Annotated in this window: 114 protein-coding genes, 2 tRNA genes and 5 pseudogenes (2 of these 121 only partly in view); 37 read left to right on the top strand and 84 right to left on the bottom strand. The window is 59.4% G+C overall.

Annotation, left to right across the window (positions count from 1 at the left end; translation table 11 throughout):
* Positions 1–1,125, bottom strand: the 5' portion of a protein-coding gene (locus tag RBH10_RS07090; RefSeq protein WP_281037661.1) for an acyl-CoA dehydrogenase family protein. It extends 3 nt beyond the left edge of the window; the window shows 1,125 of its 1,128 coding nt (coding positions 1–1,125); its start codon is at positions 1,123–1,125; its stop codon lies beyond the left edge, outside the window.
* A 12-nt stretch (positions 1,126–1,137) separates the two neighbouring features.
* Positions 1,138–2,252, bottom strand: a pseudogene (locus RBH10_RS07085) (acetyl-CoA C-acyltransferase).
* A 229-nt stretch (positions 2,253–2,481) separates the two neighbouring features.
* Here RBH10_RS07085 and RBH10_RS07080 point away from each other — a divergent pair.
* The 8 genes and pseudogenes from RBH10_RS07080 (at position 2,482) to panB (ending at position 11,351) form a co-directional block, all read left to right on the top strand.
* Entirely contained in the window at positions 2,482–2,955 is a 474-nt protein-coding gene (locus tag RBH10_RS07080) for an Lrp/AsnC family transcriptional regulator (protein ID WP_003500312.1), read from the top strand.
* Positions 2,956–3,036: 81 nt separating this feature from the next.
* On the top strand, positions 3,037–4,209 hold the full coding sequence (locus tag RBH10_RS07075) for an isovaleryl-CoA dehydrogenase (RefSeq protein WP_281037662.1): 1,173 nt from the start codon (positions 3,037–3,039) through the stop codon (positions 4,207–4,209).
* A gap of 7 nt (positions 4,210–4,216) precedes the next feature.
* Positions 4,217–5,819 (top strand): annotated as a pseudogene (locus RBH10_RS07070) (carboxyl transferase domain-containing protein).
* A gap of 7 nt (positions 5,820–5,826) precedes the next feature.
* Complete coding sequence (locus tag RBH10_RS07065; RefSeq protein ID WP_281037664.1) at positions 5,827–7,824, top strand: acetyl/propionyl/methylcrotonyl-CoA carboxylase subunit alpha; 1,998 nt, start codon at positions 5,827–5,829, stop codon at positions 7,822–7,824.
* Between the two features lies 1 nt (position 7,825).
* The gene (locus RBH10_RS07060; RefSeq protein WP_281037665.1) at positions 7,826–8,752 is read left to right on the top strand and encodes a hydroxymethylglutaryl-CoA lyase; all 927 of its coding nucleotides are present in this window, start codon (positions 7,826–7,828) and stop codon (positions 8,750–8,752) included.
* Positions 8,742–9,518 carry an enoyl-CoA hydratase-related protein gene (locus tag RBH10_RS07055; RefSeq protein WP_045018800.1) on the top strand — a complete coding sequence of 259 codons (777 nt, stop codon included), beginning with the start codon at positions 8,742–8,744 and terminating at the stop codon, positions 9,516–9,518. Before RBH10_RS07060 ends, RBH10_RS07055 begins: the two co-directional genes overlap by 11 nt.
* Before the next feature lie 118 nt (positions 9,519–9,636).
* Positions 9,637–10,515, top strand: coding sequence for a pantoate--beta-alanine ligase (gene panC / locus RBH10_RS07050; protein ID WP_281037666.1), 879 nt, complete (start codon positions 9,637–9,639; stop codon positions 10,513–10,515).
* Entirely contained in the window at positions 10,512–11,351 is an 840-nt protein-coding gene (gene panB, locus RBH10_RS07045) for a 3-methyl-2-oxobutanoate hydroxymethyltransferase (protein WP_281037667.1), read from the top strand. The genes panC and panB overlap by 4 nt, the downstream gene beginning before the upstream one ends.
* A gap of 158 nt (positions 11,352–11,509) precedes the next feature.
* Here panB and rhaI read toward each other — a convergent pair whose 3' ends face one another.
* Entirely contained in the window at positions 11,510–12,802 is a 1,293-nt protein-coding gene (gene rhaI / locus RBH10_RS07040; protein WP_281037668.1) for an L-rhamnose catabolism isomerase, read from the bottom strand.
* Between the two features lie 51 nt (positions 12,803–12,853).
* A complete protein-coding gene (locus RBH10_RS07035) occupies positions 12,854–14,950 on the bottom strand; it encodes a bifunctional rhamnulose-1-phosphate aldolase/short-chain dehydrogenase (RefSeq protein WP_281037669.1) in 2,097 nt (698 codons plus the stop codon).
* A 200-nt stretch (positions 14,951–15,150) separates the two neighbouring features.
* On the opposite strand from RBH10_RS07035, the gene RBH10_RS07030 reads away from it, so the two are divergent.
* The 7 genes from RBH10_RS07030 to RBH10_RS07000 all read left to right on the top strand — a co-directional run bounded on the left by RBH10_RS07030 (position 15,151) and on the right by RBH10_RS07000 (position 22,516).
* Entirely contained in the window at positions 15,151–15,981 is an 831-nt protein-coding gene (locus RBH10_RS07030) for a DeoR/GlpR family DNA-binding transcription regulator (protein ID WP_281037670.1), read from the top strand.
* Between the two features lie 49 nt (positions 15,982–16,030).
* Positions 16,031–17,041 carry a rhamnose ABC transporter substrate-binding protein gene (gene rhaS, locus RBH10_RS07025; protein ID WP_281037671.1) on the top strand — a complete coding sequence of 337 codons (1,011 nt, stop codon included), beginning with the start codon at positions 16,031–16,033 and terminating at the stop codon, positions 17,039–17,041.
* 211 nt (positions 17,042–17,252) lie between these two features.
* Entirely contained in the window at positions 17,253–18,788 is a 1,536-nt protein-coding gene (locus RBH10_RS07020) for a sugar ABC transporter ATP-binding protein (RefSeq protein WP_281037672.1), read from the top strand.
* Between the two features lie 13 nt (positions 18,789–18,801).
* Positions 18,802–19,803 carry an ABC transporter permease gene (locus RBH10_RS07015; RefSeq protein WP_281037673.1) on the top strand — a complete coding sequence of 334 codons (1,002 nt, stop codon included), beginning with the start codon at positions 18,802–18,804 and terminating at the stop codon, positions 19,801–19,803.
* On the top strand, positions 19,800–20,810 hold the full coding sequence (locus tag RBH10_RS07010) for an ABC transporter permease (RefSeq protein WP_281037674.1): 1,011 nt from the start codon (positions 19,800–19,802) through the stop codon (positions 20,808–20,810). Before RBH10_RS07015 ends, RBH10_RS07010 begins: the two co-directional genes overlap by 4 nt.
* A 3-nt stretch (positions 20,811–20,813) precedes the next feature.
* Entirely contained in the window at positions 20,814–21,137 is a 324-nt protein-coding gene (gene rhaM, locus RBH10_RS07005) for an L-rhamnose mutarotase (RefSeq protein ID WP_281037675.1), read from the top strand.
* Positions 21,134–22,516, top strand: a complete 1,383-nt coding sequence (locus RBH10_RS07000) for an FGGY-family carbohydrate kinase (protein WP_281037676.1) — start codon at positions 21,134–21,136, stop codon at positions 22,514–22,516. Before rhaM ends, RBH10_RS07000 begins: the two co-directional genes overlap by 4 nt.
* A gap of 192 nt (positions 22,517–22,708) precedes the next feature.
* Here RBH10_RS07000 and RBH10_RS06995 read toward each other — a convergent pair whose 3' ends face one another.
* From RBH10_RS06995 to RBH10_RS06980, 4 genes are all read right to left on the bottom strand, one after another.
* Positions 22,709–23,545: an alpha/beta fold hydrolase gene (locus tag RBH10_RS06995; protein WP_281037677.1), complete on the bottom strand. Its 837-nt coding sequence runs from the start codon at positions 23,543–23,545 to the stop codon at positions 22,709–22,711.
* Positions 23,546–23,864: 319 nt separating this feature from the next.
* Positions 23,865–24,560 (bottom strand): FkbM family methyltransferase, encoded by a 696-nt coding sequence (locus RBH10_RS06990; RefSeq protein WP_281037678.1) that lies wholly within the window; start codon positions 24,558–24,560, stop codon positions 23,865–23,867.
* Positions 24,561–24,724: 164 nt separating this feature from the next.
* Positions 24,725–26,659, bottom strand: a complete 1,935-nt coding sequence (locus tag RBH10_RS06985; protein WP_281037679.1) for a bifunctional diguanylate cyclase/phosphodiesterase — start codon at positions 26,657–26,659, stop codon at positions 24,725–24,727.
* Between the two features lie 9 nt (positions 26,660–26,668).
* Positions 26,669–27,175 carry an oxidoreductase gene (locus RBH10_RS06980; RefSeq protein ID WP_045018830.1) on the bottom strand — a complete coding sequence of 169 codons (507 nt, stop codon included), beginning with the start codon at positions 27,173–27,175 and terminating at the stop codon, positions 26,669–26,671.
* A 629-nt stretch (positions 27,176–27,804) separates the two neighbouring features.
* On the opposite strand from RBH10_RS06980, the gene RBH10_RS06975 reads away from it, so the two are divergent.
* A complete protein-coding gene (locus RBH10_RS06975) occupies positions 27,805–29,241 on the top strand; it encodes an NAD-dependent succinate-semialdehyde dehydrogenase (protein WP_281037680.1) in 1,437 nt (478 codons plus the stop codon).
* 721 nt (positions 29,242–29,962) lie between these two features.
* Here the strand turns inward: RBH10_RS06975 and RBH10_RS06970 are convergent.
* The 28 genes from RBH10_RS06970 to RBH10_RS06835 all read right to left on the bottom strand — a co-directional run bounded on the left by RBH10_RS06970 (position 29,963) and on the right by RBH10_RS06835 (position 51,010).
* Entirely contained in the window at positions 29,963–30,754 is a 792-nt protein-coding gene (locus RBH10_RS06970) for a DNA adenine methylase (RefSeq protein ID WP_281037681.1), read from the bottom strand.
* Positions 30,755–30,920: 166 nt separating this feature from the next.
* Positions 30,921–32,672, bottom strand: a complete 1,752-nt coding sequence (locus tag RBH10_RS06965; RefSeq protein WP_281037682.1) for an SGNH/GDSL hydrolase family protein — start codon at positions 32,670–32,672, stop codon at positions 30,921–30,923.
* Positions 32,627–32,815 carry a hypothetical protein gene (locus tag RBH10_RS06960; RefSeq protein WP_162731171.1) on the bottom strand — a complete coding sequence of 63 codons (189 nt, stop codon included), beginning with the start codon at positions 32,813–32,815 and terminating at the stop codon, positions 32,627–32,629. The genes RBH10_RS06965 and RBH10_RS06960 overlap by 46 nt, the downstream gene beginning before the upstream one ends.
* An 84-nt stretch (positions 32,816–32,899) precedes the next feature.
* Positions 32,900–33,910: a phage late control D family protein gene (locus RBH10_RS06955; RefSeq protein WP_281037683.1), complete on the bottom strand. Its 1,011-nt coding sequence runs from the start codon at positions 33,908–33,910 to the stop codon at positions 32,900–32,902.
* A 4-nt stretch (positions 33,911–33,914) separates the two neighbouring features.
* Positions 33,915–34,130, bottom strand: coding sequence for a tail protein X (locus RBH10_RS06950; RefSeq protein WP_281037684.1), 216 nt, complete (start codon positions 34,128–34,130; stop codon positions 33,915–33,917).
* On the bottom strand, positions 34,130–34,603 hold the full coding sequence (locus tag RBH10_RS06945; protein ID WP_080822892.1) for a phage tail protein: 474 nt from the start codon (positions 34,601–34,603) through the stop codon (positions 34,130–34,132). Before RBH10_RS06945 ends, RBH10_RS06950 begins: the two co-directional genes overlap by 1 nt.
* On the bottom strand, positions 34,600–36,657 hold the full coding sequence (locus RBH10_RS06940; RefSeq protein ID WP_281037685.1) for a phage tail tape measure protein: 2,058 nt from the start codon (positions 36,655–36,657) through the stop codon (positions 34,600–34,602). The genes RBH10_RS06945 and RBH10_RS06940 overlap by 4 nt, the downstream gene beginning before the upstream one ends.
* Positions 36,658–36,823: 166 nt before the next feature.
* Positions 36,824–37,315, bottom strand: coding sequence for a hypothetical protein (locus RBH10_RS06935; RefSeq protein WP_281037686.1), 492 nt, complete (start codon positions 37,313–37,315; stop codon positions 36,824–36,826).
* A 19-nt stretch (positions 37,316–37,334) separates the two neighbouring features.
* On the bottom strand, positions 37,335–37,880 hold the full coding sequence (locus RBH10_RS06930) for a phage major tail tube protein (protein ID WP_112361391.1): 546 nt from the start codon (positions 37,878–37,880) through the stop codon (positions 37,335–37,337).
* A 12-nt stretch (positions 37,881–37,892) separates the two neighbouring features.
* Complete coding sequence (locus RBH10_RS06925) at positions 37,893–39,149, bottom strand: phage tail sheath family protein (RefSeq protein ID WP_281037687.1); 1,257 nt, start codon at positions 39,147–39,149, stop codon at positions 37,893–37,895.
* Positions 39,150–39,311: 162 nt separating this feature from the next.
* A complete protein-coding gene (locus RBH10_RS06920; protein WP_281037688.1) occupies positions 39,312–39,881 on the bottom strand; it encodes a hypothetical protein in 570 nt (189 codons plus the stop codon).
* Positions 39,882–39,890: 9 nt separating this feature from the next.
* Positions 39,891–40,688: a hypothetical protein gene (locus tag RBH10_RS06915; RefSeq protein WP_306180491.1), complete on the bottom strand. Its 798-nt coding sequence runs from the start codon at positions 40,686–40,688 to the stop codon at positions 39,891–39,893.
* 321 nt (positions 40,689–41,009) lie between these two features.
* Entirely contained in the window at positions 41,010–41,177 is a 168-nt protein-coding gene (locus tag RBH10_RS06910) for a hypothetical protein (protein ID WP_281037690.1), read from the bottom strand.
* A 14-nt stretch (positions 41,178–41,191) separates the two neighbouring features.
* On the bottom strand, positions 41,192–42,145 hold the full coding sequence (locus tag RBH10_RS06905; protein WP_306180489.1) for a hypothetical protein: 954 nt from the start codon (positions 42,143–42,145) through the stop codon (positions 41,192–41,194).
* Entirely contained in the window at positions 42,105–43,457 is a 1,353-nt protein-coding gene (locus tag RBH10_RS06900; protein ID WP_306180488.1) for a hypothetical protein, read from the bottom strand. The genes RBH10_RS06905 and RBH10_RS06900 overlap by 41 nt, the downstream gene beginning before the upstream one ends.
* Positions 43,458–43,522: 65 nt before the next feature.
* On the bottom strand, positions 43,523–44,104 hold the full coding sequence (locus RBH10_RS06895; protein ID WP_306180487.1) for a phage tail protein I: 582 nt from the start codon (positions 44,102–44,104) through the stop codon (positions 43,523–43,525).
* Positions 44,101–45,039: a baseplate assembly protein gene (locus tag RBH10_RS06890; RefSeq protein ID WP_281037693.1), complete on the bottom strand. Its 939-nt coding sequence runs from the start codon at positions 45,037–45,039 to the stop codon at positions 44,101–44,103. Before RBH10_RS06890 ends, RBH10_RS06895 begins: the two co-directional genes overlap by 4 nt.
* Positions 45,036–45,434, bottom strand: coding sequence for a GPW/gp25 family protein (locus tag RBH10_RS06885; RefSeq protein WP_281037694.1), 399 nt, complete (start codon positions 45,432–45,434; stop codon positions 45,036–45,038). Before RBH10_RS06885 ends, RBH10_RS06890 begins: the two co-directional genes overlap by 4 nt.
* 14 nt (positions 45,435–45,448) lie before the next feature.
* Positions 45,449–45,715, bottom strand: coding sequence for a hypothetical protein (locus RBH10_RS06880; protein ID WP_281037695.1), 267 nt, complete (start codon positions 45,713–45,715; stop codon positions 45,449–45,451).
* A 12-nt stretch (positions 45,716–45,727) separates the two neighbouring features.
* Positions 45,728–46,255, bottom strand: coding sequence for a phage baseplate protein (locus RBH10_RS06875; RefSeq protein WP_281037696.1), 528 nt, complete (start codon positions 46,253–46,255; stop codon positions 45,728–45,730).
* The gene (locus RBH10_RS06870) at positions 46,248–46,877 is read right to left on the bottom strand and encodes a hypothetical protein (protein WP_281037697.1); all 630 of its coding nucleotides are present in this window, start codon (positions 46,875–46,877) and stop codon (positions 46,248–46,250) included. The genes RBH10_RS06875 and RBH10_RS06870 overlap by 8 nt, the downstream gene beginning before the upstream one ends.
* Positions 46,874–47,356: a phage virion morphogenesis protein gene (locus tag RBH10_RS06865; protein WP_281037698.1), complete on the bottom strand. Its 483-nt coding sequence runs from the start codon at positions 47,354–47,356 to the stop codon at positions 46,874–46,876. Before RBH10_RS06865 ends, RBH10_RS06870 begins: the two co-directional genes overlap by 4 nt.
* On the bottom strand, positions 47,353–47,814 hold the full coding sequence (locus RBH10_RS06860; protein ID WP_306180486.1) for a gp436 family protein: 462 nt from the start codon (positions 47,812–47,814) through the stop codon (positions 47,353–47,355). Before RBH10_RS06860 ends, RBH10_RS06865 begins: the two co-directional genes overlap by 4 nt.
* Before the next feature lie 96 nt (positions 47,815–47,910).
* Positions 47,911–47,985, bottom strand: a tRNA-Met gene (locus RBH10_RS06855).
* A gap of 6 nt (positions 47,986–47,991) precedes the next feature.
* Complete coding sequence (locus tag RBH10_RS06850; RefSeq protein WP_281037700.1) at positions 47,992–48,537, bottom strand: hypothetical protein; 546 nt, start codon at positions 48,535–48,537, stop codon at positions 47,992–47,994.
* A gap of 100 nt (positions 48,538–48,637) precedes the next feature.
* The gene (locus tag RBH10_RS06845) at positions 48,638–49,534 is read right to left on the bottom strand and encodes a Mu-like prophage major head subunit gpT family protein (protein WP_281037701.1); all 897 of its coding nucleotides are present in this window, start codon (positions 49,532–49,534) and stop codon (positions 48,638–48,640) included.
* 26 nt (positions 49,535–49,560) lie between these two features.
* Complete coding sequence (locus tag RBH10_RS06840) at positions 49,561–49,965, bottom strand: hypothetical protein (protein WP_281037702.1); 405 nt, start codon at positions 49,963–49,965, stop codon at positions 49,561–49,563.
* A 28-nt stretch (positions 49,966–49,993) separates the two neighbouring features.
* Positions 49,994–51,010 (bottom strand): phage protease, encoded by a 1,017-nt coding sequence (locus RBH10_RS06835; protein ID WP_281037703.1) that lies wholly within the window; start codon positions 51,008–51,010, stop codon positions 49,994–49,996.
* 254 nt (positions 51,011–51,264) lie between these two features.
* Between RBH10_RS06835 and RBH10_RS06830 the strand changes: the two genes are divergently transcribed.
* Positions 51,265–51,690, top strand: coding sequence for a hypothetical protein (locus RBH10_RS06830; RefSeq protein ID WP_281037704.1), 426 nt, complete (start codon positions 51,265–51,267; stop codon positions 51,688–51,690).
* A 119-nt stretch (positions 51,691–51,809) separates the two neighbouring features.
* Here the strand turns inward: RBH10_RS06830 and RBH10_RS06825 are convergent, their stop codons facing one another.
* The 15 genes from RBH10_RS06825 to RBH10_RS06755 form a co-directional block, all read right to left on the bottom strand.
* On the bottom strand, positions 51,810–53,054 hold the full coding sequence (locus tag RBH10_RS06825) for a phage minor head protein (RefSeq protein WP_281037705.1): 1,245 nt from the start codon (positions 53,052–53,054) through the stop codon (positions 51,810–51,812).
* Between the two features lie 5 nt (positions 53,055–53,059).
* Positions 53,060–54,730 (bottom strand): DUF935 domain-containing protein, encoded by a 1,671-nt coding sequence (locus tag RBH10_RS06820; protein WP_281037706.1) that lies wholly within the window; start codon positions 54,728–54,730, stop codon positions 53,060–53,062.
* Positions 54,727–56,349, bottom strand: a complete 1,623-nt coding sequence (locus RBH10_RS06815; protein WP_281037707.1) for a terminase large subunit domain-containing protein — start codon at positions 56,347–56,349, stop codon at positions 54,727–54,729. The genes RBH10_RS06820 and RBH10_RS06815 overlap by 4 nt, the downstream gene beginning before the upstream one ends.
* Complete coding sequence (locus tag RBH10_RS06810) at positions 56,346–56,927, bottom strand: DUF3486 family protein (RefSeq protein WP_035243576.1); 582 nt, start codon at positions 56,925–56,927, stop codon at positions 56,346–56,348. Before RBH10_RS06810 ends, RBH10_RS06815 begins: the two co-directional genes overlap by 4 nt.
* A gap of 2 nt (positions 56,928–56,929) precedes the next feature.
* Complete coding sequence (locus RBH10_RS06805; RefSeq protein WP_281037708.1) at positions 56,930–57,229, bottom strand: hypothetical protein; 300 nt, start codon at positions 57,227–57,229, stop codon at positions 56,930–56,932.
* On the bottom strand, positions 57,226–57,594 hold the full coding sequence (locus tag RBH10_RS06800; RefSeq protein WP_306180483.1) for a DUF2730 family protein: 369 nt from the start codon (positions 57,592–57,594) through the stop codon (positions 57,226–57,228). The genes RBH10_RS06805 and RBH10_RS06800 overlap by 4 nt, the downstream gene beginning before the upstream one ends.
* Positions 57,594–57,818 carry a TraR/DksA C4-type zinc finger protein gene (locus RBH10_RS06795; protein ID WP_003500859.1) on the bottom strand — a complete coding sequence of 75 codons (225 nt, stop codon included), beginning with the start codon at positions 57,816–57,818 and terminating at the stop codon, positions 57,594–57,596. The genes RBH10_RS06800 and RBH10_RS06795 overlap by 1 nt, the downstream gene beginning before the upstream one ends.
* Positions 57,815–58,348 carry a hypothetical protein gene (locus RBH10_RS06790; protein ID WP_281037710.1) on the bottom strand — a complete coding sequence of 178 codons (534 nt, stop codon included), beginning with the start codon at positions 58,346–58,348 and terminating at the stop codon, positions 57,815–57,817. The genes RBH10_RS06795 and RBH10_RS06790 overlap by 4 nt, the downstream gene beginning before the upstream one ends.
* Position 58,349: 1 nt before the next feature.
* Positions 58,350–59,321, bottom strand: coding sequence for a glycoside hydrolase family protein (locus RBH10_RS06785; RefSeq protein WP_281037711.1), 972 nt, complete (start codon positions 59,319–59,321; stop codon positions 58,350–58,352).
* Positions 59,322–59,407: 86 nt separating this feature from the next.
* Positions 59,408–59,803 carry a hypothetical protein gene (locus tag RBH10_RS06780; RefSeq protein WP_080822846.1) on the bottom strand — a complete coding sequence of 132 codons (396 nt, stop codon included), beginning with the start codon at positions 59,801–59,803 and terminating at the stop codon, positions 59,408–59,410.
* Positions 59,800–60,066 carry a hypothetical protein gene (locus RBH10_RS06775; protein ID WP_281037712.1) on the bottom strand — a complete coding sequence of 89 codons (267 nt, stop codon included), beginning with the start codon at positions 60,064–60,066 and terminating at the stop codon, positions 59,800–59,802. The genes RBH10_RS06780 and RBH10_RS06775 overlap by 4 nt, the downstream gene beginning before the upstream one ends.
* Positions 60,056–60,271, bottom strand: a complete 216-nt coding sequence (locus RBH10_RS06770; RefSeq protein ID WP_112361364.1) for a hypothetical protein — start codon at positions 60,269–60,271, stop codon at positions 60,056–60,058. The genes RBH10_RS06775 and RBH10_RS06770 overlap by 11 nt, the downstream gene beginning before the upstream one ends.
* Positions 60,268–60,717: an ASCH domain-containing protein gene (locus RBH10_RS06765; protein ID WP_281037713.1), complete on the bottom strand. Its 450-nt coding sequence runs from the start codon at positions 60,715–60,717 to the stop codon at positions 60,268–60,270. Before RBH10_RS06765 ends, RBH10_RS06770 begins: the two co-directional genes overlap by 4 nt.
* The gene (locus tag RBH10_RS06760; protein ID WP_281037714.1) at positions 60,717–61,367 is read right to left on the bottom strand and encodes a regulatory protein GemA; all 651 of its coding nucleotides are present in this window, start codon (positions 61,365–61,367) and stop codon (positions 60,717–60,719) included. Before RBH10_RS06760 ends, RBH10_RS06765 begins: the two co-directional genes overlap by 1 nt.
* The gene (locus RBH10_RS06755; RefSeq protein WP_281037715.1) at positions 61,364–61,942 is read right to left on the bottom strand and encodes an MT-A70 family methyltransferase; all 579 of its coding nucleotides are present in this window, start codon (positions 61,940–61,942) and stop codon (positions 61,364–61,366) included. The genes RBH10_RS06760 and RBH10_RS06755 overlap by 4 nt, the downstream gene beginning before the upstream one ends.
* A 128-nt stretch (positions 61,943–62,070) precedes the next feature.
* Here RBH10_RS06755 and RBH10_RS06750 point away from each other — a divergent pair, with 128 nt between their 5' ends.
* Positions 62,071–62,844, top strand: a complete 774-nt coding sequence (locus RBH10_RS06750; protein ID WP_281037716.1) for a hypothetical protein — start codon at positions 62,071–62,073, stop codon at positions 62,842–62,844.
* Positions 62,845–62,852: 8 nt separating this feature from the next.
* On the opposite strand, the gene RBH10_RS06745 is transcribed toward RBH10_RS06750, so the two are convergent.
* From RBH10_RS06745 to RBH10_RS06695, 11 genes are all read right to left on the bottom strand, one after another.
* Positions 62,853–63,302: a hypothetical protein gene (locus tag RBH10_RS06745; RefSeq protein WP_281037717.1), complete on the bottom strand. Its 450-nt coding sequence runs from the start codon at positions 63,300–63,302 to the stop codon at positions 62,853–62,855.
* Positions 63,303–63,310: 8 nt separating this feature from the next.
* On the bottom strand, positions 63,311–63,961 hold the full coding sequence (locus tag RBH10_RS06740; RefSeq protein ID WP_281037718.1) for a DUF3164 family protein: 651 nt from the start codon (positions 63,959–63,961) through the stop codon (positions 63,311–63,313).
* 62 nt (positions 63,962–64,023) lie between these two features.
* Positions 64,024–64,314, bottom strand: coding sequence for a hypothetical protein (locus tag RBH10_RS06735; RefSeq protein WP_281037719.1), 291 nt, complete (start codon positions 64,312–64,314; stop codon positions 64,024–64,026).
* Positions 64,301–64,699, bottom strand: a complete 399-nt coding sequence (locus RBH10_RS06730) for a transcriptional regulator (protein WP_281037720.1) — start codon at positions 64,697–64,699, stop codon at positions 64,301–64,303. Before RBH10_RS06730 ends, RBH10_RS06735 begins: the two co-directional genes overlap by 14 nt.
* The gene (locus RBH10_RS06725; protein ID WP_072493260.1) at positions 64,696–65,331 is read right to left on the bottom strand and encodes a hypothetical protein; all 636 of its coding nucleotides are present in this window, start codon (positions 65,329–65,331) and stop codon (positions 64,696–64,698) included. The genes RBH10_RS06730 and RBH10_RS06725 overlap by 4 nt, the downstream gene beginning before the upstream one ends.
* The gene (locus tag RBH10_RS06720; RefSeq protein ID WP_281037721.1) at positions 65,331–66,089 is read right to left on the bottom strand and encodes an AAA family ATPase; all 759 of its coding nucleotides are present in this window, start codon (positions 66,087–66,089) and stop codon (positions 65,331–65,333) included. Before RBH10_RS06720 ends, RBH10_RS06725 begins: the two co-directional genes overlap by 1 nt.
* Positions 66,090–66,151: 62 nt before the next feature.
* Positions 66,152–68,401 carry a DDE-type integrase/transposase/recombinase gene (locus RBH10_RS06715; protein ID WP_281037722.1) on the bottom strand — a complete coding sequence of 750 codons (2,250 nt, stop codon included), beginning with the start codon at positions 68,399–68,401 and terminating at the stop codon, positions 66,152–66,154.
* Positions 68,398–68,571 carry a hypothetical protein gene (locus tag RBH10_RS06710; RefSeq protein WP_174000474.1) on the bottom strand — a complete coding sequence of 58 codons (174 nt, stop codon included), beginning with the start codon at positions 68,569–68,571 and terminating at the stop codon, positions 68,398–68,400. Before RBH10_RS06710 ends, RBH10_RS06715 begins: the two co-directional genes overlap by 4 nt.
* Positions 68,568–69,032, bottom strand: coding sequence for a hypothetical protein (locus RBH10_RS06705; RefSeq protein WP_234882070.1), 465 nt, complete (start codon positions 69,030–69,032; stop codon positions 68,568–68,570). The genes RBH10_RS06710 and RBH10_RS06705 overlap by 4 nt, the downstream gene beginning before the upstream one ends.
* On the bottom strand, positions 69,029–69,880 hold the full coding sequence (locus RBH10_RS06700; protein WP_281037723.1) for a ParB N-terminal domain-containing protein: 852 nt from the start codon (positions 69,878–69,880) through the stop codon (positions 69,029–69,031). The genes RBH10_RS06705 and RBH10_RS06700 overlap by 4 nt, the downstream gene beginning before the upstream one ends.
* 47 nt (positions 69,881–69,927) lie before the next feature.
* Positions 69,928–70,233: a helix-turn-helix domain-containing protein gene (locus RBH10_RS06695; protein ID WP_080822817.1), complete on the bottom strand. Its 306-nt coding sequence runs from the start codon at positions 70,231–70,233 to the stop codon at positions 69,928–69,930.
* Positions 70,234–70,481: 248 nt separating this feature from the next.
* Between RBH10_RS06695 and RBH10_RS06690 the strand changes: the two genes are divergently transcribed.
* Complete coding sequence (locus tag RBH10_RS06690) at positions 70,482–71,201, top strand: helix-turn-helix transcriptional regulator (RefSeq protein ID WP_281037724.1); 720 nt, start codon at positions 70,482–70,484, stop codon at positions 71,199–71,201.
* A gap of 358 nt (positions 71,202–71,559) precedes the next feature.
* Positions 71,560–72,657, top strand: coding sequence for a DNA alkylation repair protein (locus RBH10_RS06685; protein ID WP_281037725.1), 1,098 nt, complete (start codon positions 71,560–71,562; stop codon positions 72,655–72,657).
* A 13-nt stretch (positions 72,658–72,670) separates the two neighbouring features.
* Here RBH10_RS06685 and RBH10_RS06680 read toward each other — a convergent pair whose 3' ends face one another.
* The 5 genes from RBH10_RS06680 to RBH10_RS06660 all read right to left on the bottom strand — a co-directional run bounded on the left by RBH10_RS06680 (position 72,671) and on the right by RBH10_RS06660 (position 77,719).
* Positions 72,671–73,696 (bottom strand): sulfate/molybdate ABC transporter ATP-binding protein, encoded by a 1,026-nt coding sequence (locus tag RBH10_RS06680; RefSeq protein ID WP_281037726.1) that lies wholly within the window; start codon positions 73,694–73,696, stop codon positions 72,671–72,673.
* A 4-nt stretch (positions 73,697–73,700) separates the two neighbouring features.
* Positions 73,701–74,588, bottom strand: a complete 888-nt coding sequence (gene cysW / locus RBH10_RS06675; protein ID WP_281037727.1) for a sulfate ABC transporter permease subunit CysW — start codon at positions 74,586–74,588, stop codon at positions 73,701–73,703.
* Positions 74,589–74,591: 3 nt separating this feature from the next.
* Complete coding sequence (gene cysT / locus RBH10_RS06670) at positions 74,592–75,434, bottom strand: sulfate ABC transporter permease subunit CysT (protein ID WP_281037728.1); 843 nt, start codon at positions 75,432–75,434, stop codon at positions 74,592–74,594.
* A 54-nt stretch (positions 75,435–75,488) separates the two neighbouring features.
* A complete protein-coding gene (cysP, locus tag RBH10_RS06665) occupies positions 75,489–76,475 on the bottom strand; it encodes a thiosulfate ABC transporter substrate-binding protein CysP (RefSeq protein ID WP_281037729.1) in 987 nt (328 codons plus the stop codon).
* Positions 76,476–76,648: 173 nt separating this feature from the next.
* Positions 76,649–77,719, bottom strand: coding sequence for an enoyl-CoA hydratase/isomerase family protein (locus RBH10_RS06660; protein WP_281037730.1), 1,071 nt, complete (start codon positions 77,717–77,719; stop codon positions 76,649–76,651).
* Between the two features lie 282 nt (positions 77,720–78,001).
* Here RBH10_RS06660 and RBH10_RS06655 point away from each other — a divergent pair, with 282 nt between their 5' ends.
* A complete protein-coding gene (locus RBH10_RS06655; protein WP_281037731.1) occupies positions 78,002–78,247 on the top strand; it encodes a DUF2934 domain-containing protein in 246 nt (81 codons plus the stop codon).
* A 68-nt stretch (positions 78,248–78,315) separates the two neighbouring features.
* Here the strand turns inward: RBH10_RS06655 and RBH10_RS06650 are convergent, their stop codons facing one another.
* A complete protein-coding gene (locus tag RBH10_RS06650; protein WP_281037732.1) occupies positions 78,316–79,131 on the bottom strand; it encodes an SH3 domain-containing protein in 816 nt (271 codons plus the stop codon).
* A 259-nt stretch (positions 79,132–79,390) separates the two neighbouring features.
* On the opposite strand from RBH10_RS06650, the gene ubiG reads away from it, so the two are divergent.
* Positions 79,391–80,143 carry a bifunctional 2-polyprenyl-6-hydroxyphenol methylase/3-demethylubiquinol 3-O-methyltransferase UbiG gene (gene ubiG / locus RBH10_RS06645; RefSeq protein WP_281037733.1) on the top strand — a complete coding sequence of 251 codons (753 nt, stop codon included), beginning with the start codon at positions 79,391–79,393 and terminating at the stop codon, positions 80,141–80,143.
* Positions 80,144–80,267: 124 nt separating this feature from the next.
* Here the strand turns inward: ubiG and RBH10_RS06640 are convergent, their stop codons facing one another.
* The 4 genes from RBH10_RS06640 to RBH10_RS06625 are packed head-to-tail and all read right to left on the bottom strand — an operon-like array spanning position 80,268 to position 82,620.
* Positions 80,268–80,696 carry a DUF1178 family protein gene (locus RBH10_RS06640; RefSeq protein ID WP_281037734.1) on the bottom strand — a complete coding sequence of 143 codons (429 nt, stop codon included), beginning with the start codon at positions 80,694–80,696 and terminating at the stop codon, positions 80,268–80,270.
* Positions 80,693–81,544, bottom strand: a complete 852-nt coding sequence (locus RBH10_RS06635) for a carbon-nitrogen hydrolase family protein (RefSeq protein ID WP_281037735.1) — start codon at positions 81,542–81,544, stop codon at positions 80,693–80,695. Before RBH10_RS06635 ends, RBH10_RS06640 begins: the two co-directional genes overlap by 4 nt.
* 30 nt (positions 81,545–81,574) lie before the next feature.
* Entirely contained in the window at positions 81,575–81,829 is a 255-nt protein-coding gene (gene grxC / locus RBH10_RS06630) for a glutaredoxin 3 (RefSeq protein WP_281037736.1), read from the bottom strand.
* A 59-nt stretch (positions 81,830–81,888) separates the two neighbouring features.
* Positions 81,889–82,620, bottom strand: a complete 732-nt coding sequence (locus RBH10_RS06625; RefSeq protein ID WP_372339783.1) for a ComF family protein — start codon at positions 82,618–82,620, stop codon at positions 81,889–81,891.
* 204 nt (positions 82,621–82,824) lie between these two features.
* Between RBH10_RS06625 and RBH10_RS06620 the strand changes: the two are divergent.
* Positions 82,825–83,706 (top strand): annotated as a pseudogene (locus tag RBH10_RS06620) (methyltransferase domain-containing protein).
* A gap of 15 nt (positions 83,707–83,721) precedes the next feature.
* On the opposite strand, the gene RBH10_RS06615 reads toward RBH10_RS06620, so the two are convergent.
* From RBH10_RS06615 to RBH10_RS06590, 6 genes are all read right to left on the bottom strand, one after another.
* Complete coding sequence (locus tag RBH10_RS06615) at positions 83,722–83,913, bottom strand: Flp family type IVb pilin (protein WP_281037738.1); 192 nt, start codon at positions 83,911–83,913, stop codon at positions 83,722–83,724.
* A gap of 94 nt (positions 83,914–84,007) precedes the next feature.
* Positions 84,008–84,322, bottom strand: coding sequence for a hypothetical protein (locus tag RBH10_RS06610; protein ID WP_045018846.1), 315 nt, complete (start codon positions 84,320–84,322; stop codon positions 84,008–84,010).
* A 160-nt stretch (positions 84,323–84,482) separates the two neighbouring features.
* Positions 84,483–84,896 carry an 8-oxo-dGTP diphosphatase MutT gene (gene mutT, locus RBH10_RS06605; protein WP_003522547.1) on the bottom strand — a complete coding sequence of 138 codons (414 nt, stop codon included), beginning with the start codon at positions 84,894–84,896 and terminating at the stop codon, positions 84,483–84,485.
* Positions 84,893–85,669 carry an N-acetyltransferase gene (locus tag RBH10_RS06600; protein ID WP_281037739.1) on the bottom strand — a complete coding sequence of 259 codons (777 nt, stop codon included), beginning with the start codon at positions 85,667–85,669 and terminating at the stop codon, positions 84,893–84,895. The genes mutT and RBH10_RS06600 overlap by 4 nt, the downstream gene beginning before the upstream one ends.
* An 18-nt stretch (positions 85,670–85,687) precedes the next feature.
* A complete protein-coding gene (argJ, locus tag RBH10_RS06595) occupies positions 85,688–86,929 on the bottom strand; it encodes a bifunctional glutamate N-acetyltransferase/amino-acid acetyltransferase ArgJ (RefSeq protein ID WP_281037740.1) in 1,242 nt (413 codons plus the stop codon).
* Positions 86,930–87,023: 94 nt separating this feature from the next.
* Positions 87,024–87,881, bottom strand: a complete 858-nt coding sequence (locus RBH10_RS06590; RefSeq protein ID WP_281037741.1) for a peptidylprolyl isomerase — start codon at positions 87,879–87,881, stop codon at positions 87,024–87,026.
* Between the two features lie 243 nt (positions 87,882–88,124).
* Between RBH10_RS06590 and secA the strand changes: the two genes are divergently transcribed.
* The 5 genes from secA to RBH10_RS06565 all read left to right on the top strand — a co-directional run bounded on the left by secA (position 88,125) and on the right by RBH10_RS06565 (position 95,913).
* Positions 88,125–90,833, top strand: coding sequence for a preprotein translocase subunit SecA (secA, locus tag RBH10_RS06585; RefSeq protein ID WP_281037742.1), 2,709 nt, complete (start codon positions 88,125–88,127; stop codon positions 90,831–90,833).
* Positions 90,834–90,982: 149 nt separating this feature from the next.
* On the top strand, positions 90,983–91,876 hold the full coding sequence (locus tag RBH10_RS06580) for a DMT family transporter (protein WP_281037743.1): 894 nt from the start codon (positions 90,983–90,985) through the stop codon (positions 91,874–91,876).
* A gap of 81 nt (positions 91,877–91,957) precedes the next feature.
* Complete coding sequence (locus RBH10_RS06575; protein ID WP_281037744.1) at positions 91,958–93,160, top strand: acyltransferase family protein; 1,203 nt, start codon at positions 91,958–91,960, stop codon at positions 93,158–93,160.
* A 57-nt stretch (positions 93,161–93,217) separates the two neighbouring features.
* Positions 93,218–94,633 (top strand): Wzx-type polysaccharide biosynthesis protein UppV, encoded by a 1,416-nt coding sequence (gene uppV, locus RBH10_RS06570; protein WP_281037745.1) that lies wholly within the window; start codon positions 93,218–93,220, stop codon positions 94,631–94,633.
* An 8-nt stretch (positions 94,634–94,641) separates the two neighbouring features.
* Positions 94,642–95,913, top strand: a complete 1,272-nt coding sequence (locus RBH10_RS06565; protein WP_281037746.1) for a GNAT family N-acetyltransferase — start codon at positions 94,642–94,644, stop codon at positions 95,911–95,913.
* A gap of 63 nt (positions 95,914–95,976) precedes the next feature.
* On the opposite strand, the gene uppQ is transcribed toward RBH10_RS06565, so the two are convergent.
* Entirely contained in the window at positions 95,977–96,609 is a 633-nt protein-coding gene (gene uppQ, locus RBH10_RS06560) for a polysaccharide biosynthesis GNAT family N-acetyltransferase UppQ (protein ID WP_281037747.1), read from the bottom strand.
* Positions 96,610–96,904: 295 nt separating this feature from the next.
* Here uppQ and RBH10_RS06555 point away from each other — a divergent pair.
* A tRNA-Leu gene (locus RBH10_RS06555) sits at positions 96,905–96,989 on the top strand.
* A gap of 265 nt (positions 96,990–97,254) precedes the next feature.
* A complete protein-coding gene (locus RBH10_RS06550; protein ID WP_281037748.1) occupies positions 97,255–97,770 on the top strand; it encodes a disulfide bond formation protein B in 516 nt (171 codons plus the stop codon).
* Positions 97,771–97,801: 31 nt separating this feature from the next.
* Here the strand turns inward: RBH10_RS06550 and RBH10_RS06545 are convergent, their stop codons facing one another.
* Positions 97,802–98,359 carry an HNH endonuclease gene (locus RBH10_RS06545; protein ID WP_045017452.1) on the bottom strand — a complete coding sequence of 186 codons (558 nt, stop codon included), beginning with the start codon at positions 98,357–98,359 and terminating at the stop codon, positions 97,802–97,804.
* Between the two features lie 302 nt (positions 98,360–98,661).
* Here RBH10_RS06545 and RBH10_RS06540 point away from each other — a divergent pair, with 302 nt between their 5' ends.
* From RBH10_RS06540 to RBH10_RS06530, 3 genes are all read left to right on the top strand, one after another.
* Positions 98,662–98,964, top strand: coding sequence for a hypothetical protein (locus RBH10_RS06540; RefSeq protein ID WP_281037749.1), 303 nt, complete (start codon positions 98,662–98,664; stop codon positions 98,962–98,964).
* 148 nt (positions 98,965–99,112) lie between these two features.
* Positions 99,113–99,718, top strand: a complete 606-nt coding sequence (locus RBH10_RS06535) for a transglutaminase-like cysteine peptidase (protein WP_045018859.1) — start codon at positions 99,113–99,115, stop codon at positions 99,716–99,718.
* Between the two features lie 242 nt (positions 99,719–99,960).
* Positions 99,961–100,752 (top strand): metallophosphoesterase family protein, encoded by a 792-nt coding sequence (locus RBH10_RS06530; RefSeq protein WP_281037750.1) that lies wholly within the window; start codon positions 99,961–99,963, stop codon positions 100,750–100,752.
* Positions 100,753–100,806: 54 nt separating this feature from the next.
* Here the strand turns inward: RBH10_RS06530 and RBH10_RS06525 are convergent, their stop codons facing one another.
* The 4 genes from RBH10_RS06525 to RBH10_RS06510 form a co-directional block, all read right to left on the bottom strand.
* Entirely contained in the window at positions 100,807–102,024 is a 1,218-nt protein-coding gene (locus tag RBH10_RS06525) for a glycosyltransferase (protein ID WP_281037751.1), read from the bottom strand.
* A gap of 9 nt (positions 102,025–102,033) precedes the next feature.
* Positions 102,034–103,359 (bottom strand): polysaccharide pyruvyl transferase family protein, encoded by a 1,326-nt coding sequence (locus RBH10_RS06520; RefSeq protein ID WP_281037752.1) that lies wholly within the window; start codon positions 103,357–103,359, stop codon positions 102,034–102,036.
* Entirely contained in the window at positions 103,344–104,831 is a 1,488-nt protein-coding gene (locus tag RBH10_RS06515) for a lipopolysaccharide biosynthesis protein (RefSeq protein WP_281037753.1), read from the bottom strand. The genes RBH10_RS06520 and RBH10_RS06515 overlap by 16 nt, the downstream gene beginning before the upstream one ends.
* 161 nt (positions 104,832–104,992) lie before the next feature.
* Entirely contained in the window at positions 104,993–106,228 is a 1,236-nt protein-coding gene (locus RBH10_RS06510) for a glycosyltransferase family 4 protein (protein ID WP_281037754.1), read from the bottom strand.
* 491 nt (positions 106,229–106,719) lie between these two features.
* On the opposite strand from RBH10_RS06510, the gene RBH10_RS06505 reads away from it, so the two are divergent.
* The 4 genes and pseudogenes from RBH10_RS06505 to RBH10_RS06490 form a co-directional block, all read left to right on the top strand.
* Entirely contained in the window at positions 106,720–108,048 is a 1,329-nt protein-coding gene (locus tag RBH10_RS06505) for a hypothetical protein (RefSeq protein WP_281037755.1), read from the top strand.
* A 140-nt stretch (positions 108,049–108,188) separates the two neighbouring features.
* A complete protein-coding gene (locus tag RBH10_RS06500) occupies positions 108,189–109,307 on the top strand; it encodes an acyltransferase (RefSeq protein ID WP_082065771.1) in 1,119 nt (372 codons plus the stop codon).
* A 188-nt stretch (positions 109,308–109,495) separates the two neighbouring features.
* A pseudogene (locus RBH10_RS06495) lies at positions 109,496–110,394 on the top strand (hypothetical protein).
* A gap of 130 nt (positions 110,395–110,524) precedes the next feature.
* Positions 110,525–112,091, top strand: a pseudogene (locus RBH10_RS06490) (polysaccharide biosynthesis tyrosine autokinase); it runs 690 nt beyond the window's last position.

The raw sequence follows: 112,091 nt of genomic DNA, 5'->3' as shown, positions 1-112,091 counted from the left end.
GAGGTTGCGCGCGATGACCATGCGCTGGACATCGCTGGTTCCCTCGTAAATCTGGCAGATGCGCACATCGCGATAGATCCGCTCCACCGGATAATCCGCCATGTAGCCGTAACCGCCGTGAATCTGGATGGCGTCCGAGCAGACACGCTCGGCCATTTCGGAAGCAAAGAGCTTGGCCATCGAGGCTTCCGAAAGGCAGGGTTCGCCCGCTTCCTTCAGCGCCGCCGCATGCAGCACCAGCTGCCGCGCTGCCGTAATCCGCGTCGCCATATCCGCAAGCCGAAACGCCACCGCCTGATGCTCGATGATTGCCTGCCCGAAGGCTTTGCGCTCGCGGGCATAATCCCGCGCCGCCTCGAAAGCCGCCTGCGCCATGCCGACCGCTTGTGCGGCAATCCCGATGCGGCCGCCTTCCAGATTGGCGAGCGCGATGCGATACCCCTGCCCCTCTTCGCCGAGCCGCAATTCGGCTGAGACCGCCATGTCGGTAAAGGCGATCTGGCAGGTATCGGACGAATGCAGGCCGAGCTTTTCCTCGACCCTGATCACCTCATAACCCGGCGTATCGGTCGGCACGATGAAGGCGCTGATGCCCTTCTTGCCCGCAGCCGCGTCGGTGACGGCAAAAACGATAACGACATCGCCATTCTTGCCTGACGTGATGAACTGTTTCGCGCCGTCGAGAATATATCGGTCGCCATCGCGCCGGGCGCGGGTCTTGAGATTGGAGGCATCGGAACCGGCCTGCGGCTCAGTCAACGCAAACCCGCCGATCCACTCGCCAGAGGCCAATTTTGGCAGGAAACGCTGCTTCTGGTCTTCCGTGCCGAATTTCAGGATCGGCACGCAGCCGACTGAATTGTGAACGCTCATGATGGTGGAACAGGCGCCGTCACCGGCGGCGATTTCCTCCAGCGCCAGGGCATAGGCGACGGCACCGGTCTCCGAGCCGCCATAATCCTCGGAGACCAGCATGCCGAGAAAACCGAGTTCGCCCATTTCTTTCAGCTCGTCTTTCGGGAACCGGCTTTCCCGGTCGCGCGCGCTAGCACCAGGGGCGAGCCGCTCGCGGGCGAAATCGCGGGCCATGTCCCTGATCTGCTGCTGGGATTCATTCAGGATCATCGCCGCCTCCCCTCAGTGCAGTTCAACCGCGAGCGCGGTCGCTTCACCGCCGCCGATACAGACGGCGGCAACGCCACGTTTCAGCCCGTGACGCTGCAAGGCCGCCAGCAAGGTGACGACGATACGTGCACCCGAAGCCCCGATGGGATGGCCGAGTGCGCAGGCACCGCCATGCATATTCACCTTCTCATGCGGCAAATCGAGATCGCGCATCGCCGCCATCGCCACCACGGCAAAGGCCTCGTTGATTTCGAACAGATCGATATCCTTCGCCGACCAGCCGGTTTTCTCGAACAGCTTTTTCATTGCTCCCACGGGAGCTGTCGGAAATTTCGCCGGCGCATCGGCATGGGCGGCCTGGCCGATAATGGTCGCCAGCGGTGAAAGGCCCCGCCTTTCCGCCTCGGACCGGCGCATGAGAACAAGAGCGGCCGCGCCATCGGAAATGGAGCTGGAATTGGCGGCCGTCACCGTTCCACCATCGCGAAAGGCGGGCTTCAGTTGCGGGATTTTTCCGGGCGGGCCTTACCCGGCTGCTCGTCTACGGCGACATCGCCGACGGGCGTGATTTCCCCTTCGAAAGCCCCTTCCGCGATAGCGCGTCGGGCGCGTTCCAGTGATGCCAACGCGTAATCATCCTGCATGGCGCGCGTGAACTGATAGTCTTGCGCGCAATCTTCCGCGAAGGTGCCCATCAGCCGGCCCTTGTCATAGGCGTCTTCAAGGCCGTCGAGAAACATGTGATCGGTGAGCTTGCCGTGGCCGAGACGATAACCGTTGCGGGCGCGATCCAGCAGATAGGGCGCGCTGCTCATGCTTTCCATGCCGCCCGCAAGCACGACGGAAGAGCCTCCCGCCGCAAGCTGGTCATGCGCCAGCATGATCGCCTTCATGCCTGAGCCGCACATCTTGTTGATTGTTGTCGCGCCAACCGAGTTGGGAATGCCGGCGGCAATGGCCGCCTGTCTGGCCGGAGCCTGCCCCTGCCCGGCCGAGAGCACGCAGCCCATCAGCACATCGTCGATATCAGCGGGTGAAATTGTGGTCCGTTCGACGGCCGCGCGGATCGCCGCCGCCCCGAGATCGGGCGCCGCTACCGATTTGAATTCGCCCTGGAACCCACCCATAGCAGTACGGGCGGCCCCGACGATAACGACAGGGTCATGCGCAGCCAAATTCACCTCCCTTGGCCATTTCCCCACTTAGGAAAACGACCCACCGCAATCTCCTCCAGACCGCGACTGATGTGAACGCTATCACTATCTCGAATTCATTTCAAAGCTATTTTGATTGACAGTTTTTTGATTGACGATATCTTTGATCCAACAATTAGTCATATCATAGAGCAAATGATCCATGATTGAGCTCGACAGTTTCGACCAGAAGATTCTCCATGTGCTCGGCGATGACGGGCGGGTGAGCTGGCGCGATCTGGCGGCCCGGATAGGTCTTTCCTTCACGCCGACGCTGCGCCGTGTCCGCAAGCTGGAAGAAGAAGGCATCATTCGCGGTTACACCGCCGTCTTCGATGAGAACCGCCTGCTCGGCAACATGGGCGTCTTCATTTCCGTCACGCTGGAACGGCAGATCAAGGAAGCGCTGACAACCTTCGAGCACCACGTCGCTTCCATTCCGGAAGTGGTGGGCGGCTACCAGACAAGCGGCAGTTCCGACTATCTCATCCACGCCATGGTGCGGGATTTACCGCATTATCAGCAGCTTCTGGATTTCCTGACCACGGTCCCCGGCGTGTCGCGCATCCAGTCCAATTTCGCCATCAAGACATTCGTGCGCCGTTCAGCCGCCTTCACCGGAGGTGACGCGCCATAAATAAGAGTTGCCAGCACGGAGGAGGTGCTGGCCGCTGACGAGAGGGACGGAGATAAACGGCCGTCCGGAGGAGGAGACGCGATGAGTTTGAACCTCGCCGCCATTTTCGACGCCGACCTCGGCCCGGAAATCGCAGCATTGCGCGACAGCGCAAGAGCATTCGCCGACGATAAAATTGCCCCTCTCGCCGCCGAAATCGATCGCGACGACCGGTTTCCGCGCAAGCTCTGGCCGCAGATGGGTGAACTTGGCCTGCACGGCATCACCGTTTCGGAGGAATTTGGCGGTGCTGACATGGGCTATCTCGCCCATTGCGTGGCGATGGAGGAGATTAGCCGGGCTTCCGCTTCCATCGGCCTTTCCTATGGCGCCCATTCCAACCTCTGCATCAACCAGATTCACCGCTGGGGAACGGAAGAGCAGAAACGGCGGTATCTGCCGAAGCTCGTTTCCGGCGAACATGTCGGTTCGCTCGCCATGAGCGAGACGGAAGCTGGATCGGATGTTGTCTCGATGAAGCTGAAGGCGGAACGCAAGGGTGACGTTTATGTGTTGAACGGCACAAAGATGTGGATCACCAACGGCCACGAGGCCGATACGCTGGTTGTCTACGCCAAGACGGATATGTCCGCCGGCGCGCGCGGCATCACGGCCTTTCTGATCGAAAAAGGCTTTAAGGGTTTCCGCCCCGCGCAGAAACTCGACAAGCTCGGCATGCGCGGCTCGCCCACCTCGGAACTGGTATTCGAGGATTGCGAGGTGCCGGAGGAAAATATCCTCGGGCGTTTGAACGACGGCGTAACGGTGCTGATGAGCGGGCTGGATTACGAGCGCGCCGTGTTGGCCGCAGGCCCTGTCGGCATCATGCAGGCGGCCATTGATCTGGTGTTGCCCTATGCCCGTGAGCGCAAGCAATTCGGCAAACCGATCGGTGAATTCCAGCTGGTGCAGGGCAAGCTTGCGGATATCTATTCGGCCATGAACGCCTCCCGTGCCTATGTCTATGCGGTTGCCCGTGCCTGCGACAATGGCCGCATCACACGGCAGGATGCGGCAGGCGCGATCCTGTTTGCTGCTGAGCGGGGAACACAGGTTGCTCTGGATGCGATCCAGCTTCTCGGCGGCTCCGGCTATGTCAATGAAAGCCCGGCCGGACGGCTACTGCGTGATGCTAAACTCTATGAGATCGGCGCAGGCACCAGCGAAATTCGCCGGATGCTGATCGGCCGCGAACTGGTCAAGGGCAACGGGTGAGAACGCGATGAAGCTTACATCCAGTCTGAACCGCGACCCCGCCTTCACCGACAACGCCACCTTCATGTCGGGGCTGGTGGATGACCTGCGGCAGCACGTCGAAAAAAATCTCGAAGGGCGGCGGCGACAAGGCGCGCGAACGGCATCTGTCACGCGGAAAATTGCTGGCGCGGGACCGGATCGAGGCGCTTCTCGATCCCGGCAGCCCGTTTCTCGAATTCTCGCAATTCGCCGCTTACGAGGTCTATGACGAACCCGTTCCCGCCGCCGGCATCGTCACCGGCATCGGCCGGGTGTCAGGCCGTGAATGCGTGATCGTTGCCAATGACGCGACGGTGAAAGGCGGCACCTATTATCCGCTGACCGTCAAGAAACATCTGCGCGCGCAGGAGATCGCCACTGAGAACCGACTGCCCTGTATCTACCTGGTGGATTCCGGCGGCGCGAACCTGCCCAATCAGGACGAGGTGTTTCCCGACCGCGATCATTTCGGCCGCATCTTCTACAATCAGGCCAATATGTCGGCGGAGGGCATCGCGCAGATCGCCGTGGTGATGGGCAGTTGCACGGCGGGCGGTGCCTATGTGCCTGCCATGAGCGACCAGTCCATTATCGTAAAAAATCAGGGCACGATCTTTCTCGGCGGCCCGCCGCTGGTGAAAGCCGCGACCGGGGAAGTGGTGAGCGCGGAAGAGCTGGGCGGCGCGGATGTGCATTCGCGACAATCCGGCGTCACCGATCATTACGCCCATGACGACCGCCACGCGCTGGCGCTGACCCGGCGGATTGTCTCCACCCTCAACCGCCGCAAACAGGTGGAGCTGGATATCCGCCCACCGGCGGAGCCGCTTTATCCAGTCGAAGAGCTTTACGGCATCGTGCCCGCCGATACGCGAAAACCCTTCGAGGTGCGTGAGATCATCGCGCGTCTGGTGGATGGTTCCGAATTCGATGAGTTCAAGGCGCTTTACGGCACGACGCTGGTCTGCGGTTTCGCCCATATCCACGGTTACCCCGTCGGCATCATCGCCAATAACGGCATATTGTTTTCGGAATCGGCGCTGAAGGGCGCACATTTCATCGAGCTCTGCTGCCAGCGCGGCATTCCCCTGGTTTTCCTGCAGAACATCACAGGCTTCATGGTCGGCAAGGTCTATGAGGCGGGCGGCATCGCCAAGGATGGCGCCAAACTCGTCACTGCCGTCGCATCGGCTAAAGTGCCGAAATTCACCGTCATCATCGGCGGCTCCTTCGGTGCCGGCAATTACGGCATGTGCGGCCGCGCCTATTCGCCGCGCTTTTTGTGGATGTGGCCGAATGCACGCATTTCCGTAATGGGAGGCGAGCAGGCGGCATCGGTTTTGGCACAAATCCGGCGCGATGGCATCGAGGCAGATGGCCGCCACTGGTCCACCGAGGGCGAGGAGGCTTTCAAGCAGCCGATCCGGGAGAAATACGAGCGGGAAGGCCATCCCTATTATGCCAGTGCAAGGCTCTGGGACGATGGCATCATCGATCCGAAGGACACCCGTCTCGTGCTTGGCCTTGGCCTGTCGGCCGCGCTGAACGCACCGATTGAACCCACCCGTTTCGGCATATTCAGGATGTGAGGCGACCATGTTCTCAAAAATACTGATCGCCAACAGGGGCGAAATCGCCTGCCGGATCATCCGCACCGCCCGCAAGATGGGCATCCGCACCGTCGCGGTCTATTCGGATGCCGACCGCGACGCCATGCATGTGGCGCTGGCCGACGAGGCCATCGCGATTGGCCCTGCACCCGCCCGTTCGTCCTATCTCGATGCCGAAAAAATCATTGCCGCGGCGCAGGCAAGCGGTGCGGAGGCCATTCATCCGGGCTACGGTTTCCTCTCTGAAAATGCCGGCTTCGCCGAAGCCTGTGCTTCTGCCGGTCTCATCTTCATCGGCCCACCGCCGCAAGCGATCCGCGCCATGGGCGGAAAAAGCGAGGCGAAGGCATTGATGGCGCAAGCGGGCGTTCCCGTCGTGCCGGGCTATCACGGCGAGGATCAGGCCGACAAAAAGCTTGCAGGCGAGGCAGACACCATCGGTTATCCGGTATTGCTCAAGGCTTCGGCGGGTGGCGGCGGCAAGGGGATGCGCGTCGTCCGTGAAAAACGCGAATTTGTGGCAGAGCTTGCTGGCGCAAAACGCGAAGCGCTTGCCGCCTTCGGCAATGACCGCATGTTGATCGAAAAATATCTGGAGCGGCCGCGCCATGTGGAGGTGCAGGTCTTTGCCGATGGTCAGGGCAATTGTGTTTCGCTGTTCGAGCGCGATTGCTCCATCCAGCGCCGGCACCAGAAGGTCATAGAGGAAGCCCCTGCCCCCGGCCTGCCCGATACGCTCAGGCAACGCATGTACGACGCGGCGGTCGCCGCCGCCCGCGCCATCGATTATCGCGGTGCGGGAACGGTGGAGTTCCTGCTCGACCCCTCCGGCGACTTCTATTTCATGGAAATGAATACCCGGCTTCAGGTCGAACATCCGGTTACGGAATATATTACCGGTCTCGATCTGGTCGAATGGCAGATCCGCGTCGCGAACGGAGAGTCGCTGCCGGAAGACTGGGCCGATTTGCGTATCAACGGCCACGCCATCGAGGCGCGGATTTACGCCGAAGACCCGGCGCATGATTTTCTGCCATCAATCGGCACGGTCAGCCATCTGGTCTTTCCAGATGAAGGACCGCACCTGAGGATAGACAGCGGCATTCGTGCGGGCGACGCCATCACCGTGCATTACGACCCGATGATCGCCAAGCTGATCGTCTGGGATCATGATCGCCCCTCGGCCGTGCGCCGACTACGCCTTGCGCTCGAAAAACTGGCGATTTGCAGTGTCACCAGCAATGCCGCCTTTCTGACGCGACTTGCGGGGCTGGACGCCCTCGCAAATGCCGATCTCGATACCGGCTTCATCGCCCGCAACGAGGCGGCACTTTTTGCCCCGGTCGCCACAGGTGAGAACGAGATCGCGATGGCTACGCTCGGCCTGCTTCTTTTGCGCCAGAAAAGCGGAAACGCTAATGCTCCGTCGCAGGCCGATCCCTACAGCCCGTGGAACGCCACAAACGCCTTCCGCCTGAACGCATCAGCGCGGGAGAACCTGCATTTCGTCCTCGATCAGCAGCCGCTAAGCGTAAGCGTCTTACATGAGGCGGACGGCTTTTCGCTGGAAATCGGCGGACGGACGATCAGCAGCCATGGCAGCCTCTCGGGCTACGGCAGATTACATGCGACCGTGGGCGACAGGAAAAGGCAGGGTTATTTCTTTGCCGAGGGTAGCGGCCACGCGCTTTTTCTGGATGGCGAGCACTATCGCATCAGCCAGCCCGACCCCGTGGATATTGCGGATTCCTCCACCCACACCGGCGGACTGGAAGCGCCCATGCCCGGCGTTATCCGCGCCATACTGAGAGAGAAGGGCGCGACCGTCGAAGCCGGCGAGGCGCTTGTGGTGATGGAGGCGATGAAAATGGAGCACACGATCCGAGCGCCGGCAAAAGGTATTGTCACTGCCATCAATTGCGCCGAAGGCGATATGGTCACGGCCGGTGCTGTGTTGGTGGATTTCGAGCCGGAGGGCGCGTGAAATGAGTTTGCCTCAAGCGGTAAAGATTGTCGAAGTCGGCCCGCGCGACGGCCTGCAAAATGAAAGTGCGGAGGTTTCCGCTGCCATCAAGATTGCTCTGGTCGAGCGGCTGGCTGCGGCCGGATTGGCCGCAGTGGAGGCAGGAGCCTTCGTCTCAGCCAACAAAGTTCCGCAAATGGCTGGCTCGAGGGAGGTGTTTCAGGGCCTCAAGCGGCGACCAGGCACCGCCTATCCGGCGCTCGTTCCCAATATGAAAGGTTTCGAAGCGGCCGTCGAAGCGGGTGTGACGGAAATCGCCGTTTTCGTGTCCGCCTCCGAAGGTTTCAGCCAGCACAATATCGCCTGCTCGCGCGCAGAAAGCCTTGAACGTCTGCAAGATGTTGCGGAAGCTGCGGCCAGCCGAAACATTCTGATGCGCGGTTACGTCTCCTGTATTGCCGGTTGTCCCTATGACGGCGCGGTTGCGCCCGATGATGTGGCAGCGATGGCCGAGGCGCTAGTCGCCATGGGTTGCTACGAAATCTCGCTCGGCGATACGATCGGCGTCGGCACGGCCGGCCAGATCCGCAAGCTTATCGAACATATATCCACCCGCATCCCGCGCGAAAAACTCGCCATGCATTTCCACGACACCTATGGTCAAGGCGTCGCCAATGTGCTGGCTTCGCTCGAGGAAGGCATTTCCGTATTCGACAGTTCCGTCGCCGGGCTGGGCGGCTGCCCTTTCGCACCGGGCGCCAGCGGCAATGTCGCAACCGAAGATATCGTTTATCTGCTGCAGGGGCTTGGCATCAAAACCGGCGTGGACCTGATGGCGGTGGCGAAAACCGGAGACTGGATCAGCGGATATCTAGGCAGGGCGAACGCGGCGCGCGCCGGAACAGCGTTGCTTGCCGCAAAAAAGAACGGTGGCACGCATGGCGGATGAGCTGTTGAGCGAAAAGCGCAAGGACGTTCTGTGGCTGACGCTCAACCGGCCGGAGGTTCACAATGCCATGAATGCGGCGATGACGGACACGCTCACGAATGCGATCCGCACGGCATGCGGCGATGGCGGCCTGCGCGCCGTGGTGATAACGGCGGCGGGAGACCGTAGCTTCTGCTCAGGGGCCGATCTCAAGGAAAGCGCTGGCGGCATGTTCCTGTCGCGAGACGGAACAAACCCCATCGCCGACGTGATGCGCACCATCGAGACCTGCGACAAGATCGTCATTGCCCGCATCAACGGGCGCGTGCTGGCGGGCGGACTCGGCCTTGTCGCCGCCTGTGATCTCGCTTATGCCGCCGATCATGCTGAATTCGGCCTGCCGGAAGTGCGGGTCGGGCTTTTCCCGGCCATGGTGGCGGCGAAACTTCTTGCCAAAATACCACTGAGCCGTCTGCACGACATGGCCTATCTCGGGCAATCGATCGGTGCGGAGGAAGCGGAGCGCATCGGCCTCATCAACCGCGCGGTGCCATCCGCCGAACTCGATGGCGTGGTCGAGGATGTTCTTTCCCGTTTGCGGCAGAATGCGCCGGGCGCAATCGCTGCTGGAAAGGCAGCGATGCTGGCGATGCGCGACATGCCGGCCAGTGAGCGGCTCACCTTTGCCGAAGGCGTCATCGCGAAGATCAGCAGCAGCGACGAGGCGCGCGAAGGACGGCAGGCATTCGCCGAAAAACGGCTGCCGATCTGGACTGGCGGGTCCTGAACCACCCCTCAACATCTTAATCGATATAATGCCCGCAGCTGCGTTGACCCCGTTCGGCAAATCGAGTTCTATCCACCACCTTTCGCCGGACGGCGATCGGGGAGCCGGAGGAAAGCCCATGCGCCTTGTAAAAACCGTCGCCGAATTGCGCGGCCTGACCGCCACGTTTCGCCGCGATGGCAAGACCGTCGGCTTCGTGCCGACCATGGGCTTTCTCCATATCGGTCATCTGACACTCGTTGCCAAAGCCAAGGCGGAGAACGATGTGACGGTGGTCTCGATCTTCGTCAATCCGCTACAATTCGGTGCGAATGAGGATCTTGCCCGTTACCCGCGCGATCTCGCCCGCGACAGCGCGCTGCTGGAAGAGGCAGGCGTCGACATTCTTTTCGCACCCGAGGTTACCGAGATGTATCCGCGCCCAATGCAGACCGTCGTGGATGTGCCGGAACTGGGGAGCCAGTTGGAAGGTGCCGTACGGCCAGGGCATTTCGCCGGTGTGACGACCGTCGTGACAAAGCTTTTTAATCTCGTGCAGCCGGACGCCGCCTATTTCGGCGAAAAGGACTACCAGCAGGTCACGCTGATCCGCCGCATGGTAGAAGATCTCGCCCAGCCGGTCCGCGTCGTCCCGGTCGCCACCGTGCGTGAGGCGGATGGGCTCGCCTGCTCCTCACGCAACGTCTATCTGAGCCCGGAGGAGCGCGCCGCCGCCGTGATCGTGCCGCGCGCACTCGATGAGGCGGAACGGCTCTATAATGACGGCTGCGACGACCCGGCCACTTTCGAAGCAGCAATAGAAAAATTCATCGCCGCCGAGACGCTGGCGTCGCCCGAAGTCGTGGCGGTGCGCGATCCGGATACGCTGGCTCCCGTCGCTTCGCTGCAGGCGGGGCCTGTGCTGGTGGCACTGTTCGTGCGGGTGGGCAACACCCGCCTTCTCGACAACCGCGTCATCGGACGTGATAAAACCGGCAAACAGGAGGCTGCATCATGAGCACGCACGGGAAACAGAAGCGGCTGACGACGGCCTCCATCCGGCAGATGAAAGGCGGTGCGCGCATCGTTTGCCTGACCGCTTATACAACGCCAATTGCCCGCCTGCTCGATCCACATTGCGATCTGCTGCTGGTCGGCGATTCCCTCGGCATGGTACTTTACGGCATGGACACCACGGTCGGCGTCACGCTGGATATGATGATCGCCCATGGCCGCGCCGTCATGCGCGGTGTGGACCATGCCTGCGTCATCGTCGATCTTCCCTTCGGCACCTATCAGGAATCGAAGGAACAGGCGTTCCGTAATGCGGTACGGCTGATGCAGGAAACCGGCTGCGACGGCGTGAAGCTGGAAGGCGGTGAGGAAATGGCCGAGACCATCGCCTTCCTGGTGGCGCGCGGCATTCCGGTGTTCGGCCATGTCGGGCTGATGCCGCAGTTGGTCCACACAGCCGGAGGCTTTCGCTCGCTTGGCCATTCGGATGCGGAAACGCAGAAAATCTGGCGTGATGCGATTGCGGTCGATCAGGCCGGCGCCTTCGCCATTGTCGTGGAAGGCACCGTCGAGCCGCTCGCCCGCGAACTGACCGAAAAACTCTCCGTCCCGACGGTCGGCATCGGCGCATCGCCAGCCTGCGACGGGCAGGTGCTCGTTTCCGACGACATGCTCGGCCTGTTCACCGACTTCAAACCGAAATTCGTCAAGCGTTTCGCCGATCTGGGGGCGACCGTTTCGGAGGCAGCGGCAAGTTACGCCGACGAGGTGCGCTCCGGTGCGTTTCCGGGGCCGGAGCATACGTTTCAGGTTCGCAGGCAAGCACCTTCGGGTGAGTGATAATGCCGGGCTGAGCGCTGCTCATATCCCAGCGCGACGTCATCCTCGGGCTTGACCCGAGGATGACAGAGGAGAGGTTGAGGCGACACTGTAAGCTCACTCAGCGGTCTACTCGGCCTGACCTCCGCGATTGTGTGCGCATCTAGCAGAACGAACGACTACACAATGCCTCCGCTGCCACCAACCGAAGCCGGGCGTTCCGCCGCGACCCGTTTGCGATAACCACTCGCCCGATAGGTCGCAATCGGATCAATCGCACCACCCGCCAATTGCCTTGCTTTAGCGAGAACCGGCTCGACATCCGTGCGATAGGCCCGTTTCAGCGTATCGGATGCCATCAGCGCATCATTGTCCTGCTGGTAGCCATCCAGAGCCGCACGATCCACCAGCAGGGCCTGCGCATAGGCGCGGCGGATTTCGTTGGCGCTGGAGATCAGGCTTTCGATCGGGTCCGTCACATTGTGCGATTGGTCGATCATATGGGCGGGATGGAAACCCTTCACGCCGCGATGCTCGGCATCCACCAGTTCGTTGAAGACGAGGAACAGGCGGTAGGGCTCGATTGAGCCGGCATCCAGATCGTCATCGCCATATTTGCTATCGTTGAAGTGGAAACCGCCGAGCTTGCCGAACTGGATGAGCCGGGCGACGATCATCTCGATATTGGTGTTCGGCGCATGGTGGCCGAGATCGACAAGGCAGAAGGCTTTTTCGCCGAGCGTATTGGCGATGAGGTAGTTGGTGCCCCAATCCTGCACGACAGTCGAATAGAAGGCCGGCTCGAACATCTTGTGTTCGGAAAAAATGCGCCAGTCATCCGGCAGCGCCTTGTAGATATCCGCCATGGCGGCGAGATAACGCTCGAAACTTCTGGTGAAGTTGCTCTGGCCGGGGAAGTTGGAGCCATCGCCCACCCACACCGTCAGCGCCTTGGAGCCGATGGCGTTGCCGATCTCGATACATTCGATGTTGTGTTCGACGGCCTGCCGGCGCGTTGCGGCATCCGTGTGGCTGAGCGAGCCGTATTTGTAGGAATGGCTCTGGTCCGGCGCATCCGAGAAGGTGTTGGAATTCATGGCGTCGAAGCCGAGACCCAGCGCATCGGCATGAGCCTTTAGCCGCTTAGGATCCTGCTTGTCCCACGGAATGTGCAGGGAAACATTCGGCGTAGCCCGCGTCAGCTGGTTGATGACGGCGCAATCGTCGAGCTTGTCGAAAATACCGCGCGGTTCGCCCGCACCCGGAAAACGGGCAAAACGGGTGCCGCCGGTGCCGACGCCCCACGACGGCACGGCGACGAAAAATTCAGCAACCTTGGCCGTGATGGCGTCAATATCGATATTGCGGCGCGCAAGCTGGTTGCCAAGCGCCTCGTAATCATCTTTCAGCGCAGCAGCGCGCTTGTCGTTTTCTGCCGCAATCACATCAGCAGTGATTTTCGTGTCGGTCATCTCTTCCTCCCCGGTAATGGCGGCGATGCCGCCGCCTGTTACCGTCCCATCCTATCGTGTGAAGCTCTGCGCGTTTCCGGCATCAACGTTGATGATGTTGCCGGTCGACTTGGCGGAAGCGTCGGACGCCAGGAAGTAGATCGCCTCGGCGATGTCTTCCGGGAACACGTTGAGCTTCAGCATCGAGCGCTTGCGATAATGTTCCTCCAGATCGGTCACTTCGATCTTGGAAGAGGCTGCGCGCTGCTCGCGCCACTCACCGTTCCAGATCTTCGAACCGCGCAACACGGCATCGGGATTGACGGTGTTGACACGAATGCCCGCCTCCGCGCCTTCAAGAGCAAGGCAACGGGCAAGATGAATTTCCGCCGCCTTCGCCGTGCAATAGGCAGAAGCATTGGGCGAAGAGGCAAGACCGTTTTTCGAGGCGACGAACACGACGTTACCGCCGAGATTCTGACGCCGCAGCAGGCGGAATGCTTCCCGCGACACGAGGAAATAGCCCGTTGCGAGAATATCGATATTCTTGTTCCACATGGCAAGTGTGGTCTCTTCCACCGGCGCTGAGGAAGCAATACCGGCATTGGAAACGAGGATATCCACGCCGCCGAATTCCACGCTCGCTTCCGCGAAGGCAGAAATGACCGCATCTTCCTTCGTCACATCCAGCTTCACGCTGCGCACCGCGTCAGTGCTGTAACGCTTGACGAAATCGCCCTTCGCGGCCTCAAGTGCTGCCTCGTCGATATCAGCCAGTACAACGCAGGCACCCTCGGCCACCAGCCTGTCCGCCGTCGCCCGGCCGATGCCACCGGCACCGCCGGTGACGAAGGCCACCCGGCCGGCAAGGCTTTTCGGCTTTGGCATACGCTGCAGCTTTGCCTCTTCCAGCAGCCAATATTCGATGTCGAAGGCTTCCTGTTCAGGAAGGCCCTGATATTCGGACACGGTGGAAGCGCCGCGCATGACGTTGATGGCGTTGACGTAAAATTCACCGGCGATCCGGGCTGTGGCCTTGTCCTTGGCGAAGGACAACATGCCAACGCCGGGGATCAGGAAAATCACCGGGTTAGGGTCGCGTATCTTCGGCGAATTGTCGTGGCGGCAGGCTTCGTAATAGCGGGTATAGTCCGCGCGGTATGCCTCAAGCGCCTTGTCGAGACCCGCTGTCAGCGCATCGACATCCGGATTTGCGGTATCGAGATCGAGGATCAGAGGACGGATTTTCGTGCGCAGGAAATGATCCGGGCAGGATGTGCCAAGGCTGCCGAGCGGCTTCAGCTGCTTCGAATTGACGAATTCCAGAACCGCATCCTGATCGTCGAAATGGCCAAGCTTGCGCTCCTCACGGCCGATGCGGCCGCGGATTTCCGGCATCAGCCGGGCGGCGATGGCGCGACGTTCGGCCACCGGCAGGCTCTTGGCCACAGCACCGCCGAAAATCGTCTTGCCTTCGGTCTTGGCGGCAAACCATTCGATCGCCCTGTTGATGATGGCGAGCGTCAGTTCGTAACACACCTTGGCGTCGTTATCCCAGGTGAACAGACCGTGGCTTTCCAGCACAACGCCCTTGGCCTTGGGATTGGCCTTGACGAAAGCCTCGAGATCAAGACCAAGCTGAAAACCCGGACGGCGCCAGGGCAGCCAGCCGATGTCATCACCGAAGATTTGCTGCGTCAGCTCTTTCGAGTTTTTGGAAGCGGCAATGGCGATGATAGCGTCCGGATGCATGTGATCGACATGATCGTAAGGCACGAAACCGTGCAGCGGCGTATCGATGGAGGCGGCGCGCGGGTTGAGGTTGAAGGTGCAATGCGGCAGGAAGCCGACCATGCGGTCCTCGTCCTCGACACCCTTATAGATGCCCTTCAACGCTTCCAGCTTGTCGAGATAAAGCGTCGAAAAACCATCAAGCTTGATGGTACCGACATCGCCGCCGGAACCCTTCACCCACATGACGCGGACCTTTTCGCCGGTCAGCGGATCGGTTTCGAGCACCTTGGCGGACGTGTTGCCACCGCCGTAATTGGTGATGCGCTTGTCCGCGCCGAGCAGATTGGAGCGATAAAGCAGCTTGCCCGGCTCATCGAGCGTTTTGGCATAGGCATCGTCCCAACGGCTTTCGAGAAGGCGGGATTTTCCCGTCATGTCTTCCTCCCAAGTCAAGTCTGCATTCGCGGAGCCGATATCGGCCCGCCTCCGTTGGTGGCAGATATCGCGCATCCAAAAGCATAATGTCAATCAAAAACGATCATAAATTTTCATGTTGCAGCGCGAAATTGATTAATTTGATCGTTCTTGATTGACAACGTAAAGAGGTTGCGAATAATCACGGTCAGGAGGACCCCATGCACGAACGCGAACGCCATCGCATCATCTTGAGCGCCACGCAGGAAAAAGCTGTCGTGACGGTGCAGGATATTGCCGAACTGACGGATGCGTCTGAAGCGACGATCCGCAGGGATATCGCGTCCTTACATGTTCAGGGCAAGTTGCGCCGTGTGCGTGGCGGGGCGGAGGCAGTACATCCGCCGCAGCTCGGCAATCTGGCCGCACGGCCCTTCCGCGTATCCGAATCGGTCAATATCGACAAGAAACGCGCAATTGCGCGCAAAGCGGTCGATCTCTGCCACGATGGCGATGCGATCATTCTGAATGGCGGCACGACCACATTCCAGATGGTGCATTACATGGCGGCGCGACGCCTGCAGGTGATGACCAATTCCTTCGCGATCGCGGAGCATCTGGTCAAACATTCCAAATGTAATGTCAACGTACCGGGCGGCGCGATCTATCGCGATCAGAGCCTCATCCTGTCGCCTTTCGAGAATGATGCGATCCGCAATTTTTATGCGCGGCGGATTTTTCTCGGTGCGCAGGGCGTGGGCGCGCTCGGCATCATGGAATCGGACGCGCTGGTCATCCAGAGCGAGCAGAAGCTGATGCGACAGGCGGAAGAGCTGATCGTCATGGTCGATTCCTCGAAATTCAAAAAACGGTCCAGCCTCATTCTTTGCCCGCTCGAAAACGTCACGACCATCATCACCGATGACGGGATTTCGGATGAGGCGGCACGGATGGTGGAGGATGCGGGCGTGGAATTGCTGATTGTCGGCGCCGTCACAGACAGGAAAACAGCCGGTCCGCCGGATGATGAAAGTTCCTCTTCGGTCGCCTGAGGAAGCGCCGATAGGGAGTAACAAGGTTCAAAACGGGAGGAAAAGGGACATGAAACTTACACGCAGAACATTGACGAGCGTCTTGGCGCTGAGCGCGGCGCTCTCCGTCGCAGGCCTTGGCGGCGTTGCCCAGGCCGCCGATGTGAAGATCGCTCTTGTGGTCAAATCGCTCGGCAACGGCTTTTTCGAAGCCGCCAACAAGGGCGCGCAGGAGGCTGCAAAGGACCTCGGCGGCGTCGAGATCATCTATACGGGTCCGACCAGCACCACGGCGGAAGGCCAGATCGAAGTCATCAATTCGCTGATCGCGCAGGGCGTGGATGCCATCGCCATTTCCGCCAACGACCCGGATGCCGTGGTTCCGGCGCTGAAAAAGGCGGCCCAGCGCGGCATCAAGGTCATTTCCTGGGATTCCGGCGTGGCGCCTGAAGGCCGCATTCTTCAGCTCAACCCCTCATCCAATGCGCTGATCGGCAAAATGTGCCTGCAGCTTGCCGCATCGCATCTGGACGGCGGCAAGGGCGATTTCGCCATCCTTTCGGCCACCACCACCTCCACGAACCAGAATATCTGGATCGACGAGATGAAAAAGCAGCTGAAGGATTTCCCCGGCCTCAACCTCGTCACGACAGTTTACGGTGACGACCTTGCCGACAAGAGCTATCGCGAAGCGCAGGGCCTGCTCTCCTCGCAGCCGAATGTGAAGGTCATCGTCGCACCGACGACGGTTGGCGTTCTCGCCGCCTCGCAGGCAGTGAAGGATGCGGGCAAGATCGGTCAGGTCTTTGTGACGGGCCTTGGCCTGCCGTCTGAAATGGCCGGCGCCATCAAATCAGGCGCGACCAAGGAATTCGCCATCTGGAACCCGATCGACCTCGGTTACTCCGCCACCCAGATCGCCTATCGCCTTGTGAAGGGCGAAGCCGACGGCAAGCCGGGCTCGGAAATCGAAGCCGGTCGCATGGGCAAGATCAAGGTTGGCGAAAACAGTGAAGCGGCCATGGCCGATCCCTTCGTTTATGACGCGAAGAATATCGATCAGTTTTCGAAGATTTTTTGATCTGAGGAAGTGACGGCAGTGCGTAGAGGGCACCCCCCCTCTGCCCTGCCGGGCATCTCCCCCTCAAGGGGGGAGATCGATATGCCGCACTCTCTCGTTCCATAGGCAGGGTGTTATCCGCTTGCCGATCTCCCCCCTTGAGGGGGAGATGCCCGGCAGGGCAGAGGGGGTGCCCCTCGCCGCTCCACTCAAAACTGACCGGTAAGACGGAATGATGCGTGCTGAAACCCAAACAATAAATCTGACAGAAGCTCCCAGCGCGACGCCCATTCTGGAAATGCGCGGCATCAGCCAGATATTTCCGGGCGTGAAGGCGCTGGATGGTGTCGATATCGCGCTTTATCCCGGCAAGGTCACCGCGTTGATCGGCGAGAACGGTGCGGGAAAATCCACGCTCGTCAAAATCCTCACCGGCATCTACCGCCCGAACGAAGGCGAAATCCTGCTGGATGGCCAGCCCGTCCATTTTCACGGCGCACAGGATGCCATCGATGCCGGTGTCACCGCCATTCACCAGGAAACCGTGCTGTTCGACGAGCTGTCCGTGGGCGAAAACATCTTCCTCGGCCATGCGCCAAAAGGTCGTTTCGGCCTGATTGACTGGAAAACCATCAATGCGCGCGCCAAGGTTCTGCTGGAACAGCTCGAAAGCACCATCGATCCGTCGATCCGGCTGAAAGACCTTTCCATCGCGCAGCGCCACCTCGTGGCAATAGCGAGAGCACTTTCCGTCGAGGCGCGGATCGTCATCATGGACGAACCGACCGCCGCCCTGTCACGCAAGGAAATCGACGATCTCTTCCGCATCGTTGAAAATCTGAAGCGGCAGGGCAAGGCGATCCTCTTCATCAGCCATAAGTTCGACGAGGTCTACGAGATCGCCGAAAACTACGCCGTGTTCCGGGATGGCAAGATGGTCGGCGCGGGCAACCTCGCCGCCACACCGCAGGACGAGATCGTGCGCCTGATGGTCGGCCGCGATGTGACGAACGCCTTCCCCAAGCAGGCAGTCACACTAGGCCCGACGGTTCTGTCGGTCTGCAATTATTCGCACCAGACCGAATTCCGCGATATTTCTCTCGATCTGCGCAAGGGCGAAATTCTCGGACTTTACGGGTTGATCGGTGCCGGGCGTTCGGAACTCTGCCAGTCGCTTTTCGGCATTACCCGCCCGGCCTCGGGACAGATTACACTCAATGGCGAACCGATCGTCATCCGTTCACCGGAAGATGCGATCCGCGCCGGCATCGTTTATGTGCCGGAAGAACGCGGACGCCATGGGCTGGCGCTGGAAATGCCGATCTACCAGAACATGTCGCTGCCTTCCCTCACGCGCACCTCGCGCAAGGGTTTTCTCGCCGCCGCCAATGAATTTGCGCTGGCGCGCAAATATGCCTCGCGTCTCGACCTGCGCGCCGCCGCCCTGTCCGTGCCCGTCGGCACACTTTCGGGCGGCAACCAGCAGAAGGTGGTGATCGGCAAATGGCTCGCCACTCAGCCCAAGGTCATCATTCTCGATGAGCCAACAAAGGGCATCGATATCGGCTCCAAGGCCGCCGTGCACGGCTTCATCAGCGAGCTTGCCGCCGAAGGTCTTTCCATCATCATGATTTCATCCGAACTTCCCGAAATCCTCGGCATGTCCGACCGCGCCATCGTCATGCGCGAAGGCCTGATGGCGGGCCTGTTCGAACGCGCCGATTTTTCTCCGGAAAAGCTGGTGCGCGCCGCCACCGGCAACGCCTGAGAGGGGCAAGAGCATGCAACGTTTTCTCAAAAATCGCGAATGGCTGCTGGCGGGCATCATCGTCATCATGATCGCAGGCTTTGCGCTGCGCGCACCCGGTTTCGGCAGGCCCACCAATCTGGTCAATATCTTCAACGATACCTCCATCCTCATCATCCTGGCGCTTGGCCAGATGGCGGTCATTCTGACCAAATCCATCGATCTTTCGGTTGCCGCTAACCTCGCCTTCACCGGCATGGCGGTGGCGATGACCAATGCCGCCTTTCCGGGCATTCCATTGCCGTTGCTCATCGCAATGGCGGTTGGCATCGGCGCATTTTTGGGTTCCCTCAACGGCATTCTTGTCTGGTGGCTCGGCATTCCGCCCATCGTCGTCACGCTCGGCACGCTCACCATCTATCGCGGCATGGCCTTCGTGCTCTCGGGCGGCGGTTGGGTGAATGCGCACCAGCTTTCGCCCACCTTCCTCAACGTGCCGCGCACCATGGTTCTCGGCATGCCGGTTCTTTCCTGGGTTGCCATTCTCATCATCGCCGGCGCCTGGCTGGTGCTAAGCCGCACATCCTTCGGCCGCTCGGCCTATGCTTCCGGCGGCAATCCGGGCGCTGCGGTCTATGCCGGCATTGATGTCGGCCGCACCCGGTTTCTGGCTTTCGTGCTGTCCGGCGCGCTTGCTGGCCTTGCGAGCTATCTCTGGGTGTCGCGTTATGCCGTCGCTTATGTGGATATCGCCGCCGGTTTCGAACTGGATAGCGTGGCGGCAAATGTCATCGGCGGCATTTCCATTGCTGGCGGCATCGGCTCGGTGGCAGGTGCCGTGCTCGGCGCGCTGTTTCTCGGTGTCATCAAGAATGCCCTGCCCGTCATCGGCATTTCTCCCTTCGCACAAATGGCGATTTCCGGCGTGGTGATCGTGCTCGCCGTGGTCTTCAACGCCCGCGCCGAAGCTCGAAAAGGCCGCATCATCCTGCGCGACCGGGCGGCAAGCGATCAGGCCAAGGAGGCCGCAGCATGAGCACGCCATCTCAACCGACGCAGAACGCGCGCATCATTCCAGACAAGCTCGGCACGCCGCTGCGCCGCATCATGGCCAGCTGGGAAGTACTGCTGCTTGGCGTTGCCATCCTCATCTTCATCGCCAATTCGCTGGCCTCGCCCTATTTCCTCAATGCCTGGAACCTGTCCGACGCGACCTTCAATTTCACGGAGAAGGCGATCATCGCCTTCGCCATGGCGCTTTTGATCATCGCCGGCGAAATCGACCTGTCCGTCGCCGCCATCATCGCGCTCGCCTCCACCGCCATGGGTGCGGCGGTGCAGATGGGTGTCGGCACACCCGGCCTCGTCGCCATCGGCATCGGCACCGGACTTTTATGCGGGGCTTTCAACGGCTTTCTCGTTGCGGGACTGAAACTGCCATCCATCGTCGTCACCATCGGCACCATGAGCCTGTTTCGCGGCATTTCCTACATGGTGCTGGGCGATCAGGCCTACGGCAAATATCCGGCGGATTTCGCCTATTTCGGTCAGGGCTACGTCTTCTCGGTCATCTCCTTCGAATTCGTGTTGTTCATCGTCATGGCCGTTCTCTTCGCCATTCTGCTGCACGCCACCAATTTCGGCCGGCAGGTCTATGTGATCGGCAACAACCCTTTTGCTGCCCGTTTTTCCGGTATTCCGGTCGAGCGGGTGAAGTTCATCCTTTTCCTTTTGACCGGCCTGATGAGCGGCATCGCCGCCGTCTGCCTCACCTCGCGGCTCGGCTCCACCCGCCCCTCGATTGCTCAAGGCTGGGAGCTTGAAGTGGTGACCATGGTGGTTCTCGGCGGCGTTTCCATTCTCGGCGGCTCCGGCACCATTGCAGGTGTTGTTATAGCCGCCTTCGTCATGGGCCTCGTCACCTTCGGGTTGGGGCTTCTGAACGTGCCTGGCATCGTCATGTCGATCTTTGTCGGCCTGCTGCTGATCATCACCATCGCCATCCCCATCGTTGTGCGCCGCCTTAAAGCCATGAGAAGCTGAGCCATGCCGGAATTTGAAAAACACGCCTTCAAGATGAAGCTCTTCGCCGGCAAGGAGGCAGAGTACAGACGGCGCCATGATGAGATATGGTCGGAACTGGTGGCGCTGCTGCACGAGGCGGGTGTGAGCGACTATTCGATCCACCTCGATCCGGAAACCAACATCCTGTTCGGCGTGCTGACGCGCCCGAAGAACCACGGCATGGCGGCATTGCCCGAGCATCCCGTGATGAAGAAATGGTGGGCGCATATGGCTGACATCATGGAGAGCAATCTGGATAACTCGCCAATCGCGACAGACCTCGTGACGGTGTTCCATCTGCCATGAACGACGTGACAAAGCCACGCCGCGTCGCGGTCATCGATATCGGCAAGACCAATGCCAAGGTCGTCGTCATCGACACCGGAAGTGGAGAAGAGATCGCCAGTGACAGGCGCTCGAACCCTGTCCTTCGTGACGGCATCTATCCGCATTACGATGTGGAGATGCTCTGGGGGTTCATTCTCTCGTCTCTACGACGATTCAATCAGGAGCCAGGTTTCGACGCGATATCCATCACCACCCATGGCGCGGCGGCAGCACTTCTCGACGGAAACGGCGATCTGGCCATGCCAGCGCTCGATTATGAGCACGCCTATCCCGTGGAGATACGCGAGGCCTATCTCGGCATCCGGCCCGATTTTGCCGAGACCGGTTCGCCCTCGCTTCCCGCTGGGTTGAACCTTGGCGCGCAAATCCATTTCCAGAAAACCGCCTTTCCGCAGGAATTCGCCAGGGTGAGCAGCATCGTCACCTATGCGCAATATTGGGCGGGGCGACTGACCGGCGTTCAGGCCACCGAAACGACCTCGCTTGGTTGCCACACCGACCTGTGGAACCCGCGGCGGAAGGCGTTTTCATCGCTGGTGACGCGTCTTGGCATAGAGCAATTGATGGCACCGGTGCGCTCGGCCTTCGATGTGCTCGGACCAGTCCGCAAATCGGTGGCGCAGGAAACAGGGTTATCGCCGGACATGCCGGTCTATTGCGGCATTCATGATTCCAATGCGTCGCTCTTGCCGCATCTGCTACGACGGGAGGGCGATTTTTCGGTCGTCTCCACCGGCACCTGGGTGGTGAATTTCGCAATCGGCGGCGCGGCAGATGCGCTCGATCCCGCCCGCGACACGCTTTTGAACGTCGACGCCCTCGGGCGTCCCGTTCCCTCCTCCCGTTTCATGGGCGGCAGGGAATATGAAATGCTGACACAGCAATTCGGCCCTGCGCCGGATGAGGAAATCGAAGCCGCGCTCGACAGCGTGCTTGCCAAGGGCATGATGTTATTGCCAAGCATCGTCGGTGGCTCCGGCCCCTTCCCCGGCAAAACGGCACGCTGGATCGCCGACGAAAGTGCCACGGTCGCGGAGCGGCATGCGGCGGCGGCGCTTTATCTCGCTCTGATGACGGAGTTCAGCCTGTCTCTGATCGGGCGGAAAGGCCCGATACTGGTCGAAGGCCCCTTCGCCAGCAACGCGCTTTATCTCAAGGCGCTGGCCGGCTTTGCCGATACGGACGTGGTCGCCGTCAGCGGCTCCACCGGCACCAGCGCCGGGGCAGCGCTTCTTACCGGCATCAAGCCGCTTGCGGATCGCGAGCGTCATTTCTCCGCCGACGCTATTGAAGGACTTGATGCCTATCGCAGCGGCTGGCTGGCCAAACTCGCCTGATGACATGAGGCGGATATAACTCCGCTGTCCCCCACTCGACGTCATCCTCGGGCTTGACCCGAGGATCCACTCCCGCGCGAAACAATGGATCCTCGGGTCAAGCCCGAGGATGACGTCGCAAGTGGGGACAGGTTGTGGGCCAATCGCAAAATGCGGCCTCGTATTAGGCCGCATTCCCGTTTCACCCAAAGATCAAGCCTTGATGAAGGCCAAGAGATCGGCGTTCAGCACATCGGCATTGACGGTCAGCATGCCGTGCGAGAAGCCGGGATAGGTCTTCAGCGTGCCGTTTTTCAGCAGTTTCACCGCCTTTAGCGCAGAGTCGGCAATCGGTACGATCTGATCGTCTTCGCCGTGCAGCACCAGCGTCGGAACACTGATCGCCTTCAGGTCTTCGGTCTGATCGGTTTCCGAGAAGGCCTTGATGCCATCGTAGTGCGCCTTGGCGCCGCCCATCATGCCCTGCCTCCACCAGTTCTGGATCACACCTTCATGAACGGTCGCGCCATCGCGGTTGAAGCCGTAGAACGGGCCGGCCGGCACATCGCGGAAGAACTGCGCACGGTTGGCGGCAAGCGCCGAGCGGAAGCCGTCGAAGACCTCCATCGGCAGGCCTTCCGGGTTGGCCGCGGTCTTGAGCATCAGCGGCGGCACGGCGGAAACGAGAACGGCCTTGGCAACGCGGCCTGCGGGTTCACCGTGTTTCGCGACATAACGCGCCACTTCGCCACCGCCGGTGGAATGGCCGATATGCACGGCATTTTTCAGGTCCAGCGCCTCGACGACGGCAAAGGCGTCGGCGGCATAATGGTCCATATCGTGGCCTTCGGAAACCTGTGCCGAGCGGCCGTGGCCACGGCGGTCATGGGCGACGACACGATAGCCCTTGGAGACGAAGAACAGCATCTGCGCGTCCCAGTCGTCGGAGCTCAGCGGCCAGCCGTGGTGGAATACGATGGGCTGGGCATCCTTCGGGCCCCAGTCCTTGTAGAAGATTTCGGTTCCGTCAGTCGTCTTAACAAAGCCCATGATCGTTTCTCCTTCGGTTGCGTTGGCATCTCCGGTGCAGCCTCAGTTGTGCGCCGGTTTGATGGAGGGATAATGACGCGGGAAAACGGCCTCAACAATTACAATAATAATTCGGAATGAATTGCGTTCTTAGCAATAATAACCGAGCAGCCCGCTGCCTGCGATTTCGGTATCGGCGCTAAACGGCATGAAGCCCAAAAAGTTGCGACGGATGGCGCAAACGGATCGGAAAATGATTGCAGACAGAGCGCTCCGCGCCCTGTCCTTGGCCTGAAAATGAAACAGTTAAAGTCGCTCGCGGAACGAGGCGCTGGTGCTTTCAATCCACCTCGGGATCGTATTCCCTCGGGCTGTCGTCCTTCGAGAACAATACGCAAGGGCCGCGTGAGCCGCGCGGATCATAGGCATAACCCTTGGCGGTCAGCGCCTGCATGATGTCGCGAACACCGGCAAGGCCATAAAGGTGGTCATGCAGCTCGACGAATATCCGTTCCACGCCGGCAAGCTCGGCATTGCCGAGCAGATCGCGTTCCGCACCCTCGATATCCATGACGAGCGCGGTAATGCCCCGGCTGGCGACAAATTCATCGATATTCGCCGAAGAGATTTCGATGCGTTTTTCATAAGGGCCCTGATTTTCGTCCATGGACGACATCCAGAGATCCTTGCGGACATAAAAAGGATAGGTGCGCGGCTCGTCGGCGGTGAGAAGACCCTGTGAGAACACGACATTGTCACGGCAGTTGGCCTTGATCACCCGTTCCGCCAGCGCCGCCGTCGACGGATTGGCCTCGAACGCCCATACGGCAACATCTTTAATGCCGGCGATGATCGAGGTGATGATGCCGATACCGGAGCCCAGTTCCAGCACACGGTCACCGGGCTTGATGGCTTTCAGGACGCTGCGGGCCTCTTTCGCCTCATAGCTGCCGTCGGTCAGCGCCTGCCAGATGACGGGCGATACCTCATCGGAAGACAGAGGCAGAGCTATTCCATGCACGTCCCGTATTTCCATGTTTCCAAGCCTTTTCGCAAAACCCGGTCGCTTCGCCAGAATGATCCCGCATCGACCGGGAATGCTCTACAGCATCGGCGCGGCAACCGGTATCGGTTTTCGCGTGAAACGATGCATACTCATGAAAATTTGACGCTTCGCTCTGCTCGGAAGCAAATCCGTTTTCAGACGGAACTCCAAGCCACCAGTTCCTTGGCAGGCAACGGCCTGCTGATCAGATATCCCTGTACCAGATCGCATCCCAGACGTTTGACGCATTCATATTGCTCCTCCGTCTCGATGCCTTCGGCGATGGTGGTCATTCTGAGGCTACGGCCGACGCCAACCACGAATTCGACGATCGCCAGCGCATCACGATCGCTGGTGATATCGCGCAGGAAAGACCGGTCGATCTTGATCTTGTCGAAGGGCACGCCGCGCAAATTCGCAAGCGAGGAATAACCGGTGCCGAAATCGTCCATGGCGATCTGGATGCCGACGGCCTTTAGCCGCGTGAGCGTGTTGATGGTCTGGTCGCTCTTGTTGAGCAGGATCGATTCGGTGATCTCAAGTTCGAGCCGGCTCGGCTCCAGCCCGCTTTTTTCGAGCGCGCCCATCACGTTCTGGATAAGGTTGGTGCTGTGGAACTGAACCGGCGAGAGATTGACCGCCACCTTCATGTCCTCGTCCCAGCCCATCGCCTCGCGGCAGGCGGTCTCCATTACCCATTTTCCAAGCGAATGGATAAGGCCGGTTCTTTCCGCAACGGGAATGAACACGCTGGGCGGCACATCGCCCCGCACCGGATGTTTCCAGCGCAGAAGTGCCTCGAAGCCGCAAAGCTTGCGGGTCTGCGTCGCCACCTGTGGCTGATAATAGACCTCCATCTCATCGTTCTGCAACGCCGTCTGCAGATCGGCCTCGAAGGATTTCTTCTCGGTCAACTGCTTCTGCATGCGAACCTTGAAAACGCTTGCCCGGCCCGGGCCGATAGCCTTGGCCTCATAGAGAGCCAGATCGGCGCGCTTGAACAATTCATCCGCATCGACGGTGCCGTGCGATATGGCGATGCCGATGCAGGTGCCGATTTTGACCTCCTGCTCGCCGAGCTGGTAGGTTCGGCTGATCTGCTCGATAAGTTTGGAGGCAAGACGGCGCGCCGCGTCCTCATTGAGATCATCGGACACGACGGCGAATTCATCGCCGCCCAGCCGGCAAACCATGTCGTAATCACCGCCGATACCCGAAAGGCGCTGCGCCACGGCCTGAAGCAGGGCATCGCCCGAATCGTGGCCGAGCGTGTCGTTGACATCCTTGAACCCGTCGAGATCGAGCAGAAGAATGGCCGTCGTTCCGTTGCCGCCGAAGGATCGGCGCAATCGCTCTATCAGTTCCTGCCGGAACAGCGCGCGGTTCGGCAGTCCCGTCAGCGCATCATGATAGGCATCATGTTCCAGCCGGACATTTTTCGCCTGCAATTCAAGCGTGGCGGCGCGCAGGTCGTCCGTCAGGCCGCGCATGCTTTTTTGCGCGCGGTTGAGCAGATCGTTCTGGCGTAGCAGCAATATCACAAGTGCTATACCGCACAGGATCAGGCCGCCCGCCAGCGCGGTATAAACGATATGCAGCTTGCGCACATCCTCATGGGCCGTGTCGATCAGGTTGACGTCGAAAGCGACCGATGATGATGCCAGCGTCGTCATCGGCGCGTCCAGCGCGCTCATCACGGAGAGCAGATCCGGCACATCGGCCGGCTTCAGGCTGCCCATCTGCTGTTCCAGACGGGCCAGAGCCGCATCAAGGCGGGCTACGAGGTCCCGCCACTGCTGCTTTTCATTGATGAAAGCGCCGAGATTGCCCTGCTTCAAAAGCTCCAGGCGACTCAGCATGATGTCCAGACGCAGCTGCAATTCGTCCCGATCGACCTCACCGGGGCTGAGCGCAAACACGGCCAGCTTGTTCTGAAGGCGAAGATATTCCGCTACGGTCTGGCTGACCGCCCATGAATCATTATAGCGGGCGAATTTCTGCAGAGCGGTCTGACGCTCGGCAATGACGAAAGCGATATAGCCCGTTGCCAGGACGAAGCAACAGATGATCACCGCCACAAGTTTTCGCAAACGGCACCTTTATTCCACTATCAATTTGGCGACTTGCCATGCGGACCGCGAATAATAGGTCTGTTTCTGCAGCTCCGGGTCGCTGTCATAGGGATATATGACGAACAATGGGCCCTTTTCGCGAACTGTCATGTAGTTGCCATCCAGTTTGATCGCGAGGATAACGTTAAATTTCTTAAAATCCTCAACCGGTATCGTGCTGACATAGTCGTTGAGAGCGACCGCCGTGACGCTGGTGCCCTTTGCGCCGACGACATCCATCAATTTTGCCAGCGACACGCCGTCAAAACGGACACGGCCATCGTGCCAGGGCGTCGTGGTTTCCACCGTCACCATGCCGAGCGCCTCCAGCATGTCGCGATCAAATACCGCAGCGCCATCGGCATTGGTGTTGGTGATGTTTCCGGAGATGGTCAATATCGGCTTGCCTTGCGGCTTGGCGATCGTCCCGGCCTCGGCACAGGAAAGCCACACGAGCGACAGGAACGCACTGAGAAGTACCCGGGCGAAACTCATAACTCTTTCTCCATCGATAACGTTCGGGTCGAGGGGTTTTCGCCAACCTTTAAGGGTCAAGGGAACCGACGCTCGCATTATATATCAGGAATGAATGTTATATCGTCAGTGAGTTTTTATCCGTATTTTCTCTAGGTTTTCAGTAAACCCTTTGGATAATTTTTCCGTCTTATTGTATTTTTTCACGCTTCGCGCCCTGTTATGACGCAAGCGACAACCCAAGATATGCCCTCCCGCCAGTCCGCCCGGTGCGACAACGGCCGAATCGCGGCACATGCTTTCCCGCTCACGGACAGGAACGCATGATTCGCGCGGGCCGGACAAGGCCATCGGAGGTTCGGCACCTTCTTGCAGGTCAAACAGGCATGACGGAAGACAAGTTCCACATCACAGAAAAAATCATGGCGTTTGCCGGAGCGGACGGTTGAAACATACCGCCCGGAACTTAATATAAGGGCTGTCATTTCCGTTTCCGGCAATTCCAGAACCCTCCTGCCGGAAATGCCCAGACACAGGTTCCGCGCAGCGAAAGCCGCGATGCCGGATATAGTCCGGCCAGGAAAATTCTGTTCCCGTCTCCGGGTCCGACGGCACCTTGCCGTATTGGCCGCATCATGAAGGTAGTCCCTATGCACACCTATCCCGACATCAAACTTCTCATTGATGGCGAATGGCGAGACGCCGTTTCCGGCAAGACGATCGCCGTGTCCGATCCTGCGACCGACGAGATCATCGGCGCGATCGCCCATGCCGAAAAGCCGGATCTAGATCTGGCGCTGGCCGCTGCCGAGCGGGGCTTCAAGGTCTGGCGCGACACCTCGCCCTTCGAGCGTTCCAAGATCATGCGCAAGGCGGCCGATATATTGCGTGAGCGCAAGGACAAGATCGCCTATATAATGACCCGCGAACAGGGCAAGCCGCTTTCGCAATCGGCAACCGAAATCCTGGGCGCCGCCGACACCATCGACTGGTTTGCCGAAGAAGCGCGCCGCACCTATGGCCAGGTCATTCCGGCGCGTGCGACCGGTGTTTCCCAGCTAGCCATCAAGCTGCCGGTCGGTCCCGTCGCCGCCTTCACGCCCTGGAATTTCCCGATCAACCAGATCGTCCGCAAGCTTTCCGCAGCGCTTGCCACCGGCTGCTCGATCATCGTCAAGGCTCCGGAAGAAACACCGGCATCGCCGGCGGAACTGATCCGCGCCTTCGTGGATGCGGGCGTGCCGGCGGGTGTCATCGGTCTCGTTTATGGCGTTCCGTCCGAAATTTCGGAATATCTGATCCCGCACCCGGTCATTCGCAAGATTTCCTTCACCGGCTCCACGCCGATCGGCAAACATCTGGCGGCCCTTGCCGGCAAGCACATGAAGCGCGCCACGATGGAACTCGGCGGCCATGCGCCTGTCATGATCTTCGACGATGCCGATATCGAAAAGGCGATCCAGGTGACCTCGCTTGCGAAATTCCGCAATGCCGGCCAGGTCTGCGTCGCCCCCACCCGCTTCCTCGTGCAGGACGGCGTGGCGGATCGCTTCCTTGAAGGTTTCGTGGAAGCCACGAAAGCCATCAAGGTCGGCAACGGACTGGAAGACGGTGTCGTCATGGGTCCGCTCGCCAATGAACGCCGTATCCCGGCGCTGGAAGGCCTCATCAACGACGCCGTTTCCCATGGCGCCGAACTGAAGACCGGCGGCCGCCGCATCGGAAACAAGGGTAACTTCTTCGAGCCGACGGTTCTTGCCAACGTGCCGGTGACAGCCAAGATCATGAACGACGAGCCCTTCGGTCCCGTCGCGATCATCAACCGCTTCTCGACTTTCGATGACGCCATCACCGAAGCGAACCGCCTGCCCTTCGGCCTTGCATCCTATGCCTTCACCGGTTCGGTCAAGACCGCGCACGCGCTCGGCCATCAGGTCGAGGCCGGCATGCTGACCATCAACCACAACGGTCTTGCGCTTCCTGAAGTCCCCTTCGGCGGCATCAAGGATTCCGGCTACGGTACGGAAGGCGGCTCGGAAGCGGTTCAGGCCTATCTGGAGACCAAATTCGTCAGCCAGATGAGCTGAAGGCCTTGTCTCCGGCTCTGGGTGGGTAACAATATCCGCCCAACGCTTGAGTTTGGCGAACCCGGAGTACCCATACTCCGTCACCCCGGACTCGATCCGGGGTCCAGTGCGATCAAGTCTTTGATCGCGAAAGAGTCGTTTCACGGCGCAGACGCGCCGTGGCTGGATGCCGGATCGCGTCCTGTAGCGCGCAAAATCGAATGGCGCGAAGCGCAACATCAGTTGGCAACAAAAACCGCTCTCACCATGGCGCTCCGCCAAACATCGGCTTGAGGTTTACGGCGTCTGCAGGCTCATAGGTCCACCGCCATTTATCGTCCAGTGCTTTCGCGGTCGTTGCGGCGATTTCATTCCGTGCAGGCTCGGAGTAAAGCGTCAGCTTGTTTGCGTAAGTTTTGGCGGTCTCGTCTGGTACGGCCGTCAAGGTCTCTGCGATGAAGTCCTCGACTTCGGTTTTTCCACCTTCTTATCTTCTTCATAGAAGGTATAGGTGTGGCCGAGATATCGAGCGACGACAACCGCAACCTCCCTCGTGGCATTCGCCTCTCGCCGACGCCGAACACCCGTGCCGCCAAATCCGTTTCTGAACGTCCTTGGCACAACCGCCAACGCGATGGAAATCGCCGCTCCAAGATCATCTCGTCCCTCGGTCATGTTGTCCTCCTGTAGTGCAAAGACGCGGCAATCGAACCGCGTCTGGCACTGCTCCCGCGTGGAGCGGTTATTTGCAGATAATGACTTCCTTAACAGCCTTCTGGTTCCGGCCGGATATCGAATAAGTGCAATCGACCTCTTCGATCCGAAAGCTTTTAAAGGTCTCATAGACCTCTGGAACGGCGTTTAAAGACAGTATGAAGTGGCCTTTAAGCCCGCTTAAAACGTCTGCCATCTCCGCGAACTCCTCGCGACCGAAAACACACGCGCCGTAGTCGGTCTCGTTTCCGAAGTAAGGTGGATCGAGATAAAAGAGCATTTCCGGCCGGTCGTAACGTTCAATGAAGCGCCTCCAAGGAAGCTGCTCGATGACGACGCCTGCCATGCGTTCATGGATCGCCTCCAGTTGAGGAGCGAGCTTCATAAGATTGAAGCGAGCGCCCTGCATCGTAACGCCAAAATTCTGCCCGGCGACTTTTCCGCCAAAAGCCGTTCGCTGCAGATAGAGGAACCGTGCGGCACGCTCCAGATCGGTCAGGGTAGAAGGATCGACACGAGACAGGCGGTCAAACTCGCGCCGGCTCGTAACCTGATATCGGAGCGTCTCCATGAACTGCGGATAGTGCCTCTGCAATATCCTGAAGAGGTTCGCGACGTCGCCGCTGATGTCGTTAATGACCTCCATGCGCGGCTGGAGGTTTCGACGGAGGAACACGCCCCCCATTCCAACGAACGCCTCCGCATAGCTTTCGTGCGGCGTCTCATTGATACGGGCGATGATGGCTTTCGCCAGAACACGTTTTCCACCGATATAAGCGGCAGCGGGAGTGGCCGGAGCCACCGGCATCAGATTCACCATTTCAAATATCTCTCGACTCAGTCACAGCAAATCCGCCCTGCAGGGTACGGGTGTGACAGTTATCGAATTGCGCTGTCGGACGGGTTAGGTCGCCAAACTTTGGCCCGTCGCTCGGGGTGCACGAGGCACCTCGGGCCACCCGGTCTAAATCCGGGTGGCGAATGGATCATGCCGCCAGACCGATGCGCGGCTTGTCGCCCTCGACCATCATTATCTTCTGAAGCCGCAGAGGCAGGTTCGATGCAGGTGCCGTCACGCCGAAACCGGGGCGGATCGAGAAATATGTATTGAATCCGTTTGTATCGATGTCGGCGTCGATGAGGACATTATGGAAGACCGCCAACATCCACCCGCCTGTTACCTGATCGCCAGCGCCGCCGAAGTGCAACGCGGCACCCACCAGCGTCCGGACAGACCCCCCCGACTTTACGACCAAGTTGATCGTCGGGCTGCGCTGGCCCGCCACGGTGTAATAAAGGATGGCGACGGTAACGCGTTTGCCCAAGAGCGGCGTCAGCTCGGTTGTGCGGATGTACCGCACCATGCCTGCAGCAGCATTGCCGTTGGGCACCATGGAAAACGAATGCGCAAAACCCGGCCACTTAACATTGGTATCCTTTGTCGCCGTCGCCGGGGCCTGTGCACTCCAATTGACAGGCACAGCGCCGGTCCAGTTCGAAAAATCCGGGTTTGCATGTAGATTGGTTGCCGCAGTCAGCGGCCATGGAGCGGTCGTGAAACCTGCTACCGGCGTCGAGCCGCGATAGCTGGCAATAAGCCAATCCGCAATGCGGGCATAACCTTCATCATTGGGATGAGTGTCATCGAGATACCAGTTGCTCGGCTTGCCCGCATTCATGAATACCTGATGCGTGTCGATGACCATGATATCGGTCAGTGATGCGCCGATCTCTAGAATTGCCGCCCGCACCTTGTCGTAACCAGTGCTGCCACGCTTGGGATTTTGGGTGGTTATGATCTGCGGCACGCCCGGCCATTTCAGGCAGGTCATCCCTATTGGACCGAGGAAGCAGGATTTGCCGGAGACGTACCGGACATCACCGCCCGACAGCTCGAAACTCTGCATGTTGTGGCCCTGATGCATGATGCAAAGGTCGGGCGTCGGAATCGCCAGTGCGGCCGCCCGTTGGTCGGCAAACATGTAACCGGCCATGCCACCCGGCAACGAGGCCAGATAGACGTTCAGCGTCCCGCGTGTGCCAGTCCTGAGCGTCACGGGATCGGCATAGGCCTTCGGCCCGGTGGCCGCGCTTGTCTGCCATTCCGCCCAACGACACACAATGACCGTCGCATCGTGCATCTCGCCCATTGCCATGGCGAGGCGGTAAAAGATGCCCGGATCGGGATATGCGGTGCTGTCGCCATTAATAAAGAGTGTGGCGTTCTGCCCTCCATCAAGCTTGGCGTGGATCGGGGACCATGCGTTGACACCACGCACGTTGGCAATGAACGTCTTGCGACGAACGCGCTTGCCATCCGTTGCCTCAATCGTCACTGATGGGGACGGTGTCACCTTATGATCGAGCGCCGTAAGCCCCCGAACGAGGTTGTTGCCGGAAAGGGCAAACCTGCCGCCGGCGTCGTCAATCAGCTTGAATGTCCACGGCATTCCCATCTCCAAACCAGCGAGGGCATCTCCAGCCCCCGCGCTATCGTCAAAATTCAAAGCGGAAAGCGACAGGCCTGCAGACGAGTCGAAGACGGAGACTGCGGCCAGCGTGTCGCCGGCATTGGATGTTTCCTCGAAATCGAGCTTGGAGATTTCGAGGGCGGGTCCTGATCCAGCTCCGAAATCAGCCGGCGCTAAACCTCTCCCGGTCCGAAACAATGAGGTGCCGAATTGATGAATTTTCATTCTCTCACCACCTCGACAACAAGCGTCTCGCTGGTCGGCCAAACGTAGACGTTTGTATCCACTCCATCGAACTGGAGGCTGATCGGGCGGGTCTGATCCAAGGTGAGATAGTCCAGCGCCGGTGCGCCGATCGGCGGTGCGGCCGTGCCAAGCACAAGACGGCCTGCGCCAACGTCTCGGACCATTACAAGCACTCTCGCCTTCGCTGTCGAGACCGGCGTCCATTGGCCTTTCGGGCATTCAATCCCTTTGATTTCAGCAGTCATGAGTTAGCCCTTTCCGTTTTCTTTTGCGGCGATCTCGACGCTCATCAGCCAGCCGCCGCTTTCATCGAAGGTGAAGGTGTGAGAGATGGTGCCGGCGCTGAGCGCACTGCCTGCCCATGGGCCGAAACCGGGCAGCGAAAGCGGCGCTCCCGCCATTGCGTCCACGTCGCCCTCGATCGTAAGACTGCCGGCAACGGTTGCCCGCGCCAGATCGGTTGCCTGCGTTTTACTGCGAACCTTGGCTTCACCTGAAGATGGCGCTGGATGAAGGCCAGACGTTCGGGAGGTTTTGCCCTTGCCGCTGGTTTCCTCCTCAACCCACGCGCCGGCGTCCTCATCAAAATAGGCGGTCGCTACGGTTCCATATTTGGGCCGGCCCTCCGATGTCAGGCCAGCGTCAAAGACGACATCAGGAGATATGACGATCGTCGGCAGCGCGTTTCCGGTTGCCGTTCTGCCTGAAGATTTCGCCGTCACGATCCACTTACCACCGGCAAGCTTCAGGGAGCCGCCAACTTCGTCGGCGAGCGCCTGACCAAATCCGATCGCGGATTGATTAAGTCTGAGGCGATATGGGATTTCGATGTTCGCAACCTCGCGATCGACCACCGCTGACTTTCCGGCCTCTGACGCAAGTTTCTCGAAAATCTTGCCGGCGGTCGTATTCTCATAATGCTCCAGGTCGGCAGACTTGTCGGCTTCCACAAAGTCGGCCGACCTTGCCGTAATGGTCATAGTCCACGCATCTCCGGCAGACTTATTGAGGCCGGAATTCTGATAGGTGAAGACACCTGCGTTCCGCAGTCGTTCTTCGGCCCATCCGTATTCCAAGGCATACCGCGTGCCTTCTGGCGGCGGTGCAGGAAATGGCGGAGCTACAACGAACGTGATCTCCAGCTCATCAGCCTCGCCACCCTCATTGTCGGTGTAGGTGACGCTTTCGAGCAGAGATTTCCATTTCGGAATCAGATCGTTTCCGGACTGGCCCGTGATGCGTACGATCGGGGTTTTCATGACGTCACTCCCAAGCCAGAGTGAAGTCAGCGTTCCGGGCCGGCGCGAAATCTTCCGGCACGATGATGGTCGTACCTGCCGGAACGACGGCTGACGCCAGAAACGCGAGGCCGGGATTTGCTGTCAACAAGGCCTCAACAGTGCCTTCACGCTCGGTTTGGAGCACCTTCTTGGCGATGCGATCGAGACGTTCTCCGCCGTAGGGAACCACGTATTGCATCAGAACGCACCCCCGAGAATATCCCCGAGGCTGGCAACACCGACAGAGGAAAACGGGGTCGATTCCGGCAGGATGATCAGGCCCATCGTTACGTCGAGTTGTCGGCCGACGCCGTCGATCGGATGCAGACGCTCTTCGTCATAGTCGAGCGTTTCGATGACGCAGAGGCCGAGCGCCTCGCCGAGGTAGTTCCCGCGAAGGCGAATGAATGGAACGATCGACTGGCGACGATGGTGAGCTTTCAGGATGGCAACCGAATCCAGACCGCCGAAAACGTGAGGAAAGGTCATGGCCTCGATTGTCACCAGCTCGGCATCCGGGCCGGTTGCCTGATACTTCAAACCGCCCTGTACGGGATGGGCGGGAAAGCGCGCTGAAGACGAGTAGCTGACACGCTGCGGGTTCATCCCGATCGTGCACAGCCTCGCGCCTCCGATCGATATGAGTGCGCCGTTTTCAACAAAGATGCTCATGCCAGCCTCGGACCGAGGTCATAGAATGAACGCGAGCGCGCCTGCTCGATCGCACGCGATTGTTCGCGCCGAGCCTTCACAGCGGCGAGCTTGACGTTCGGTGTCGTGATGTTTTGGGTTAGCTGCCGAATGTTGTTCGATTGCTGAAGCGAAGAATGTTTTTCGCCGGTCGGCGCTGCTGCTGGGGCGGCTGCAGGTGGAACATAGTTCGGCGCAATGGTTGGAGCGACCGTGAAATCCAAAGCCGACCGAATGCGATCGGCTATGATCTGCGCTTCAGTCGCCGCTTTGTCACCTTCAGCAGCAAGTGCCTCATTATAACCTTGCATCGATTTCTGTGCTGCACCGGACAGATCGGTTGAGAGCGGCTTCTCAATCGGGACAGGGATGGCTCCGGTGCTCTTTCCAAGATCGCCGTTCGACCGCGCACGTCTTGCCGATTCCAGCTCCTGTTTAAGCTGCATGATCTCCTCAACAAGGAGAAGCTTTGCCGAGGAGAAAATGTCCACGTCGCCTTTTGGAGCGGGTATTGCGGCCAGCTTTTTTTGGCGTTCTGCCAAATAGGCTTCCAACTCGCCAATGTCCGTTTCCTTAAGACGCTGGCGCTCAGTGTGGGCATCTTCTTCTCGGGCATAAGCAGGATTTACCGTGCGAGCGAACCAATCCTTGAACGGACTGGAAACGCTGTCCCACCACTGACCAACGCCAGTTCCTGCATCCGATAAAGCCGCGCCACGTCGATCAGCGCGCTCCTTCGGCAGGGTTCGCAGAAATTCATAGTCTTCATCCACAGTCCCGGCAGAGTTGTCGCGGATTTCCTTCAGAAACTCGTTGTACTTTTCACGGAAGTTAATGAGTGGAAGAAGCGCCTGTTTGGCCTGCATGTCGCCAAACAGCTCACCGATACGGAACTCATCGCCCTTCGTTAATTCCATCACTTTGTCGACCAGATCGAGCATGTAGGGCGTGCCGTTCTTTTCCGAGCGCTTCTTGATCGCCTCTATGTCGACGCCCTTTTCATCGAAATTTTTGACCGTATCCGGGGAGGACAACTTCGCGAGTATGTTTTCGAGGTTGGTGGACGCCTGATCCTGTGTGCCTGCGCCCATACGGACGATCTGAGCTAGAGCAACAAGCTCCGCCGTGGCGTTTAGGCCGGTGCGACCGGTCCCAGCGTAAAGGGTGGCAAGTTTCGGAAAGTTTTTTGCCATAGCGTCGACCTCGAAAGAGCCGAGCTTGGTACCCTTTGCCATCATATCAAGTGCGGCGGGAACTTCAGTGTCTTTAACGCCCAAGTTCTGCTGGAGTGCGATAACGGCACTGCCAATCGTCTCGCCAGTGCTGTCACCGGCCTTGGCCGCTTTCAATGTTGGGTCAAGGATAGCCTCTTGTTGGTCAAGCCCAACACCGGCGGCCGCGTAAGTTTTACGAGCTGCGTTTACCTGAGGTGCCTCGACGCCGTACCGGAGAGAAAGGGTCGAGTTGGACTTTCCAATTTTTTCGATGGCCTCCGGTGTCCGCGTTTCGGCCGTGACGGCGACAGAAGCTATTTCCCGGTTAAGGTCCCGGAACTTCGAAGCCATCTGTTCAAGCCCACGAACAATGTTGTCGACGGACGCGAACGCTGCCAAGCCTGCAAACGCGCTTGTGGCACCCACTCCTATTAGAGACAAGGTGTTGCCCAGCCGACCTGCGGGAGCTGCCATCTTTTCGAAATTGTTACCGTTTAAGCGACCGATATCTCGCATCTTGTCGTGTGCGTGTCGCACGCCGACAGCGGCACTTCTCCCGGCCTTGTCGAGCGCCTGAAGATTGCGCACGGCGGTGCCGGTGTTAACGTTTCCGAGTTTTCGGGCTTCACGGTTTAGGTTGCTGACGGATTTTTCGCCGCGATCGGCCTCTCTGCGGATTTCCTTTAGCCCCGCGTCAAGCTTCCCGGCTTTGACCTGCCCGAGCTTCTTTGCCTCGTCACCGAGTTCATGGAGGTCACGCTTGACGACCTTGGCCTCGCGTGAAAACTGATTCTGTAGGCGAAGGCGAAGCGAAACGTCCATGGCTATTTCCGGGCTAGTAGGCTGGCCAATAGGCCAAAACTTTCGTTGTGAATTCGCCGCGCTTCATGGTTCCAAAGAAGAACATCGTCCCACCACATGTCTTCAACGGCGGTTATCGGTGTCTTCAGGTAGGCCGAGATGTGCGCCACATATGTACGCCAGCGCCTCAGGTCTCCGTTGAGGCGCTCTCCGCTTTCAGAACGCGGGGCAAAAAATCGTATGCCGCGTCGACAACTGCGTTGCCGTCCTCGTCAATCAAACCTCGAAGGATCGGCGCGGGCAATCCGGTCATTTCCGCATAGATATCGAAAGTCGAGAAGGAGGCGGTAGCGGCGCGCCGTATGAAGGCATCGACCTGTCCCAAAGTCAGGCGGCGCACCTTCACTTCTTTGACTACCCGACCGTTCAGCCGGAAAGGGTACTTCAGTGGAACCGATATTTGATGTGAAACGTCAACGAACTCCAGTTCGGCGACATCCGTGATTTCTTCCGTCGGGGTTGCCGGCAAGCCTGCATTCGCTTCGCCTGCTGCCGTCGAAGTGTCGCCCCACAGTTCGCGGGGCGGAAGCGGGATTTCTTCGAATTTCACATCGCTGGGGTCCGACTTGGACTGAGGGACCGCCACACGGGCGGTCAAGGTGTCGTCGCTCTTCTGCATGTACGATGCCCTTTTGCTATCATGCCGAGATCAGATTGTTGAACTCGGCCGTGTAATTCACACCGTTGATGATCAGGGTGTTGTTCTGGATGTCGAACTTGTGGATGACTTTGCCATCCATCATGTCCTGATAGAGAACGATGGAAGACCAGCGGAGCCGAGTGGCCGCCGTAGACTTCTGGCCCTTGACGCCTCCCTGCTCGAAGCTGTTGAGCAGGCCTTTGAGGATGACGGTGCGGCCCTTCAACTGAGGCGAAGCTGAAGCATTGGCCTCACCCGTGGAATTGGCCGGGAATACATTGAGCAGCGCCTCGTAATAGGCGATCGTCGTCCAGTCGCCGGGTTCCCGGCCGAAGCGGGTCTTAAGGTCCTCGTGGACGCCGTTGACGCTCATCTCGCAAGTGAGGGGCTGGATTTCCGCCGGCAGTTCGAAGCCGAACCAGCCGCCGCCCATTACCATCGGCAGCATTTCCCGGCTCAGCGCCGGCAGCGTCGTTTCGTCAATGCGGAGGCGCTGGTTGATCTCGCCGCAGTACCAGTTCGCGCCGCGAATAATGCGATCCATGTGAAGGCTCCTTTACGCGGTAACGCGAATGTTGGAATTGCCGAGGGCGGCCAGCGCCGACGCGATCGCCGACTCCAGGACGTCGAAGGCCTCGGGCATCGGCTCGTCATAGAGCTGAAGATCGACCAGATCGGGCGTCTCGGCCCACCGCATTTTCACCCGCAATGCGCCGGCTTCGAGGATTGCTGCCGAGTTCAGCGCTTTCGACCAGATCAGCTCGTAGTCGATGATGGCCGTCAGCGTTTTCAGGTCAGACAGGAACTGGTCTGCAGCCCGGTAAATCAGGGTGACAAGATGAGGTGTGATGTCCTCGGAAAGATACTGGCGCATCGGGCGCAGCATGGCTTTCTCGATCGCCCGGCGCGTCCGGATTTTCTTGATCGAGCGCCAGCTGTTGACGGTCGGGTCGGTTGCCGTGGTGAATGGTGCCCACAACAGATTGCCTTCAATGATGGTGCCGACACCCGCCTGTGCAAGGTGGTTGGCCTCGGACGAAATATCGCCGTCCGTATAGCCGACCGGAACGGAAGGACCGAGGACACCGGTAAGCGGCCGGTTCCACGAGGCCTTGTAAGGGCCACCGGTTTCCTTGTCTCGCCTGACCATCGCGCCAGCCATATGAGGTGACAGCGCACGCGTGACATTGCCCGCGCCGAGATTGACCACGGCCTGTGGGTAAAGGCCGATGACGTTCAGCGCCGTGGCGAAATCTTCGGCCCATTCGATCGCAGCCTCTATCGAGGTGGACGGCGTATCACCAATCACCATGCAATCAATGATGCGATCGGCGACGACGCGGGCGGCCGCGACAACCGGATTTGCCGCTCCACCAAGGCGAGCTGTCATGTAGCCGGGAGAAATGATCAAACCCGGCTCGATCTTCAGCTCGCTCTTCGCGTCGAGCAGCGCATACATACCGGTCTTTGCGCCGGCGGAACCAACTATGTGATTGGTCTCTTCGGAGAGCTGGTCGGCCGGCGCTGCGGCGGTCGAATGCTGCGTCCGGACAAAAGCAAGATCGGTGACGATGCCTTCCGACAGGAGCTGGTCGACGGTATCCCGAACAACGCCTGTGCCGAGCTTCGCGACCTGCTCGACATTGTCGAGGGAAAGCTTGACAGGCTCATCCAGCGGAAAGGCCGCATTGTCGGCCGTGGGTGCCGGTGCAACAATGCCGATTTTGGTGCTGTCGCGTGTATCGATCTTAGCGACGGTAGAACGAAGATTGGAAAACCGGCGTACGCCGACGAAATCCGTAGTGCCAGACATAAGCGGTCCCCGCATGCGGTTAAATTTCAGCTTGGGGACAAGATATGGCGCAGTCTGCTTCCGGCCGGGCTGACAGGTGTCAGCACAAAGAAAAAGGGCGGTTTGAAGCCGCCCTTGAAGCCTATTTAATGACCTATTTAAAGTCGCCTGTCTACGCCCCAGCTACGCCACTTCGGCCTGTCGCCACATCGTGTCGACTTGCGTTTCCGTCAGATTGAGCGCGCCGGCGATCAGCATTAGCGTTGGGTGGGTGCGCTCAAATTCGGTCGCGTCGGCCCATTCGATCTGAGCTTCTTCCTTTTCCAACCCATCAGGCATCGCGGCGATAGCTGTCTCTACAGCGGCAAGGGATACGCCGTTTCGAACCAGCGTCAGCCGCAACTGGCGGCGGGTGATGGGATTGAAAACAGGAGGTTGGGGCGGAGCTGCGACCAGCGCACCTCCCTGATAAAGCTGCCCCTCCGCGATATCACCCGCATCGGCATCAATGCCCAAAACGATCTTGTCATTTGGCACCATGCGGGATGGGTCCTGCTCGACGTTGGTAACCTTGAGGGATACCGGATCGACCATCGCCCATGCGCCATAGATGGCGGTCAGGAAGTTACCCTGTTCATCCCAAGTCGTCAGACCGCGCCGGAGGTCGTACCAATCTTGGCCGTCCTCATTGGCAAAGAACTGGATGCCGGTCGTGCTGGTGAGCTTAAAGTGTCCGAAGTTGACTATTTCCATGTGTTTACCTCAAGCGTTATGCGCCGTGATCCAGCCGCGTACAGGGTCGAATAGTTGGAAGTAGCGCCAGCAGTAGTGCATGATCGCGCTGTTACTGCTTTGTATCCAAAGGCCGGTCATCGCACTGCCTGCCGGGACTTCCCACCACAGGTCTCTGCGGGCCGCTTGCTCCCCTCGTGACACCCATCGGGAATTGAGGTTCGCCACGCGGTCATTGGCGACCGCCCAAGCGCGGGCGTCAGCGTGTGCATAGGCCCTGTCCTCGATGCGGGTATTCAGGTCACCTAATTGGGAGGTCCAAACCGCACCTGCATCGTTCACACGAAACAGCCAATCGCTTGGCGCGTGGCCTACAAAGCCAATATACCCATCGTTGTGGTGCACCTTGCGAGTTTGGCCGTTGTCCGCGTCGTGCAGGTGTATCCATGGCCCGCCGTTGGAAATAGTAAGGTTGCCGGTCATGGTATCGCCGGCCTTTGCCACCTTACCCGCGAGCGCGGTATCGACAGCAGCCTTTCGATAGTACAGGGCATCAAGGGCGGCCTTGATATTGCCCCACGTCCACCTGAACATCGTGGACGTGCCGGATTTCGTGCCTGCCAATGCATCGCCGTCATCCGGCGTTGCAAGGCCATTCGCTCCTGCGATGGCCGCGCCTACGGTGGCGGTCGTCGTAAGCGCCGGGAGATTGGCCTGCGGCACCTTGCTGTCGGGACCCAGCGGAGCAACCCCATCAGCAACGTTCTTTTGATCGGTACGCAGGTAGTCGGCGAGCTTGGTGTCAACAGCCTCCGAAGCATTCTGCATGGCGTCCTGCACGGCCTGCGCTGACGCATACCATGCAGCCTCCCTTCCGCCGAGCTTGAGCGCATTCGGCGCGGTCCCCCCACAATGATCTGGTCGATCTGCTGCTGAGCCAGCGAAATGGACTGCTGGAGGGTCGCGATTTGTGGGGCGACATTGACCTGAATGTAATCCAGCGACGCTTGTATGCCCTGCGCCATCAACGTTTCGAACGAAGCTTCCAAATCCTCCCGAGCAGCTATGCGATCGGCAAGATCGCCAAACGTCTCGTTCCAGAGATCAATAGTGAACTCTGTCGGCGGCCAAGATGGAAGCTGGTAGCGGTTATCGCGCGTTGGCATAGTCACAGACGTCTTCCCCCTCCTGCTCGATGATCGCTTTCAGGATCGCGCCGGACATTTCTATTTCGTTGAGCGGCCGATATCGGAAAGGTCCCATGTTTACCGGCCGGGCGAGCTTGACGTCATAGGTCTTTTTTTCATCAATTTTCATAGGTGCCTCGCTTGTCAAAGGGCGGAGATAAACGCGTCCTGGAGGAACGGGACGGTGACTGGATTGTCAGTGTTGGCGGCGATCCGCATGCGGGCCGACTGCGTGGCCGCGCCAAGGGAATAGGTTGACAGGAAGGTCCGTCGCGCCGGGTTGTTCGGGTCGATCGTCACTTCCGTAGTGCCGGGCGTGATGACGTTGTTGCCGACCATTATCCGGGGCGTGAAGGTGTGATGAGCCGGGTCGAAGGAATCCAGCGTGTATTGCGTAACGATGGCGCTGGTCGAGATACCGAAATCGAAAGCTTTGGTGACTGCTTTCATGTCGGTCCGATTGCGCGCCACCCGAGAAACGGCGGCGGCATCCAGCTGGATCATCGGCTGCAGGTCAGCGGTGCCGACCATCACGAGGCGCAGCTCTACCGATGCCGGCAGGCCAACGAGCGGGTTCGTGGCAGGGTCACCGTCATCCAGTTCGACCCACGCGGTCGCTCCTACAGGACGAATTTCCCACACCAGCGCTGTGCCACCCGGTACCCAGCCCGGAAATAACATGTCAATTTGGGTCATGCCATCGGCGAGATTGAGAGCCTGCATCGGAACTACGGTGCGTGGGCTGTGATAACGCGCTCCATTCACCCTGAAGCAGAAGTCGATGTCCATCGAACCTTGGGCGAAGATGCCGTCCGTGCAGTTAAACTGCGTTCCACCGGTGTACTTGTTCCCGGTGGAAACAGAGAGGGCATGTGCGCCAGTCGTCACCGTCACGATGGCGTATCGCTTGCCGCTTTCCATAAGCGTGTAGGGCATAACGCAGTTCACCCAGCCGACAGTCATGTCCTTGTGTTCGATTGTGCTGACGGCGAGCACACGGTCAAACAGCGGGGTGCCTCCCGTCGAAACTTCGACCACGGCGACATGAACATCGCCATCAACCCCAACCTTGGCGAAATGCAGGTCGATGGACGTCATCAGCATCGGCTGGGCGACAAGGAACGACTGCGCGTAAATGGAGCCATTCATTCCGACATTTTCGGTTACGTACTCCCAATACGGCTCGCTGTAGATTTCGTAGCAGAATCTGGCGAACGCCGTAAGTCTGGTGACCGGGACCGAAGTTGCCACCGACATACACCACTTCGAACTGCTCACCGCCGACATTGAGCATCTGTCCAACTCTGGAATCTCCGCCAAGGCCAGCCCAACCGGCCGCGTTTTCGCATGCGCCCATGGTCGGACCATAGGTCAGCCGAACGCGGGAGGCCTCAAGCCGCTTCAAAGTCGTCTGGGTATGGACGAGCTGGGAGATGTTGAGCGTGCTGTCGAGCGATGTGTTCTCGATCTTTACGACTTCTTCGAACGCAGGGACCATGCGGCGTTCCCGGAAGGCAATCTGCGGGTTGTCCTCGGCCTGCACTTCGAGGCGCGCTTGCGTCATCGCTGCAAATCCGAAGCGCACGCCTTCCTCCACGCGTGCCAGCCAATCGACATGCTGGAGGTCCCATCGAGCCGGGATCAAGCCATTGTCGTAAACATAGGCGCGGGCCTCGTCGGGCAAATCGACCTTCAACCGAGCGGCACCGATATCGCGTTGCATCTGACGGATAATCGCCGGGCGAGGAATTTCCGTAAGGCGCGTGGCAATGTTGGTGATTTGCGTCTCGATGGTTTCGGTACGGAGAAACAGACCGGACAGGTCCAACTCCAGCGCTGTCACCCGGCCCTCGACCTCGTAGAGCGTCTTGACGCGGGTCGCGTTGCCCGGCTCGATCACATCAACGCCGGTCGATTTGAGTAGGACGAACGCAATGCAGGCGTCGGTCTCCGCGATTACCGGCTTTGCCGGAACCGGGTTCGCCTCGCCAGCCTGCACGATCAGATTGACGATGCGGCGAACAGTTTTGGGCGTGACGCGCTGCACCGGGATCGAAGTTTCGGGGTCCTGCGATGTCTCGAACGGCCGGCTCGCCGTTTCGGTGATTTCTTCGCCACGCAACAGGATGGCCACCCAGCGCTGATCAGACGCCGCCGGCGGAATTTGGAGCTGAAGGTTTACGTCCTTGGACGCCGCCTGCGCGTAGACCTTCTCGCCGGCAACATATCGGCCCGGCGATACGGTGATCTCTTGCACGGACTTTCGGGCAACGGTGAAGTGCGACCAGTGCGCTGGATAGCCGATCGCGTCCCGCCAGACGCCATCAATGTCCTGCTGCGCGAACAGGCTGATATTTTCAAAGTCGCTGTGATCGGCGATTTCGGCATTCGAGAAGGTAACGCGGGGCATAGGCTGGTCCTCGTATCAAAGATATTGGCGCTGGCGATAACCGCCCGGCGAAGTGCCGCCGTCGATCATGACGGCGTCCTGCAGGGTGATGGGTCGACGCCATGCGAAGGTGACGGTGTAGAGGGTGTCCGGCGTCTTGGCGGTGACCATGGCTCGGCGGGCGCGGCGGATCGGCTCAAGATCGACGGATGTGAGAGCGGCACGGCCGAAAGCAGATCGGCCGATCTGGAAATGGTTTTTGGAGCACGCAACGTGACATGCACGAGGTAGTGCGCGGTGAACGGCTGGTGCGCGATTGGCGTGCGGCCGATGACAGCACGGCCGAAGGTGAACCGGGCTGGATGGGCGATGCGGTCAATGATATCGGCGTCGACAAAAGCCAGATAGCGCTTCAGGCCGACAAGCGTGCCTTTCAATGCCGCCAAGGGTGAAGCGGGATAGTCGGTCGACAAACCGGCGCACTGCGCAATCATCTCGCGCTTCCGCTCCTCGGACCAATCATCGTACCAGAGATCGACGGAATGATGTGCGGCAAGCCATGGCAGGAAGCGCGCCGGCGTACGGTACGGGTCCATGATGACGTCATAAGGAATAGGCAGATCGTCGGTCATTCCGGCAATCAGCGCCTTTTCGAAAGCCTCGCTCATGAGCGCACCTCGACGGAAATATCGAGGCTGGTCATAACCGGTACCGCGTAAGGATCGGCGGATACGACCACCGGAGCGCGGTCGATCACCTTGACGATGCCCGGCCCATAAGCAGCACCCGAGAGCAACGCTGCAGGAACCTCGCCGTTGATCGCGATCCGGTCGGTCGCAGCGGCAATGACGCGCTTCTCCGCTTCCGCCTTCAGCAGCTCCGGCGATGGTCCCGAGGCGGCGACCTCGACAGTGAGCGCGACCTGATACTCCTGCCGCGATGCCGACATAACCGAGAGGCCAACAGCCTCCGGTGTGCGGTCGGGATGCGCGACGGCGCTCCGGATCGTCGCCAGTTCGCCGGAGGTCAGCAAGCGGCCGCCCGGTCCGATCAGCACAACGTCTGTATCTCCGCGCCGGCCATGCACGGCCCGGCCGTTGACACGCGCATCCCAAAGCCCAAGTGTCTTGTCGGCCGACTGTGGCCAAGCGGTCCACGCATCATAGAGATAGCGCCCGGCCGACGCCGAAGACGGAAGGTCGTAAGCCAGAAGATATCGGCGCAACAGGGCGACGTCGCCCTCCATGACAGCAGCAGCGTCACCAGTCGCAGGGATAATGACCTGGCGCTGCACGTTCTTGCCTGCAACGACCGTATCAAGGTTGCCTTTGGTGGCCAGAACGGCAAGCAAGGCCTTCAGGCCGTCATTCACTCGCTGGCGATCAAGCAGGCGCAGCCACGACCACGCTTGGCCAGCGATGTTGGCGCTGTCCGTTTCGAGATCGATGGTGTCATAAGCAGGCAAGGAAGGGTCTTTCGCCCGTGCTGCATTCCACGAAGTCGAAAAGCGAGCCTTGAAGGCCGCGAGCAGCGTCTCGAAATCGAGCGCCTCGATAGCTTCAGGAGCGGGCAGACGCGAAAGGTCGATGGTTTCCAGTGTCATGCCGCGAACCTCATCGCGCTGGCGGCCGACAGACCGAGAACCACGGCCTTATCGTAATTCCCGAAACGACCTTCAGGATAATAGAGACCGCCATGGCGAATGCCGAGCGCGCCGCCTTCCGTCATCCTGACGAGCTGAAGCTGCGTGATGCGATATTCCGGCTCCCACCGTGCGGCCGAGGCCACCATTTCGTTGTAAAGCAAAAGGGCGAGCGCTGGCGACAAGTCCTCGGCCAGAAGCGACCGAAGGTCCGAGCCAAAGGACAGGCGCATGATCCGGGTGCCGATGCGGGTATGCCAGATTTTGCCGAGCGACTGTGCAAGATGGGTCGGACCGGTGATGATCCTGCCCGTCTTCTGGTCGAAACCCGATCGGAAGCGCAACGCTCCTGCCATTCTTCAATAGCTCCTTAAACGTCGCTTGAAGCGTCAGCGCCAGCGTCGGCTTTGTCATCGGAGCCGGCCGGGCGGATGTGCTGGGCGAGTTCTTCAGCCAACGCCTCATGCTCGGACAGGCGGAGCGTATCGCCCGCTTTGACGCGACGGCCGGCAACGCGTGCCGGCGCTGTTTCCGTCACGACATAATCCTTCTTGCCATCGTCCGGTGTGGCAGAGGCAGGAGCTGCTGGCTGTTCGACCGGGTCGGTCGCTGGAGTGTTTCGGGGTGCTTTCGCCATTTCAGGTTTCCTTCAGTTGTCGGATTCGGGTGGGCCGGACACTTCGCCGCCCCGCCGCACTTCGGTGTGTTTGTGTTTTTCTCCGATGTAGACGCCCTCGTGTTCCAAGGTGCCGCCGCGCATCCGGACGTTGCCGATCAGCTCGATGCCGTCAGGCCCAATCTCGATGCGGCCCTTGCCGGCCGTGATGACGGCGGTATCGGAGGATTTCGAAGGCGCGGCGTGGTCCCGGTCATAGGAGCCGCGCATGGCGATCGAGCCGGCTCCGATCGTGCCGGACGGCGAAAGCATCATCATCTGCTCGCCAACTGCCGGCTCGCCATGGATGGAAAGGCTGCCGACGCCGGCTTCCTGCCAGCGCAGCCACGGCGACAGAACATCATCGCCCCTGCTGGACGTGCCGAGCTTCAGGCGAAGCCGGCGCTTGTCGGAATCCTTCTCGGCAACTTTCCCATAAAGCACCGTCTGCGCCAGACGGCGCTCTGCAGCTTCGGTACGGGCGGCCTGCCGGCGCAGCTCCAGTTCGACCGGATCACGCATTGTCCGGCTCCTCTTTCGCCGGAATGAAGGGCCGCATCGCTTCGAGCGTGGCCTCACTGGCGAACTTGATCCAGTTGTCGTCTTCGCTGTAGGTGCCGGCTTCGGTCGGGAATGCGGTCTCGCCGAGGTCGACCACGATCTGTGTCCAAGTGACGGTGTAATAGGCCACACCCTGCGATGCATCGCGGACCGTAAAGAGCGGCTTCAGCTCTGGCTGAGGCGTGGTTTCAGGCGGCAGAATGCCTGTCAGGCCCCACATCGCGGTTTCATCGTCGCCGAGGATTTGCAGGAGGCGTGCGCCGATCGCGAGCGCAATAGCCTCCTTTTCAACACGCTTGGCAGCGATCGGCTTTGCCTCGGCCACGATGTAGGCAGTCCATTCGACGGAAAGGCTGAAGGAGCCGTCCACAATCGCGATCTCGCGAATGCGGCTCCAGCCGATACCCACGCCGGGAGCGGTAACGACGCTTTTTGCGATCAGCTCGGAAATATCGATCTTGCCCGGATGGCGCACAACGGCAACGCCGGGCAACAGAGCCAGAAGTCGGTCAACGATCGCCGACTGCAAGGGCAACAGCCGATCATCCAGAAGGAGGCTGGCAAGCGGTTTCGGCTCAATCATTGCAACAGCCCTCCGAAATGATCAGTGACGACATCGAGCAGCTCACGCCGGTTTTCTTCCGATAGGCCGGCAAACGGGCGGGCCGGGATTTCGACTTCCTTGGCGAAGACGGCTTGGCCACCGATCTGAAAAGCCAGACGGTCGGCGTTCTTCGGAACGATCGTCATGCCGTCCTGATGAACGTGGGCATATTCCCACGTCGATCCCCACTCGGCTTCCTCGGCCGTGGCGGTCCACACCAGCGAGGACAGCAGGTGCTGCCCCGTTGCGACAAGGATCGGCGTGCCGGCGTGGTTCGGTTTCCATGGCGTGCCGTCCGGAGCGGTCTTCTCCTCGGCAATGCGCCGGCGCGTCTGGTTCTCGCCCACAGCGGCAATCGCACTCATGAGTTCCGAGGCTTCGAAGTCGAAGAGCGGCCGAAGCTTCCGCTCGGCCGTCTCCAGATCCGACACATCCAGAACAATCGAGATCCCGCTCATATCCGGCCGAGCCTTTCACGCGTGAACATGCGCTCCGGGGCTTCCAGAATAACTTCGTTCTGCCCTACATCGCCGCCGGCGCTGCCATTATCGCCATCGCCTGAAATCGTGGTGGTCAGCGCGCCCTTGCCGGCGGCGATCGCTTCGAGGCGTTTGATAGCCGCGTTGTAGCGCTCCTTGATGTTCTCGGACGAACGGGAGAAGGCGAGCGCGATTCGGTAGAATGCGATGTCCATGGTGTAGAGGCGCAGCACATCAAGGGAGTACTGGTCGAGCGCGGAAAGTTCGGCCGGGGAGTAGCGCGCCGCCAGAATGGCGCGAACCTCGATCGAGGCGTCGGCAAGGCCTTTCTCGATACGGTCATCATCGCGAATGCCGGTCTGCTCGTCTGCTGCGACAAGCGTCAGCTCGTTTGGGAAACGTGCCTCAAGGTCGGCAAGAGTGGCATAGGCGATCATGGAAATGGTCCTCAACAAATTTGCCGCTGTTTTCCGGTGGCACTCTCGCCACCGGTGGGCTTCGGGTTTCCCCTCGCGGCGCTCCCACCCCGTATCTGGTTGCGGAGGGCGGACTTGAACCGCCAACCTTCAGGTTATGAGCCTGATGACCTACCGTTGGTCCACTCCGCGGAAGTCTTAATCGTCGTCGCCGAAATCGATCATGCGGCTGTCCAGCTTCAGCTTCGGATCAGCGCGCAAGTTTTCGAAGGCCGCTTTTTGCTCCTCATCGGTCTCGCCGAGCTGGTCGAGCGTGAGTTCGATCGGCTCAGGGCCGAAGGCGAAGCCAGCGCGCCGGCGGGGACCGCCCGGAGCCGAAACGATCAGCACTGGTTCTGCGGTTACAAATTCCATTTCAATGGAGGCGTCGTTGACACCTTCCCCTGCAGGCGCTGCCGCCTCGTTAGGTTTCTGGATGAACTGATCGAGTTCTGCGCCGGTGGCCACTGCCGCCTTGATGGCCTCGATCGTCTTGTTGAGGTGCTCATCACGCTCCGTTTCCGGCAGAGCGTTCCAAGCCTCCGCCGTCAGGCCGGATGCCTGATGGGCGACAACCACCACAGCGCCGAGCTGGAGGGACTTGCCCTCGGCAACTTCGATCAGCGCCGGCAAGGTGTTCGAGCCGTTGAGGATTTCGGGCGCGGCCGGCTTTGCGGCCGGTCTGGCTGTGGTCCGCTTGGACATTAGCTTCTCCTTTGGGTTTTCGGGAAAACGGCACGCATGCCGCTTGCCGGAAAACCCGGCGGCCGGGACGATGGCCGCCGGGGACGCGTCGATGCCAGGACTAATCCAGCAGCGGCGCTTCCATGATCTGGACAAGGTTGCGGTTGGTATTGCTGGAGCCATCGATCTGCTCAGACATGAGAATGTCACGGGCTTTGAAGAAATTGCCGTTGCCCGTGATCAGGTGCGTCGGACGAATACCGAGCTTGCGACCTTCGTCATCCGTAAATTCCTTGATAGCGGTGAAGGCGGCGCGCAGATTGGCCGCGTTCAGTTCGGCCTTCGAACCGTAAGCCATCTGCCAGAAACCGAAACCGGCGGAGACGCGGGCATCAGTGCCGTAGAGGTACTCGTCACGCATGAAGACGTGGTCAGAGGTCTTGCCGTCTTCCTTGGCAACGAACGAATAGTCGCGGCGCTTCTGGAAAATGAACGGCTTCAGCGGCCGGCTCATATCCGCGAGAATCCACGTCTCGCCCGTGCCGGTCTGCATATTGGAGACGCTGACCTCAGCGCCCTTTGGCCCAACAGGGTGATCGACGTCGAAGAAGTTCTGGCCGTCATAGCATTCGGTGGTGAAGGCGGCGTTGATCAGTTCAAAGGTGATTTCGTCCGGATGCGTCGATGCCGACTGGCCAAGCATCTCGAAACGCTTTGCATAGAGACCGAGCTTGTCATCCTCGATGTCATCACGGGGAACGCCGATCGTTCCTTCGAACTTGCGGTTCTTGATCGAGTAGCCCTTCGAAGAGAGAGCCTTGACCTGACGGTCACCGATCCATTCGCGCAGCTTGGGGATATCGCCCAACCAGCCGTAGGTTTCCTCGCTGGAGTTCGATTCAATGACCGTCGCGAGGGTGGTGTACATAGGGGTATGACCGGCAAACCCCTTCTGGAATGAAGTTTTGAAGCCGCGCTGTGCGGCGGCAAGAAGTTCGGGCGTTATGACGCGTGCCATTGAAAACGGTCCTAAGATTGGAGTTGTTAGTAGCCGACGCGGACGAAAATCTGCCCGCCTTCGATGTGCATGATCTTGCCTGCGGCCGAGCGCGTGCCGGTGCCATCGGTCTTTGCAACCGTCTGGTCATCGACGACATAGGCCGTCTTGCCGATGTCGCCGGCGGCAAGGGCGTCGGCTGCATGGTTGGCAAAACCAAAAGTGCCGCGACGGAACGGCACTTTCTTAGTGCCATCAGCTCCGGTGTTTTTCACCGTCTCCTCGGAAACGCCGAGAATGGTGAGGCCGGTCGCAGTCTTGCCCGGCACGGCGAGGCCGTTTTCGGCCACGACCAGCGCGCCCTGCAGAATGGTCGTTGCGCCCTTAACGGGTGCGGTGGAGCGGAGGCCTTCGACCTCTACCGGCTGGCGGGCCTGCGACATTGCGGTCATTACGTTTCTCCTTCAGGGGAAATCTTGATCAGGCGGCGGTCAGGCCGTTCGCCTTGCGGAATTCTTCTTCCGACACGCCGAGCTGCTTCATGACCTCGCGGTCCTCGGCGGTCAGGGTGGCGGTGGCATCGTCGGCGCGGCGCTGGTCGAGGTTGGAGGCACCGAGGCCGACGCCGAGCGTTTCGATCAGCTTCTTCACCTGTTCGAAACCCTCCGGCGACGTAGCGAGCGCCTCATAGCTTTCGCGCTGTGCCGGCGTGATCTTCTTCGCCTTCAGCGCGCCTTCCAGCAGCGTGTCGACCTTCTCCTTATGGGCCGCCTTCCGGCCGTCCTCGATCTGCGTCGTCAGGGTTGCGACATCATCGAGCGCCTTCTGATGCACGGCGGGATCGATGCGACTTTTCAGAGAGGTGATTGCCGAGAGGCAGGAAGCCTCGGAGGCGTCTTCATTGAGGCCAAGGGCGGCGGCGAGTGCTTTGAGCATGTTCGTTTCCGTTTGAGTTGTTGTCGTGAGGGTTGCCGACGCGACGGCCGGCATGGATGCGGCGGGTGCCGCGACAAGCGCGGCCGAGTGAAGCCATGTGGCCTTGCCGTTATCGTCGGCCTTGAATGTGGGAGAGACATACCGGTGGGTGCGCGCACCGAGAACGCGGATGCCTTCCGCCAGCCACTCGACCTTGCCGAACAGACCGTCCGGGCGTGCTTCAAGCTTGTTGATCCAGCCGATCGCGGGCGCGGCGTCACCGAACATGGCCTTTTTGACGGTAGCGTGATCGATATCGATCGGGAGATCGACGGCATCCGCTTCGAAGCGCGATACCAGCAATTCCGGATCGATTGTGAAAACGCGACCGTCGCGGGCATTCAGCTTTCCTCGCGGCGCGAGCTTGATCCACTCCGGTCCCCGCTTGGTCTCGGAAGACGCGGCAGACGGATCAGCGGCATAAGCATCAAGCACGGCGATACCCGTCATCGCATCGGCGGCATTCGGGGTCGCTTCAGGAGCGAGGCAGGAAAGGAAGAAGTCGGGGCGCTGTGTCATCATGACGGCCAATCTAGCCGTCAATTCCAAGCACCCGGGCTGACACCTGTCAGCACGGTAAAATCAGTTCGTTTGGGGGAATGTCCGCATCTAATCCTCTTGGGGGGCGAGGATCAAGAGCAACGTCAAAATTGAAGCACGATTAAAGGCCGTGGGCGCGAATTTTAACCGTGGATGAAAGAAGGGGCGTGAAACCCCTTCACGCGCGTCTGTGGCCGTTTTATCGTGTCGGTCATCGCAACATGGGGAAATGGGTAATGAGGCAGGTTCTGGCGTTGGCAATCGTGGCCGCAATGAGCAGTTTCGCAAATGCAGCCGAGTGGCCTCCTGCGACGGATTATCTGAATGGCCTTCAAGATTGTACTGCCAGCAAGCAGCCCGGAAGCTGCCAGTATTCTCGCGATGTTTGGGTGAAGGAATACGGCGAAGCCGTCAAAGGCCAATACCAAGGGCAGCGCAACGTGGCCTACTGCCTCTCCACGGGATGTCATGGCGCAATCCAGATCAACAAGATGCTCGGATGCGCATGGAGGTTCGTGATCCTTGAGAGCGGGCATCTCTCGGCTGACAGCAGCGACACCAGCAATCTGGATTATTATTGCGGCCCGGAGAACGTCGACAAGGCCGAGCGGCGTGCTGCAGAAGCGCAATCCCGCCGAATGCTGAAAATGCTCGGTATATGATTGCACAGGCGACCCCATAAGCATATATTCACGAAAGCGCGGCAGAGAAGTCCGTAGCCCTAGATGGCCCTTGGAGGGTGCCGGGTAAAGCCCCGGAATCGGTCCCTCCCTGCCGCGCTTCATTCCCACGGCCATTTGAAGCCCGCCCGTTCCACCTGCCTTCTTGCCTCCCTTTCGTCCTTCTGATGCAGCGAGTTCGCTCGCATGTAGCCGTTCTGGCTGACTGAAACGAAAGCGCGCCAGACCGACTTTCCCGTGCGCCAGAAGATCGAGCGTGTGTTTTCCTTGCCGCGCAGGTCGGGCAGGATTTCCCCCGAAGACAATAAATCCGGCAGGGTCGCGAAATCCTCTACCGGCATCTTGTGCCGCTCGATGCGCTCCGCGATCGCCTCACTGGTGATGGATATGACCGGCGATTTCGCGCCGAGCTGCGCCGCCAGCGCGGGATTATGTCCGGCCGGCAACCAGACCTTTTGCGGCAACCGGGGTGCGATCTGCAGATATGGATCGCTCCAAAGCTCCTTCAGGACGCGAGTGGCATCACTATGATCGGCCTCGGCAAGCTTCGCCTCGAAATTCTGGATCAGGGTTTCGGTGCGGGCAAGACCGGGATTGGTCGCCCATCCGGCATCAATGCCCGCCGGCACCATCGAGATTTCGCCAGTGCGGCGGTTGCGGAAGGCAACGTCCGGGCCGAGTTCCGGCAGCTCGTCGGTGTACCTGATGGAAATATCGTTGCCGTCTTCGTCCTTGCCAATGACGCGCTTGGTACCGATGAGCGTTTTTGCCTCGCGATCGGAAAGCATGCGCACCTGGCACTTGCACATCCAGCCGTTCGGCGGCCAGTGGGTGCGCCAGAAAGGATGGTCGATCGGCAGGATCAGGCCTACCCATGCAAGATGCTCCGGGCGGGGATCGGCCGAGGTGGTGCGGACATAGAGAACATAGGGCAGCACCCGTTTCGAACGCTGCGCCCGTTCCCACTGGCCGGCAGCTCTGGCGGAATTCATGTTTGACCAGAAGATCGTCTTCAGACGCCGGTCGCTGGCAAAATTCACCATACGGTCCGGGTCGATCCCCTCGGGATCGGAAACCATGCGCGGTCCCCACCATCCGAGCTTCACCAGTTCCTTCTGGATATCGAGCTTCCAGTTTGCATAACCCCGGCCGGTCGTCAGGGCGGTCGACACGGTGGAGCGGAAAGCGTTGAGCACGTCCAGCTCGACGGCCTTGGCAACAGTGAACTTGTAGGCATGCTCCTCCGCCCACACATCCAGCCATGAAAACGCCGGCGCATTCGTCTTTCCGTCAAAGTACCTGACGACGCCGGCGGGCGGTGCGAGAGCCTTCCTGATTTCGGCCATGCCGGTCAGTCCGCAATATCGCCGATACCGCGAGCGATCGCGGTCAGCCGGCCGAGGCGTTCGGCCATTTTCGTGGCGTCAGGACGCTGCGTTTGAAGCATCTTTAAAGCCTCTTCAAAGCTGCCGGCCGTTTCAATGATCGCAGCGATCGGCTGCACGATCGGATCGACCATCTGCTGCCAATCGTCCATGGCGTCGATGAAGAGCTTGTCGAGCTGCTCAAGCGCGTCCGGTTCCCCGGCCTCGGCGGCGGCAAGGGCCTCACATGCTCCGCAATGGCAAGCGCGGCGATGATCGGAGACGATAGCTGAGAGAGCCGCCACCTTTGATTTGACGCCTTCCTCCTCGGCGGTCTTTTTCGCGTCCTTGACCGCATCTGTTTTCGGGGCGGTCTTTGGTTCCGGTTTGCCCTCGACAGGAGGCGAGGCCGCCGCCGCCGGAGGCGTCAGAAGTTCGTCACCGTCCTGCGGATCGGAGAGGCCGACCTTTTCGCGGATCTCGGCCTGCTTTACCTTCAGGCCGAGTGGCACCAGAGTTCCGAGCGCTTTTGACAGGGCCTCGACGTCCTCGGGATCGGGGACTGGCAATTGCAGGAACGGATATCTTTCCTGCGGCCCATAATTCAGGTCTACGAACGGCTTGATCAGATCGCGGTTGACCGTGATCGCGAGCTGCCGGCAGTCGGCGCGCAACAGTTCAAGACGCACCTCGTTGTGGATTTTCGCTTGCCCGAGCGAGGAGCCGTCATCGGAGGTCATGGTCTGGCCGACGACAAGCTTGGAAATCTGCTTGTCGACGTATTCGAGCAGACCGCCGAAGACTGCAGCGCCGTTGCTGCCGTTCACCTCGTGAAACTCGATATCCATGCCGGCCGGGATAATGGCGGCGGCATCGTTCGCGATTGAGGCGACCGCCTTCAGCAGCGTGCGCTTGTCCGCGCCGCTGGCACCGGCGTTGTATTTACCGACGCGCAGAGGCATGCCGTAGACTTCGGAGAAGGCCGCCCAGTCCTGCAGGCCAAACTGCTGGATGAGATAAGCCCACGCCGCCGGCCGTGCCATGCCTCGGCGAAGCGGAAGGCCAAGGCGCGTGCGGGGAATGTGGCGGATGAACTTTGCCTGCGGCAGCTCCTCGCCCTCGATCGAACCGTCAACCGCAAGCCGAAGGTTTCGAAGCGACAGCCGGTCCATCTGGAAGAAGCGGGCGTCACGATCGAGATAGGCAACGGGGCGCAAGGCCTTGCGCTCGTATTCCCACATCATCTCGCAGACCGCATAGGATTTGTTGATGGCGTCCGGAAGATGGCCTCGCGCTTCAAGGAAGCCGTCATCATTGATCAGGTCTTCGATCGCATCAACGATCTTCGTTGCTGCGCCGTTGGCCTCAATCGTCGGATCAACGCTCTCGATCGCCAGCCGGCGGGTCTGGAGCTGAGACGCGTAGTGCAGATAACGCTCCTCCATTTCTTCGGCGAGCGTCAGATACGAGCGAGCATTGCCCTCGGCCGCATCCCGAAGAATGGTGCCGAGGCGCTCAGGCGTGAGACCGGTGGCAACGCGTTCTTCATGCGTCCGGCGGACACCGGCGACTGTGGGCGTTGCGATCTCTTCCGACAGCGTCTTCAGAACGATCGGGCGGCCGTCAGGGCCGAGTATGGATGATGTGCGGGTGGTCACCAGTGCTGCCTTCCGTTATGGCCGTCTTCGTCGTCATCAACGCTGTCTTCGTTCAGTGCGCTCGCAGCCATGTAGGCGTATTCGAACCACTGCTGGCGGCTGGCGTAGTGGGCGAGAGCGAGTGCCACGGCAAAGTCGCCGTGGCGCTTCTTGTTGGTCTCACCCGTGCGGGCATCGGGGATTTTCGGAATGCCCCTGATAACCTTGACCAGCCGGATGTCGCCGAGGTGCTCATCATCCTTGACCAGCTCCAGCATGCCTTCGTCTTCGAAGGCGGCTTTGAGCGGCGGCATGTGAAGCCGGTACCAGTCCGAGTTACTGGTGAACTTGATCGGGTCGATCAGCCCGCCACCGCCTTCCGGGTTCCGGAAACCGAAAATGCGGCCCATGTCCTCGGCAACCGTCCAGCCCATGCCGGTCGCATCGAAGGCAGCGCCCACAAGCCTTGGCGCTGACTTCAAGATCGTGCCGGTGATCAGCTTCTGCTCATCACCTGGCACATTGCGCATCTCAACCGTAAGGGCACTGCGCCGGCACAATAGCTTGTCGATCGAGAGCAGCTTGGCTACCGACAAGTCGGCCACGCGACCAAAGTCGAAACCGAATGCGTGTTGCCGATCCCGTCGCAGATTTTGAAGCGCAGCAGTGAGCTGCAGCAGGCAAGGTGCCATCATGGCGGCGCGCTGCAGGCGGGAGAGCTGCAGATAATTTGCGGGCAGCTCCAACCGAATGATCGGCGCATCCTCCGGCTTCAGCGTCATGCGCGCCTCGATCAGGGGTGCAGGCAACCATGTGCCGCTGCCCTGCGTCGGGATGCAGAAAAGCTCCTCATCTGCCCCGTCGCCATAAAACTTGATGATGTTCTGGCGCCATTCGGCTTCCGCTTCAGCGGACCATTCCTTGCCCGTGACCAGACAAATGCGCTCATACAGGCCCTCGCGCAGCGCATCGTCAAAATCGATGCGGAGGTGCTTGTAGGGTTTCCGCTCGGCGAGGATGTCCTGAATCTGCTCGTTGAAATGGTTATCGACGCCGTTATGCGTCGAGCAGACCACAACCTGTCCGCCCCACATGAGGAAGGCGAGTGCTGCCTTGAGCAGCTCTTTAAGGTTATCAACGAACGCGGCCTCATCGATCATGACCACGCCCTGCTTGCCGCGCAGGGAGCGCGGAGCTGACGATAGGCCGATGATTTCAAATCCGGAGGCAAACTTGATGCGGAACGCCTGTATCGAACGCTGGCCTTCGTCGTCGCTGTCGTCAAAGACCGTTTCTTCGATCTCGCCGGCAAGCTGATTGAAGGCTCGCGCCCACATAGCGCAGGCGTCGATGAATTCGCGGGTCATCTCCTGCGAATAGGAGATGTACATCACATCCATGCCGCCGGCGGCTTTGGTACGGGCCGCCTTCAGGACCGCATAGGACGCAAACCCCCACGTCAGACCGATACGGCGGCTTTTCTCGACAAACAGCACTTCGCAGCCGGCGCTCTCAAGCAGGCCGACCGTGCGCTGCTGATAAGGCAAGAGCGCCTTGCGGCGCTCGATGCGATCCAGCACGGCGTCCGTAGACAGACGCCGGGCCTTGATCCATTCCTCTTTCGAGATAGGCCCGCTCATTTCGTCACTCCGAGGAATTGATCGAGGATTTCGCGCGCGCCTTGTTCGGTGATGCCCTTGCTCTTGACGACAGCGGAAATGGCTTGTTTTGCCCGCTCGGCGAGATCGGCCTCGACCTTCTGGCGGCGGGCGGTCGAAACGCCCTGCGCTCTCGATGCAGAAAACAGGGCATCGGCAAGCGCCTTTGCGCCCTTCGGATCAAATCCGGCTTCCCCGCCGGCCGTCACCAGTTCGAAGACCAGCGTCTTGATCGCCTCGGAAGCGATCAGGGTGAGATCGTCGGAGGCGGCGGCATCGAACTTGCCGGCGAGCGTGGTGGCAATCTCGCGGGTCTGGTTGAGGCGCTGCGTCAGCGTTGCAAGACGGATTGAATACCGGTTGAAAGCCGAAAACGAGGGAATGGTGAAGTCCAGCTCGCCGCGATATTCGCGATGCACGCCCTCAAGCTTGCTGACGAAATCCTGATAGATTTCGGTCTGCGTTCTTTCACGCTTCTGCAGCTCCTCGGCCGCCCACGCCACAGCGTCGGCGCAGGCGTCCGGCAGCAGCTCGATTCCCGACAGGCGACCGCGTCCCATCATCACACCGCCGGCGAAGGACGCTTGACGCCTTCAAGAATGCCACGACGCTCGACGTGGTCGACGCCGAGACGGGTAATTTCAGCGATGAGAACGGTTCCGGCTTCGGTGTTCCGGACTGCACCAATGTCCGCGAGATAGCGGAGCTGCTGGCGAATCCATTCCCGCGATCGGCGATGGGCAAAGGTTTCGAGAACGGTAGAAAGTATGCTCTCGTTAAGGCGGCCATCGGGTTGATCGTTCAACGCCCGCAAAATGACGAGGCGAGCATCCACTGTCAGATGCTGATTATAGTCGTTCATGCTGCCGCACTGCCTTTCCCGATTAAGAAGTCCTCTACGCGGTTGATGGTGCGTGCCACGCCCTTCTGGCTTTCCTCCATGCGACCGATGTTGCCGGCCATGTCGGATATCTCCAGGCGCATCTCCATGACGTCTTTTGCGTTCGGGAGGTGCTTCAGCTCGCTTTCAAGAGTTTGGGTTCGCTGGCCGAGAGCGGTGATTGCCGCCATCATCGCCTTCTTTTCTTCAGCATCCTGCCGGCGAAACTCCGCCAGATCATTCGCGGTCTTCTTCGCGCCGGAGGTGAGCCATAGCCAGATGGTTGCTCCGACCGAAATCACGAGCGACACCAATCCGAGCCAAGATCGAATGTTTTCCATGTCCATCACCGGTACCTTTGTTTCTGTTCGTGTTTGGTCTGGCACCGGATACACCGGGTGGCGGACGGAAGGGCGAGACGGCGCTCGCGGGGAATATCGTTCGGGCAGTCTTCGCACTGGATGGTGCCGACGCTGCGCAATGAGAGGGAGGCAGCGGCGATGCCTGCCTCCCGTTCCTGCTCGGCCCGCATGTCGGCTTGTTCGAAAGCAGCATTTCCACCGAAGTTCATGGAGTGCGCTTCCACGTCTTGACGGCTTCAACGGCCTGCTTGCCGAATTCCTTCAGCGTGTGTCCGCCCATGTAGAGGGAGATGAACCAGCCGGTCAGTGTCATCAGCGTGGCGCTGTCGATCGGTTCGATGTGGATTCCGAAGACCCGCAGAACCGGGAAAAGCAGGAACGCGCAAATCCAGAGAAACGCGAGCAGGTACATCCAGCCCCAGCGCCACGCGCTCTGCCAGAAGCCCTCGGCCTGCTCTGCCTGGAGAAGCGCGAACTGCCCCTGAAGGCCCTGTTGATAGAGGGCAATTACTTCGGGCATCGCGAAGTCAACGTCGCGAACGGCGTTATCGAGTTCTTTCTCATCGACGGTTGGCAGGGCTTCAGGCTCGACGCCGAGGCGCTCGGCCACCTGATCGACCACGGTACCAGCGAGCGTCCCGGCAAGCCCGCCAACATGCTTCTCCAGCACGCTCTTGATGATGGGAGCGCCGACCTTGGTGGCGGCAGCGATGAGAATGGAGGTGATAGCTGCGCTCATGTCAGAAGCTCCGCAGCCAGTTCGCAAGACGCGGGGCCTTCTCGGCAACGCGCACGGCGATGATGTCACGGTACTGGTACGCCTGCCATGCGAGATAAGCGACCGCGACAACGGCAATACCGCCGCCCACCCACGAGGCGAGGTGATCCGGAACAACGGAGGTCGGATCGACTGGCGCTGGCGTTGTCACCGTGCTGACGACCTGATCGCCGGCTGCGACCGTGGTGCTGGCAGCGGTCGTTACCGTGCCATTCTTTGCCTTGCGGCGGGCGTCCAGTTCGCGCTGCAGGGTGGACAGCGTGGCTCGGCCGATCCTGCCATCAACGGTGAGGTCATAGGCCTTCTGGAAAGTCTCGACCGCCGACCGCAGGATTTTGCCCGTGGCGAGGCCAGCATCAAAGCCGATGCTGGTGAAACCCTTCCTGATGTCCTCGATTTCCGAGGGAGTAAGCGAAACCACAAAGGTCGCAAATCGCGTGGTCTCGGAGGTGGGCGTCAGGCCGACGACATTGATGTCGGCGGGATACTTGCCAAGCAGCAGAATGTCTGCCTCTTCGGAACGGCGGCGCTCAAGACCGCGCAGCACCTTGCCGCCTGCCTTCTTCCAGAGACCAAGCCGCTGGCGGGTCTCGGCAGGTTTTCCGGCAAGGTAGGATTTCACCCAAGATGCCTTGAGGATCGCGCCGGTATTCCAGTCGAACGAAACGCCGGCGTCGATCGCCTGTTCACTGGCGCTCGCGCCGAGCGCCTTGACAACACGCGGCATGTAGTTTCGATCGACGGCAAGATCAAAAAGCCGATCGTTCTCCGCCTCGGTGATAACCATGCCGGCTTTCGGCTCGATTACGCCGGAGTCGGCCGTGAAGCCGGCACCGATCGTCCATTTGCCGACAGCATCGCGGTAGGCTTTTCTAACAACACCTTCGCGGGTGTAGATATATCTCCGCCCTCTCGGGCTGACGTTTCGAGGCATAAAAAAAGCTCCAGACGCGGATTGCGAACTGGAGCGACTATGCGTTTTTCAGGAAGAGCGCCGGGGCTGACAGGTGTCAGCCGAACCTAGAAGAGACTACCTTGGCCGTCATCTTCCTCTGCTTTCATGCGCCAAATCGTCCTTTCATGCAAGCCCGCAAGGCGTGCGGCCTCTCTGGCGCTCTTGCCTTCAGCGAGCGCCTGACGCGCCTTTCGCCGGGCATTCCTCATCACCGAAACGGGTCCGAGAGGAATGACCTCTTTGCTGATGCCCTTTAAACGGCCTTCAGCGTCAAGGGTTGCAAGACCACGGCAAATCCGGTCGGCGGTCTCAAGACCGACTAATGCCGTCAGCCAGTGATCCGGCTCGGCGCGGGGCGGAATGGAGACGCGGGTGCCGCCATGGCTTTGTGCGATTTCAAGGGCGACGGATGCGCCGGCGATATCGGCTATGTCGCCGAGGATGCCCGGAAGCGTGCTCATGTCGAGTCACCCCCTTTGCTCCTCAGATCGCGGGAATGCCACTCGCGATGCAAGACGGTTGTAACCGTATTGCCCTGAAGCACCAGCTTCACGCCTTCGACCGTCACGCCACTTGCGCCGGCCTTGACGCCGTTGGATGCAAGGGCCGCAATGTGTTTCCGGAAATGAAGCACGTCCAGACCGTGCGCCCGTTCCAGATACCGAATGAGCGCATGATCGGTGACGATGATTTCCAAGGCTGGCGCTGCACTGTCATCGGCCATGATTGATCCTGTTCGAAATTCTCAGTTGTTCTTCGGTCAGCGCCTTGAGCCGCACTTCCAGCTCGATACGTTTGTGTGAAAAGCGCGGGAGCTTGGCAGCGCGTGCCGCCAGTTCGTCCCTCTTCGTCTGCAGAACGTCTATCTCCCGCTGCTCCGGCCAGCCGAAGAGCGGCATGACGGTCATGGGAGAGACGTCCCGGTTCATGGCGTCCGTGCCTCCGGTTGCCAGCGGATCAGGACGCCGGTGAACTTCGAAACACCCGGATGGTTTTTCATCCAGAACCGGCCCATCGTCTCCCGCGCTGTCCGGCCGTAGAGCTTGGCCGGATAGCTGTTGCCGAGCAACTCGGGCGCAAAGCCGTCACGGCGGGCGAATGCCTCGACCTCCGTCCGGTGCAAACGCACACCTCCGATGACGATGCTGGCGATCAGTTCGTTGATCAGATCGCTCACCACGATCTCGATCGGCACGACATGGGTGCAGACCGGATCGGCAATGATCTTACGGCAATATTTGGTGCGCATCGCCTCGAAGAGCTGCACACGCTCACCCGGCCGGGCGTGGCGCGTGCGGTCACCGCGCACCGTCTGCCGCTTGTGGCCGCTTTCTATCTGGCCGCTGAAGAAGGATTTGAAACCGTAGGCGACCATCAGGACCTCGCCTTCGTCTTCGGAGCACGGCGGCCGCGAATAAGCTTGCCGTAGTAATCCATGACAGTGATCCACTCTTTGTCGGTCACGTTCCGATAGGTGATTTCTTGATCGAGAATGCCAGTGACCGAGGGCCAGAAACCGTCGCAGAGCATGGATTTCAGCATGGCGTGCTGCGCGATCGCGATCTTGTAGCCATAACGCATGGTGTACGCTTCGCAGGGTTTGCGATCAGCCCACACCACACCGGCTTCGCGGGCGATCCAGCTTTTCAGGGCTTCGACAACCGCCCTGGCATCGTCGGCATTGTTGACCCACCGGCCGCTGTCGAGACCGGTCTGGCGCTTGACGAACGCCTCCAGCGCCCGGTCCTCGCGGTCCTCGACTATCCCGAGGTTGTAGGCCGCGATCCACAGCGACTGCATCTTCGGTGCATAGCGGCCGTCGAGGCGACGGCGACCATTGCGTCGCATGGCCACCGGCTTGTAGCCGAGGCGGCGCAGTTCCTTCATGACGGCGTCTTGCTGCGGGGCCGTCATCAGCGAAAGGCGGGACTGTCCTGTCACGCGGGTGTAGATTGCGCGCTGCGCGTCTTCCTCAGTGATGCCGAGCTGGCGGAAACCGCCGAAAATCGCACGTTGAATGCTCATGCTGCTTCTCCAAATTTTCCGGTTTCATCGCCCCATACGGTCCAACCCTTGCGGTTGGTCCGGCTGAAAAGCTCAAGCCGCCGGGCGTTCGGCATCAGCTTTTCGGCCTGCCGATAGCCTTCCTCGGGCTTGCGGGAATGGCCACGGACCACGCCACGGAATGACGAGCGAACAGATTTCGTGGTTTTCGGCTCGCCGCGTTTACCGATCAGGTAAGGTTCATTGGATGTGCGTAAGACGTAGCCCGGCCCGAATGCCTGTTTTCCGTTCTTCGTGATCTTCTCCCACGAACCTGCCGAGACAAAATCAAAGCCCCACGCGAGCAGAACCTCGTAGGCCTGAAACACCATGGGATTGGTTGCCCAAAGCCATAGGAGGCAGTTTTCCGAGGCAAGATCGAGAACCGGCATGGCCTTGATCTGATCGAGCGACATGCAGTTGTAGTGAGCCTGCGCGGACTTTCCTTCGCCCTTCTCCGACCGCAGCTTATAGAGCCACGGCGGATCGGCCATGATGAGGTCGAAGGAGAACGGCGGGAGGTCGCCAAAGGGCCAGAGGTGTGGAAAGAGCCTCATGATATGGCCCTCAACTCTGCTACTCGCAGTGCGCCGGAATGTGGAGAAAGCCGTTCCCACCTTTTCGACTCACACGCAAACTGCCAACGCTTGTTTCCCCGTTTGAGGTTCAGGGAGGACCGCGTTGAATGCGAGACAAAATTGACAGATGGGCATTTCTTTTCAGACGGTCGAAATGGCCCAATCGAGTAGTTCTGCTTTTTTGCGGCGCGGTTTTCGTTTCTCTTCTTTTCCAAGCGTTTGCAATCACGATCCCAAGTCCGTCGCTCTGGCGGGACGTTGTGAACGCGGGTCGCGAAACCTTTGGCTTTGAACCCATCAATCCATGGAGAGACTGGCTCTACGATTTCCAAAGCTTGATAGGCGGTATCCTCGCAGTGATCGCGGCTGCGTTCACTGTGCTGCAGATGAGGATTTCCGATGACCGAAGCGAAACCTTGCACAAACAAGCGAGGAAGCTTCAATTGCGAGGAGATGGTCTCCGCTTTGAGCGCATGTATTTCGCTCTTCACACCGAATTGAATCGTTCCATTCCAATTTTCACCCGGAGTATCCCAACCCAACAAGTGGAGCTCAAACAGTGGTTTAATGACGTTAGCGACGCCTGTTCGCTCTTGGACAGAGCTTTCAAGGCTCCCACTTATGAGAAAGCCAGTGATTTGCTGGACGGAGCTCTTACGAACTGGATTGCAGATATCCGAACTGACATCGCCAAAACAAACCGCAACATTGCTCTCGCGCTGCAATCTGGGTACGCCGAGGAACCTCCATTGGACAACGCCAGCCCAGCCAAAGCGATTTTCCTGCGTGACTTGGGTAGAGAATGTAACGAAATGAGATTCAGGATTGCCTACCTGATCAGAGAACTGCAGACTCTGTACAACTGGTATAACGAGGACTGATCTCATGCTCATGCCTCACTGCCTTCCGCCATGGAGTTTTGGTGCTGCTGGCTGGCAAGCGTGAGGACAGTAGGAACGACCATGTCGAGCCGATCGACCGTGAACCAGCGCCATCTAAAGTTTCCCCAAGAACTGGAGAACGACTGTGTCCCGGCGTGGTAGTGACGAACGCAAATCTCGGCTTTGACAATCAATCCGGTCCGTCCGGCCAAGCACCAGCGCTCAATAAGAGCGCCCGCTTGCTCTTTGCCGCTCTCGAACTGATCCATGTCGATGACGCTGGCGAGTTCGGGAAAGGCGTCCAGAATGGCTTTTACATCGGGCCGCTCCGTATCGTCGGCGAAGTCCTGCAGCCACTCCGGAGGGCTGTCAAGATCGCCAAGGGCCTCGATCATGTAGATCGCGGCCACGCGGGCTTCTGCATCGAGAAGGTTATCGTAGACGCGAAGATCATTCATATCGTACCTCACGCCTTCGCCAGATCGATGGTGATGGCCTGCCAGTTGGCCTCGCGATGGGCGCGTTTGTAGAAGCGCACGTATTCCTTTGATCCGGTCACGCGGATGGCATCGCGGATGGCCTCCATAGCCATCTTCCAACGGTCGTCGGTGATCTCCAGCGTCAAAAGCTTGTAGATATTGGCACGGCTGACCTGTCCCTCCTTGTCGGTATTGAAGGCGCTAGTGATGGCGAGCTGGATTTCCGGGCGGCTGTCGGCGCTCCATTCCGTCAGGCACTGGTCGATCAACTGCTTTGCGATCTGAAGTTCCGGTCCGAAGGTGATGAGATCGGAGACCGCCACCTGAATTTTCATCAGACCGTCATACGTCTGATAGGTGCGGTTGCCCTTCTTGCCCCCGATCTTCGTGTTGTACTTTTCAGCAAGAAGCGCATCGAGCGCAGCCAGATCGGCTGCGGTGTGGTCCCGGAAGCGGGAGAGCTGCGCGTTGAGATTTTCAGCAAAGGCGATGCATTTGCGCACAGTGTCGTCTTCCAGCTTGTGCTGACCTTTGACGATACCGATCGGTTCAAATCCGCCGGTTGCAGTAATCATGAATTCGTTGCCGTTCATCATGACGACACCGGGGCGGATTTCTTCCAAAATTACGGACTGCATGTGAATTTCCTCAAGTTTCAAAGGGGATTGGAAGGGCGATCAAGCGCCCTTCGAAGATGGCTTTAAGCGTCGTGCGGAGAGCGCGGGAACGGCACAACGTTGGTGCCAGGACGCATCATGTGAAGAATGGCGGCGCTGGCAGGCGGGACGATTTTGGTCAGTTCTGCAGGGTCGATCGGCCGCAATGATGCGAGGGCGATCTCAAGTGCTTTGACGTGATCGATCCACGCGTCGAGGCGATCTACAAACGCTTCGGTATCTTCGCTGGAAAGGACGATCCCGCCGTGGCGAGCGTCGGCGAATTTGCTGCGGGTTTCGCGCATCCGCTCGGAAAGCGCCTTAAGCTTGTTCATTGCTGTTCTCCTTTATGCGGCTGTGAGGGCAATTATTCCGGCAGGCCTGATGCATGCGGACCGCGTTGGCGCTGGCGGTGCTGAAAGGGCGGCGCTGCCAACCGAGGCAGACATCCCGGCCGATCTCCTGCAGGACCGGGCAGCGCACGGTCTCGGACATGAGAGCACCGCGCACGAGCTGCTCGATGCGACCGACATCGCCGGGATAGCTGTTCGAAAGGAGCTGGCTGACGGTCGAACCGGCGTAGCCGATGCGTTTTCCGACCAGCGTCTGGTTTTCGGCGTTGCAGGCCTCCGCCAGAGCGATAATCCATTCCGGGGGCTGCTCGCCCCATGCGGCGCGGGCCTTTTCCAGATTGTCGGGCTTGGGCTTCGTCGGGGTCATGGTTCGACCTCGACAGTCTCCGGCTCGCCGAAAATCTTCTCGGCGTTCGGGTCATAGATGCACTCGGTTTTGAGGAGCTTCGGCGCGATCGGGCCGGTGTTGCGAACAAGCCGCCAGATCGTTGGCTCCAGTCGGGTTCCCTTCTGCAGAACGGTCAGGTACCCGGCCCGGAGCAGGCAGGAAATATAAAGCCGGGCCGAACGCTGTGCGACCGTCAGCGAATCCGTCGAGGCATGCACCGAAATGTCGATGAGCTTGAAGCCATTCCTGAAGAACGGCGAGCGCATGGCATTCCACAGCGCCTGCCGAGCCGTCATCGGATCGGCGATCAAAGTACCGTCTCGCTTGAATACGGGCGTGGCCGACTGTCGAGCCACGATGCGGAACAAGGCCATGCCACGCGGGTTCTGGTCACCGGTGCGGGTGATGAGTTCGGCCTTTTCGCACATGGCGAGGAAGGTCGAAATTTGCTCCCGGCCGCGATTGTTGGAAAGGCCGAAGATATCGTCCACGCTGAAGGGCTGGTTTCGCATGTCGGCGTCCATCATCAGCTTCCAGTAATGATCCTGACCGGTCAGCACGCGCTGGCCTTTGGCGACGGAAATCTTGAGAGCGATCGGAGTGACCCGCATTATGCTGCCTCCTTTCTGGTCGGCAGACGTGGACGGGAGAACAGACCTCTACCGCCTTCGTAGGTTGCGAGATCGATGGAGCTGACACCTATCCTCGCCGCAGCTTCGGCTATGTTGTGCAGCGAATTTCCGACGCGACGGACATTGCCCTTGCCTTCGTCCTTGGCCTTTTCGAGCAGGTCATCGGTAATCATCAGCTTGGGATAGAAGGTTCTTGCGAGGGTCCGAGCATCATCGAGATCGCAAGGTTGCGCATATTTGGTATCGAGAACGAGATCTCGGAAGCGGTCGCCGACATGCTCCAGCTTCTGCGGGAACAGTTCTTCACCGATCAGCATCACCGGGACACCGCTGGCCTTTGCAATGCCCCGCACCAGCTCAATCAGGTTCTTTTTGATGAGCAGATCGCTTTCATCGATGATGAGTGGGCGGCGCGGATCGCGGGCAAGAAGGCCGATAACCTCGTCTTCCATATCTGCAAGAGTACCGCGTGGCTGGTAGATGCCGAGTTCGGAGAGGATCGAGCGCAGCAGCTTGGCGCGGGTCCACGTATCGCGGACTTCGACATAGGCAGCGCTGGTTTTGTTCTGGCAATAGAGCGCCGCTACGCTTTTGCCATAACCGGAGTAACCGGCGAGAACGCCGAGGTTTGGTTGGAGGGGATGACGGTTCTGCAGCGACCGGACAAGAGTGAGCGCCGTTGTGACGTTCTTGATCGGGGCTGTGTCGCCATTGACTTTCATCGGTTGTGTCGTCATTTTGATCCTCGTAATTATTGCAATGCAGAGGGGTCGATGGCAGTCGGCCCCTTTTTCTTGACCTAGCCGCGTAGTGCGGCGTCGATCCCGAAATCCTCGAAAATGTCCCGGCGCGTCTGGTAGTCGGCGCTGGCCTTGTAGCGAGCGAGCTTGCCCGCCGTGGCGTCATCGATGACGACACCGGAGGCGATCTGCGCCTCGATGGCCTGCGCCCACTTGAACATGCGGGCGCTGTCGGAAAGAGCAGCGTCCGGGTCCAGATGAATGACGGTGGAATTGCCCTTCAGCTCGGCCTCGCGGACGATGGCCGCGTGGATTTCCGCCGCCTTCTCGTTGAGCGTGGCAGGCTGCGGCACCTTCGGCGCGGTCATGGCCTCCAGTGCGGCGGCAATGGCGGGCGTGCTGTGCTGCTGTTCGCGCTTGGGCAACTGGATGACGTTGGCGGTTCCGGCTTCGCGCTCTGCCTTCTCTTTCTTGGCAAGGCGGATGGTGCGCTCGATACCGGACGGTCCCTTCTTCAGCTCGCGAATATCGGCCTTGATCTCGCGTTCCTTCTCGCGGATCAGCTCGGCAGCAATCTGTTTCTGCGCCTTGACGTAAGCCTGCGGATTGACCTCAGAGAGTTCCGGGCAGATGGCGACATCGAGATACCGGCCGGTTTCGCCGTCGAAGACATACATGCGGCCCATATCGAGCGGGTCGAGGCGGCAAAACACATCCGTTCCGACCATGATGGAACCGGCGAGATAGAAGAAGCCATCGTTCTGAATGCCGCGCTTCTGCATGACACGGTGGCCATTCTTGCCAGCGACAGGCATCAACAGGGCATCCAGTGCACGCTCATCAACGCGGTTGATTTTTGCCAGAGAAGCGGCTGCGACCTCGTTAGGCGAGCGGTCTTTCAGGCCGCCGTGTTCCCGCTCGTGATAGACATATTCGAGCCAGTCATCGATATGACGCTGAAGCTGCTCGGCGGTCAGAGCGACTTCGAACAGTTCCTTTTCGTCAGCGCCAAGGCGTTCCGCGAAAGACTTGCGACCCTCGATCGCTTTCCGATCGGCGACCGAATGGCCGATGTAACCGGGCAGCTGCGGGCAAACCTCGTGTTGGAACGTCTTGATAACGCGCTCGACATGGCCTTTCTGCTCGGGCGAATAGGCGTCGGATATATCCGGCTCGATACCGAGATCGGCAAAGAGACGCTTGATCGAAACGGCGACGAAATCGCTTCCGTTGTCGGTCTTGATGACCTTGGCCACACCCCATTTAAGGATGGCTTTACGCATCATCAGGCCAACGGCGGAGGCTCGCGGCGTTTTCGACAGGGTGATGACCAGCCGACGCGTGGCGATGTCGATGCAGGCGTACAATGAATGACGGCCATCAATGCAAAGAGCATCGACAGGAGAGGCGTCGATCATCCAAAGCGCGTTCGGATCGGTAATGTGGCGGAAGGTGCCGGTACCGGAAATCTTCATGTGCGAGCGGAACTTGTCCGGGTCGGTGATCTTGGTCAGGACTACCTTTTCCGAAGACTTTAACTGCGCGATGAAATGCTGGAAGGTGCGCTCCGGCGGCAATGGCTTCAGTTCGCCGTTGCGGTCGATCAGCTCCGCGCCAAAATGGTCCTTGCAATAGCCTCGGATTACATCGGCCGACAGGGCCGGGTTCTTTGCGATCCATGCCAGCACAAAGGCGCGGACCTCACCGGCGTTCGCGGTGTCGAGCAAGCCCTTGCCCTTGCGCGCCTCGGAGCGATCGACGGCGAGCTTGTCCTTTGCACCGGCCTGTTTGGCCGAACGCCACCGGAAAACCGAGCGCTGCGAAATCTGCGGCAGGGTGTCCTTCACCCAAGCGTCTGCTTGGATCATGTTCATGTTCCACCGGTCGCAGAAGATGAACATGCTGGCCTGCACCGATATCTTAAGGCCTTTTGAGAAGGTCTCGAAGGCGGCGACAACAGCCAAGCGAGCATCACGCTCGCGCCGGGCGCGATCGGTCAAAGCCGTCGAGGCGGTTGTTTCCGGCTCGGCCTGCGGCTGCACCGGCTCGCTACCGACAACCATGTAGCGCTGCACATAGGTGACTTGGGCGAGTGTCGGAAACAGGCGATAATGATATTCCAGACCGCCGCCGACGCCACTACGGGCGCGGCAAAGTGACGGAACTGACTGCCAGTCCTCACGGCGTGCATAGCGGATGACAGCGCTTTCGCTGGTGGGCAAACCGGGAAGTGCTTCCGCCGCGATCTCGCGGGCGGTGAGCCATTCCTTCAGGCGACTGGCTTCAGAGGCAAAGGGAACTGTATTCAACGCACTTCCCTCACGATCAGGACAAGCGCCGTAGCGACCTGCGAGAAATAGATCATTCCGAGGATGAAACAGGCGACGGCCCACAAGGCGGAAACGTCTTTCACGATCTGGCTTTTCGCGACACGGCAGACGAACTGCAGGAACGGCGCGATGCTGCTGACTTTATTCATCGGCGTGCTCTCTTCCTTACGGCGCGAGCTGCTCTCAGCGCCTCCATTTCCTTGATGTGATCCTCAAGAAGCTGGTCCTCGATCATCTCGGCGTATTCGTCCTCGATGACGGTCAGACCGAACTCGCCCGGCACAAAACCGAGCAGCTCCTTGGCACTGGTGGCGTGAACAAGCGCGATGAAGGCATCGAGCGGAATGCGGTGTTCGCCGCTTCCTTCCGACGCCCACTTGTCGAGCATCGCGCTTGAAATCGTGCGACCGAGGTACTTGCTCATGGCGCTGGCGATCTCTGACCGCTGAAACCCGTCATCGCGGGCATCGCGCAGGGCGCGGGCGATGAGGCGGGAAATGCGGTTATCGAGTGGGCCGCGACCAGTCACGCCTTCCTCGTAGCGGATCGCCACCTGCGGCGGCGTCCACTCGAAGAGGTCTTTCGTGAGAGGGTCGCGGCGTTTGCTCATCGGCGAGCAGCCTTCCGCTCGGCAAGCCAACGCATGACGGAAGCTTCGTTCAGGGCGAAGAACGCGTCCTGTTCATTGGGCTTCAGCCGTGTGAAGCGGTCGTTGAGCTTTTCCCATGCGGCCAGCGGATTGGCGCGGGGGACTTGGTCAATGATGGCAATGGCGTCGGCGTAGTTCGTCGCCTCGCCGGAAATGAGCAGCTCCACGATACGAGCGGCGCGCTCGTAAGGCTGGCCAGCGATATCCAGAAGGGTCTGCTGGTTGTCTGCCAAGCCCTCATCAAGCGCGATACGGTCCCGCAGTTCAGCCGGGATACTGGCAATCTTGAGAGCGTTGAAAACATTGCGGCGGCTGATCTTGAGGAAGCGCTGTGCTGCCTCGCTGAAGGTGCCGGAGAAAGCGGCGGCGGTCTCGATTGTCTCGTCATCGGAGTTTGGTGCAGAGTCTGCACTTAATTCCTGCTTTGGCTTCGGGCCACGCCGGACCGGGTTTGCAGCCCGCCAGATTGCACACCAGTCGGCAACGTCGACACTGTGTTCCAGCGCCGTCAGTTCGTGGCGATAGAGGGTTTCGGAAATCTCGGTCAGGCGGATTTGAGCGTCGTTCGCGAATTCGTCCGATTGGCGAACGATGGCGGATATTTCGATACCGAGCGATGTGGCTGCGGCAAGGCGCTTGGCACCGAAGACGAGGCGATATCGCCCCTCGGTACCGGCGATAACTTCGACCGGAACGCGCTGCCCGATCTGTTGGAAGCTTTCGGCCAACGCCTGAATGGCGTCAGGGGAGACTCTTTTCGCGTCGGAGGGGACGTCGATGAGTTTGGGAGACAGAAGTTCAATCTGCATGTGGCACTCTAGATTGTCAGGAAAGGTTGCGCGGCCTGACGAAAACATCAGGCGGCGCTCTGCGCGCCGTCAGGCTTCGACGACTTTTTTGCTCTGGTGTTGCCGCTCTTCTTGCTGCTACTGTCATCGCGGTCGTGACGACCAAGCGTGTAGCTGTCGGGAAACATCTCGCGGAAAGGCACGCCCAGTGCGTTGGCAAGAGCCTCGGCACCGGGACGGCTGGCCCCGATCAAACCTGCACGGCAGGCGCTCGCATAAAGGCCAGCATCGAGAGCAATTCCGGTCAGGGTTTTATTCTGACGTAACAGTTCCTCTTTGATGGTCGTGCGGGTCCACGTTTTTGTGGGCGTCATGATTGCTCCCTGTTTTTCTGACCTTCGGCAAAAGGTTGGTTTGGTTGGGGGTTGGCGTTCAAACTTTGTTGCAACACATATTCGCACCATAGTGCGAAAAAGTAAAGCCGATTGCGCCTATCGTGCGCGTCAGACTTTAATTTTTCCAATTATGGTGTGAATTAGGGATAGGCTATTGATTTTGCTGCCGTTATTGCGGATTTTTGGCAATGTCTTGAAGTCTGACCCACAGTCAGAGTTACACTATAATGGGAACAACGTTCGCCGAACGGTTGGAAACAGCGATCGCAAAGTTCGAATCAGTCCACGCCTTTTCAAAAAAGGCTGACATCAGCGATTCGATGTTGCGGAAGTACCTTGATGGATCGATGCCGGGGCTGGATAAGCTCATAAAGATTGCGGATGCTGCTGATGTCACCCTTGACTGGCTGGCGGCAAATCGCGGTCCAATGCACGCCAGATCGCCCTCGTATGAGCCGGACATCATCGTCCATGGACCGGACGGCCCTGTAATGACCCTTGAGGTCAAATCCTATGGCGCAGAGCACAGCACCGACTTAACATTGGTTCCAAGGCTGGATATTCAGGCTTCAGCGGGCGTTGGCGCTCTGGCATTGCAAGAGCAAGCCGTTGAACTGATGGCGTTTCAGTCCGCATGGCTGAGGTCGATCGGTGTTGCGCCGTCATTTGCCCGCATCATAACAGCGCGAGGCGATAGCATGGAGCCGACGATCCGCGATGGCGATGTCCTGTTGATCGATACGTCCGTGACCGAGGTGCGCGACAACGGCATCTACTGTGTCGTCTATGGGAATATGCTTCTGGTTAAGCGCGTTCATCCGAGAATGAACGGCTCCCTGCAGTTGATCAGCGACAACGCTGTGTATCCGCCAGAAGAGGTTACCTCCGCAGAGGTGCCGGGACTGTCTATCGCCGGTCGAGTGATGTGGTATAGTCGATCACTGTGAGAGCCAGTGGCCGGAAACGCTGATTTCGTTCCGGCCACGTTGCCTGCCATTTGTTTTTGCGGCCTGATTTTCTTGGAAGGCCCTTCAAGACCTTCTCTATGATGTCGTGAGTGCCGAGAAAATAAGGCCTTTAACCGCAGGTTCCCGGTTTTTCCCAGATAATCCCGGTTAAAGCCTCCTCCTGCCATCTGTTATTGCGGGTTACACGTCCGGCATGACGGAGGAAAGTACGAATACCTCCTCCTACGTCTGAGAATGGGGAAAATTTGCCCGTCTTCTCCTTGCCAATGCCCTCCCCTGCTTGCCTCAAACCTCTTCTTCCCTTAAAAGAACAAAAAGTGAACTTTCGAGGGCAGACATGAGCGAAACGGCCGCACCGGCGTTGAAAGAAATCTTCAACCGTGAAAAACTGCAGCATATAGCCGATCAGACCAAGGCCGTTCATGCGCCGTTTGACGTTTCCGCCTTCATGGCGCTCGCCACGACAAATCTCGAGGCTCTGGGCATCATGCAACGCATGCGGCAGGTGGCAACGAGCCTGCACGCGACGCTTCCCGGCGACTACGCCCGCAATATCGAAATCCTGACCGCCGCAGCGCCGGGGATCGGCAACGGTTTCGCATCCATTTCCCTGCCGGAGTATGTAGCGCTTTACGGTCTCGATGATTTCGATATTTCAATGCAGGCGCTGCAATATTTCACCCGCTTCGGTTCTTCGGAATTCGCCATCCGCCATTTTCTGCAAAAGGATATGGCCCGAACCCTTGCCGTGATGGAAACATGGTCTCGGCACGAAAACGAGCATGTGCGACGGCTGGCGAGCGAGGGCTGCCGGCCGCGCCTGCCATGGTCGTTCCAGATCAAACCCCTGATCGATGATCCCTCACCCGTCACCGCAATCCTCGATGCCATGAAAGCCGATGAGGCGCTTTATGTGCGCAAATCCGTCGCCAATCACCTGAACGACATCACCAAGGACAATCCCGCCTTCGTGCTGGCACTGATCGACACATGGCCGAAGGAAAACCCGCATACACGCTGGATCACGCGGCAGGCATTGCGTACGCTGATCAAGAAGGGCGACGCTGCTGCCCTCGCGCATCTCGGCGCCCATGAGGAAGCCGAAATTGTGCTCGAGGCGTTTCAGGTTTCGCCGGACAAAGTCGTTCTCGGCAATCCGGTGCGGATTTCAGCCACCTTCACCTCGACGGCGAAAGATCCGCAGAAACTGGTGATCGATTACGCCGTGCACTACGTCAAGAAAAGCGGCGATGCTTCCGCGAAAGTCTTCAAGTGGAAAGAGATCGAGCTTCAGCCGGGCGAAACATGTGCGCTGTCGATCAGCCGCGCCATGCGCGATTTCACCACCCGCAAACACTATGCCGGTGTTCATAAGGTCGACCTCATGATCAATGGCAGGCTGGCGGCTGAGGCCTCTTTCGAACTGCTGATCTGAGGCCGTTAAGGGCTCACGCCGCCGGGAAAATCTTCGCCCGGCGGATAATGACGGAACCGCGGTCGCCAGCGGCGACATCGTTTTCCGGCGGCACGTCGAATTCCAGGAGATCGCCACCGTCAGTGCTGGCGATCACGCGGCGCTCGCCCGCGCGATCAAGCACCCGCGCCACCGAGGCCGGAATGCCCTCATGCAGATCTTCCCACTCCAGATCGGAAGGACGGGCATAGATTTCGACGGCGCCATCCCCTTGAGTGTAGGAAAAAGGCAGCTCGTTGTCGCCGACATAGACCTTGCCGCCGCGCGCCACGCCGGACACTCTGTTAGCATCGCCCAGAAAGCGCATGACAAAGGCGCTGTTCGGCTGGCGGCAAACTTCCTTCGGCGTGCCCTGCTGGACGATCTCGCCCTGATTAAGGATGACGACACGGTCGGCGAGGTCGAGCGCCTCTTCCTGATCATGCGTCACGAAAATCGTGGTGATACCAAGCGCACCGTGAATTTCACGCAGCCAGCGGCGCAGATCGCGGCGCACATTGGCATCAAGCGCGCCGAAAGGCTCATCGAGCAGAAGTACTTTGGGATCGACCGAAAGCGCACGCGCCAACGCCACACGCTGCCGCTGCCCACCGGAAATCTGCGCCGGGAACCGATCGCCCAGACCATCGAGCTTAACGAGGTTCAGCAGTTCCTCGACCCTCGCATCGATCGCCGCCTTGTCGCGCTTCACCTTCGAGACCTTCATACCGAAAGCGATGTTTTCGTTGAGCGTCATGTGCGGGAAAAGCGCGTAATGCTGGAACACGAAACCGACGCCGCGGTCGCGCACCGGAATATTGGTGGCATCCTCATCCCCGAAAAAGATACGGCCGCCATCGCTATATTCCAGACCGGCGACCATGCGCAAAATCGTCGTCTTGCCGGAGCCGGAAGGCCCGAGTAGCGCCAGAAGCTCGCCACTTTCAATATCGAGCGAAACATCGCGCACCGCGCGGAACGTATCGAAGGTCTTCACCACATTTTCGAGGCGGATTTTCATGGGATCAGATCTCCGTGGCGATGGCGGCATCGCCGTTGGTCTTCTTGGCCCCGCGCCCGGCGCCACGCCCTTCCAGCGCCACCTTGGCGATGATGGTGATGACGGCGAGCAGAGCGAGGATGGAGGCCGACGCAAAGGCGCCCGCCGTCTGGTAATCGTGATAAAGCAGCTCGATATGCAGCGGCAGCGTGTTGGTCTGGCCGCGAATATTGCCCGACACGACCGACACCGCACCAAATTCACCCATGACGCGGGCGTTGCACAGCACTACGCCATAAAGCAGCGCCCATTTGATATTCGGCAGCGTCACCGAAAAGAAGGTGCGCCAGCCGGATGCACCGAGCGACGTCGCCGCCTCCTCTAGATCACGCCCCTGCGCCTGCATCAGCGGGATCAACTCGCGCGCCACGAAGGGCGCCGTGACGAACATCGACGCGATGACGATTCCGGGAAGCGCAAAGAGTATCTTGATGTCATGCGCATCGAGGAACGGCCCGAACAGCCCCTGCAATCCGTAAACGAAGAGATAGGCGACACCGGCGACGATCGGCGAGATGGAGAAGGGTATCTCGATCAACACCAGCAGGAAGCGCCGGCCGGGGAAATCGAACTTGGTGATCGCCCATGCGGCCGCGACGCCGAAGGCCGTGTTGATCGGCACGGCGATCAGCGCCGTCAGCACCGTCAACATGATGGCGTGGCGGGTATCGGGGTGGGTGATCGTGGCTGAGTAAACCTTCCAGCCTTGCGAAAATGCCTCGACACCGATGATAGTGAGGGGAGCGACCACCAGAAACGCGCCGATGACGAGTACGAAAGCAATCAGGCTGCGGCGAACCCAGGGTGCGTCACCAACGCGTGGCGGCTTGCGGCGAGAAGAAATGGCGCTCATGTCTCAGCTCCTCACCGTATAACGAAGCGCGCGCGCCTGCAGGGCGTTGGTCACCGCCAGCATCACGAAGGCCGCGATGAGCAGCACCGAAGCAATGGCGGCGGCGGCCTGATAATCATATTCCTCAAGCCGGATGAAGATCAGCAGTGCGGTGATTTCCGTCGAGAACGGCTGGTTACCGGCAATGAAGATGATCGCCCCAAACTCGCCGAGGCTGCGTGCGAAGGAGAGCGAAAGACCGGCCAGCAGCGCCGGCGTCAGAAGCGGCAGGATGACCTTGCGGAAGATTTCGAGATCGGAACCGCCGAGCGATTGCGCCGCCTCTTCCAGCGCCGGATCGAGATCCTCCAGCACTGGTTGAACGGTACGCACGATGAAAGGCAGGCTGGTAAAGGCCATCGCCACCATGATACCGAGCGGCGTGTAGGCAACCTTGATACCGAGCGGCGCCAGCAGCGAGCCGAACCAGCCATTGCCCGCAAACAGCGTCGTCAGCGCAATGCCGGCGACGGCAGTGGGAAGCGCAAAAGGCAGATCGACAATGGCATCGACTATGCGCCAGCCCGGAAAGCGATAACGCGTCAGCACCCAGGCGAGCGCCAGCCCGAAAATGACGTTAAACAGCGTGGCGGCCAGCGCGCAGAGCACGGTAACCCGGTAACTTGCGACGGCGCGCGGCGAAGAGATGATCGCCCAATATTCGGCAGGCCCGAGGCTTGCCGCCTTGAACACCAGCGCCGAGAGCGGCAAAAGCACGATGATGGCGACGTAAGTGAGGGTAACGCCGAGGGACAATTTAAGCCCCGGCAGAACATTCCGCTTCAAACCCCGCCCCCATTTCATCATAAAGCGACCCGGCAGTTTCCCGCCGGGTCTTTTACCTGTTGAATATCGTCGTGATTAACGGCTGCCGTAGAGCGTATCAAGCGTCGCGCCGGACGCAAAATGCTCTTTCTGGATTTTATTCCAGCCGCCGAAGACGTCGTTGACGTTGACGAGACGAATGGCCGGGAACTTGTCCTTGAACTCGCCGACGACCTTTTCATTGTGGACGCGATGGCCGAATTCGGCGGCAATGCGCTGGCCCTCTTCGGTGTAGAGGAAATCGAGATAGCTCTTCGCCAGATCGCGCGAACCGCGCTTGTCGACCACCTTGTCCACCACGGCCACCGGGAATTCAGCCAGCAGGCTGACGGAGGGCACGACGCCTTCGACCTTTTCGGCACCATACTGCTTGGCAATGCCGCGGGTCTCGGCTTCGAAGGTAATCAGCACGTCGCCGATTTCACGCTCAACGAAAGTGGTGGTGGCGGCGCGGCCTCCGGTGTCGAAAACCGGGGTGTTGTCGAAGATTTTCTTGACGAATTCCTGAACCTTCTTCTCGTCGCCGTTGAACTTCTCCTTGGCGTAGGCCGTGGCGGCAAGATAGGTGTAACGGGCATTACCCGAGGTCTTCGGATTGGGGAAAACCACCTTCACATCGTCACGGGCAAGATCGTCCCAGTCCTTGATGTGCTTGGGGTTGCCGGCGCGCACGAGGAAGGACGGGAAGGAATAGAACGGCGAGGCATCGTTCGGGAAATCCTTCTGCCAGTCGGCGGAAACGAAACCCTGCTTCACCAGGAAGTCCACATCCGTCACCTGGTTGAAGGTGACCACGTCGGCTTCAAGACCCTCGACGATGGCGCGCGCCTGCTTGGAGGTGCCGGCATGCGACTGGTCGACAGTGATGCCTGGATGCAACTTGATGAAAGCCTCGTTCTCGGCGGCAAAAACCTCACGAGCGACATCGTAGGAGGCATTGAGAATGGTGGTCGGAGACTGCGCCTGCGCCGCACCTGCAAAAAGAGCGGCAACGGCAGTGCCGATAATAAGAAGACGTTTCATGAATACCCCCGGAAAATCGAATGGTCCTCAACATAACGGGCGGCAGCAACGCCCGCGAGAAACAGCCGTGCTTTACGGAGCTGTAGATTGGAAATTTCGCCCAAACAACAGCAATTCAAAAGGCGATGATTTCATATATGGCGGCAAGCCGGATTTCTTTTGCGTTGCGCAATCTAAAGGCGATGATCGGGAAACAGATTGCCGGAATGCTCCGCGAAGTACGGCAGAAGGTCCTCCTCCCGCACTTCTTCCAGCCGCGCCGGCTGCCAGCGGGGATTGCGATCCTTGTCGATGAGAGCCGCGCGCACGCCCTCATAAAAATCATGGCCCCGCAATATTTCGGTGCCGGCGGCAAATTCCCGCTCGAGACATTCGATGAGGCTGGCGCTTTCCCGGCCGAGACGCAGAAGCTGCAAGGTCAGTTTCAGACTGGTGGGAGAGCGCTTTTCAAGAATTTCAAGAGTCTCGCGTGAAAACGCATCATCTCGCGCTGAGAGTGCGGCGAAAATCTCCTCCACCGTATCGAAACGGAATGTCGCGTCGATGATCTGCCTGTTTGCGGACAGAACCCCCTCGCCGGCATCGACGGCATAGGTTGTGATTGCCGCCTCCACATCTTCGGCATCCGCCGCCTGCGACAGGTCGTACACCAAATCCGCCAAGTGCTCCGAGGAGACGAAATGATCGGCAAAACCGGCATAGATTGCATCGGCGGCGGTGACCGCGTTGCCGGTCAACCCCAGCCAGGTGCCGCATTCGCCCGGCGCTCTCGGCAGAAGCCAGGAACCGCCAACATCCGGAAAATAACCGATGCCCGTTTCCGGCATGGCAAGCTTCGTCCGCTCCGTGACGATGCGGTGGCTGCCATGGGCCGAAATGCCGACGCCGCCGCCCATGACGATGCCGTCCATCAGCGCCACATAGGGTTTGCCAAAGCGGGCGATACGATAATTCAGCGGAAACTCCTCCCGCCAGAACTCAAGCACCTGCGGATCACCCGCCTTGCCGAGGTCGTGAATGATGCGGACATCACCCCCGGCACAAAGCCCCCTCTCGCCTTCTCCCGTCAACACCACGCAGGAAATGTCGGGGTCATCCTCGAAACGGTGAAGCGCCTGAAACAGGCCACGAACCATCGGCAATGTCAGGCTGTTGATGGCTTTCGGGCGGTTGAGGCGGATGATGCCGGCCCCTCCCCGTCTCTCGACGACGACCTGCGCCTCCGCTTCCGTTGCAAGTTCCAAGGTCGCCTCCTCCGCTACCATTCATCCGCCCATCTTGGCGGCCTTGGCACGATCACGCAACGTTGATCTTGTCTTCTAGGAACGTCTTTCGCCCAAACCGCTTTCACCAGCGTAAAATGCCTGAAATCCGCTTTCGCAATGCAGCATGTTTGCTTGACGCCCGGAAAATCATGGCATGTAATAGGTCCTAGAAATGCCGGCATTGATTCCTGTCGAGCGTGTGCCGGACCAAGTGTAGTGTCGCCTTCTCAAAGGCGCTGTGAACAGCAACGGGAGACGAGCATGCAGGTTTCGGAAAACGAATGGATCAGTAAACGGGCCTATACACTTTGGGAAAAGGAAGGCCATCCCCACGGCCGCGATGCGGACCATTGGGAACAGGCAAAACATGAATTTTCGCTGCTGAAGACATCGGAAGCGACGAAACCTGCCCAGCGCAAGAAGGCCGCGCCGAAAGCCGTGGAACCGGATGCAGAAGCCCCGGCAAAACCCAAGGCCCGCGCACGCAAGGCCGCAGCCGCGAAATAAAAATCATCTAACAATGATCTGAAGCGGCAAATGAAAAGCCCGACGAAATCTCGCCGGGCTTTGTCTGTTTAGCGCGGGTCGCAGCCCGGGTCGCCGATCCGGCATCCACCCTGGAAGTTTTCCGAGGCGGGCGCGCGGCGTGGATCATCCCACTGGCGGCGTTCGGGAGGACGCTGGCCTTCGCCCCGATTTGGCTGGCGATCGCGATTGCGGTCCCGGTTTTCCTCTTCGACACGGGGGCGGTTTTCCTCACGGCGCGGCCTGTCACCCTGGTTTCTGTCGCCCTGGTTCCAGTCGCCGTAACGGCGCTCCCAGCGGCCGTCATTCGGTCCGCCGCTCTGACGCGGATCGCGCGACTCATCGCGGCGGCCGTCACGCCCTTCATCCCGGCGTCCATCCCGCCACTCGTCACGCGGACGCGGGCGATCCCAGTCGCCGCGCGGCGGCGGAGGCGGCGCATTCCAGTAACCGCCGGACTGCGACGGGCGACGCCAGCGGTCGCGCTCGCGGTAAAAATCGCGGTCGCGGTAATATCGGTCCCAATAACGGCCGGATTCGAAGGTGATCACCGGCACGCCGAGATCGCGGTAATAACGCGGCTCGACATAGACCCGGTTCTGCCGGTACGTCGTCTCGATATAGCGTCCGGCCACCCAGCCGCGACCGCTCACGAAGGAAACGTCGCACCACGGCGTATCGGACAGGCAGCCATGCACCGTCAATGGCGCGCCGGCCGGGATCACGACGACAGCCGGGTAGGCCGTGCTCGGGCCGGAGCGCATGTTCACATTCGCGGTGGCAAAGCCACGTGTCGCAGCTTCGGCAAGAGCCGGCGCGGCGAGCATGGCCACCAGCGCAATTGCGCCAAACAGTTTTTTCTTCACTTCTATCTCCTCAAGCAAAAGCCCGCTTTGCCCTTCTCGGCATCCACCATTTTCGATGGACGAGCATGCGTCCCCGCATACTGCCATGATCGGAAAATACGTGGTCTTCCATGAACGCAGCATGAAACAAATGAAGGTCCACTTCAGTTCCCCCTGCGGCAATGGCGCACCCGACAATTTGCCAACGGAATGGACCGCCGGTCTTGACTTCGGGGGGCAATCATCCGACTTCAATGCAACAGCAATATGGAGCAGAACCATGAGCGAAACCGCACAGACGACCGTCGACCAGAGCGAAGTCGATCGCTTCTCCGCGATGGCTGCGGAATGGTGGAGCCCGACGGGCAAGTTCCGCCCGCTGCACAAGTTCAACCCGGTGCGGCTCGAATATATCCGCAACCGCATCTGCGACAATTTCGGTCGCGACCCGAAGGCATACCGCCCGCTGGAAGGGCTGCGCGTACTGGATATCGGCTGCGGCGGCGGCCTTCTCTCCGAACCCGTGGCGCGCATGGGCGCGGATGTGGTGGGCGCCGATCCCTCGGAAAAAAATATCGGCATCGCCTCCACCCATGCGCGTGAAAGCGGCGTGACCGTCGACTACCGCGCCGTCACCGCCGAGCAATTGCTTGAGGCAGGAGAGACCTTCGACGTCGTCCTCAACATGGAAGTGGTCGAGCATGTGGCCAATGTCGATCTTTTCGTCACCACCTGTGCGAAGATGGTGCGCCCCGGCGGGCTGATGTTCGCCGCCACCATCAACCGCACGCTGAAAGCCCGCGCGCTGGCGATCTTCGCCGCTGAAAACGTGCTGCGCTGGCTGCCGCGCGGCACACACCAATATGAGAAGCTGGTTCGCCCGGAAGAGCTTGAACGGCCACTGGTGGCCAGCGGCATGGATATCGTCCATCGCACCGGCGTCTTCTACAACGTGTTGCAGGACCGCTGGAATCTCTCGCCCGACATGGAAGTCAACTACATGATGCTGGCGAAAAGACCGGCGCAGGAGTAACGCCACCAAACGTCCGTCATGGTCGGGCTTGACCCGACCATCCATCACCGCTCGTCAGGATGGATCCTCGGGTCAAGCCCGAGGATGAAGCCGAGTATGTGGGTAAGGTTCTAAAAAGGTAAACTCAATTGACGTCGTCAGGCAGCACCGGCAGCGGTGCAATCTCGATGCCTTCGTCAATCAATGCCTTGGCTTCCTGGGCCGAGGCATGGCCGATGATGCCGCGTTCGTCCGCTTCGCCATAGTGGATCTTGCGGGCCTCTTCGGGAAATTTATCGCCAACATCTTCCGCATTCGCACGAATATTGGCAACCGCCTCGCGGATTTTTGCGAGAGCCTCTTTTTTGGCCGTATCCATGGCGAGCGTCTGGCGTTCGTCTTTCTTGCGGGCGGTGGAGACCGAAGGCGCCATCAGAAGTTTGGAAACCTGCACGGAATTGCAGACCGGGCAAGTCAGGAAGCCGCGTTGCAACTGATTGTCGAAATCGTCGCTCCCGGAAAACCAGCCTTCAAACTCATGGCCCTTTTCACAGGCCAGCGCATAACGGATCACGCCGCCTCACCTCCTGCAGGAATAACCGTGTCCAGCCCAAACTCGCGGGCGTTGCGGAGATTGGGGATTTTTCCGCGCGCAGCAGCCACAAGCGACGTGTCGATCTCGGCAAAAATGATCTCTTCCCCGACACCACCGGCGATCGCCAGAACCTTGCCCCAGGGGTCGATGATGATGGAATGGCCGAAAGTGACACGCCCGTCTTCATGCAGGCCGGCCTGTGCGGCGGCGATGACAAAAGCGCCGTTTTCAATCGCCCGAGCACGCAGCAGAATTTCCCAGTGGGCCTCCCCCGTCTGGCGGGTGAAGGCGGCCGGAACCGTCAGAACTTCGGCACCGGTAAGCGCTTCCGCCCGGAAGAGCTGCGGGAAACGCACATCGTAGCAGATGGCAAAGCCGAATTTCCCCAGCGGCAGTTCGGCCACGCGGGCAACAGTACCGGGTTCATAAGCCGCACTTTCACGCCAACTCTCGCCATTGTCGAGATCGACATCGAACATGTGGATCTTGTCATAGCTGCAGATGCGGGAACCATCCGGCGCAAACAGAAAGCCGCGATTGGCAATCTTGCCATCCGGGCGGGCGATCGCCGTCGAGCCGACATGGACGTGAATACCGAGTTCGCGTGCCAGCCGGGCGGCGGTCGCAACGATGATATCGCCGTCGTCGTCACGCAGCTGGGCGCGAAGCGCCTGCCTGTCCTTCTGGAGAGCGCCGGTCATTTCAGGGGTCTGCACATAGACGGCCCCCGCGGCCGCGGCGGCGCGCACCAGTCGCTCCATATCCGCAGCGTTTTTCACCGTATCGACGCCGGAGCGCATCTGAATGGCAGCAGCCTTGAAAATCATCACGTCCTCCGTACCAGAATATCGAACCGATCAGGCGGCCAGCATAGTGTCGAGTTTGCCGGCGCGCTCCAGCGCATGCAGATCATCGCAACCGCCGATATGCTCACCGTTGATAAAGATTTGCGGGAAGGTCGTCCCGCCGGATTTCTCGATCATTTCCCGCCGGTATTCCGGCGTCGTAGTGGCATTATATTCGGCATAATCAACACCCTTGCTGTCCAGCAGCGCCTTGGCGCGCGCGCAATAACCACAAAAATCCCGCGTATAGATCGTAACCGGTGCCATATATTTCGAAGCCTCGCAAACGTGCGCTGAAACGCACGATATCCTCATGTCATAAGGCTTCATATAGGGCCGGAAATGGCCATTGCAAAGGTCAAAACGGTCACATCCATGGCACCTGCCTTCCGCAGAGTGCGACTTGCCGCGCCCACCGTCGCGCCAGTGGTGTAAACGTCATCCACCAGCACCACCCGCTTGCCGTAAACATCGGTTTTTCGGCCGGGCGCGATGGCGAAAGCACCCCGCACATTGTCCTGCCGGGCAAGTGCAGAAAGCCCCACCTGCCGCTCGGTCGGCTTCACGCGCAAGAGCGTACCGGCAAGCAAAGGTTTGCCCGAGGCCCTCGCCAGATGCCGGGCGAGCTCGGCGGACTGGTTGAAACGGCGACGCCAGAAGCGGTGACGATGCAGCGGAACCGGCACGATACAATCGCAGGCATCCACTGTTCCATCGCTTGCCCGCAGCATCCACAGCGCCATGAAACGGGCAAGATCGGTCCGGTCCTGATATTTCAGCCGGTGCACGAGTTTACGGGCAGTCCCGTCATGGCTGGCGGCGGCACGCAGGCGGTCGAAGAGTGGAGGGTCGGCGATGGCCTGCGCGCTTATAATACCCTCGCCATGATCCCGGGAAAAAGGGATACCCAGAACTTCGCAAAAGGGGCGATCGATAAAGGCCACATCCCGCCAGCAATCGGCACAGAGCGCGCCCTCGCCGCCGGTCATGCGGGCGCAGCCTGCGCAAGTGGGTGGATAAACCATGCGGAACGCCGAGCGCAGCATGCCGCGTGCCATCACCGGCACGGCAGCAGACTTCGACAGCAACCCCGAAAACAGATCTTCATCAGCACCCATGAGGTTGACTTTACCGCCGAACGGGTGCCTTTGCGAGGGCGATATAGTCCGGCCTTTGACCGGAAGAACGATGCCCCATGCGGCATGACAGCAACGATGCGGCCCGCCTATCCCGAAGGTGTTACAGGCCGAGCAGGCACGACGATGGATATTCTCTTTGACCAGGCCCTGATCGAACAAAACCGCCGCCGGGCGTGGAACCGGCGTGACGACAAGGCGCTTTTTCTTCTCGACATGGCCGCCGACGAATTCGCCGACAGGCTCGCCATCGTCGAGCGCCGGTTCGAGACCGCAATCGAGTTGCACGGCGGAACAGGCATCACGGCCCGGCGTTTGAGTGAGACGGGCAAGGTGGATGCCATCCGCCGTATCGAGACCGACAGCTGTTTTGCGACCGATGGGAATGTCCCTCAGGCAGCAGCAATGGAGCATCTACCGCTCGAAGAAGCCTCCGCCAATCTCATCGTTTCACCGCTGGCGCTGCATCTCACCAACGACACACCCGGCGCGCTGATCCAGATAAGACGCGCATTGAAGCCGGATGGGCTGTTTCTCGGCGCCATCCCCGGCAGCGGCACGTTGCAGGAACTGCGCGACGTGCTGTTGACGGCTGAAGCCGAGCTGACCGGCGGGGCTAGCCCGCGCGTCATTCCCTTTGCCGATGTGCGAGATGTCGGAGCACTTCTGCAGCGCGCCGGTTTTGCGCTTCCCGTCACCGATACGGAAACCTATACGGTACGCTACGATCTCGATTTTTCCGCTGATGCGTGATCTTCGCGCCATGGGCATGGCCAACCCGCTGGCAAGCCGCAGCAGAAAACCGCTCAACCGCGCTTTTTCCTGCGGGCGGCGGAGCTTTACGCCGAGCGTTATTCCGATCCGGACGGGCGGATAAGGGCCACGTTTTCCATTATCTATGTCTCAGGCTGGGCACCGCATGAGAGCCAGCAGAAACCGCTGAAACCCGGCTCCGCCAAAATGCGCCTTGCCGACGCCTTGAAGACGACCGAGGTCAAGCTTTCCTGAGCGCACTAACGCGCTTCAGTTGTTGGGAAAAGCATCGGCGAGGAACTGGAATACCGTGTTGATATTGCCGCTGATGGCGGTTGCGCCACCGATGATGGCAGCGGAAATCAGCCCGATGATCAGACCGTATTCGATGGCGGTCGCGCCGTCTTCGTCTTTAAAGAAACGAATAAAACAATGCAGCACAGGATATTCCCCATCCGCCATCCGGTGCTTCCGCCAGCCGGCATTATACCTTACTAAAATCGAATTTATACTAGGCCACCGACGTGAGGAAACCGTTACCGATGATGGTAAACGATCAGCAACCGCTCTCGTTGCTATAGCCCGTCACGACGCAGGGCATCTCCGGCATCGGCTGGGTTATGCTGCGGCGGATGGAATAGGTCTTGCCCGCATCGGTCTTCTTGATGGAGCCGGTGCTTATCATGTCGTAATTGTCGGAGAACTGCGCCACGTGTGTGGCGGATTTTCCGGCAAGCATGGGAGTGATGATCAGGGAAAGGGCGATCACCGCCGTCCCGAAAAGCAGCGCGACATTAAGCACGCCGGTGCGACGGGATTTGTTGGAGTAAGAGTGACGACCTTCCACCGTCTTCCAGAAATCCTCATTCATCGCCAACCTCATACGCGCAGTTTACCGCTTCTTTAGCTTAACAATCTGCCAGAGGGTGCTGAACGATCTGTTAACACAGCCTCGTTTTGGCACGGCAAAAGGACGTTGCAGGGTGGTTTTCAACAGGCTGTGACGGCATGGAACATGCCGCCAGGCCGCCTTAAAGCAGATCCTGAAGGAAAGGGATAAGCGGCTCGTCGGCCGGCGGCATGGGGTAGTCGCGCAGAGCCTGCGGTTTCACCCATTTGATTGCCTGCCCTTCCCGCCCATGCGCAATGCCTTCATAACGGCGGCACACGTAAAGCGGCATCAGCAGGTGAAAAGTTTCGTAGGTGTGGCTGGCGAAAGTCAGCGGTGCAAGGCAGGCGACCTTGGTCTTGATGCCCAGTTCTTCGTCCAGCTCGCGGACAAGGGTTTCCTCCGGCGTCTCGCCGTGCTCCACCTTGCCGCCCGGAAATTCCCACAGGCCGGCAAGCGACTTGCCTTCAGGACGCTGCGCCAGAAGAATGCGCCCATCCTGATCGAGGAGCGCGCAGGCGGCGACCAGCAGAATTTTCTTGCCCGCTTCACTCATTTTTCGTCAACCTTGCGCCAGTAGCGATAGAGATAGGCATCGGTGAAACCGAATTTTTCATAAAGCGCGATTGCGGGCGCATTTGTCGAGACGACCTGCAACCAGGCGCTTTTGGCACCGCTGATCCGTGCCCAACGCAGCGCCGACGCCAGAATCTGCGTACCGAGGCCCTTCTGGCGCTGCGACCTGTCAACGTCGAGTGACAGGATACCGGCAAGATCGTTGTCCTGCACGCAGATCACAGTCGCAAGCGGGCTGCCTTCCACTTCCTCGTTGATGAACAGGCCGAGCGTCGGCTTGATCGAACTGACGATTTCTGCGATCGCCGACCGCTGGGCCGGGTCGCCATCGCTGACCTTGATGCTCGCCTCGACAAAACGGCCGATATCGTGGCTCGGCAGGCTGACCAGCGTTTCCGGCAGTTCCATGCCGGTAAGGTCAGCCGTCATGACCCTGACCTCTTCGACCATGGACCAGCCGTCCTTGACCAGAAAGTCCTTGAGTTGCGGCGGCATCAGCGTCGTTTCACGCACCACCAGCGGACGACCGAAATCCTCGAAGCGCTTGCGTGCCTTTTCCAGCCGCACGGCACAGTTTCCATAATCGGACGGATCGAGCGGCACCACGCAGTTGATGCGTTTGGATGGATGCGAACCCGTCAGGCGGATTTGCCAGCTGCCGTCATAAATCACCGACGAGGCAGGCCATGCCCGGAAGCTGACGGCTTCCAGACGGCGAACCAGCGGCAGATTGACGGCCTTGTTGTCCTGCATTCTCTTCGGCTCCAACGGTCAGCTCCGGTAGTCGCCGTTGATCGCAACATATTCCTTGGTCAGGTCGCAGGTCCAGACGGTGGCCGTACCTTGGCCGAGACCGATATCAACCTTCACCGGAATGTCTTCCAGCCGCATCACGGCGGTGGTCTCCGCTTCCGAATAATCCGGATCGCGTTCGCCGTTGACGGCCACGCGCACGCCGCCGAACCAGATGGCGAGGCGATCACGGTCTGCCATTTCGCCGGATTTGCCGACGGCCATGACGACGCGGCCCCAATTGGCGTCTTCGCCCGCAACCGCGGTCTTCACCAGCGGCGAATTGGCGATGGAAAGGGCGATCTTCTTGGCGGCGGCATCGTTTTCCGCGCCGGTGACGGTGACTTCCACCATCTTGCGCGCGCCTTCGCCGTCGCGAACCACCTGCAAGGCCAGATCCTTGAGCAAGTCGTTGAGAGCGGCACGGAAGCCGGCGAGACGTTCGTCATCGGCGCTCGTCACCTTCACCTGACCGTCTTCAGCCGCCGCACCCGTGGCGAACAGCATCAGCGTATCGGAGGTGGAAGTGTCGCTATCGACCGTCACGGAATTGAACGTCGGGCCGACACCGGCGGAAAGCAGTGATTGCAGGGCGGCAGGCTCAATATCGGCATCCGTCACCACAAAAGAGAGCATCGTCGCCATATCGGGGGCAATCATGCCCGCCCCCTTGGAAATACCATTGATCGTCACGATCACGCCGCCGATTTCGGCCGTGCGGGTCGCGACCTTGGGGTAGGTGTCGGTGGTCATGATTGCCTTGGCAGCTTCCTGCCAGAAATCGGCTTCCGCCCTGACATTCATGTCGCCGAGAACACCGGCAAATTTCGAGGCATCCAGCGGCTCGCCGATCACGCCCGTCGATGCCAGGAATACTTCACCCTCAGAGCAGCCGACGGCAGCGGCGGCGGATTTTGCCGTCAGCTCGGTGGCCGCCTTGCCCTTGACGCCGGTAAAGGCATTGGCGTTACCGGAATTGACCACCACGGCACGCGCCACGCCGCCGCCGAGATTGGCGCGGCAGAAATCGACCGGGGCCGAGGGGCATTTCGATTTGGTGAAGACGCCAGCGACACTTGCTGGCTGGTCGAACACCATCAACAGAACATCGGTCCGGTTCTTGTACTTGATGCCGGCGGCGGCCGTCGCCATGCGAACACCGCGCAGCGCGGGCATGTCGGGATAGGATTTCGGAGCGAGCGGGGAAACGGCAACGGACATGGGGAAGCGCCTGAGATTCTGGAAACGGGGGAGGTTTGAAAGTGCCTGAGATGAAACGGGGCGGCCTGTAGCCGCCCCGTTTCATGGGTGTTATTTACTGCTGCGCCTGCTGTTCCTTCGTGGCTTCGTCGTAGCCCTTCTTCAGCGTCTCATCCATGATTTCGATCTTCTGGTCAGCCTTTGCCTTCTCGATGAGGGCAACGTACTTGTCACGCATGACAAGCTGACGAACCTGAGGCTCGACCTGTTCGAAAGCCGGCGGCGGTGCGATGCGCTTGTCTTCCAGCTTGATGACGTGGAAGCCGAACTGAGTCTTCACCGGTGTCTTGGTGTAGGCACCCTTTTCGAGACCGAAAGCGGCTTCTTCGAATTCCGGAACCATACGACCCTTGCCGAACCAGCCGAGATCGCCGCCGTCATCCTTGTTGGAATCGGTCGACTTTTCCTTGGCGAGCGCTGCGAAATCCTTGCCTGCGTCAAGCTGCTTGATGACGTCCTTGGCTTCGTCTTCGCTTGCAACCAGAATATGGGCAGCCTTGATTTCCTCTTCCTTCGGCAGGGCTGCGACTTCCTTGTCGTAGCGCGCCTTCACCTCTTCATTGGTGACAGCATCAACCACATGCTTGCGGAAATAGGCATTGTGCAGCTCACGGTCCTGAATGAATTCCATGCGCTTCTTGAAATCTTCGGTCTTTTCCAGACCTTCGGCGCTGGCATTCTTCACGAGAAGCTTGACGTCGATCGCGCCGGAAAGGGCTGCGACCTTTTTCTGCTCATCAGGAAGCTGCGCGAGCTGCGGATCGAGGTTGCCCATGGCGAGGTCGAGTTCGGACTGGTGGATTTCCAGATCACCGACCTTGGCAACAACCTTGTCTTCCTGTGCAAAAGCAGGGAACTGAAGGCCGAGCGTGGCCACAATCACCGCAGCCGCAATTTTATTATAGCGCAACATTTTGAACCTTTCGGGGACAATGCCGGCTCCAGACATGGTTTCCGGCTCTGAAAAAACTTCCAAACACCTGATTGTGGCCATTCTGTAACGGGCAGAACCGTTGACATCATTTGCCCCCCCTCTTATCTGTCACGCAACCTCGCGTCCAGATACGTTGAAGGGCGAAGTCTGTCATTTGTTGCCGAAATCGGCGTGATGGAAAAAAGCGCCTGCGAAAACGGAATTTCAGAAAGGGCCAGTAAGATGGTCAGCCTCGGCGGAATAGCCCGCAAATTGTTCGGTTCGGCAAATGAACGCCGCGTCCGCTCCTATAAAAGCAAGATCGCAGCCATCAATGCGCTGGAGGAGGCCACCAAGGCTCTTTCCGACGAAGCACTGGCGGCAAAGACGGCGGAGTTCCGCCAGCAGCTTGCGGACGGCAAGTCGCTGGACGATCTGCTGATCCCGGCTTTCGCAGTCGCCCGTGAGGCGTCGCGCCGTGTTCTGCACATGCGCCCCTTCGACGTGCAGCTGACCGGCGCCATGATCCTGCATGGCGGCGCCATCGCCGAAATGAAGACCGGTGAAGGCAAGACGCTGGTGGCGACCCTTGCGGTCTACCTCAATGCGCTTGCCGGCAAGGGTGTGCATGTCGTTACCGTCAACGACTACCTCGCCCAGCGCGACGCGGCCACGATGAGCAGGCTCTATCGTTTCCTCGGCCTGACGACCGGCGTTATCGTGCACGGATTGGACGACGACCAGCGCCGCGAGGCCTATGGTTGCGACATCACCTACGCGACGAACAACGAGCTCGGCTTCGATTATCTGCGCGACAACATGAAATATGATCGCGCCCAGATGGTGCAGCGCGGCCACAACTATGCGATCGTCGACGAAGTGGACAGCATTCTGGTCGATGAGGCGCGCACGCCGCTCATCATCTCCGGCCCGCTGGACGACCGCTCCGATCTCTACAACACCATCGACGCCTTCATTCCACTGCTGTCGCCGGAAGATTACGAGATCGATGAAAAGCAGCGCTCGGCCAACTTCTCCGAAGACGGCACCGAGAAGCTCGAAAACCTGCTGCGGCAGGCGGGCCTGCTCAAGGGCGAATCGCTTTACGACATCGAAAACGTCGCCATCGTTCACCACATCAACAATGCGCTGAAGGCCCACAAGCTCTTCACCCGCGACAAGGACTACATCGTCCGCAACGACGAGATCGTCATCATCGACGAATTCACCGGCCGCATGATGCCGGGCCGCCGTTATTCCGAAGGTCAGCACCAGGCGCTGGAAGCCAAGGAAAAGGTCCAGATCCAGCCGGAAAACCAGACGCTTTCCTCCGTCACCTTCCAGAACTATTTCCGTATGTATGCAAAGCTTGCCGGCATGACTGGTACGGCATCGACGGAAGCGGAAGAATTCGGCAACATCTACGGTCTCGACGTCATCGAGGTGCCGACCAACCTGCCGATCCAGCGTATCGACGAAGACGACGAGGTCTACCGTACCGGCGAGGAGAAGTTCCTGGCCATCATCACCGAGATCAAGGCGGCGCATGAACGCGGCCAGCCGGTTCTGGTCGGCACGACCTCCATCGAAAAGTCCGAGCTTCTGGCCCACATGCTGCGCCAGTCCGGCTTTACCGATTTCCAGGTTCTGAACGCCCGTTATCACGAGCAGGAAGCCTATATCGTTTCGCAGGCCGGTGTTCCCGGCGCCGTCACCATCGCCACCAACATGGCCGGTCGCGGCACCGACATCCAGCTCGGCGGCAACGTCGACATGCGTCTCGAGCGCGAGCTGGAAGGCATGGAACCGGGTCCGGAGTATGACGCCAAGGAAGAGGCGATCCGAGCCGAGATCAAGGTTCTGAAGGAAAAGTCGCTTGCCGCCGGTGGCCTTTACGTCATCGCCACCGAGCGCCACGAAAGCCGCCGTATCGACAACCAGCTGCGCGGCCGTTCCGGCCGTCAGGGCGACCCCGGCCGCTCGAAGTTCTATCTGTCGCTTCAGGACGACCTGATGCGCATCTTCGGTTCCGAGCGCATGGACAGCATGTTGCAGAAACTCGGCCTGAAGGACGGCGAGGCCATCGTCCATCCGTGGATCAACAAGGCGCTGGAACGCGCCCAGAAGAAGGTCGAAGCCCGCAACTTCGAGACCCGCAAGAACCTGCTGAAATATGACGACGTGCTGAACGACCAGCGTAAGGTCATCTTCGAGCAGCGCCTCGAGCTGATGGAATCCGACAATATCGGTGAAACCGCAGCCGACATGCGCCACGAAGTCATCGAAGCGCTGGTCACCAAGCACGTTCCCGAAAATGCCTATGCCGAACAGTGGGATATCGCTGGCCTGAAGGCCGGTATCGCCCAGTTCCTGAACCTCGACCTGCCGGTGGAGGAATGGGCAAAGGAAGAAGGCATTGCCGAAGACGATATTCTTCAGCGCGTCACCGAAGCCGCGGACAAATACGCCGCTGAACGGGCGGAGCGTTTCGGCCCCGAGATCATGACCTATGTCGAGCGCTCGGTTGTTCTCCAGACGATCGACCATCTGTGGCGCGAACATATCGTCAACCTCGATCACCTTCGTTCCGTCGTTGGTTTCCGTGGTTACGCCCAGCGCGACCCGCTGCAGGAATACAAGGCGGAAGCCTTCGAGCTGTTCCAGTCGCTGCTTACCAATCTGCGCGAAGCCGTCACCGCACAGCTGATGCGCGTGGAACTGGTGCAGCAGGAACCACAGCAGCCGGAATTGCCGGAAATGACCGCACATCACCTCGACCCCGTCACTGGGGAAGACGAGATGGCGCAAGGCGTGCCGGCAGCTTTCATACCGGCCGAGGACCGCGACCCGAACAACCCCGCTACCTGGGGCCGTATCGGCCGCAACGAAATGTGCCCCTGCGGCTCGGGCAAAAAATACAAGCACTGCCACGGCGTTTACGAACAGGCGTAAAAGCCCCCGGTTGTGTGCCAGAAATCAATCGCCCGTAACCCGCGTTACGGGCGATTTTGTTTGCGCCTGATGATTGCAACTGAACCGGGTGTTGACTGGTATCGACACATTCCATAAGGGAGCCTGATCATCTTCTGGAAACCGCTTCCATGGCCCCTCGCGATCTTGCCGCCTATATTTTTCTCGCGCTTGCGTGGGGCGTGTCTTTCCTGCTGCTTCTGCATGTCGTCGCCGCCTTCGGCTGGATCGGCGCAGTCACGCTTCGCTCGCTCATAACCGCTGTCGCCCTCTTTCTCATCGCGCGGGCGGCACGGCGGAAACTGGCATTTTCCGCTGGATGGGGCGCTTTCACAGTCGTCGGCGCAACGACGGTTGCCGGGCAATTGATCGGCCTGTCCTACGCAACGCCGCAGATCGGCACCGCGATGGCCGCCATATTGGTGGCGACAATCCCGCTATTTTCCATGCTCATCTCGCAGATCTGGGGTCTGGAACGCCTGACACGGCAGGGCATTGCCGGTCTCGTCATCGGCTTTGCCGGCATCGTCCTGCTCGTTGGTTTTCCCGCCGTTCCCGTCACCACCGGTTTCATCATCGGCTGTGCTGCCGCTGTCGCCGCCTGCATCTGCGCCGCCTATGGCAGCAATTTTGCCAGCCTCCGCCTGAAAGGCGTGGGATCATGGGAAATCACCATCGGCTCCTTCCTGACGGGCGGCCTGATGACCCTGCCGCTTCTTTTCGCCGTGCCGTTGCCCGGAACGCCAGGTCTCATCGATTACGGTTTCCTTCTGGTACAGGCGGTCGTCATGAGCGGCGTTACCTACATCACCTATTTCAAACTGGTCTCCTCGATCGGCGCGACCAAGGCGATCAGCGTCGAGTTCGCCGTCACCGTCGTGGCGGTGCTGGTCGGCGCTCTGGTGCTCGATGAACCCCTGTCGCTTCCCCAGCTTTTCGGCGCCGGCATCATCATTTTGGGCTGCGCATTGGTGCTCGATCTCATGCCCAAGAAAAAGGCCCCGCCCACGCCCTCCGGGGCATGAAGGGTTTATTAGCGTTTTCCACCAATAGTCGTGTCGATCGTTACGGATCACGCGGGATCGCGTTTGCGACGCGAGGGGAAAATGCAACCGGGCAAATCAGACTATGAGCATTATTGGGACCCGTTGCGGGCGCTCCTCATGCTGCTCGGTATTCCCTATCACGCCTCCCTGCTCTACAGCTACGCTTTGCCCTGGGACATCAAGGATTTCGAGACCAGCCCGGTCCTGACCGCGTTCGGCGCGGCACTCGTTACCTTCCGCATGCCGGCGTTTTTTCTGGTGGCCGGTTATTTTTCCACCATGGTCATCGGCAGGAAAGGCAGGATGCCCTGGCTCAGGCAGCGTTTCCTTCGCCTCGGCCTACCATTCATCGTGGCCTTGCTTTTGCTTGGCCCATTGCAGCTTTTCGTGTTGCAACTGGCAGGCATCGCCAAAGGCGATATCACCGCCGACCAGCTGATGCAGAACCTGCCCGGCTTGCTGGTGCCGAGCGAGCAATGGATCATGCATCTATGGTTCCTGCCCGCCCTCCTCGCCTATTCGGTCGTGCTTGCCAGCCTGCTGTTTCTGACAGGGTATCCGCCCCTGTCCTATGCAAAAAACCGGTTCGACAGGATGCGGGATCGATACCCAACCGCGTTTTTCGCCGTACTCTGCACCTTCCCCGTTTTATGGGAATTGATGATTTACGGTTCAGGCCTGTTTGCTGGGAAGACCGGGAACGGCCTCTTCATTCTCTATGAACGCGCCTCCGACCCTTACGCACGCTACGTACCCTTCTTCCTCATCGGCGCCTTGCTCCATCGCGACCGGGTTCTCTTTCACCGCTTTCGCCAGACCGGCATTCTCACCGGTGTCATCGCGTTTGGCGCGATCGCGGTAGCGGTTACCCTGCGGTTGCAAAATCCCTTTTCGAACTCGGCCCTGCAGGTGCTGGTTTCGGCAATCGCCGCAGTGGCAGCGAGCCGTCTGCTGATCGACCTCGCCTGCCGGTTTTTCGACAGACCCAGCCGGTTTGCCGGACGGATGACGGACGCTTCCTTCACCATCTATCTGCTCCACCACCCGTTGATTTATGCCTTCGGCACGCTCTTCATCCTGATCTCACTGCCGCCGATCCTCGAATTCGCCATCATCGTCGCGGCCACCACGGGAACGGCCTATATGCTGCATCAGGCGATACGCCGCAGCCCGCTTGCCCTTTTTCTTTTCAACGGCATTCGCAAACCGAGGCCGGTGGCCAATATCGGCACACAGGCGCCCGCTTCCCAAACCCTTCGTTAATGATAAGGCGCTTATAATCCAGTTGCCCACTCAACTGGAAAAGATGGCGTGTGGATCATGGCTATCCTCAACACGGCGGAAAAAGCCCTACCCGCAGGCCTGCGCGCTAAACTGGCGCCGCTGGGGGCGAAGATCGCCGTTGCCATTTCCGCAAGAGACGATGTCTCCCGTGCCCAGCGTATGGCGCTGGTCGCCTTCGCGGTGCGCATCATCAGCGCCGGCATCGCCTTCATCTCCCAGATCATCCTTGCCCGCCTGATGGGCGAATTCGAATACGGCCTGTTCGCCTTTGTCTGGGTTCTGGTAATCCTGTTCGGTAATCTGTCCTGTCTCGGCTTCCACACCACCGTCATCCGCTTCTTGCCCGGCTATCGTCTTGAAGATGCCCATGACAAGATCATGGGGCTGACCTCGACGGCGCGCCTCTTCGCCATGCTTTCGGCAAGCGCGCTTGCATTTTTCGGTTTCGTGTTCCTGTATTTCTTCGGCGAGCGTATCGCCGCCTATTACCTCATCCCCGTTTCGCTGGCGCTATTCACCCTGCCGATGGTGGCGCTTGGCGATGTGTTGAACGGCACCGCCCGCGCCAATGGCTGGGCGGTCTCCGCACTCAGCCCCACCTATATCGTCCGCCCGGTACTGATCCTGCTGTTCATGCTGGTGGCAATCGGTCTCGATGCGGAAAAAACCGCGACGACGGCAATGCTCGCGGCCCTTTTGGCCACCTATGTCACCACGCTTTTCCATTTCGTCTTCATGAACCGTCGGCTCAACCAGCATTTTCGCAGCGTCACCCGCAGGGTTCATTTTCGCCCGTGGATTAGGTTTGCCTTCCCGATGTTCCTGATCGACGGCATCGGTTTCTTGATGACTAATTCCGATGTGGTGATCGTTGGCCTCTATCTACCGCCGGATCAGGTCGGTATTTATTTCGCCGCGGCAAAAACCATCGTGCTGATGCAGTTTGTGTTTTTCTCCGTGCAGGCAGCCGCGGCACCGCGTCTCGCGGCCCTGATTGCGGCCAATGACAGGCAGGGGCTGGCCGGTTTCGCCAGCCAGGCCGCGCGCTGGGCCTTCTGGCCATCGCTCGCCGTCGGCAGCCTCGTGCTTCTGGCAGGCCCGTTCCTGCTGTCGCTGTTCGGTCCCGGCTTCGTTCAGGGCTACGAGCTGATGTTCTTCCTTTTTGCCGGTTTCCTCGCAAAAGCGGTGATCGGCCCGGGAGAGACGCTGCTGAATATGGCCGGCAAACAAAAATTGTGCGTGGCGCTGTATATTATTATCTTCGGTTGTAACATTCTACTCAACATGGCGTTGATTCCGGTCTATGGTCTGGCAGGGGCCGCAGCGGCGGTCGCGATAGCCATGTGCATAGAAGCTGTGCTATTGCATATTGCCATTCGCCGCACACTCGGGATCGTCCTTTTTGCCTTCAACGATCCCCGGGCGGGTCAAGACACTGGGAAGGCGGTGTAACGATAAGCATGTCCAGCGACCCAAAGAATCCGGATTTTCAGGACCCGCGCATCGCTGCGCTGATGGCGTCCGCTGAGCGTGATCGTCCCGTGGCCGACAGCAGCCGGCGCGTGGGACGAGACGGCCGCGAATTCTGCATCTATCCCGGCCGGCTCGGTTACGACATGCAGGAAGAACTCGACTTCCTGTCCAACCGTGTCATGGAGGCGAATGTCTTCTTCACCGGTCGGCTTCTCGCACCTGCGATGCCGCGTATCGACGACAAGTCCGTGCGCTTCGCCCTTATTCGCGACGAGAACGGCGCCAGAAGCCGCATGCGCTTTCTGATGCCCTTTACCGTGGAAAAGCCGGGCTTTTCCATTGGCCCTTCCATCATCCGCGGCTGGGCCAATCCGTTTGGCCCTCTCGGCACGCCACTGGTCGACACAGAGGGCGCCGCAGAGACGCTGGACAATCTTTTCGATGCGCTTTCCGACCGGGAAATGCGCTTGCCGAATGTTCTCGTGCTGCCGGATGTGCGGCTTGAAGGACCTTTTGCCCGCATGTTCAGGGCCATCGCGCTCAGCCGCAACCTGCCGGTGACGACAACGGGCAATTATCAGCGGCCGATGCTGGAAAGCCTTCTGGACGGCGAGGCCTATCTGCGAAATTCCCTTGCGCCGCACCATTTGCGGGAAATGCGCCGGCAGTGGCGGCAGCTCGAAAAACTCGGGCCCCTCGCCTACACCGTTACCCGGCAACCGAAAGATATCCGCTACCGCATGGAAGAATTTCTGGCGCTGGAGGCGAGCGGCTGGAAAGGCCGCAAACGCAGCGCGCTGGTCAACGACCGGTATCGCGCCGCCTTCGCCCGCGAGGCGATCACCAATCTGGCCGAAGCGGATGCGGTGCGCATCCACACCATCGATCTCAACGGCAGCGCCATCGCCTCCATGATCGTGTTCATGACGGCCGGCGAGGCCTATACGTGGAAAACCGCCTTTGACGAATCCTATTCGCGGTTTTCGCCCGGCAAGCTGCTGATGCAGAAACTGACCGACTGGCAGCTGGACGACGCCAATATTCTGCGCAGCGACAGCTGTGCCGTGCCCGATCATCCGATCATGAGCCGCTTCTGGCAGGAACGTCAGGAGATGGGCACATTGGTCGTCGGGCTGGCCCAGAACAGCGACCGCGACGTGCGGCAGGTTTCCACGCAGGTGGACATGTACCGCAACACCCGCAACCTCGCCCGCAGCCTGCGCCAGAAAATCCTCTCCTTCGGACGCAAGAGCAGTTAATCCCGAAGGATGCCGCAGCATCCTTCGGATTTTATCGGACTATCAGCCGGGTTGACGCCTGCGTCAGCGCGAGGCTGTCCGGATCATCTTGCACAATTGCGTCAGCGCCGCATCATATCCGCCACCCAGGATATCGACACAACGGCGGGCGAGCTTGATCTGCTCGGTTCGTGACATGTCGTTATAGGCCTGTATGGCATTGCGCATGGCACCGGGCGATACCGGTCCGGGGTTACCCGGATTTCCCGGGTTGCCGGGGTTTCCCGGATTGCCGGGCGAAGCCGAGCCGCCGATGCCAAGCCCGACACCAAGGCCAAGACCGCTCGATCCGCCGACATTTGCACCAACATTGGCATTGATGCCGCTGGAGCCGCCAACCGACGCATTGGCGCCCGCGTTGACACCGCTGGAGCCGCCGACGGATGCATTGACATCCGCGTTGACCCCATTGCTGCCACCGACCGACGCGTTGACATCAGCACCCAGCCCACCGCCGCTCCTGCCGCCGACATCAGCACTGGCATTGACACCATTGCTGCCGCCAACGGAGGCATCGACACCGAGCCCGCCGCTGCCATTGCCACCCACACTAGCATTCACCCCGTTCTCACCGCCAATCCCGATATCCAGCGCATGGGCGTTGACCGGTAAGATCAGGCAGGCAGACAACAATAAATTGCGAGAAAGCGCCCTCATAATTTCCTCCCTATGAGTTTTGGCTATCCCGCCCCGCGTGGAAACTCCACTCTGACATCATAGTTCAATTAGTAATTGCGCATATTCTAATTTATTAGTGGTATCTAATATTACTTTAACGCCTCAACCTCCGGTGTACCGATACGGGACGGACAAACCCCGCCACACACCGATTTTCCGCCCGGCGAAGACACCAAACGGCGCCTGCAAACACACGTCATTCAAAAGGAAAAGTCAGCTTTGGGGTTGCACGCATGGCATCGACCGTGATAGACGCCGTGGCATTACCACCGTTGCCCCAATGGCGGAATTGGTAGACGCGCCGCACTCAAAATGCGGTTCCGCAAGGAGTGCTGGTTCGATCCCGGCTTGGGGTACCATTTCCAAAACCGCATTGATTTTCTTCGCTTTATCCGGGTCTTCACAAAATACCTGTCGATTACCCCGTGGCCATCAACACGCTCACGAAACTTTGCTCGCCCACCCCCGAATATTACCGGGCTTTCATTTGCCAGATGCAAAAGACTGGATTAGACGACTCCCGTAACGCACCGTTGAACCGGCGACTTAATTTCGCCATCACGCCCGCCTTTTTGAAAGCCCGTTCGGGATATCTGCTTCTTCGCGAAGTTTGGGGAAAACATCATGGCCACTGCAACGACCGCCGACAACAGCCGCACGCTCGCCGCTCTTGGCGTAACGGCGGGAATGATCTTCACCGTCGGCTCTGCCCTCGGTTTCCAGCATATTGGCGGTTATACGCCCTGCGCATTGTGCCTCTTGCAGCGCGATCCCTATTATTACGCCATTCCGCTCGGAATTCTGGCCGTTGCGACCAGCATATTCAGGCTGCCGGTTCAGATCACGCGGCTGCTTCTCGCCCTCATCGGCGTGGCGATGCTGATCGGCGCCGGGCTTGGCGTTTATCACGCCGGTGTGGAATGGGGTTTCTGGGCTGGACCGATTACCTGCGCCACCGGCGCACCGTCCATCACCACCAATGCCGGTGACCTGCTGGGCAATCTGAACGCCATCAAGGCCCCCTCCTGCAACGACGCTGCACTTCGGGTGCTCGGCCTTTCCTTTGCCGGCTGGAACGTCATTGCGAGCGTAGCGCTTGCAGCCGTCGCCTTTTTCGGCGCGAGCCGCAAAACCCGGTAAGCGGAAAAACCGTCTTGCAGTCCTCAAAAGATCAAGGCTGCAGTTCGGTATCCCAGTAGAGATAGTCCATCCAGCTTTCGTGCAGGTAGTTGGGCGGGAACAGCCGTCCGTTATTGTGCAGATCCTGAACCGTCGGCTGGAAGGGCTTCTGCGCCGGGAACATACCCGCCTGCTTGGGAAGCTTGCTGCCTTTTCTAAGGTTGCAGGGAGAGCACGCCGCCACGACATTGTGCCATGTGGTTTCGCCGCCATGCGCGCGGGGAATCACATGATCGAAGGTCAGGTCGTCCCGCGAGCTGCAATACTGGCACTCGAACTTGTCCCGAAGGAACACGTTGAAGCGCGTGAAGGCAGGATTGCGGGTGGGCTGCACATAGGTCTTGAGGCTGACGACGCTCGGCAGCCGCATGGAAAAGCTGGGAGACGACACCGCGTGATCATATTCTGCAATGATGTTCACACGGTCTAGAAATACGGCCTTGATCGCGTCCTGCCAGGACCATAACGACAAGGGATAATAACTCAGTGGCCTGTAGTCTGCGTTCAGAACGAGCGCCGGCAGGGCCTGTGGTGAAACTGCAATCGTCAAGGGCTTCTCCTGATCGATTCGGCATCTGCACTTGTATATTAGGTCCGTTGTTACAGGATTGTGAAGCCTATAAATGCAGCGGAGAAGAGCTTAATTTTTCAGCTCAAAAAACGTCTTTTTTGCGTTCCGGACAATCAGGCGGCGAGGCGGATGCTTTCCCACCATCTGTTGATGCGCAACAGCGGCATGGCGGCGATTCGGCGTCATCATTCTCACGCTCGATGCGATATCGGTGATATAGTCACTGTGGCGAACGATTGAAAAAAGCGCATCTGTCGTCCTGTCACGGGAAGGAAACGGCCATGGTCTTGCGCAGGTACCAAGCGACAGCGTTGCAGGTCGGCCTGGCAGTTGGCGCCTTTGCCATCATGATGAGCTTGGCCACCTCTGCCCCTGCCCAGCAATATCAGAATTTCGAAGTCACGCCGGATGGCCGCGGCGGTGCGCAGGGAGCGATCGGCGGCCGCAATTTCGAGGTCTACCGTAATTACGACCGGCCGCCGGCAAGCCGCCGCACCTCACCGGATACGCGGCGCGAGGAGCGAAACCCTGTGCCACAGCAGACCTGTATCATCGACGCCGAGGGCCGAACCCGCTGCAAGTGAGTGCGGACGCACCCGTTGCCCGGCTGTTTTATCTCGCCGTGAGAAAATTCGATTTCACTAAAAAGCAATCTATCGACTTAAACGGCCCGCAACAAAGGGTCGCTATGTTGCAAAGCACAAGAGACAAAAACGGTGCGGAGGCAGAGACATGGCGAAGAGACAAATCCGTCTGGCAAAGACTTTGGCAGTTGCCGTCAGCGTGTTGGCAAGCATGGCGACAGCGGCATCGGCCGCCCCGCTTGCTGGCCTGGCGCAAAACCCGACCGCATCGCGGCCCGGCCTGTTCATGAAGACAAGCCGCCCGACCATCGCACCCATCGCCTTTGCGAAGTTTTGCGACGATGCCGCCGACCAGTGCGTCCGGATTGGCGACCGCGACACGGTTGAACTGACAAAACAGAAGCGCATGGAACTCCAGCGCATCAACTCCGAGACCAACACCTCGATCATCTATGCCAGCGAAGCGGACGGACAGGACGAATGGAACCTGAACCCGGCAAGCGGTGACTGTGACGATTACGCGGTGACCAAGCGGCAGCACCTTCTGCGTGCCGGCTGGCCCTCGGGCGCGCTGCGCATCGCCACCGCACTCACCCCAACCGGCATCGGCCACGCCGTTCTGGTCGTCAGCACCAGCCAGGGCGATCTGGTGCTTGATAACCGCACCAATGTCGTCAAACCGTGGAAAGCGGTTGATCTGAAATGGATCAAGATCCAGTCGCACGAAAACCCGCGTGTCTGGCTGAAGCTCTAGGTCTATCGGTTCACAGGATCGTATCTTTCGAACACGGCGGAGGGCACTCTGGTCCCTCTTCGGTCACCACCTCGCATTTTGCGAAAATCGGCACCGGTTTTCGCCAATCCTCATCCTGAACGCGTTGTCTGGCAGGGCTTTGGCGGGTACTTCAAACCTTGCCTCAATCCGGTTATAACGGGCAATGTGGCATCCGCTTTCAATGCCCTTGACCTTGTACTGGAGAGACAGTATCGGCATCTATGCCTAAAGTGCTCAACTGGATTCGCGGTCGTAAACAGCCAGCCCTCCGCGATGACCGGAGGCGGCGCAGAATAGACCTTGGCGACAAGTCTCCATCTTTCCCAATTTACGCCATTGGCGACGTGCATGGCTGCCTCGATCTGCTTTTGCAGGCGGAGCAGAAAATCCTCGCTGATCTGGCAAGCAATCCATCCCCCGCTCTGGTCGTTCTTCTGGGCGACTATGTCGATCGCGGCCGCGATTCCTGCGGCGTTCTCGAACATCTGCTGCAACCGCCACCGGCGCCGCTGCGTCGTATCGCGCTATGCGGCAATCACGAGCAGCTCTTCAGCGATTTCCTCGAAAACCCGCAGGACAACATGCACTGGCTGGATTTCGGCGGCCACCAGACGCTTTTGTCCTACGGGGTCGACACCAGCTATTTCATGCACAAGGGCCGCCTGCGGCTGCAGCCGTTCAAGGATGCGCTCATCGGCGCGATCCCGCAGGCCCATCGCCAGCTTCTAATCAGCCTGCCGATCTACGTCCGTATCGGACCCTATTTTTTCGTGCATGCCGGCCTGAGACCGGGGCTGCCGCTTGAGGCACAGACCGATGAGGACATGCTGTGGATCAGGGAACCCTTCCTGTCGGAAGGCGCAGGGCGGGACCTCCTTGTCATCCACGGCCATACGCCGGCACCGGAACCGCAGACCGGCCCGCAACGGATCGGTATCGACACCGGTGCCGTTACGACGGGCAGGCTTACGATTTTGAAGCTCACGGATGCGGGGCCGCAACTTATCGCCTGATGGCGGGCCGTCATTAGGTCAGGTTACACCAGCCAACAGTACCACAATCGCGATTCATTTACTCTTCAGAATATTGCCAAGCACCGCCATTTGCCGGCGGTTCCATTCGGCAGCATCGCCAAACGCCCTGTTTCCCAATTCCTGCCGCTGCTCCCGGCTGGAAGAGAGCCACACAATGGCATTGGCAAAAGCCTGATGATCTTCGTCTTCAACGACGACCACACCGCCGCGATATTGTTCCGAAAGCCCCCTCACGCCCGTCTGCGTGCTCACCGTGGGGACACCGGCAGCCAGGGCATCCAGCAGTTTTATGTTGATGCCCGTGCCAAGCGTGATGGGATTGATCGAGAGCGGCGCGCGCGTGAACGCATCCTTCAGGTTGTCCACCCGGCCGAGCTTGAGAACTCCCTCCCGGTCCTCGATCTTGCCGCATATGCTGCCTGCCAGCACGAGGCGGATGTCCGGACGGGCCGCCCTGACCAAAGGCAGGACATTGTGAAGGAAACTATTGAGGGAAATGACGTTTGCGTCGTTGCCGGAGCCTAGAAACAGAAAGTCATCCGACCCGAAGTCTTCCACTTGCTGGCCCAGATCCAGAATGTGGCTCACCGTTTCAACCACCGGCGGCGCTCCAGCCAACCGCTGCTTGAACGCACGCTCCTCTTCCTCCTGTATGGCGACAACCACGTCGGCACGGCGGAATGCCTTGCATTCCACTTTCGGCGGCACCGAAAACCAGTATCCGTATTTGTTGGCGGTATTCACGAACGCCTTGTGACGATCGGCGAAGGAATCGTGGGTGTCGAGAATGCGAAGCACATCGTCCGGCAGCCCGAGGAAAGCCCTCGAATGAAAGGCATATTCGACGATCACGGCGTCGATCCCCAGCCTGCGCTGAATATCCCTGACGTACCGGCCTATTTCCGGATAATAGAACTCATCGAGATGGTTGTAGAAACCACTGTCGCGGCCAAGAAGCCGTTGAACTTTCCGAAAGGTTCGAAATGCGGTCAATCCGACCTCGAACCTGAAGTCATTCATGAGCCGCGCTGCAAACCCGCGGGGTTCCCGGGATACGAAATGCATATTCCCACTCCCGAACTCGGCTTCATGGGCCGCGGGATCGAAATCGGCTATCATCGGGGTATCTACATAGACGAAATGCACTTCATGCCCGAGGCTACGCACGGCACGCGTCAGCTGGAGAATCTTGTTCCGCGCACCCTCGTTGGCAGGAATGGCAGGGAAGAGTGAAACAAAAGCGACTCTCATGAAAATGACTCAAGACTGTTTGGCAAAGGTCTCGAACACCTGAAAATTCCTTTTGGAAAGGTCGAGAATTTCGGGCAGCTTTTTCCCGACTTTTTCGCGAATCTCATCGGCCTGGTCGACGAAATTGATCAAGGCATTCTTGATGCCATCTTCCGTATGGAACTTGGAAGGCGAAAGCAGCTCGGATCCCGAAAGACCAAAATGCTGGTAAAGCCCTTCGAACTTGCCCTGATAGGCGATGCATATGACCGGAACGCCCTTGCCGAGTGCTGCAATCGCAAGATGCATACGCCCGCTAACGAGACCATCGAGTTTACCCGCGACCCCTTTTAGAACCGGGGCTGGCCATCTGCCGTCCAGATATCGAACCCTGTCCGTCTGCGAAGACGGGGTAAGCTCGGTAATGGCTTTGAGGCAGGCCTGATCGCCCACGTCTTTCCGGTAGTCGTGCGGAATGACCAGCCAGCAAACCGGTCTTGCGTCGGCCACAAACTCCAGCGCTTCCGCCCCGCGCCTGATGATCGCCGCGATCTGCGCACTATCCGCATTCTTGAACAGCATGGGGTGCAGGTTGAAGCCCATAACCCTGTATCCCTCGGCGCGCTTGCGCGCGATCCATGAGGTCGTGTCCTCATCGGGCTCCGACGGAACAAGGCTGAATGCGGAATCGGAAACCAGCGCCGCCTTGGCAGTGGCAAAAGCTTCCAGACGCCCAAGGGAAACGACATCACGCACGTTGAGCGACACGCCCGGATGAAGCGAGCTGTAGAACTTCGCCAGAGCGGGATGCGGCGTTTCGTTGAAACTGAAACCGAGGATGACGTTCTTGATGCCAGCGGCGGCGGCGAGATCTGCGCTTGCCAGAAGTTTTGCGCTGACCAGCGGATGATAATACCCATCCATCACGTCAGCGCCGACAACGACGATGCAGTCGTATTTCCGCACCGCGAATAGCTGAGCCAGCGCCTGGATAAAGTCAGGTTTGCCAAAGATGTCGACGGGAGCAAAACCCCGCTGATGCGCGGCATCGCCGAAATTCATTCCGTCAACGAGGATGTCTATCTCGACGTCGGGATTACGTGCGCGGGCATTCTGCACGGTCGCCGTGATCATGGCGTCATCGCCGGCCGAACCGAACAGGGTGATGGGATCACCGGCCACGATCAAAAGCCGGTTCAGCCGATCTCCGACATTGATCGGCTTGATGCTGCGCTTCAGCGCCTGCAGATCGACAAAGAGTTTCTGAACCGCATTATCGAGGTTCCGCTGCTCGTTATATGCCACCAGCTTCCGACGCAGTGGTGCGGGCAGTATTTTTTTCACGAGCTTGCGCATTTTCGTTCCTTTCGAGAAATGATTTTGCTCATGATGAGCGCGATGGCGGACCGGGCCTCGTTCCTCGCGGTCAGAGCCAAAAGCAGGAGATATGCGACGCCGAACATGCAGCCGAGCAGGATGCCGGTTACGAGGTCGCCCGCACCCAGCATTTTCACTTCAGGCCGCATCCACTGAACGAGCAGAAAGCAGAGGCCGCTTGAACCAAAGCTTGGCAAAAGCAGGAGGAGTATCCTCCAGAGCTTGATGCCGAGTTCACGGGAGATGAAGTAGAATGTGAAAGGCGTGGAGGTGAGCTGCCCGAAGACAAACACGATGACGATTTCCCGGATGTTTTCTGTCGGGACGAACAATATCAACAGGATGGTCGAGATTGCCTTGACCGTGCCCGCAATCAGCACCCTGTCCGGCCTGCCACGCGCGGAAAGGAAAGGGCCGTTTTGAAACTGAACACATTGCAATGCGCCCAGGAGAAGCAGCGGCCGTGCAATCTCGTCGGCCCCCTGCCAGTGAGCGCCAAACAGGACGTTGCAGATCTCCGGCGCCAATGCCGCCGATAGCACAAAGATCGGCGTCGAAAAGATCGCCGACATCGTGATCGACTGCTTGTAAAGTTCCGCCATGCGCTCGCGCTCGTGCGATATGCGAGACAGTACCGTCAGAGAGACATCGTAAAGCGCCGCCTGAAGCAGCTGCATAAGAAGTTGGTAAAGCCTGCTGCCGACGGTGTAGAGCCCGAAAAGGGCAACGCCGTAACGCCCCAAAATCATCACGTCTATCAGGCGGGTGGCCCCGAAATCCACGATGCGCAAACCGAGAGCTGACGAGCCGAAACGGAGCAATTCGAAAAAAGTATTGGGCTTGAGCGTGGTTCCCGGAAGCCAGTGCGGTTTGCGCCAGAGCCAGACCAGCGTGACGACGGTCGCAACATAAGTCTGAACGACGAGGCTCCAGACGCCGAGGCCCATGATGGCGAAAGCAATCGCCACGGCACCACCGATGATATTGGAAATGAAGGTTCGGATTGCCAGCGGCTTGAAGGCTAGCGCGCGCCGGTAATTGACTTCCTGAAAAAGCGAGGCGGTGTTCAGCGGCAGCAATATGCAGATTGCCACGATGATCGGCGCCAGCCCTTCCACCTCGAACCAGCTTTCAAGTCTCGGTGACAGCAGGCAAACCACGATGACAAACACCGTCGCCAGCGCCACCGACACGTAGAACGGCAGATTGACGTCGTTTGGCTCCAGATTGCGTTTCTGCACGATCGCATCGGCAAAGCCGAACTCCGACAGCATCTGGATGAGCATCAGAACCAGGCCCGCCGTAGCGACCATGCCATAGTCGGTTGGGCTGAGGAAACGGGCGAGGACGATGAAAAGAATGGAGGTAAAAAGCTTTCCACCCCAGTTCTGGACGATGGACCAGAAAACGCCCGTTATCGCGGCGTTGCCTATCGAACTTTGCTCCGCCATCAACCCGCCGCCTGCAAAGCCGGTCGTGACAGCGCGACAACCGCAGCGGCCAGAAAACCATCGAAGCCCAGCATAGGGAAACGGACTACGCCGATATTGCTTTCTACCATGTGCTCTTTCCTTAGAAGAATCGCTTGCAACGGACCCGGTCCGTTACCGGTCTAAGATGCGCGTAAGGTTCGGCCTTCCCTGCTTTTCGCCAGCACGTCCTCGTAGAGCTTCACATAATTTTCGCCCACCCGGCGCGAGGTGGACTCCTCGACGATGTTTCCGAAATCCGCCTCCGTCGGCAATTGCTCGCGCGAAAGCGTCAGCACCCGGCGGATGCGCGCGGCAAGGTCCGTGGCGTTGCCCGGTTCGAACAGCCAGTCGTGGTTGGCCTCGCCGATCAGTTCCGGAATGCCGCCGGAAGCAGCACCGATGACCGGCACACCCATGGCATAGGCCTCATAGATCGTGCGCGGCGAAGGTTCGGCCCAGAAGGAAGGAACGATGAGCACGTCGATCTCTTCGAAGAATTCCTTCGGCTTCGCCCAGCCGACGAACTCGATCGGCAGGTCGCCCGCCTGGGCCTTGAAGCGCTCGATGGAATCGTCCATCGCGTGGCCGGCGACCAGACAGCGCCAGTTGCCATGGCCGATTTCCCTGAAGGCATCGACCATGTTGCCAACGCCCTTTTCCGTGTTGATGCGGCCGATATAACCGAAGGTCATCGGCTTGCCGGTCCGGTCGATCTGCCTGCGAGCAACCGGATCGCCCTCCGGAACCGTGCAGGAATAAAAGATCACACGGCGCATGCTTTCCGGGAGGTGATGGAAAAGCCCGTGATCGACATGGGTTTTAAGGATTTCCGTGCCGACGCTTGCGACCGCACCGATGTAACGCTGCGTGAATTTCTTGGTGAAATTCACCACCTGACAGCCGAGATGGATGTGCTCGCAGGGCTTGCCGCCCTTGAACATCGCGGCGTTGCCGCACAGGAGATCATATTCGCAAATCGTATGGACGATCGGAATATTGCGCTTGTGTGCCGCGCGCCACACCAGCGTCGTCACGTCCAGCAGCGAATGGGTGTTGAGAACATCCGGCTTGAAATCGTCAAGAACGGCTTCGAACTGCTTCTCGACGTTGAAATTCCATTGCTGCCTGATCTTCTGCATACGCCTTTGCTGTGGCGTATATTGCGGCCAGTCCTCAAGCCAGAAATCGTTATTGTGGAACATCCGGTAAACGCTGACGCCGTTGCGCACCGTTTTCGGTTCGGCCTGCCGCTCTATGCAGGCAGCACCGACCTCATGTCCCATGGAGACGAGTTCCTCGGCGAGATGTTCGACCGAGCGTTCGCATCCACCAACGATATGCGGCGGATAAAGGCTGCTGAGATGGAGAATTCGCATACGGATACGCTCTATTTCCTTATCGAAAATTTATGACTTCCGCCGGGCCTCGCCCATGTTCCCGAACATTCGAGGACCAATGAGACATGTGCAAAAAACACAAAAGCCGGAGCAGATTTAACGCTTGAAAATATGAATAACCAAAAATCCACTTTCAAAAAGCACGGGAATTGACGCCATTTCAAGTGCTTTTTTCGCGGCGCGACAAAAGTCATCCCGTGTTGCGAAAAGAACCGGTCCCGTGTTACCTTCATTCCCATAGAGAAAAATGTCCGGGCCGAGGCGGTGAATTCCGTTCCGCCTGCGCAATAATATTACTGCTTTATATATTTATTCTATTTCAGAAACATGGATTTGATGGCCAGCGATGATGCCAAAAAACTTCCAGGACAATCTGACCTATTGAGAGGCGTTGCCGCCGTTTAAAAAACGGTGCCGTCCATATGATCGCGGCTGCTTTACACGCGCGCCGGAACGACCAGGAGACGCAGATGAACGGAAAACAGCCGATCACCATGGGCCACCTGACGCGGCGCAGCCTGCTTTCGGCAGCACCTTTTGTATTGGCCGCTGTAACCAGCCTGCGCCCCGCCTCCGCGCAGGCTCAATCCGTTTTTTCAGCCGGTACGGAAGCCTTTGTGGACAGCGTGGGCGTGTGCGGCCATTTCGCCCGCACGAACGGCATCTATCCGGAAAGCTTCGAGCAGATCCTGCCTGAGCTGGAAGCCCTTGGCGTGCGCCATCTGCGCGACGAGGGGCTGATTATCGCAACAAACAACCGCAACAGCCCCGTCTTTCAGCGCCTGCGCCGGATTGTGGCGGCCGATGTTCGCCTCACCATCATCTGTTACGACAATCTCAACCCTTACGTCTCCACGCCGCTGAACAAGATCGCGGATTTCTATGACTGGTGCGACGGCGGCATCGATCTCTTCGAGGGCAGCAACGAACCGAACTTGACGAAAGACCCGAACAATGCGCCGCGCATTTCGGCCGAACATCAGGCAGCACTCTACGCAACGATCCGCGGGACCCCGGCCATGAGCACCGTGCCCCTTGCGGCGCCAAGCTATGTTCAGGCGAACACGGCGCTGGCGCTAAACCTGCAAAACGTATGCGACTTCGGCAATATTCATCCCTACGCCGGAATGGAACATCCCGAAACGACCGGACCGGGGGCGCTCTCCAAATTTGTTGCCGCCTCGGCGCATATAGCGCCCGGCCGGCCGGTGCTCGCGACCGAGATCGGTTACCACACCTCGCTGAAAACAAGCACGTTCCATTTTCCCGTCAGCGAAGGCATCAAGGCGCGCTATATGCCGCGCACGCTCCTGTGGTCTTTCATCAGCGGCATCCGCCGGGCTTATATTTACGAACTAGTCTCCAGCTTTGCCGAGGACGAGACAAATCCGGAATCGTCCTTCGGCCTGTTGCGCCACGATCTGAGCCGCACCCCCGCTTACGAGGCCGTTCGCGCCCTTCTTTCGCTTTGCAAGGCAAGCCGGCAAACCGGACCGGCCGAACGCAGCCTCACTTTCCTCAATGATGATTCCGAAAGGCTGTCCCTGCGGCTGGCAAGGCCCGATGGTGCACTGCTCGCACCGGTGTGGCTTGGCATCAAGGGCTGGCAATGGCCGGCGCGGATCGAAAACCCGCCCGCCGAACGTGCTTCGGCCTTTTCTGTAACCGGCCCGCATAGCCATGTCATTGCACACCGGTTCGGCGACGACGGTTCGGTAAGCCAGCAGGTGATTGCGCCGGAAAACGGTCAATACCGGCTCTCCGTCAGCGACCAGCTCACAGTTTTGGAAGTGTTCTGAATGGCATGCGGGCGAAAACTCCCGGCCGGCAAATTTTGTATATCGTGTCGGCCTATTGCATGATAGCCTTCTGAAATAGACGGCTTTTGCTCGCGGGTGCGAGCGCAAAATATTACTGTATAAATTTTTTCTTTTTATAGATGATGATGATGCAAAAAATTGAAAAAGCGCCCGTTTCCGGGGCGCAGCGTCTCGATATCGTTCAGATGATGCGTGCCTTGGCGGCAATCATGATTGTTGCGCTGCACGCGCAGGTGAACTGGGAGTTTTCGCTCGTCCCTCTCCATCTCCTGAGGCTCGGCGCGGGCGTGGACCTGTTTTTCGTCATTTCCGGTTTCGTCATCGTTTATGCCTCCCGGCCGTATTTTGCGGCTGAGGGCGGGCGTTCGGCCTTTCTTGTGCGCCGGCTTCTCCGCATCCTTCCCCTTTACTGGTTCGTGCTCACCATGCGGCTGGCAATGGCAGCCGTCGCCGTTCTTCTCACCGCCAAGGCCTTCCCGTCCTTGCAGGCCGTCCTGACGTCCTATCTTTTCATTCCCTATGACAGCATGGGTTACGGCGACGCCTATCCGTTTCCGATCATCGATCTGGGCTGGACGCTGAATTACGAGATGTTCTTTTATGTCGTATTCGCGGTTTTCATCTTCCTGCCGCTGGAACGCGCCGTTCTGACAACAGCGACTGTCCTGCTCGCCGCCGTTCTGATCGGCTCAACCTTCAATCTCGCTTTGCCATTCAGCTTCTGGTTTCAGCCGATCATTCTCGAATTCGTCGCGGGAATGTTGCTTGCGGTGCTTTTCCTGCGCGGCGTGCGCCTTCCGCCCTTGCTTGGGATCGCGGTGGCCCTTTGCGGCGTGGCGATCTGGACGCTCATCGATCTGAAACGCTTCGAATTCCAATGTAATCCGGGCTGTTATTCCTATACCCGGCTGCTCGTTTTTGGCGGCGGCGCGATTTTCCTGATGGCCGCGGCAACCTTGACCAGAGGTATCTCCCTGCCCCGTTTCGCGCAGCCGCTGGCGAAGCTTGGCGATTCTTCCTACGCGCTCTACCTGCTGCATCCGTTCATTTTTCGGGGATTTTTGGTTGCTTCCGGTGGCATCACCTGGCCGCAGGAGTGGAAAAACGTCGTCTATCTCGTCATCGTCGCCAGCACCATCACCATCGCCCACGCATTTCACCGCCTCGTCGAAATGCCGGCGACAGCGTGGCTTCGTGACCGGCTGATAACACCCCGGCGGAAAGTCGCCGTTTCGTGACGCCAAGGTGCAAAATTCCGCAGGTTTGGCTGTTAAGTATACCGCAAAGTTCCGTTCACAACGTTATTTTAACACTTGATCGTTTGCTTAGGCTGTGCGATTTAAAAGAAAATTTTAGATGTTGGATAACCATATCCAGCATTTCAGCGTACTTAAAATCGTATTTTTTAAAAATTTGGAGAGTCGTGATGTCCCGCCTTCGTAATGGCTCGGCGTTCACTGGTGCGGTATTGATCGCCAGCATCGGTCTTTTTTCCGCAGTCGCCAACGCCCAGAACGTGGAAACCGTGCCGCCGGCTGCCGAACAGCAGACGCCGCCGGTACAGAGCGCAGCAACTGGCGCACCCGTGAAGGCCGCTGACGAAACCAACGCCGCATTTCTGGCCCGCGTTCAAAGCACCAATCCGGACACGGTTTCCCTTGCTGCCGCGGAACTGTTCAAGCAGTCCCCGACGCAAGGGACAGTCAAGGATCTGGTCGGCATCGCATCCAGCACCGATGCGGCGACCGCCGACCTGACGGGAAAAGTGACGAGCGGATTTCCGATCATCGCCGTTTCCACCAGCGCGGCGCAGTTTTCCGAACAGCTTTCCGGCCTGGTTCTGAGCGATCGACCCAGCTGCCCACTATCGTCGCACTGGCCCAAAAAGTCGCAAACAAGGACTTCTCCGAAGTTGTCGGCGAAGGCCTGGCGCTCGCCTATTCCACGGCGATGCAGAGGGGCAATACGATACTTGCGGCCGCAATACAGCTGCAGACCAAGGGTGTCGGTGTGCCCTCCGATCTTCTGATCGCCTTTAGCGAAAACGTTCAGGGAACGGCTGCCGGTCCGGCAGCACCTGCGGCAGCGGCCGCGGCTGCCTCTCCGATCGGTGGCGCCGGTTCTTCGCCTGCCAGCAGCAACAGCATCGGCGGTTCGGGAACGGCGGGCGCATCGGGCGGCACGGCACAGGCCGGCGGCGGAGCCGCACCGGTTGGCGGTGGTGGCAGCAGCGGCGGCGGCGGTGGAACCACCACAACCAACAACTTCATAACCACGTTTTCAACTGGCAGCACCAGCACGCCGGTCAGCACAAGTCCCGTTTGAACCCGGTTTTGCCGCCCTTCCTGCGGGAATGGCGGCCGCTTGTCCTACGATGCAACCGAGACTTGGCGGGTGCCACGCCCGCCGAAAAGAGCGAGGCTGACAGTTGTTGCAAAGGCACGATCCATTGACGATGGCCGATATCGACAAAAGCGGATTTACAGCCGACTTTATCGATATAGAAGCCGCTCTCGCGACGATCCGCCGGCAATGGCGCATCGTCCTCGCCGCAGTCGCCATTGCCGGGACAATCGGTCTCGCCTTTGCCGCAACGGCCGTTCCGATCTATTCAGCCTCGGCGACCCTTTTGATCGACCGCAACAACAGTCAGGTCGTCGAGCAGCTTTCGACGATCGGCGGCGTCGTGGAGGACGAGGCCTCCATCCTCAGCCAGGTCGAGGTTCTGCAGTCGGAAACCATCGGGCTTGCCGTCGTCGATAGTCTCAACCTGACGGAAAATCAGGAATTCAGGGCAAACCGCGCGTCGCTTCTGAGCTCGATATTCGGCACCATCCGTTCGCTCGTCAACGTTTCACAATGGTTCTCGCCGGCCAAGGAGACTGTCATTGACGACGGCACCCTGAAGCGAGCGCTTTCGGACCGGCTGCTCGACGGCCTCAGCGTCAAGCGCATCGGCCGAACCTACGCGCTGGAACTGACCTACAATTCGACATCGCCTGTACTCGCCGCCCAGATCGTCAACGCCGTGGCGTCGGCCTATCTGGTGGACAAGCTGAACTCCAAATATGAGGCGACGAAGCGGGCCAGCGACTGGTTGTCCGACCGCATTGCCGAGCTGCGCCAGCGGGCGCTCGACACCGACCTTGCCGTGCAGAAGTTCCGCGCCGAGCATGGCCTGATCGAAACCGGCAATAACGGCCTGCTTTCCGACCAACAACTCGCCGAATCCAACAGCGCGCTGATTCTGGCACAGTCGGAAACGGCCAGGTCGCGGGCGCGGGTGCAACGCATCGAACATATCCTTGCGACAGATGATGTCGATGCGGTCGTTACCGATATTCTCGATAGTTCGGTCGCAAACGATCTGCGCAAGAAATATCTCGAGATCCTCGAAGATCGAAACGGAAATCACCCGCAGGCTTGGCAGCAACCATGTTCAGGCGGTGCGTCTGCGCAACGAAATGCAGGAATACCGCCGGCTGATGTTCCAGGAAGTCAGCCGCATCGCGCAAAGTTACAAAAGCGATCTGGAGGTCTCGGAAGCACGAGAAAAATCGCTTGCGGAGAGCGTCGCCAAGGCCACCAATGTCAGCAACTCGGCCAGCGAGACCCAGGTTCAGCTTCGCGAATTGCAGCGTGAGGCGGAAACCTACAAGAACATGTATCAAACGTTCCTGCAGCGTTATCAGGAAGCGATGCAGCAACAATCCTTCCCCGTGACGGAAGCCCGCGTGATTTCCAGGGCCATTCCGCCCAAAACTCCAAGCAAGCCGAACAAACCGCTGCTTTTGGCGCTGTTCATGATCATGGGCGCTGCAGCCGGTGGCGGTATCGCCATGTTCCGCGAATTCCGCGACCGCTTCTTCCGCACCGGAGAACAGGTTCGCGAGGTTCTCGGGCTGGAGTTTCTGGGCAACACCCCGCTCGTCCAGAACAAGCCGGGCACGGACATCTTGCCGAAAGGGCAGGAAGGGCCGCCCAGCGCCACACGCCCTTCCAGCGTTGCCCGCTACACTGTC

Source organism: Rhizobium sp. AN73, assembly GCF_030757975.1.
Taxonomy (GTDB): domain Bacteria; phylum Pseudomonadota; class Alphaproteobacteria; order Rhizobiales; family Rhizobiaceae; genus Agrobacterium; species Agrobacterium arsenijevicii.
Note: the sequence above shows the minus strand (reverse complement) of the source record. Positions and strands in the feature narration are given on the sequence as shown.

Bases quoted from the DNA above. Each gene is read 5' to 3' on its own strand.
- RBH10_RS06980 (WP_045018830.1), bottom strand. From the start codon at position 27,175: ATGAGTTTCGCCCGGGTACTTCTCAGTGCGTTCCTGTCGCTCGTGTGG.
- RBH10_RS06975 (WP_281037680.1), top strand. From the start codon at position 27,805: ATGCACACCTATCCCGACATCAAACTTCTCATTGATGGCGAATGGCGA.
- RBH10_RS06840 (WP_281037702.1), bottom strand. From the start codon at position 49,965: ATGACCGCAATGTCGCAGGCCCGCCAGCCGGTAGAGGTCGAAGGCCTC.
- RBH10_RS06680 (WP_281037726.1), bottom strand. From the start codon at position 73,696: ATGAAAATCCGCCTCGAAAATGTGGTGAAGACCTTCGATACGTTCCGC.
- RBH10_RS06865 (WP_281037698.1), bottom strand. From the start codon at position 47,356: ATGAGCGGGATCTCGATTGTTCTGGATGTGTCGGATCTGGAGACGGCC.
- RBH10_RS06780 (WP_080822846.1), bottom strand. From the start codon at position 59,803: ATGAGCACGCTTCCGGGCATCCTCGGCGACATAGCCGATATCGCCGGC.
- RBH10_RS07000 (WP_281037676.1), top strand. From the start codon at position 21,134: ATGAACGACGTGACAAAGCCACGCCGCGTCGCGGTCATCGATATCGGC.
- RBH10_RS06995 (WP_281037677.1), bottom strand. From the start codon at position 23,545: ATGGGCTTTGTTAAGACGACTGACGGAACCGAAATCTTCTACAAGGAC.
- RBH10_RS06655 (WP_281037731.1), top strand. From the start codon at position 78,002: ATGCAGGTTTCGGAAAACGAATGGATCAGTAAACGGGCCTATACACTT.
- grxC (WP_281037736.1), bottom strand. From the start codon at position 81,829: ATGGCACCGGTTACGATCTATACGCGGGATTTTTGTGGTTATTGCGCG.
- RBH10_RS06750 (WP_281037716.1), top strand. From the start codon at position 62,071: ATGCGAGACAAAATTGACAGATGGGCATTTCTTTTCAGACGGTCGAAA.
- rhaI (WP_281037668.1), bottom strand. From the start codon at position 12,802: ATGACCGACACGAAAATCACTGCTGATGTGATTGCGGCAGAAAACGAC.
- argJ (WP_281037740.1), bottom strand. From the start codon at position 86,929: ATGTCCGTTGCCGTTTCCCCGCTCGCTCCGAAATCCTATCCCGACATG.
- RBH10_RS07080 (WP_003500312.1), top strand. From the start codon at position 2,482: ATGATTGAGCTCGACAGTTTCGACCAGAAGATTCTCCATGTGCTCGGC.
- RBH10_RS06735 (WP_281037719.1), bottom strand. From the start codon at position 64,314: ATGAACAAGCTTAAGGCGCTTTCCGAGCGGATGCGCGAAACCCGCAGC.
- RBH10_RS06825 (WP_281037705.1), bottom strand. From the start codon at position 53,054: ATGGCCGAAATCAGGAAGGCTCTCGCACCGCCCGCCGGCGTCGTCAGG.
- RBH10_RS06530 (WP_281037750.1), top strand. From the start codon at position 99,961: ATGCCTAAAGTGCTCAACTGGATTCGCGGTCGTAAACAGCCAGCCCTC.
- RBH10_RS06720 (WP_281037721.1), bottom strand. From the start codon at position 66,089: ATGACGACACAACCGATGAAAGTCAATGGCGACACAGCCCCGATCAAG.
- RBH10_RS06790 (WP_281037710.1), bottom strand. From the start codon at position 58,348: ATGAGCGCAGCTATCACCTCCATTCTCATCGCTGCCGCCACCAAGGTC.
- RBH10_RS06580 (WP_281037743.1), top strand. From the start codon at position 90,983: ATGGCCCCTCGCGATCTTGCCGCCTATATTTTTCTCGCGCTTGCGTGG.
- uppV (WP_281037745.1), top strand. From the start codon at position 93,218: ATGGCTATCCTCAACACGGCGGAAAAAGCCCTACCCGCAGGCCTGCGC.
- RBH10_RS06900 (WP_306180488.1), bottom strand. From the start codon at position 43,457: ATGCCCCGCGTTACCTTCTCGAATGCCGAAATCGCCGATCACAGCGAC.
- RBH10_RS06725 (WP_072493260.1), bottom strand. From the start codon at position 65,331: ATGCGGGTCACTCCGATCGCTCTCAAGATTTCCGTCGCCAAAGGCCAG.
- RBH10_RS06810 (WP_035243576.1), bottom strand. From the start codon at position 56,927: ATGGGACGCGGTCGCCTGTCGGGAATCGAGCTGCTGCCGGACGCCTGC.
- RBH10_RS06905 (WP_306180489.1), bottom strand. From the start codon at position 42,145: ATGACGTCCATCGACCTGCATTTCGCCAAGGTTGGGGTTGATGGCGAT.
- panB (WP_281037667.1), top strand. From the start codon at position 10,512: ATGAGCACGCACGGGAAACAGAAGCGGCTGACGACGGCCTCCATCCGG.
- RBH10_RS06525 (WP_281037751.1), bottom strand. From the start codon at position 102,024: ATGAGAGTCGCTTTTGTTTCACTCTTCCCTGCCATTCCTGCCAACGAG.
- RBH10_RS06510 (WP_281037754.1), bottom strand. From the start codon at position 106,228: ATGCGAATTCTCCATCTCAGCAGCCTTTATCCGCCGCATATCGTTGGT.
- RBH10_RS07010 (WP_281037674.1), top strand. From the start codon at position 19,800: ATGAGCACGCCATCTCAACCGACGCAGAACGCGCGCATCATTCCAGAC.
- RBH10_RS06990 (WP_281037678.1), bottom strand. From the start codon at position 24,560: ATGGAAATACGGGACGTGCATGGAATAGCTCTGCCTCTGTCTTCCGAT.
- RBH10_RS06695 (WP_080822817.1), bottom strand. From the start codon at position 70,233: ATGACGCCCACAAAAACGTGGACCCGCACGACCATCAAAGAGGAACTG.
- RBH10_RS07020 (WP_281037672.1), top strand. From the start codon at position 17,253: ATGATGCGTGCTGAAACCCAAACAATAAATCTGACAGAAGCTCCCAGC.
- RBH10_RS06540 (WP_281037749.1), top strand. From the start codon at position 98,662: ATGGTCTTGCGCAGGTACCAAGCGACAGCGTTGCAGGTCGGCCTGGCA.
- RBH10_RS06890 (WP_281037693.1), bottom strand. From the start codon at position 45,039: ATGACACTGGAAACCATCGACCTTTCGCGTCTGCCCGCTCCTGAAGCT.
- RBH10_RS07030 (WP_281037670.1), top strand. From the start codon at position 15,151: ATGCACGAACGCGAACGCCATCGCATCATCTTGAGCGCCACGCAGGAA.
- RBH10_RS06835 (WP_281037703.1), bottom strand. From the start codon at position 51,010: ATGATGACACAGCGCCCCGACTTCTTCCTTTCCTGCCTCGCTCCTGAA.
- RBH10_RS06610 (WP_045018846.1), bottom strand. From the start codon at position 84,322: ATGAATGAGGATTTCTGGAAGACGGTGGAAGGTCGTCACTCTTACTCC.
- RBH10_RS06860 (WP_306180486.1), bottom strand. From the start codon at position 47,814: ATGATCGCCTATGCCACTCTTGCCGACCTTGAGGCACGTTTCCCAAAC.
- mutT (WP_003522547.1), bottom strand. From the start codon at position 84,896: ATGAGTGAAGCGGGCAAGAAAATTCTGCTGGTCGCCGCCTGCGCGCTC.
- cysW (WP_281037727.1), bottom strand. From the start codon at position 74,588: ATGAGCGCCATTTCTTCTCGCCGCAAGCCGCCACGCGTTGGTGACGCA.
- RBH10_RS06815 (WP_281037707.1), bottom strand. From the start codon at position 56,349: ATGAGCGGGCCTATCTCGAAAGAGGAATGGATCAAGGCCCGGCGTCTG.
- RBH10_RS06925 (WP_281037687.1), bottom strand. From the start codon at position 39,149: ATGTCTGGCACTACGGATTTCGTCGGCGTACGCCGGTTTTCCAATCTT.
- RBH10_RS06590 (WP_281037741.1), bottom strand. From the start codon at position 87,881: ATGTTGCGCTATAATAAAATTGCGGCTGCGGTGATTGTGGCCACGCTC.
- RBH10_RS06685 (WP_281037725.1), top strand. From the start codon at position 71,560: ATGAGCGAAACGGCCGCACCGGCGTTGAAAGAAATCTTCAACCGTGAA.
- RBH10_RS06945 (WP_080822892.1), bottom strand. From the start codon at position 34,603: ATGAGCATCTTTGTTGAAAACGGCGCACTCATATCGATCGGAGGCGCG.
- RBH10_RS06955 (WP_281037683.1), bottom strand. From the start codon at position 33,910: ATGAAAACCCCGATCGTACGCATCACGGGCCAGTCCGGAAACGATCTG.
- rhaS (WP_281037671.1), top strand. From the start codon at position 16,031: ATGAAACTTACACGCAGAACATTGACGAGCGTCTTGGCGCTGAGCGCG.
- RBH10_RS07055 (WP_045018800.1), top strand. From the start codon at position 8,742: ATGGCGGATGAGCTGTTGAGCGAAAAGCGCAAGGACGTTCTGTGGCTG.
- cysP (WP_281037729.1), bottom strand. From the start codon at position 76,475: ATGAAACGTCTTCTTATTATCGGCACTGCCGTTGCCGCTCTTTTTGCA.
- RBH10_RS06755 (WP_281037715.1), bottom strand. From the start codon at position 61,942: ATGAGGCTCTTTCCACACCTCTGGCCCTTTGGCGACCTCCCGCCGTTC.
- RBH10_RS06960 (WP_162731171.1), bottom strand. From the start codon at position 32,815: ATGGTCCGAGACGTTGGCGCAGGCCGTCTTGTGCTTGGCACGGCCGCA.
- panC (WP_281037666.1), top strand. From the start codon at position 9,637: ATGCGCCTTGTAAAAACCGTCGCCGAATTGCGCGGCCTGACCGCCACG.
- RBH10_RS06575 (WP_281037744.1), top strand. From the start codon at position 91,958: ATGCAACCGGGCAAATCAGACTATGAGCATTATTGGGACCCGTTGCGG.
- RBH10_RS06740 (WP_281037718.1), bottom strand. From the start codon at position 63,961: ATGCAGTCCGTAATTTTGGAAGAAATCCGCCCCGGTGTCGTCATGATG.
- RBH10_RS06845 (WP_281037701.1), bottom strand. From the start codon at position 49,534: ATGGCACGCGTCATAACGCCCGAACTTCTTGCCGCCGCACAGCGCGGC.
- RBH10_RS06635 (WP_281037735.1), bottom strand. From the start codon at position 81,544: ATGATTTTCAAGGCTGCTGCCATTCAGATGCGCTCCGGCGTCGATACG.
- RBH10_RS06875 (WP_281037696.1), bottom strand. From the start codon at position 46,255: ATGCGTGATCCGGTCGAACTGGAGCTGCGCCGGCAGGCCGCCCGTACC.
- RBH10_RS06885 (WP_281037694.1), bottom strand. From the start codon at position 45,434: ATGGCAGGAGCGTTGCGCTTCCGATCGGGTTTCGACCAGAAGACGGGC.
- RBH10_RS07075 (WP_281037662.1), top strand. From the start codon at position 3,037: ATGAGTTTGAACCTCGCCGCCATTTTCGACGCCGACCTCGGCCCGGAA.
- RBH10_RS07065 (WP_281037664.1), top strand. From the start codon at position 5,827: ATGTTCTCAAAAATACTGATCGCCAACAGGGGCGAAATCGCCTGCCGG.
- rhaM (WP_281037675.1), top strand. From the start codon at position 20,814: ATGCCGGAATTTGAAAAACACGCCTTCAAGATGAAGCTCTTCGCCGGC.
- RBH10_RS06550 (WP_281037748.1), top strand. From the start codon at position 97,255: ATGGCCACTGCAACGACCGCCGACAACAGCCGCACGCTCGCCGCTCTT.
- RBH10_RS06880 (WP_281037695.1), bottom strand. From the start codon at position 45,715: ATGGCGAAAGCACCCCGAAACACTCCAGCGACCGACCCGGTCGAACAG.
- RBH10_RS06870 (WP_281037697.1), bottom strand. From the start codon at position 46,877: ATGATTGAGCCGAAACCGCTTGCCAGCCTCCTTCTGGATGATCGGCTG.
- RBH10_RS06690 (WP_281037724.1), top strand. From the start codon at position 70,482: ATGGGAACAACGTTCGCCGAACGGTTGGAAACAGCGATCGCAAAGTTC.
- cysT (WP_281037728.1), bottom strand. From the start codon at position 75,434: ATGATGAAATGGGGGCGGGGTTTGAAGCGGAATGTTCTGCCGGGGCTT.
- RBH10_RS06805 (WP_281037708.1), bottom strand. From the start codon at position 57,229: ATGAACGACTATAATCAGCATCTGACAGTGGATGCTCGCCTCGTCATT.
- RBH10_RS07060 (WP_281037665.1), top strand. From the start codon at position 7,826: ATGAGTTTGCCTCAAGCGGTAAAGATTGTCGAAGTCGGCCCGCGCGAC.
- RBH10_RS06565 (WP_281037746.1), top strand. From the start codon at position 94,642: ATGTCCAGCGACCCAAAGAATCCGGATTTTCAGGACCCGCGCATCGCT.
- RBH10_RS06760 (WP_281037714.1), bottom strand. From the start codon at position 61,367: ATGAGCATTCAACGTGCGATTTTCGGCGGTTTCCGCCAGCTCGGCATC.
- RBH10_RS06795 (WP_003500859.1), bottom strand. From the start codon at position 57,818: ATGAACTTCGGTGGAAATGCTGCTTTCGAACAAGCCGACATGCGGGCC.
- RBH10_RS06950 (WP_281037684.1), bottom strand. From the start codon at position 34,130: ATGCAATACGTGGTTCCCTACGGCGGAGAACGTCTCGATCGCATCGCC.
- RBH10_RS06745 (WP_281037717.1), bottom strand. From the start codon at position 63,302: ATGAATGATCTTCGCGTCTACGATAACCTTCTCGATGCAGAAGCCCGC.
- RBH10_RS06765 (WP_281037713.1), bottom strand. From the start codon at position 60,717: ATGGTCGCCTACGGTTTCAAATCCTTCTTCAGCGGCCAGATAGAAAGC.
- RBH10_RS06700 (WP_281037723.1), bottom strand. From the start codon at position 69,880: ATGCAGATTGAACTTCTGTCTCCCAAACTCATCGACGTCCCCTCCGAC.
- RBH10_RS06535 (WP_045018859.1), top strand. From the start codon at position 99,113: ATGGCGAAGAGACAAATCCGTCTGGCAAAGACTTTGGCAGTTGCCGTC.
- RBH10_RS06940 (WP_281037685.1), bottom strand. From the start codon at position 36,657: ATGGACGTTTCGCTTCGCCTTCGCCTACAGAATCAGTTTTCACGCGAG.
- RBH10_RS06625 (WP_372339783.1), bottom strand. From the start codon at position 82,620: ATGGCACGCGGCATGCTGCGCTCGGCGTTCCGCATGGTTTATCCACCC.
- uppQ (WP_281037747.1), bottom strand. From the start codon at position 96,609: ATGAGGGCGCTTTCTCGCAATTTATTGTTGTCTGCCTGCCTGATCTTA.
- RBH10_RS06915 (WP_306180491.1), bottom strand. From the start codon at position 40,688: ATGCAGAATGCTTCGGAGGCTGTTGACACCAAGCTCGCCGACTACCTG.
- RBH10_RS06920 (WP_281037688.1), bottom strand. From the start codon at position 39,881: ATGGAAATAGTCAACTTCGGACACTTTAAGCTCACCAGCACGACCGGC.
- RBH10_RS06515 (WP_281037753.1), bottom strand. From the start codon at position 104,831: ATGGCGGAGCAAAGTTCGATAGGCAACGCCGCGATAACGGGCGTTTTC.
- RBH10_RS06505 (WP_281037755.1), top strand. From the start codon at position 106,720: ATGAACGGAAAACAGCCGATCACCATGGGCCACCTGACGCGGCGCAGC.
- RBH10_RS06785 (WP_281037711.1), bottom strand. From the start codon at position 59,321: ATGCCTCGAAACGTCAGCCCGAGAGGGCGGAGATATATCTACACCCGC.
- RBH10_RS06705 (WP_234882070.1), bottom strand. From the start codon at position 69,032: ATGAGCAAACGCCGCGACCCTCTCACGAAAGACCTCTTCGAGTGGACG.
- RBH10_RS06710 (WP_174000474.1), bottom strand. From the start codon at position 68,571: ATGAATAAAGTCAGCAGCATCGCGCCGTTCCTGCAGTTCGTCTGCCGT.
- RBH10_RS06520 (WP_281037752.1), bottom strand. From the start codon at position 103,359: ATGCGCAAGCTCGTGAAAAAAATACTGCCCGCACCACTGCGTCGGAAG.
- RBH10_RS06800 (WP_306180483.1), bottom strand. From the start codon at position 57,594: ATGGACATGGAAAACATTCGATCTTGGCTCGGATTGGTGTCGCTCGTG.
- RBH10_RS06775 (WP_281037712.1), bottom strand. From the start codon at position 60,066: ATGGCCGATGACAGTGCAGCGCCAGCCTTGGAAATCATCGTCACCGAT.
- RBH10_RS06850 (WP_281037700.1), bottom strand. From the start codon at position 48,537: ATGTCCAAGCGGACCACAGCCAGACCGGCCGCAAAGCCGGCCGCGCCC.
- ubiG (WP_281037733.1), top strand. From the start codon at position 79,391: ATGAGCGAAACCGCACAGACGACCGTCGACCAGAGCGAAGTCGATCGC.
- RBH10_RS06910 (WP_281037690.1), bottom strand. From the start codon at position 41,177: ATGAAAATTGATGAAAAAAAGACCTATGACGTCAAGCTCGCCCGGCCG.
- RBH10_RS06830 (WP_281037704.1), top strand. From the start codon at position 51,265: ATGAGGCAGGTTCTGGCGTTGGCAATCGTGGCCGCAATGAGCAGTTTC.
- RBH10_RS06895 (WP_306180487.1), bottom strand. From the start codon at position 44,104: ATGAGCGAGGCTTTCGAAAAGGCGCTGATTGCCGGAATGACCGACGAT.
- RBH10_RS06500 (WP_082065771.1), top strand. From the start codon at position 108,189: ATGATGATGATGCAAAAAATTGAAAAAGCGCCCGTTTCCGGGGCGCAG.
- RBH10_RS06770 (WP_112361364.1), bottom strand. From the start codon at position 60,271: ATGAACCGGGACGTCTCTCCCATGACCGTCATGCCGCTCTTCGGCTGG.
- RBH10_RS07015 (WP_281037673.1), top strand. From the start codon at position 18,802: ATGCAACGTTTTCTCAAAAATCGCGAATGGCTGCTGGCGGGCATCATC.
- RBH10_RS06615 (WP_281037738.1), bottom strand. From the start codon at position 83,913: ATGGCGGATGGGGAATATCCTGTGCTGCATTGTTTTATTCGTTTCTTT.
- RBH10_RS06600 (WP_281037739.1), bottom strand. From the start codon at position 85,669: ATGCAGGACAACAAGGCCGTCAATCTGCCGCTGGTTCGCCGTCTGGAA.
- RBH10_RS06935 (WP_281037686.1), bottom strand. From the start codon at position 37,315: ATGCAGAAGAGCGACGACACCTTGACCGCCCGTGTGGCGGTCCCTCAG.
- RBH10_RS06930 (WP_112361391.1), bottom strand. From the start codon at position 37,880: ATGGATCGCATTATTCGCGGCGCGAACTGGTACTGCGGCGAGATCAAC.
- secA (WP_281037742.1), top strand. From the start codon at position 88,125: ATGGTCAGCCTCGGCGGAATAGCCCGCAAATTGTTCGGTTCGGCAAAT.
- RBH10_RS06730 (WP_281037720.1), bottom strand. From the start codon at position 64,699: ATGACCCCGACGAAGCCCAAGCCCGACAATCTGGAAAAGGCCCGCGCC.
- RBH10_RS07035 (WP_281037669.1), bottom strand. From the start codon at position 14,950: ATGACGGGAAAATCCCGCCTTCTCGAAAGCCGTTGGGACGATGCCTAT.
- RBH10_RS06970 (WP_281037681.1), bottom strand. From the start codon at position 30,754: ATGGTGAATCTGATGCCGGTGGCTCCGGCCACTCCCGCTGCCGCTTAT.